Source organism: Paenibacillus sp. 1011MAR3C5 (assembly GCF_003591485.1).
Lineage (GTDB): Bacteria > Bacillota > Bacilli > Paenibacillales > Paenibacillaceae > Pristimantibacillus.
In genome coordinates, this window is record NZ_QZCF01000003.1 from 288,167 (window position 1) to 403,509 (window position 115,343).

A 115,343-nucleotide genomic window follows, 5' to 3' on the forward strand; every position below is an offset into this window, starting at 1 on the left:
ATGCGTATTTGCAGAAGATGAACGAAGACCTGTTCCGTATGCTGAACTTGGATTTCGGGAGCTTGGATATCCTGCTGCGCTACGAGACGATCGATGAGATTCATTCGTGGCTTCGTTATAGAGTGTACGAGCTATCGGAAATCCTTCAATCGAAGAAGCATAAGAAGAATTGGAAGCTGGTTCAGGATATTATCGACGATGTCAAACAACGGCTGCATGAAAACATTACGCTTAAAGACGTAGCCGAGAAATATTCGTTCTCTCCCAACTATTTGGGACAGATCTTTAAGGAAGAAATGAAAACCAACTTCAGTGATTATGTATCCATGTTAAGAATGGAGAAGGCCGGTGATCTCTTGGTCAATACGAACCTGAAAGTATATGAAATCGCGAATTTGATCGGTTATCGCTACTTGCCTTACTTCAGTCGCCAATTCAAAGACTATCATGGCAAAACGCCGTTAGAGTATAGAAGAAAACTATGAAGATGATGCGTAAATACCGTTATCTGCCGTTCGGCTATAAGCTCATGCTGTCCTATTGTGTATTCATCATTATTCCGGTTATTGTGATCAGTTTTTTTGCTAACTCCGTATATGTGAAGTCAATTCGCGAGCAGCTTGAGAGCACCGTACACGGTACAGTCAGTCAAATGATCGATAACGTATCCTATAAAGCCGGAGATGTTATCCGCGTTTCGGATTTTTTCTACTTCGACTATACGATCGCGAGACAGCTCAGGAATTTCGAAGAGGGCTGGGTCGGCTATGAGGCTACAATCAATTTTTTTGTACCCAAAATAGAGGCGTATAAGCAGGCGTCAAGCGTGAATACGTGGCTGTCGATTTATTTGCATAACAAATTGTTCCCGGAGATGTACAAAAATTACCGAGGCAATGATCCGCTTAAAAGTAATTCGGAAAACCCCTATGATATTTATCAAATCGACCGTATCCATACAAAAATATGGTACTTGAACCATCCGGAGGAAGTCTACGGCGAGACGATGGTATGGAAGGAAATCGAGGACGATGCGAAGTTCGGCCGTATCTCGCTGCTTCGCCGACTCGTAAATATGCAAAATGCAGGCAGGGTGCAAGAAGTAGGATTCATGCGTCAGAGCGTGTATTTGTCCGATTTGTTCCAAGCGGTTGATTATACGAAAATTGGCAGCGACGCGACGATTTATATTATAGATGATAATGAGAAAATCAAAACCATATCCGGTCCGTCCAGTTATCGGTCAGGCGATGTATGGAATGCGACGGACTTCAAGGAGTATATGGTAATTGAGAATGTCATCCCATCCTTGAATTGGAATGTTGCGGCCGTGATCCCGAATACGATCTTCGAGGAGAAGATCAAGGAAGTCCGGCTGATAACCTTCATTATTTGTTTGATCTTTACAGTCGTTTATTTCGTATCGGGAGCGCTCTTATCCAATTATTTCTCCAGAAAAGTAAACAAGATCGTGTCTGTTCTAGATTCCTTCCAGGAAGGCAACTTCCATAAGCGGACGAACTTCAAAGGTAATGACGAGTTCAGCCAAATATCCCGAGCCTTGAATGATATGGGGCAAAATATCGGCGAGCTCATTCATAAGGTATACGTGGCCGATCTGGATAAAAAAGAAGCGGAGCTGGATATGCTGCAGGCACAGATCAACCCGCATTTCTTGTACAATACCTTGTCTTCGATAAGCCGTCTGGCCAAATTTGGCGAGCTGGACAAGCTCCAGCGGATGGTCATCGATCTGGCGAAGTTCTATCGTTTGTCATTGAATGAAGGACGTATCTTGCTGTCGATCAAAGAGGAATTGGACCAAGCGAATGCCTACATTAATATTCAAAAAATCAAGTATGAAGAACGGATGGGCGTAACCTTTGATATCGATCCACAGATTCTTTCATACTCCACAATCAAGCTTATTATTCAGCCGTTTATCGAGAATGTGCTGGAGCATGCATGGTGCGGCGACCGCATTCATATGCGGATCGTAGGGGAGATGGAGGATAATCATATCGTGTTCAAAATCATTGACGACGGCGTCGGCATTAGCGCAGAGCTGTTGGAGCAAATGAATGATCCGGAAGAGAGCACGAGTGTTGGATACGGTATCCGCAATGTCAATCAACGAATCAAGCTGTATTATGGCCATGCCTTCGGCGTCAGCATCTACAGCAGACTCGGCATCGGCACGACGGTTTTGATTCGGATTCCGACAGAGAAGCCCGCCCATTCCAAAATCGAATAGCAAAGAAAAAACGTCAACCGCAGGAAGCTGCTATGCAGCATACCTTGCGTTGACGTTTTTGGTTTGAACAATCGTTACTTCACGGCACCGGCAGTAATGCCGCCCGTAATTTGCCGCTGGAAGAGCGAATACAGAATGATGATCGGGATCATGGAGATGACCAGCCCCGCGAAGAGAGGGCCCCATTCCGTACGGTATTGCATCTCGCCTTGCATAACGGCGATACCGACAGGGAGAGTGTAGATTTTCTTCAGCGGGTCGTTCATGATGACCGTACCCAAGATATATTCGTTCCAGATCGTCAGAATGTTCATGATTGCCACCGTGATCAATCCCGGCTTGGAGAGCGGAAGCATGATCCGGAAGAAGGTACCCGCCTCGGAGCTTCCGTCGATGGCAGCAGCCTCTTCCATTTCCTTCGGCAAAGATTTGTAGAAGGCGACAAGCACGAAGATGCCGAACGGAAGAGCACCTGCGCCGTAGACGAGTATGAGCCCGATCAGGTTGTTCGTTAGCCCGATGCCGTCCAGCAGGAAGAATAGCGGGATTAGACTCAGGATAAGCGGAATCATCATGGCTGAAACATAGATGAAGTAGAGGACTCCGCTGCCTTTGAACGGATAACGGGCAATGACGTAAGCTGTCATGGCGGACAGCAGGACGGCAAGCGCTGTAGCCGCGAAGGTGACGCCTACGGAATTCAGGAAGTACACGCCGAATTTGTATTCTGTCCATACGTAGGTGAAGTTCGACCACTGAAGCGGGAATTCCGGCAGCACCCATGGTTTATTGCCGTAGAACTGCTTGTTGTCCTTTAACGATGAGAGCAGCGTCCAGATGAGCGGGTAGACGACCGCAACCGTCCATACCAGAAGCAGCAGCCGGACGACCCATGTCACGAGCCATTCTTTTTTTGTCAATTTCATGTGCTAGGCCTCCTACATTTCGATCGTTTCCCGCTTGAGCAAGCGGTTCAGTATGAGGGACGTAATCAGCGTCAGCGTCAAAATGAGCACGCCGATTGCGGAGGCATAACCCATGTGGTATTGCTGGAAGCCGATCTGATACAGATAGGAGCCCATGACCTGTGTGGAGTTGTCGGGACCGCCCTCGGTCATCAAGAAGATGATAATAAACGAGCCATTAAGCGTGGTAATGACGATATGAATGATGGATACTTTCATCTGCTCCCAGATCAGCGGAATCGTAATATGCTTGAACTGATGCCATCTGGAGGCGCCGTCGATACCCGATGCCTCGTACAGCGACTCAGGAATGTTCATGATTGCGGCCATTAGCAGAATCATATAGAAGCCGATGCCGGCCCATACGGCAGGCGCGAGAATGGACCACATGGCCGTATTGGTTTGTCCCAGCCATACCGTCGTCACAGGCTCGCTCGTGAACAGGGACAGAAAAGCATTCAGAAATCCAATATCGGACGGGTTGTAGATGTATCTCCACAGGACGCCGATGACGACGACGGATATCAGGTTCGGGAAGAACAGGATGACCCGGAACAGGCCGGTTCGCTTAATGCTCATGCGCGTCAGCGCTACGGCCAGGAACGTTGCGATTGCCAGGATAAGAACGACTTTCCAGAAGACGAGGAAGTAGTCGTTGAAGATGGCTGTACCGATAATCTCGTCCTTAAACATTCTCTTGTAATTGTCCAGACCGATAAACGACATGTTGCCCGAATAACCCGACCATTTGAAAAGGCTGATGTAAAGGCCTCTCAGCATCGGATAAGCGGTAATGACACTGAACAGGATGAAGGTTGGCAATATAAATCCCAGAATGAACAGGGAACGTCTCAGTCGATGGGATGTTGGTTTGGCTGTCATGGCTTACACGCCCCTTGTGAAATCATGATGCGGGCAGGGAGGAGAGAACCTGCCGCTGCCCGCTGTGCATCTTGTTATGGTCTAGCCGCTGCAGCTGCCTTCTCCAGGCGCTCGCCCCACTCTGCAGGTGTGATGCGTTTGTCCAGCAAGGCGATGATGCTGTCTTGCAGAGCCGTCTCTACGTCGGCGTTTACGATCAGGGCTGGCGCTACAACCAGATTGTCACTGTTGAAGTAGTTCATAGCCGTCTTCACGACCGGACCAGCCGTAGAGTTCTCCAGATCCGCCTTTACGTTCATGATGGCGCCGGTCATCTCTGCCCAGTCTACTGCGAATTGCTTTGTGAAGATGAACTGAAGGAAGGCTTTCGCCGCTTCCGGGTTTTTGGCTTTTTCTGCGATAGCAACAGAAGCGGTGTAAGGAATTGCCACGTACTTCTCGCCTTTATCTTGCATAACGGATGGAATGAAATCGAACTCAAAGCCTTCCGGTACGTCTTTGCTCATTTCGTTCTCCAGCCATAGTCCATTCGGGATGAATGCTGCTTTATGCTGGAGGAATGACATTTGGGAATCGGTATGATTCAGTGCGATCGCGCCCGGATCGATTAAGCCGGCGTCGCGGATTTGGACGATTTTTTCCAGTGCCTTCATGACCGGCTCGCTCTTGAAGATGCCTTCCTCCAAGCTTGCCATTCTGGAGATGATAGAAGCGTCTCCGCCGTTAGCCGATACGATAGCGGAGTTTACTAGACCGCCGTTGATGTAGTAAGGATATACACCTGTATGGATGTACGGGGATACGCCGGACGCTTTGATCTTCTCGCTCACTGCCATGAAGCTCTCGAAGTCAGTTGGTGTTTCCCAGCCTTGCTGTGCGAACCAAGCTTTATCGTAGAACGTTCCCCATGAGCCGAATACGAGCGGCATTGTAAAGTTTTTACCGTTGTAGTCTGTTGGCTGCGCGATTGCGATGTCGAGAATTTTTTCGCCATCGCCGTTAGTCGCACCTTTCAGGAAGTCGGTCATGTCCATCAATTGAGCGTCTGTGACCATTTGCGCCTCGTTGGAGCCTGCGCCATCGATGTAGACGAAATCCGGCGGGTTGCCTTGAATCCAGCGCGGTCTCATTTGATCGTTAATTTGGGAGCCTGCTGTTTGCTTAATGTTCAGGTTTGGATTTTGCTTCTGGAATTCGCCAATGACATGCTTCCACCAGGTGTCGCCGTAGCCGCCGACGAAGTACTGGACTTCGAAGTCGCCAGTCAGACCTTCGCTTCCGCCGTCTCCATTGCCGCTATTGCCGCCGTTGCCGCTTCCTTGGTTCGTGCTGCTAGGTGCAGGTTTTTCGTTGTTTGCGCCGGAGCAGGCTGCCAGCATGCTGAACGTAAGCGCGAGAATCAAAGCGACCAGCAAAGACTTGTTTTTCCAAGTGTTCATAGATTCAATCTCCCCTTAAATATGTTTGTGGTAGAAAGCGCTTGCAGTGCGGTTAATCATGCTGCCCAAATACCCGTCATTTCACGATCCTCCTTTCTTCACGCCAAAAAAGGGCATTAGAAACGAAGCGCGTCTTGCCTGCTTCGATAACTAATGCCCTTTCGGTAACACATTATCGTGAAATGTATGAGGTTTTACGAGTCAAATACTAATAAATAATAACTGATCTGTCAATCATTTATTTTTTGTTAGGTTTGCTCACGTTGGTTCAGACGTTCAATATGCAAGGTCAAAAAGCCGATTTCATCGTCTGGAACGGGCTTTTTGAGCTGCTCCTCCAAGATGGCGCTCAGCGTGAGGGAGCGGCTGTACGACAGCGGATATTCGACCTTGATTTTGTGCAGCAGCGGGTTTTTGATATGCGATTCCTTGCGGACGCGGTCAATCAATCCCTTGAGGTGCGAGATAAATCGGAGGGAGGAGAAGGAGTCGCTGAAGTTAAGGCCGAGCTCCTTCGCTTCGTCCATAATTTTGGCGACAAGCCTAACGACGGCTAGTGTCTCCGTACCGCGTTCTCGGTTGCGCGCGCCGTGAAAATGCATGGCCAAAAACGCAATTTCATCCTCGGGAAGTCCTGCGTCCAGCTTTTCATTCAAGTAGCTGACCGCCTCGGAGGCCACATCGTATTCATCCTTATACATGAGTCTGATCTCATACGAGAACGGATTAGTGATCAGCACGCCTTGGCGGCAGCGCTCGATGGCAAAGTTAATATGATCGACAAGCGCAGCATGAATCCGCTCGGAGAACTCGCCCTCCAGCCGCTGCTGGGCCATGGCGATCACTTCCTCCGTTACGCCTACGATACGCGTATCGACGTTATTTAAGATTTGCTCGTAGTGTTCGATGGTTTCCATAGTATGCAATAAAAACTCCTGTGTAATTTCGGCTTCGCCAATGGCCATGCCGGGCTGCCGTTTGAAGCCGATTCCTTTGCCGAACGCAATGGAATTTTTGCCGGAGGATAGCTTAGTCATCACGACATTGTTCGAAAGCACATGAATGATCTTTCTTTCAATTGCGGCCATCTTCACTTACCCTCCATTCACTCTGCGTTATGGTTGATTTGCGCCTTCAGAATCTCTTCCTTGATCAGCTCGGAGTCCGTTCCGAAGACGACATGCACGCCATTTTTTCCAATACGGATGATGCCCGCAGCGCCTAACTCGCGCAGCTTCTGCTCCTGGACAAGACCGGAGTCGTGCAGCGTCAGGCGCAGCCGGGTGATACACGCGTCGATATCGATCATATTCTTGTACCCGCCGATGAGCTCCGTCACTTCCGTTGCTTTGTAGGCAATCAGCTTAATATTGGGCGTTCTGAGCGCAGTGACCGCAGGTGCGGATATGGAGGCAGCAGCTTCAGAGACAGCCTCTTGAAGAGGCTCTGGAGAAGGGGAGGACGATGGCGTACCCCCTTCCGCAAGCGCTTCCGTTTTGTCATCTGCTCGTCCTGGCGTTGCAAAGTTGAATGTGCGGATCATGATGTAGAATACAAAATAATAGACGATAAAGTAAGCGGCTCCGACAGGGAACACAAGCCAAGGATTAGTCGATTGGCTCCAGTTGATCGCAAGGTCGATGAACCCTGCAGAAAATCCGAAACCGACTTTAACCTCCAGCACCTGCATAATCATCATGGACAAGCCCGTCAGAAAGGCATGGACGATGAACAATGCGGGTGCAACCAGCATAAAGGCAAATTCGATCGGCTCCGTAATGCCTGTAAGGAACGAGGTGAAGGCGGCGCTTAGCATGATGGACATAATGACCTTGCGGTTCTCCGGCTTCGCGCATCTCGCCATTGCGATTGCGGCGCCTGGCAAGCCGAACATCATGATAGGGAAGAAGCCTGTCATATAGGTGCCCGCCGTAGGATCTCCTGCATAAAATCTCGTCAGATCGCCCTGTGCGATCTTCCCGCCAGCTTCCGCAAACTCGCCGATCTGGAACCATAGGATATGGTTCACGATATGGTGGAGGCCAGTAGGGATGAGCAGTCGGTTAATGGTGCCGTACAAGAACGTTCCGACGCCGCCGGTAGATTCCAGCCATAGTCCGAAGCCCTGAATGATGTCTTGAATCGGCATCCAGATGAAGCCGAGCAGGCCTCCCAGCACTGTCATGGTAAGTGCGGTAATGATCGGCACGAAGCGTCTGCCCGCGAAGAAGCCTAACGCCTGGGGCAATTGAATATCCTTGAACCGATTGTAGAGATAAGCGGTAATGACGCCTGTAATGAGCCCGCCAAGGACGCCCATCTGCATATTCGTTTCTGCCAGATCGGATTGCATCACCTCGAACGTGCGCATCACTTCCTGGAACACCATGTAGCCAACGGCTGCGGACAGTGCAGCAACACCTTTGCCCTGTGTCAAGCCAATTGCAATGCCAATAGCGAAGAGCAGGGGAAGATGGTCGAAGATAGAACCGCCAGCCGCTTCGCAAATCGCTGCAAGCTTGATCAAGAAAGGATGATCGAACTCGATTTTGCCAAATCGGTACAGAATTGCAGCCGCAGGCATGACGGCAATGGGAATCATAAATGAACGACCAATGCGCTGAATGTAACTCATTTGTTGTTAGCCACCCCATTTTATGGAAGAGAAAAAGGGCATAGCTCAAGAATGCTATCTCTTCTTGAACTAATGCCCTCGCGGTAACACGTTCGAATTTTATACGATTATTCACAAAAATTATACAATTTTGCTCTTGCCCTGTCAAAGTAAACTTTACGGTACAGACGTGGCATCAGGCCGATTGGCCTTCTCGCCGTAGCGAAGAAACAGCCATACGCCGAACAATATAAATACGCCTGCTCCAAGCTGATAAGCGGTTAGCGATTCCTTTAATAGTACCCATGCAAGCAATGAGGCGATAACGGGCTCACCGAGTACGGACATGGAAACGGCGGTCGCGTTCATATACTTCAGCAGCCAGTTGAACAAGTAGTGGCCGAAGAGCGTTGGGACGATGGCGAGTAGCAGGAATATTCCCCATTCACGGGCTTCGTAGCCGATGAAAGAATGCCCTTGTACGACGTTATAGACCGCCAGGAATGATGCGGCAAATGCGAACACCCAGAAATTATAAGGGAAAGCATCAATGCCTTCGCGCAGCTTCTTGCCAATCAGCATATGAAGGGCTACCGCGACGGTGCCGAAGAAGGACAATGCGTCTCCGTATAGCGCGGTTCCAGACAAGCGGAAATCACCTGCTCCAATGACGATTGAACCGGCGATGGCAATGCCCATTCCCCATAGCATCATGCTGTTCGCCTTCGTGCGGAACAGCCAGTAGGAGCCCAGCATAACCATGAGCGGCTCCAGCGTCAGGATGACGGTCGAACTGGCTACGGTCGTATAGCGAAGCGATGCCATCCAGAGCAAAAAATGAAGAGCCAGCATCGCTCCAGAAGCGGCGAGCCAGCCCCATTGCCGCTTGCTCAGCCGGAATAGCGATGAGCGGTACTTCCATACAAAAGGAAGCAGCAGCACATTGGTCAGATAAAGCCGGTACATGGCGATGACCGCTACATCAGCCTCCGACCACCGGACAAAAATAGAAGAAAAGGATATGGCGACAATACCGATCAAATATAAAAGCTCAATACCGGTAAAGCCTTTCAAGCTGCGTGTCATAGGTGATGCTCTCTCCAGTTCTTTGTTTATATATTTGTTTAAAAAAACAAGAAGTAATAAGCGCTGCACAATCATGCACAACGAAGATCATACTCCCGTAGACTACCGCTGTCAAAGACATTTTTGGGAAAACGACAGGGAATCCGCACTAATGTAGAAATTGTGCAGCTTGCACAAGTAAGCGGTTATAAAAAGTGGAAATGAAATAAAAAATGCTTGACGGTGAAATAAAACGCATGTTAACCTCAGATTAAAGGTTTAATCACTAGTTATATCAGGTGATTAAACGTTTAATTAAAATGTCCAAGGGAGATCAAATGAAGCAGGACATTAGCATCAATGATGTAGCGAAAGAAGCCAATGTGTCCATCGCTACCGTATCCAATGTTTTAAATGGCAAGGGCAGAGTTTCCGGCATAACGGAAAGAAGAGTCCGCAAGGTCATTGAGGAACTGGGTTATGCGCCGAATTTGCTCGCCCGCAATCTCAAGACGAACCAGTCCGGATTAATCGGACTGGTGGTTCCGACGGTCAAACCCGGAAGACTCAAGGACAATCCGTTCTATTGGGATTTGCTTGCGGGAGTTGAGGAAGCAGCCAGAGAACGCGATTTCCATATTATACTCGCCGGCATCGAGGAGTCGGAAGAGACCTTCTCCTTCGTACGCGAACGTCAGCTGGACGGGCTGATCGTTGTTGGGGCGGGAGAGGGCTCGACCGCAATCGAGCGGGTGCAGGCGCTGGATGTGCCGGTGGTATTCGTGGACAACTACATCCGCAACCCGAAGCTGTACCAGGTGTGCCTGGATGATCGTCTCGGCGGCCTGCTGGCGACGAAGCATCTGATCGACAAGGGACATACGCGCATTGCTGTCCTGATCGGCGACATCCAGATGGAGCGAATCCAGCATTATGGCGTGCTCCAAGAGAGGTGGATTGGCTACCGCATGGCGCTTGAGGAATCGGGCATTGCCTATGATCCTTCGCTCATGATTCAGTATCCTACTTCGGTTGAGGGGGGCTACAGAGCTGCGGAGTGGCTTAATCAGCACGATGATGTAACCGCTATCTTTTCATTCTCCGACATTAGCGCTATGGGCATCTTGAAGGGGCTGAAGGAGAGCGGCAGGAAAGTGCCGGGAGAAGTGAGCGTCATCGGCTTCGACGATCTGTTCATGTCGGGTTATACGCATCCGCCTCTCACGACCGTATCGCAAAATATCCAGGTGAAGGGCATGGCGGCAGTAAGCCTGCTGTATAACCAGATGGATAGAGTATCCGAGTTTTCCCGAAAGGTGGTGCTGCCGGTCGAGCTGATGATTAGAGAATCAACGGGGAAAGCAAGAGAAGGCAACTAAAGAGAGAATGCTAGTAAACCAGCTTATTGCAAGGCAAGCCTATCAACCTGAGCCAGATCAAAGGGAGGAATTTCAGTTGTTTAGAAAAAACCATTTGTCTATCGCTATCTGCCTCATCCTGATTACGATGCTTCTTGCCGCATGCGGACCGAACCGCAATGAGGGCGGCGCTAACACCGGCAACGCCGGAAGCAGCAATACGCCATCGGAGACGCCGGCGGCTAATAATGAAGGCGCTTCCTCAGAGACGCCGAAGCCAGCCGAGCTTGGCATCTGGGCGGATGACAACGCTGACAGCATCGCAGTGCTGGAATCCATTACGAAGAAGTACACCGAAAAAACAGGCATTCCGGTCAAAATTACGCCAATCGCGATGAACGACCAAATTCAGGCGATCTCGCTGGACGGACCAGCGGGTAAAGGTCCAGATTTGTTCTATCAGCCGGGAATCGGCAGCTTGTCCGTGCAGGGCTTAGTGCAGCCGATGACAATCAGCGACGAAGTGAAAGCGGAGTATACGGCAGAGTCTCTTGAAGCGCTTAGCTATGACGGCAATCTGTATGGCTTGCCTTTCGTTGTGGAGACATACGCGATGCTGTACAACAAGGATCTGGTAGCGGAAGCTCCGAAGACGATCGCTGAGCTGGAGAAGCTGGCTGAAGAGAGTACAGACAAAGGCAAAGACCAATACGGCTTCCTCTATGACGCAACGAATTTCTACTTTTCGTGGGCGTTCATGGGCGGCAGCGGCGGATATATTTTCAAGGAAAGCGGCAACAGCTTCGACATCAACGATATCGGCTTTAATCAAGAAGGCACTGTGAAGGGCGTTAAGCTGATCCAGTCCTGGTTCCAAAAAGGCTATATGCCAAAAGGAGTCAACGGTGATGTAGTAGGCGGCCTGTTCAACGAAGGCAAAGTAGCAGCCGTTATTAACGGACCATGGGCAGTAGCGGATCACAAGAAGCAATTGGGCGACAAGCTGGCTGTAGCGCCGCTGCCGCAGATGGAAGACGGCAGCTACCCGCAAGCGTTCATCGGCGTGAAGGGCTGGATGCTGTCTGCATTCTCCAAGAACGCAGAGTGGGCGACAGACCTCGCAGCGTTCATTACCAATGCGGATTCGACGATGGAATGGTTCCAGGCAACAGGTGAGACGCCTCCGAACGTGAAGGTGCTGAACGATCCTGCCATTACAGGAGACCCGCTGGTTGCCGGCTTCTCTCAGCAAATCCAATACGGCAAGCCGTTCCCGAACGTGCCTGAGCTGTCTCATGTATGGGATCCGATGGCGAACGCCCTGAAGTTCGCATCAGAAGGCCAGGATGTGCAAGAGGTGCTCGACGAGGCGGTTGCACAAATTCAGGATAAAATCAAAATGGCCGGAGCAGAAGCGAAATAATGGCTCCGCGCGTAGTGTCAAGTAAAAAGCAAAGCGCCGCTTCGTAAGCGGCGCCAGTCAGAACAAGCGGCAGGCGGAGGGGTGCTATCCCACCGCTTGCCATCAACAAAGAAGGTGGAGCTATGAAAATCGAAACCGATGTCCACAACAAATCAAATTCGCATAAGCCTGTTCTATCCGTTATTTTATCGATTATTCCGGGCCTTGGTCAATTGTATAACCGTAGATATATTAAAGGCTTCCTGTTCCTGCTGCTGTCCGCAGCCGTACTCTTCACGCTGTTCGATTATATGAATATTGGATTTTGGGGCATTTATACGCTGGGTACGATTCCGATGGTCGACGATTCGCGCACGCTGCTCGTTCAAGGCTTGCTGTCCTTGATACTCGCCGTATTCCTGCTTCTTTTCTACGCCTATAACTTCGTGGATGCGTACCGGGACGGGAAGAAGATCAGAGAGGGCTTCCGCATGCCGAGCGTGAAGGAAGGATTCCATCAGGCATGGGATCGTGGCTTTCCGTATTACATGGTTATGCCGGGTTTTTTCATCCTGGCCTTTGTTGTCGTATTCCCGTTGCTCTTTATGATCTGCCTAGCATTCACAAATTACAACCTATATAACTCGCCGCCCGCCAAGCTGCTGGATTGGGTAGGCTTCAGCAATTTCACGACGCTGCTTGCCGACCCCGTATGGCGCTCCAGCTTGATGTCGGTGCTGTCATGGACCGTCATCTGGACGTTCGTCGCTACAACGCTGCAAATTGCGGTGGCTATGGGTCTTGCCGTCATGGTGAACGATGCGCGCGTCAAGTTCAAGCGCGTGATCCGTACCGTGTTTATTTTACCGTGGGCGGTGCCGTCCTTTGTCACGATCCTGATCTTCGCTGCGATGTTCAATGACGATTTCGGCGCGATTAACCGTGAGCTGCTGGGACCGCTCGGGCTGCATGTGCCGTGGATGAGCGACCCGTTCTGGGCGAAAATCACCATTATTATGATTCAGGTCTGGCTGGGCTTTCCATTTGTCTTCGCGCTGTTCAGCGGCGTGCTGCAAAGCATCTCGAAGGACTGGTACGAGGCGGCGGACGTGGACGGTGGGAGCAGGTGGAATAAGTTCCGCTTTATCACGCTCCCGCATGTGCTGTATGCGACGGCTCCGCTGCTCATCATGCAGTATGCGGGCAATTTCAATAACTTCAACATTATCTATTTATTCAACGAAGGCGGACCTCCCGTTCGCGGCCAGACAGCAGGCGGCACGGACATTCTGATTTCCTGGGTCTACAAGCTGACCTTCGAGAACAACAACTACAAGATGGCTGCAGCCATCTCCATCATCATGGGACTGGTCGTAGCGATATTCGCGTTCTTCCAGTTCCGCCGCAGCCGTTCCTTCAGAGAGGAGAAGATGTATTGACATGAGACAGTCGCTGAAAAACCGCTTGGAGCTAACCGGCATATACTTAGTCGTGCTGCTCGTGTTCATCATCATTGCTTATCCGCTACTGTGGACGCTTAGCATCTCCTTTAACCCGGGCACGAGCATGTTCAGCTCCAGCCTGATTCCTGAGAGATGGTCGCTAACCCATTACGAGTGGCTCTTCACAAGCCCTAACAGCAACTATCTGCTCTGGTACAAAAACACGCTGTTCGTCGCCGTCATCACATCGATTGCTTCGGTGCTTGTCGTTTCATTTGTCGCGTTTGCATTCTCCCGATATGAATTTATCGGGCGAAAATACGGCATCTATTCCTTCCTGCTGCTGCAGATGTTCCCTGTCCTGATGGGGATGGTCGCGATCTATCTGCTTCTTAACGCAGTAGGCTTGCTGGATACGCTATGGGGCCTCGTTATCATCTATGTAGGCGGCGGCCTGCCGATGAATGCCTTTCTTGTAAAAGGCTACCTCGACACCATCCCGCGCGACCTCGACGAATCAGCCAAGATGGATGGAGCGGGCCACTTCCGCATCTTCTTCCAGATTCTCGTCCCGCTGGCCAAGCCAATTCTGGCTGTCGTCGCGCTGTTCAACTTTATGGCGCCGTTCATGGACTTCCTGCTCCCGCGCATCATCCTGCGCAGCCCGGAGAAGTTCACCCTGGCGCTGGGCTTGTTCAACTTTATTAACGACAAGTTCGCCAACAACTTCACCCGTTTCGCGGCGGGAGCGATCCTGATCGCCATTCCGATCGCCATCGTCTTCCTCTTCCTGCAGCGCTATCTCATCTCCGGCTTAGCCGACGGCGCAACCAAGGGATAGGTCCGGCGCGAGCGGAACGAGGGAATCGTTCTGTAGAAACGAAGTGTTCGCCTTTGCAGCCGGATTCTAACCCTGTCATGGGTAATAGAATCAGCAAGAATCCGGCTGCAACAGCGATCGGAAGAATGATCCCTCGCGCAGCGGCTATGGCGGCAATCGTACGCAGGACGAAATCTTTAGGTTTTGTCTTTAAAGGTTTGAAGAAGGTTCGCCAACGAGCGGAGCGAGGGAATCGTTCTGTTGAAACGAAGTGTTCGCCTTTGCAGCCGGATTCTAACCCTGTCAGGGGTAATAGAATCAGCAAGAATCCGGCTGCAACAGCGATCGGAAGAATGATCCCCCGCGCAGCGGCTATGGCGGCAATCGTACGCAGGACGAAATCTTTAGGTTTTGTCTTTAAAGGTTTGAAGAAGGTTCGCCAACGAGCGGAGCGAGGGAATCGTTCTGCAGAAACGAAGTGTTCGCCTTTGCAGCCGGATTCTAACCCTGTCAGGGGTAATAGAATCAGCAAGAATCCGGCTGCAACAGCGATCGGAAGAATGATCCCTCGCGCAGCGGCTGTGGCGGCAATCACACGCAATTCAAAGACTTTCCGGTTTGAGCACATGTACAGAAAAAGAGATCAAGGAAAAGGAGCAATTGATGTGGAAACCAGCCTGTCTATTCATCCAGACCGCTTCGGAGCGAAGGAGGAAGCAAAGTATCTGACGCCGGGCCGTGTGCTTCGTGCAGAGGCAACGAGCAACGGAGCCCTAATGGTATGTGAACGCGGGTTGCTTCATGTGCAGTTCTATGATGCTTTCATCGTGCGCATCACATTCGACCGACTGGGCAAGCCTGCGGGGAGCTTCAGCCACTCCGTCATCCTGAAGCCTGCATTCACCGAGATTCAGGTTGAGCAGAACGAGCAGGAGGTGCTGCTTCATTCGGAGCATATCACTGTAAGGATATCTCTTAACCCTGCTAGGGTAGACATCTTAGACCGGTCAACCGGCGCTGTCCGTCTTGCAGAGCCTGAGAATGGCATACAGTTCACAGCGCGAGGCGAAGTAGCCTGCCGCAAGCTGTCCTCGCCGGAGGAGCGCTATTACGGCTTCGGCGAAAAAGCCGGCTTCCTGAACAAGCGCGGCGAGCGCCTTGTCATGTGGAACACCGACGTATATGCCCCGCATAACCAGGAGACGGATTCGCTTTACGTATCGATTCCGTATTACCTGTCTGTGCGCGGAGCGGAAGCGCATGGCATTCTGTTCGACAATACGTACAAAACCGCGTTCGATATGCGGGAGCCGTCCGAGATGCGCTTCGAAGCGGAGGGCGGCGCCTTGAACTACTACTATATGGCCGGTCCGGATACCAAAAGCGTCATCCGCCAGCTGGGGAAGCTGACAGGGCATGCTCCGCTGCCGCCGAAGTGGTCGCTTGGCTACCATCAGTCCCGCTACAGCTACGAGACCGAGCAGGAAGTGCTGGATATTGCGAACACATTCCAGGAGAAAGGCATCCCGCTCGATACCATTTACCTCGATATTCATTACATGGATGGTTATCGCGTTTTCACCGTAGATCAGGAGCGTTTCCCGGATATTGGGAAGCTGGTTCACGAGCTAAAGGAGCGGGGCATTCGCATAGTGACCATCGTGGACCCGGGCGTGAAGGCGGATGCCGAATACGAGATTTACAAGGAAGGCATGTCGCTTGACCTGTTCTGCAAAGACATCGAGGGCCGAGTCTACCACGGTCCGGTATGGCCGGGCCGCAGCGCTTTCCCCGATTTTACGAGCGGGCGGGTGCGCAAGTGGTGGGGCGAGAAGCAGCAGTCCCTGACCGATGTAGGCGTAGCGGGTATCTGGAACGATATGAACGAGCCGTCCGTGTTCAATGAATCGAAGACGATGGATCTAGATGTGCTCCATGACAATGACGGCCATCCTGGCACGCACCGGGAGCTGCACAATGTATACGGACTCCAGATGGCGAGAGCCTCCTACGAAGGTCTGCGGAATTCGCTGGACGGCAAGCGGCCGTTCGTACTTACGAGGGCAGGCTATGCCGGCATTCAGCGCTATGCGGCAGTATGGACCGGCGACAATCGCAGCTTCTGGGAGCATCTCCAGATGCTCATACCGATGTGCTTGAATTTGGGGCTGTCCGGCGTTCCGTTCTGCGGCGCCGATGTAGGCGGCTTTGCCCATGATACGGGGGCCGACCTGTTAGTCAGATGGACGCAAGCGGCTGCATTCACGCCATACTTCCGCAATCATAGCGAAATCAAGTGCGGCAGGCAGGAGCCTTGGATGTTCGGAGAAGAGACGGAGAAGCTGGTCACTGAAGCGATTCGTCTGCGTTACCGCTGGCTGCCGCAGCTGTACCTGCTTATGGAAGAAGCCGCAAGGGACGGCATTCCGGTGATGCGCCCGATGTTCTTGGAATTCCCGGACGATCCTGAGGCTTATCGCATCGCAGACCAATTCCTGTTCGGCAGTAATGTGGTCGTGGCGCCAATGCTTCGTCCTGATACGACGCGTCGGGCCCTCTATCTTCCGGCTGGCGAATGGGTCGACTATTGGACTCAGGAATGGATCAGCGGAGGCCGCTATATTTTGGCGCATGCACCGATGGATCGCATCCCGCTCTATGTGAAGGCCGACTCCGCTTTGCTAGAGGAGAACGTGCGAATGAGCACTTCTGCGCCATCGGAGCAACTGACGGTGCATTTGTATATCTCTAACGCTGCTTCGTCCGTGGCTTACCGCATTTACGAGGATGATGGAGAGTCGCTCGACCGTGAGGGCTCCGGCTATTTTGAAGCGGAGGGTACTGCAATTCTAGATAAGGGTGGAAGGCTGACGGTGGAGGAGAATGTGCTGTCATCCGGCTGGACACCGGTTTGGAGCAAGCGGCAGCTCATGATTCATACCCGTGAAGAGATCACATCAGCAAGCTGGAACGGGCAAGAGAAGCAAGTCGTCAAGTCCATTCATGGCAACGCCATTCAATATCAAATATCTCTATTCTAAAAAAGTTAATCAAAGGAGGAGCTGCGTCAATGCGTCAATTATGGATGCGCCGTATGGCAGTCATTGCACTGGCGCTTCTTCTGCTGGCTGGAGCCACTCCCGTCTATCCGGGCGGGAAGGGGCTGGCTGCAGAGGGAGCGCAAGCGGAGTTCAAAGCGAAGACCGAACAAGAAAGCTATGTCCGGATCAAAAACATGTATACCGGTGATTATTTGCAAGCCCAGAACGGTAAGGTCAGTTGCGGAGCGCCGGTAGAAACCGACCGGGCGTCTCACTGGATCGTAGAGGAGCATGACGGCAAGCAGCGTCTCCAGAATCGCGAGACCGGACTCTATATGTCCATCCCAGCAGAAGCAAGCCATCTGAGTCCAGTGGAGCTAGCCGAGGCTAGCGATGATCCAACTATGTTATGGCATGTTATGAATGCGGTTACAGAAGGCTATGTAGTCATTCAAAGCGATTCGGAGTCCTCCCATTACGTTCATATCGAGGATCGTACCGGCTACGCGCAGGCAAGCGCAATTCCGCCCAACTGGGGAACCGTGCAGTGGCAGCTTGAGCCGGTTACTGAATACGTACAGTTCAAGAACAGCTACACCGGGGCATATCTGACAGTTGTCGGCGGCAAGGTCGGATACGGCGACGCCGATGAAGCCGATCCCGCCTCTCATTGGGTGATTGAAGAGGATGGCGGCATCCATCGTATTTATAACAAACAATCCGGAGCTTATATCTCTACCGCCAACTGGCAAGGGCATCTTAGTCCGCTAGAGCTGTTGGATAAGGCGGAGGCAAGCGATCCCGGCCTGATCGAATGGCAGATTATGAATGCGGTTACACCGGAGCTGGTCGTCATTCAGCATGCTGCGAACGAAGGGCATTATGTCCATGTTGAGGATAAAACAGGATATGCCCAGTCCAGCAGCATCCCGCCGAATTGGGGAACGGTACAGTGGTCGGTCCAGGCTGTAACGGTGAAGTATCCGTACAATCCGGAGCCTCCAGGGGAAGGACCTTCCTATATCCGTATCCAAAATGATTGGCTGGAGCTGTATCTGTTCGACGACGGAGGCAAGCTGGCATACGGCAATATGCAAGCCGGCGATACTCGCGGCCACTGGAGCATCGAGGAGGATGGCGGTTATCACCGGCTTCAAAACCGCGAGACCGGGCGCTACTTCAGCTTGAATGGCGTGGCCGGCGACCGGACGGCTGTTGCGGTCGAGGAGAAGCGGGACAATGGCGAAGGCCAGCTATGGGTTATCGATAACTTGGAGACGGCGGGCAATAAGCTGATCCGCAGTCCAGAGTCCGAGGGCAGCTATTTGCATACGGAGAAAAAGCTTGGTTTTGCCCAGTACGGTCCTATCCCTAAGGAGTGGGGAAGTCCGCAATGGCGTTTTGTACCGGTCAAGGATGAGGGGCCGTCCTACGTCCGGTTCACCAACGACTACACCGGCAAGACACTCTATGAGGAAGACGGCAAAGTAAAGTACGGCGATCCCGAGCTGGAGGATGCGTCTTCCCATTGGCTGCTGGCTGATGCAGGAGGCGGTCTGAAGCGGGTTCAGAACCGGCTGACCGGACATTACATTCATGTGGAGGGCATGACGGCGGAGAACGATCCCCACTTGCTCCCTTTGCTGAGCGGGACGGTTGAAGAGAGCTGGACAAGCGCCAAATGGACTGTATCCGAGCCTGCCGCAGGGCTATTCGTGCTGACGAACGCCTATCGGACGGATCAAGTCATCCACGTTCAGGATGCGACGGGTTATGCGCAGTCTAGCCCGATTCCTTCGGATTGGGGAAGCGCCAGATGGCATCTGGAGCCGGCTCCGGCGCTGCTGCCGATTGAGGTGCCGGAGGCGCCTGTTCGCTGGCAAAATGCGGGCAACGGCACTTATTTGTACGAAAATGAAAACGGCGTCGTCCTGTACGGGGATGTGGAAGAAAAGGATGGCAGATCACACTGGCTGCTGGTGCCGCCCCTCAATACCGGCGAAGGCTACAGCATAGTCAACCGCGCCACGGGACATAAGGTCAGTTCACGTTCGGGAACGGCATTTCTAGAGAGCCTGTCGTTAACAGAGGCATCTCTGACGGAGCAGTGGTTCCTGGAGTCTGCGCCAGACGGTGTCCATCTATTGATCCGCAGCGCTTCGAAGTCTCAGGAGTATGTTCATCTGAAGGATCGCGCGGGCTATGCCCAGCAATCGCTCCAGTCTATCGAATCGGCCGATCTCCAGTGGGAACTGCAGCTTGCTCCGGAGGAGAGCGTCATTGGCGAGCCGGATGCATCATCCGAGCCGGTTATGACTGCCCGTCTGGCCGATCGCCGCACTGTGCGCATTGGTCAAGGGAATAAGCTGCTGACAGCATCGGGAAGCGGAGTCAGCTTCGAGGTGGCCGCTGACAAGGCAGAAAATCAGGTATGGCAATTCTGGGATGAAAACGGCTATAAGCTGATTCAAAATACGAGCACTGGGCGTTTCTTGGTCTGGACTCCAGATGGAGCGGTAATGAAGGAAGCGGCTCCTGGCGGGCTGCTGCCTGAAGGCGCGTATTGGGCAGGAGTAGAGCGAAGCGGAGACATGATCTTCTTCCGTCCGGAGAACGAAGGCATGATGCTTGGAATTATAGGCAGCAGTATACGTCTCGAAGCGGGCGATATTACGAAGCCTGGAATCCACCAGCTATTCCAGCTTGCTCCAGTTCGCTCAGACGTAGTTCTTGAAGCGGAAGAGGCTTTTGTAACAGGCGATGTTCAGGCTTCGAAGGAAGCAAGAGGGTATTCGGGAGACGGGTTTATTGAAGGGTTTAAGGCCAAAGGAGATTCGGCCGTATTCGCTGTCTACGCGGATGAAGCAGGCACATACAGCGCGACCCTGCGTTATGCGAACGGCGCGAAGACAGCTGGGCAGCTGTCGGTTTCAGTCAATGGACTGCATGACCGCCGCATCTCCTTCGCATCCACCGGAGGCTGGGATGATTGGCAGGAGCAGCGCGTGCAGTTGCCGCTTCGCAAGGGTCTGAACACAGTCACACTGGAATACGCGCAGGGAGTGGTGCCGCTCTTCCTGGACCAGTTAACCGTTCAAGATGCCGTACCGCCAGCTTATCGCGGCGCATCACTGGATTACACGCTTTATGAAGCGGAGCATGCCACGACTAATGCGGCTGTGCTTGAGGCAAGCCGGACTTACAAGAGTCTAGCCTCCGAAGCATCGGGTCGGCAGGCTGTCATGCTTGAGGATGAAGGCGACTATATTCAGTTCACGCTGCGTGAGCCGGCGAACAGGCTGACCATCCGTTACGCTATCCCGGATTCCGAGGATGGAGATGGTCTGGAGACGCCGATCGGCTTGTATGTGAACGGACAGAAGCAGGAAGGGACGACTCTGTCATCCCGTTATGCATGGGTATACGGAAGTTATCCGTGGACCAACAATCCGGCAGACGGTGACGCGCACCGTTTCTATGACGAAGCAAGCTTTGCTGTCAAGGAAGTGCCGGCAGGCGCCGAGATTCGCATTGCAAAGGAATGGGATGCAGCTGTCTCCTATGTCGTAATCGATCTTCTGGAGACTGCGCTGGCTGATGCGCCTTATACGATGCCAGAAGGCTATCTGTCTGTGCTGCAATACGGCGCGATCGCAGATGATGGCAAGGATGACAGAGCAGCTTTCGTGCGGGCGATTGAAGCGGCCAAGAAGGCCGGCAAAAGCGTCTGGATTCCAGCAGGTCGTTATGAGCTGGAAGGCGGGCCGCTTGAAATCGCCGATGTGACCATTCGCGGAGCGGGCAAGTGGCATACGCTGCTGGCTGGCGGCGGATTTATGGGCGTTGGCGATCATATTCGGGTGTATGACCTTGCTATCGATGGAGAAGTGGATGTCCGCCGCGACGAGCTGGAGGAATCCGGCTTCGACGGAGCGTTCGGCAAGGGCTCGACCATTCAGCATGTGCGCATCGAGCGTACGAAGACCGGTATTTGGTCTACGGCAAAGGAAAGAAGCGATGGCATGGCCCTGCATACGGGAGGGCTGTATGTTGCGGGAGTTCAAATCCGCAATACGTATGCGGATGGCATTAACTTCAGCACCGGCACGCAGCACTCCATGGCAGAGCAGTTGTCGATCCGCAATACGGGTGATGACGGCATGGCGTTATGGGCAAGCGGTGAGCAATCGGCCGGAAATATATTCCGCTTCAATACCGTCGAGCTGCCTTGGCTGTCGAACAATATTGCGGTATATGGAGGCAAGGACGTGCAGGTGACGGATAATATCGTCTCCGACACGGTCGCCTTCGGTGCGGGCATCAGCATAAGCACCAGACATATGCCGGAGCTGTTCGAAGGAACGGCGGTAGTTGCCCGCAACACGATGATCCGTACCGGCAGCCGCGAGCATAACTGGCCAGCTGACTTCGGCGGCTTGTTCCTCTTCGCGGGAGATAAGCCGATGACGGGGGATATCCGCATTCATAACAATATTATGAGGGACAGCACTTATCAGGGCATATCCTTCCTGGGTGAGCAGTTCACAGAAGGAATGGTGTTGGACGGCAACGTTGTAGACGGTGCTGGAACTTGGGGCATTCATGCATCCGGCAATATAACAGGCTCGGCGCTGATGGGCAATACGCTGGTAAGAGACGCGCGTGTCGGACCTTATCTGGATGGTGCAGCCGGACTGACGCTAGAGGAGAAGGATCATGCTTATAACTTCATGAGCAACAGCTTCTACGCCACATTAGGAGATTCTGCTGCTGCGCCATTCCATATGGAAACGGGACAATCTGCCCTTGCTGCGGCTGTGCTCGCGGCAGGGGGGCTAGACCAAGCGAAAGCTGATTGGAGTATTCTCCATCCGTCTATCGCTACTGTCTCGGAAGAGGGCACTGTCACGGCGCTGCGGGGTGGTAAGACGATGCTGACCGCTGAGTTTGGCGGGAAGCGCAGATACTATAGCTTAATCGTATCGGACAAGGAGGCGCCGGTTTGGGGAGAGGATGCTGCTCTTGAGGGCCGCTCCGGTGCGGCGGGCAGCGTTTCACTCAGATGGCCTGCAGCAAGCGATAACTCCGGCATTGCATCCTATCGGATCGCATGGGATACAGGTTATCTTCTAGTTGTAGGCTCGAAGCAGGAGGCGAGCATTACGGGCTTGCTGGGCGGAAGCCGCATGACCTTCACCGTTGAAGCCAGGGATGAGGGCGGCAACTGGACGGAGGCTGCACTGTCCGTACAGGTGAGCGTACAGAGTACGCCTAATACCGGCCAGCCGGGTGCGAGTGGCGGCAATGACGATGGATTGTTGGAAGGCGACCACATCTCGACTAAACCTGACGGCACAAGGGCAAGAGAGGCGAAGGTGCGCACAGAGGCATTCGTTAGAGCTCTCACGGAGTCAGTGGGCCAAGGGAGCTCGGAAGCTGTCATTTCCATGGGAGCAGGAGCGGATGAAGCAGCGTTGATCATTCCAGCAGAAGCGGTCATTCGCGGCTATGCTGCAGCGCCGAATGGTGTGGTGAGCATTCGATTTGCAGACGCCGAATATGCACTTTCGTTGGAATTGCTTAAAGGTTTGCTGCAAGAAGGCGGTTCAGTCGCTATCCGCGTCCTGATGAGAGCGGCGAGCGACTCTGAGGCGCAGCAGCTGTCAGAGAAGACAGGTATTACTCTGAAAAGCCGTCTGTATAACTTCGAGCTATTCCTGCAGGGGGAAGATGGCTCGGCTGTTCCAGTTCGAGAATTTGGAAGCAGCTTCGTTAAAAGGACAATCCCGGTTGCCGAAGGCATCTCGCCTGATTCAGCGACAGGAGTTGTGTTCGACGAAGGTTTGGGTCGGTTCCGCCATGTTCCTACTGTCTTTCGCATGAAGGAGGATGGAACGCAGGAAGCCATCATTCGCAGTGTGACGAATAGTACGTATGCTGTCATCGACGAACCGAAAGCATTCGAGGATGTGAAGAAGCATTGGTCCAGGACGGAAGTGAATGCCATGGCCTCCCGCCTGATCGTCAATGGCATGGAAGACGGCTTGTTCTGTCCGGATGAGGCTGTGACAAGAGCGCAATTTCTGGCTATGCTGACTGCCGCGCTTGGCTTGCCGGGCAAGAAAGCCGAAGGCTTCAGCGATGTCGCAACCGGCAGCTGGTATGAACCGGCAGTAGGTGCAGCTTCGGCCTACGGACTGGTTACCGGCTATGGAGACGGGACATGGAGGCCGGACAACCGATTGACACGCGAGGAACTGGTCGTACTGCTAATGCGGGCATATCGCCTGACCGGCGCTCCTGCATCCGGGGAGACGGAGCTTGACGGCTATGCGGATCAGTCGCTAGTGTCGTCTTGGTCGGCAAAGGATATGTCGGCAGCCGCTGCACTTGGTCTAGTGGAAGGCAAGCCGGGCATGCGGCTTGATCCGAAGGGCACGGCGACTCGCGCCGAAGCAGCGGCATTAATCAGCCGGATGCTGGAGAAAAGAGGCTTCATTGGCAACGATCATTCTTCCAATTCATGAAAAGGATCGTGATGACCTATGTCAGGCACATTCAAAACTAAACTGTCATTATTAATGGCAATCTGTATGACGCTTTCCTTAATTACATTGGCTCCCTCCGTGAATGCCGCTTCCTATGAAGCGGAAGCCGCCGCCCTCTTCGGAGGGGCGGCTGTCAACACGGAGCATGCCGGCTATTCCGGCAGCGGCTTTGTTGGCGGCTTCACAGACGGCAATAAAGGCAGTGCCGCCGTCCAGTTCACCGTGATGGCAGCAGCGTCAGGTTCACACCAGATTGCCTTGCGTTATGCGAACGGCACGGGAAGCGCCAAGACGCTCAGTCTGTATGTGAATGGCACGAAGCTTAAGCAAATTTCGTTGCCTGCTACTTCGAGCTGGAGTTTATGGACAATTGCGACCGAAACGGTTCCGCTTCAAGCAGGAAGCAATACGATCCGCTATCAGTTTGACTCTAGCGACACCGGCAATGTGAATTTGGACAAAATCGACGTGAATGCCTCGGGACCGCCTGGCGGCAATACGTATGAAGCGGAGCTTGCGGCCTTAACCGGCGGAGCCGTCGTATCTGCTGAGCATGCCGGTTATTCCGGCAGCGGCTTTGTCGGCGGATTCACGGACGGCAATAAAGGCAGTGCTGCCGTACAGTTTACGGTTCAGGCTGGCGCAGCAGGCCCATACAGCGTTGCACTCCGCTATGCGAACGGCACGGGAAGTACGAAAACTTTAAGCCTGTACGTGAACGGCGTCAAGTCCAAGCAGTTATCGCTCGCAGCAAGCTCGGGTTGGAATGCCTGGGCAACGGCGACGGAGCAGATCACGCTGAATGCGGGCGCAAATACGATACGCTATCAGTTCGATACAAGCGATTCCGGCAATGTGAATTTGGATAAAATCGATGTCAGCGGGGGCGTGGTTCCGTCCCCGACACCAACACCAACGCCGACACCAACGCCGACACCAACGGCAACGTCGACACCAACGCCGACACCAACGCCGACACCAACGCCGACACCAACACCAACGCCAACCCCATCGCCGGGGACAGGCTACACGTATGAGGCGGAGGATCAATTCATATCCGGCAGTGTGACCAAAGCGGCGAATTATGTCCAGAGCTTTACCGGCGTCGGCGCCCGAGTGATTTTCACTGTGAATCAGGGTGCATCCGGCGAGACGGAGGTCACGCTTCGCTACGGAAACGGAACAGGCGGCAACCGAACGCTTAATATTTATGTGAATGGTCTGCTAGCCAAGACAACTACGCTTGCTTCAACAGGCGGCTCGACCGCTTGGGGAACCAAGACGGAGACGCTGAATTTGCGCCGTGGGCTGAACACAATATCCTATCAATATGATAATGGGAACAGCGGGGGCGTAGGGATTGATGCCTTGACTGTAGCAGAAGCAACGCCGCTTGCGAGCCGTGGAGCTACTGTCCCATATCAGGAGCTTGAGGCGGAAGACGGTGTGACCAATGCTCAGGTGCTGTCGCCAAGCAGGCAATATTTGACCGTGGAATCGGAGTCTTCCGGGCGCCGAGCAGTCAAGCTGACCCAGACTGGACATTATGTGCAGTGGACAGCGCCAAAGGCAGCTAATTCGATCGTAATCCGCTACAGCATGCCGGATGCGCCGGGAGGCGGAGGCACAAGCGGGACGCTCAGCTTGTATGTGAACGGAACGAAGTCTGGAACGCTTGCCTTATCGTCCCGTTATGCCTGGACCTACGGAGAGTATCCATACCACGATAACCCATCGGGCGGCGAAGGACATCGCTTCTATGACGAGAGCCGCTTCCTGACAGCAGCTATTCCTGCGGGCGCTACCGTTAGGCTTCAGAAGGATGCAGGTGATACGGCTGCTTATTATACGATCGACCTCATTAATCTGGAGGAGGCAGAAGTGGCTTACTCCATGCCGGCGAACTTTGTGAGCATTACAAGCTTCGGCGCGGTAGCGGGAGATAATGGCGATGACACGCAAGCGATTCGCGACGCGATTCAGAATGCCAAATCAACAGGCAAAGCCGGCGTCTGGATTCCAGCGGGTGTCTTCCGCATGAACGATCGGGTGAACGTCAGCGGCGTCCAAATACGCGGAGCGGGCATGTGGCATACCACGCTTCAGGGCACAGGCGGCAAGGGCGGCTTCTACGGAGTCGGAGGCGATGTCACCATCGCTGATCTCGCGATTTTCGGAGATTCTCTCAATCGCAATGATGGGGCTGACCATGCCGCATTCGAAGGCAACTTCGGCACGGGCTCGCTCATCCAGAACGTATGGGTCGAGCATATGAAAGTCGGCATCTGGCTTCAATCCGGTACAGACGGGCTGTATATGGCGGGCGGCCGAATCCGCAATACATGGGCAGACGGCGTGAACTTCCATGGCGGCGTTAAAAATACGACGGTCAGCCATTTCAGCGTACGGAATACGGGAGACGATGCTTTTGCGATGTGGTCGGACGGTATCCCGAACGAAAACAGCATGTTCCGATACAATACGGCGCAGGTGCCTGTCCTGGCGAATGCCTACGCGATCTACGGGGGCAAGGACAATAAGGTATGGGACAATATCGGCTCCGATACGGTAACAGCATCTGCCGGCATTGTCATCAGCACCAGATTTAACGCTATCCCGTTCAGCGGCACGACGGAAGTACGGCGCAATACACTGAATCGGACAGGAGGCTGGGAGCGCAATTGGAACTTAAGCTTCGGCGGACTATGGATCTATGCGGAGAATCAGAGCATTACGTCGCCGATTGTCATCGACCAGTTGCAGCTAAACAGCAGCACCTATGAGGGCATTAAGCTGAGCTATAATCAGACCATCACGAACCTATCGGTCAGCAATGTCAGCATCGACGGAGCGGGAACGTACGGGCTCGTCTTTGACAGGGTGAGCGGATCCGGGGCTTTCAGCAATGTAACCGTGACAGGAGCGGCATCGGGCGGGTTGTCGAATCCGAACAATCAATATACGATTATCCGCGGCAGCGGCAACTCGGGCTGGTAGACTTTGAGTCCTAAGCCTGTAAGGAAAGCTGAGCGGGCGTGAGCCCGCATCATGCAGCGAGATGAGGAATGGACCGGGTTTGGAGAGCCGGTTCATTCCTTTTTCAATATTTCCCAAGAATAGGTTTTCAGAGCGGCGTTCGATAAGCTATAATGTGATAAAACGTTTAGGCAAGTCATGAACGGAACGTACGGGAAAGGGAGCATCAGAGGAAATGAAACCGGATATCAATATTGTGGATGTAGCTCAGGCTGCAGGCGTATCCATTGCCACTGTATCTAATGTGATGAACGGCAAGGGCCGGGTATCCGTCGCCACCAGGCAAAAGATTGAGAAAATCATCGCGGAGCTGGGCTATTCGCCGAACTTGACGGCCCGCAACTTGAAGACGAAGCGAAGCGATCTGATTGGACTGGTCGTGCCGACGATGCAGCCTGGCCGCTTACAGGACAACCCGTTCTATTGGGATCTGCTGGCTGGGGTAGAAGAAGGCGCCCGCGATCGGAAGTTTCATATTATATTGGCCGGGATCGATGAGAGCACAGAGACGTTTTCCTTTGTGAAGGAGCGGCGTCTTGACGGGGTGATTGTCGTAGGTGCGAATGAAGGCTCGCAAGCAGTCGACCGTGTACTGGAGATGGGGCTGCCTGCAGTATTCATCGACAGCTATCTGGCTGACCCCAAGCTGCTGCAAGTGTATCTGGAAGACCGGAAGGGCAGCTGCCGGGCGACTCGCTACCTGATCGAGCAGGGCCATCGGCGCATTGCACTGCTGATCGGCGATATTCCGCTGGAGCGTATAGCGTATTACGGCGTTCTCTATGAGCGCTGGCTCGGCTATCGGGATGCACTGGATGAAGCGGGCATTGCCTATGATCCTAAGCTGATGATTAAGCTCCCGACCTCACTGGAGGGAGGCTATCAGGCTGCGGACCGTTTGACAGAAATGGGGGATGTAACGGCTATCTTCTCGTTCTCAGATGTCAGCGCGATGGGGCTGCTGAAGCGATTGCGAGAGCTTGGCAAGGGGGTGCCGAGAGATTATTCGGTCGTCGGCTTCGATAATCTCTTTATGTCGAACTATACATCGCCGTCGCTAACGACCGTCGCTCAAAACATTTTGGAGAAGGGCCAAGAGGCAGTCCGGATGCTGCTGGACCAAATCGACGGCAACCCAATCGTGAAGAGGCAGGTTGCACTGCCTGTCGAACTGATCGTCAGGGAAACGACAGGGGCTCCTCCGGTGTGAAGCAGCCGGAATATCAGACCACAAATGATGTTATGCAAAAAGATCGCAGATAACGCCGATGTGAGGCGCATTCTGCGATCTTTTACGTATATCCCAGTCTGATTATTCGGTTATAGCTTCTCGGAATCTGTAATTTCATTATTGGCATCTGATGGTATATCCTGCGCCGATGTATGGTCTTCGGACGCATTAGGCTCAGATGGTAGTGTGGCTTTGGCCTTTACCGGTTTCTTCTCGGGCAGCGGCTTGCTCGCTTGTTTATCCAGTTCTGCCTGGAAGTAGCTCTTCATCTCCGCTTCCTTGCGCGGGTCATCCAGCTTTACTTTGTCCTTCAGCACGTGCTGGGCGAACGACTCCCATGTCGGCTCCAGCTTCTGGGAACGGAGCAGCCGGATTGCATTTTTCACCAGCCTGCGTTCCTTGGCGTTTGTGTACAAATCCTTGTAATACTGCGTATAGCTGAAGTCCAACTGTCCATATATGCTGCGGAAGATATCGGCCGTCATGCGGGCATCGTCCAGCGCCCGGTGCGCTGAACCGTCTGAAGACAGGCCCAGCTCGGTCAAGGCGGCTTCCACACTGACATCGTTGGTTAGGCCTTTTACACGTATATAGCCTTTCAATAAATCATAATAGGGGATGGCGAGCCAGTAGGCATCGTCCATCTTATGCATGCGAGTATCAAGCACAATCCGCTTCAAGTCTTCTCCGCCCCATGTGACGAGCACCGGCTGCTCGCTTTTGCCGAGCCATGCCAGGAATTCGCGGATGACCTTCGGAAATCCAGCTGCGGAATTAATGGACTCTTGCGGAATGCCCGTCTTTTTCTGAATAAAGGAGTTCAGCTTCGGAAAGTAAACCGGCTTAATAAATGCGGTAAATTCGTCTATAGGTTGAAGAGCGGCGTTCAGACGCACAGCCCCGATCTCGATAACTTCCATGGGCAGATCGCTGGCGAATTTGCGCCCGTTAAATTCAATGTCCAACACGATGTAATCCAATTCGATAACCTCCGGTTAATGGCGTGCATTATACATTCTAGCAGATTTGCGCCGTGAATGCGTAGCAGCGGATCGCAATGTGACAGTATTGTAATTTCAATGGCTATTGAAATCGTATATACTAGGAACGGTAGAAAGCTTAAGAGACAGAGAGTGGAGGCAGCGAAAAAGCATATGGAACAGTTTATTTTGTGGCTGAAGTATTTGGTGCTGGGCGCGGTTCAAGGCTTCACGGAGCCGATTCCGGTCTCGTCGAGCGGACATGTCATCATTGCCCGTGAGTTGATGGGAATGGAGCAAGAAGGTCTTTCATTTGAAGTATTCCTGAACACGGCTTCGTTAATCGCGATTTTATTCATCTATAGGGCGATGATCGGGCGGTTGATCGTAAACGGATACCGTTTCATTCGTACCCGCAAGGCGGAGTACAAGTCGGACTTTATGTTTATCGTTTATGTGGTGCTTGGCACCATCCCGGCAGGCTTGATTGGCTTCTTGTTCCAAGAAGACATTGAGCGCATCTTCTCGCATGCAAAGATGGTAGCGATATCGCTGCTTGTGACGGGTGTTGCCTTATGGCTGATCCGTAACCTGAGAGGGAAGAAGCGCGATGGCGATCTGAGCACGAAGGACGCCTTGATCGTCGGTTTGGCTCAGGCTGTAGCACTCATTCCGGGCATCAGCAGATCAGGCTCGACCGTTATCGCATCCATTGCGGTAGGCATGAGACAGGAGACGGCACTCAGATTCTCCTTTATGCTGTATATTCCGATTAGTCTTGGCGGTGTCGTATTGGGGCTGAAGGACTTCTCCAGCGATCCGATCTCGTCGTCGATGATCGGCCCTTACGCAATTGCCTTCCTAGCTACGCTCGTACTTACGTATTTTGCAATGAAATGGCTGATGAACATCATGGAGAGAGGCAACTTGAAATATTTCGCCTATTATTGCTTCGTGGCAGGTATTTTGTTGCTTCTATTCCTCTAATGAATAGATCCTACAACATCATTAAGGCGTTCAATTTTTTCATCTATGGCGCTCTGTCGGTATACAGCACGTTTTTCGCCCTCTATTTGCAGAAGATCGGCTGGTCGACGCTGGAGATTGGCGCGCTGCTGGCAGGAGGCCCTATCGTGTCGATTGTCGCCAATCCGTTATGGGGCTACTTAAGCGACCGATTCCGCAATATTCGCCTCGTCATCCTTATTATGATGGCTGGCGCAACGGTCATTATGCAAATTGTATTTTTGGCACAGTCTGATACCGTTATTTATACGGCAATGCTGTTTTTCTTTTTCTTCCAAATGCCAATGTTCTCGCAAAGCAACAGCTTGATTCTGAATGCGATTGAGGGGACGAAGTACAAATTTGGCTCCTTCCGGCTATGGGGCTCGATGGGCTGGGCCGTTCTGGCGGCAGCATCCGGTCCCATCATCGGGCAGATCGGCATCGAGCGGCTATGGATTTTGTATACGGCAATGATGCTAATGTCGATTCTGTTCGCGTTCGGCTTGCCGAAGGGAGAATCCAAGGTTGCGGTCAAGTCGGAGAAAACGAATTATCGTTCGATTTTTGCGAACAAGGCGTTTCTGCTTTTCTTGCTGCTCGGCCTTGTCTTGTCGATTCCCAATTCAATGAATCAGACCTTCATCGCGCTGTACATCGCCGAGCTTGGCGGACAGGCGGATATGATTGGATGGGCGGCGTTTTTCTCATCGATCTTTGAAATTCCGGTGTTTTTGCTGCTGGACCGCTACTTGAAGCGCAATACCAAAACGATGATGTTTTGCATGATCTTCGTCAGCGTGTTGTTCACGCTAAGATGGGCGCTGATGGCAGGAGCGGATAGCGGGTTGCAAATCATATTCGTTCAATTGCTGCACTGCGTCACATTCGGCGGCTTCTACTATATTGGTACGCAGCTTACGGCGCTGCTTGTGCCGGCGCAATACCGCGCCTCGGGACAAGCGGTATACGCGCTAATCTACGGCGGCGTATCCGGCATGGCGGCAGGCATCATCGGCGGCTGGCTGTTCCAAAACATGGGGGCGCAATCGATGTACGTCTCTGGCGCAATTATGGCATTGATCGGCGTTGCTGGATTTGCCGCGCTTTATGGCATGGTGCGCCGATCGGGCGCTGCTGTGGACGGAGCGTCGGCAGGGTAATAGGTATGGAAAGAAGCTCGTCTCTCCCGGTATGGGAGCGGCGAGCTTCTTTGATTGGAATAGTATTGCCTTTCGGATACGTACATGATAATCGGACACCCGGAGCTTTGCATGGCGTAATTGGCGCAATGGGGCATGAACCTGGCCGGGTGGACTAGACTATCTATCGTCAACGAAGCATTTGAACATCCTTGGGAGAATGCCAGCCGGTGTCCCTCTTACTTTTTAGCGATGCGGACAGTGTAGGATATGGTGGTTCCCAAAATTGCGGCAAGAGCAACGGGCATGAGCCAGCCCATGCTTTCAGCGTGGTCTTGCGCGGTACGAACAAGATTCCAGAGAATGAAGCCGAACAGCAGCGATATCTCGAATTTCAACCAGCTGAGCATTTGGATGGAAAGTCGATATTTTTTCTCCGCATTTTCCGTTGTCAATGTAACGGGATAGTTAAAGTGATGGGGGATTTTGCGCAGCAGCGACAGCCCGACGAACAAGAGCAGTCCGATAATGGGCAGGATCAGAGAAGTGCCTTTGCCGCCCCAACCGTCCGCTTCGCCTGCAGCGTTGAAATGAATCGGCACCTCTGCCGGAAGATCTCCCCATATCATAAACAGATAGATAGTAGGCACTGCCAAAGCCAACAGAGATAATCCATCAAGCAGCCATTCAAGCTTGGTTTTGGGTATGGGGATGATTGGTCGATCGGTCATGAAATCACCTCATTCTGGTAATGTATGTATCCCTCTACGCGGTTGCCAGAATAAAGTTTCGGGGGTACAATTGGACTTATGTTTTTTGTGCTGCTATAGAGAAGAGAGAAGGGTTGCCATCATGAATACCGCTAAGTCTGCCGTAAACCAGGCGACAACTACACCAGTCGGTCGATCCAAGCGGTTATGGATCGCGTTGATATTAGGAGCGCTGTCCGGCATCGGACCGCTATCCATAGATATGTATTTGCCGGCGCTGCCTACGCTTGCTGGAGAACTGGGAGCTTCGGCCTCAGTCGCGCAGCTAAGTCTCACCGCATGCCTGCTCGGCATCGCGCTCGGGCAGTTGATCGTCGGCCCCATAAGCGATGTGACAGGGAGAAGAAAGCCGCTGCTTATTGGCATTGCCGTCTATGCGGTCGTATCGTTGCTTTGTGTGATCTCCCCCAATATTTGGACATTTATCGCTCTTCGGTTTGTGCAAGGCCTCGCCGGGGCGGCAGGTATCGTCATAGCCCGGGCCAGCGTGCGGGACTTGTATTCCGGCGTCGAGCTTACGAAGTTTTTTGCTTTATTGATGCTCATTAACGGGGCTGCCCCGATCCTCGCTCCGATGATTGGAGCAGAAATATTGAACTTCACTTCGTGGAGAGGCGTATTCGCGGTTCTTAGCGTATCCGGGCTGCTAATGATGGCGGCCATCTACTTCGGCTTGAAGGAGACGCTTCCGATGGAGCGCCGCCAGTCCGGAGGCCTCGGCAACACGCTTCGGATCTTCCGCAAGCTAACGGGCGATCGCGTCTTCATGGGGTATGCTATGACGCAGGGCTTTATGATGGCGGCGATGTTCGCATACATCTCCGGCTCATCCTTTGTACTGCAGGAGATCTACAATGTCACGCCAAGAACGTACAGCTACATCTTTGGCTTGAACGGGATCGGCATCATTATTGCCAGCCAAATCGCGGGCCGTTTGGCAGGCAAGGTGGAAGCGCGCAAGCTGCTGATAAGCGGTTTGGCGATGGCGGGATGCGGCTCTGTGCTGCTGTTGGCGACGGCTTTCTTGAAGCTGGATTTGCCGATGATCGTTGCAGGGTTCTTCCTGGTCGTATCCAGCTTGGGCATTACGTCCGCAACGACAACCTCACTGGCGCTGCAGGATCAAGGGCAAACCGCAGGCAGCGCTTCGGCTCTGCTCGGCATGCTATCCTTTATCTTCGGCGGCCTTGCTGCGCCGTTGGTTGGCTTGGGAGGCGAAGGCACGGCAGTTCCGCTCGCCATCGTTATCTCGTCGCTCGTACTTGCGGCCTTCGTCTGCTACGTGTTGCTGACGAAACGGAAGTAATGCGAGCGTGTGTACGATTGACAACCGAAGTCGCGCCATCGCCGGATGGAATACATGCCCCGGAATGTGAACGGAAGCACATCATTGGACTTATAATGAGCATTAATTAGAACAAGCCGCGCCGGATTGGCGCGGCTTGTTCTAATACTACAGGAGATTGGCGCTGGTCCGGGTACGGATTGCGATGGGTCCGCAAAATAACATTGTGAGAAACGCTTAAATGTCCGTCAGCGCTCCAAATGTCACATTAGTGTTGCGAGAAACGCTTAAATGTCCGGTAGAGCTCCAAATGACAAATTAGTGTTGTGAGAAACGCTTAAATGTCCAGAAGAGCTCCAAATGACAAATTAGTGTTGTGAGAAACGCTTAAATGTCCAGAAGAGCTCCAAATGACAAATTAGTGTTGTGAGAAACGGTTAAACGTCCGTCAGAGCTCCAAATGTCCCATTAGTGTTGCGACAAACAGCTAATCCACATACAACCATCATTAAGCTCTAGCGACAAACACTGTGAACTCGCGATTGCGGTAGACGCAATCGACCTCAGAGAAGCCGGCGTCGCGCATCCATTGCAGCTGGTCGGTGAGTGTGGCGTCAATGTCCAGCAATCTGCGTTTCTTGGAAGCTTCGATATCCTCCGGCTCCAGATCGGTGGCGGTTACCGCCTCAAGCCATAACCGCTTGAACTCCGCGGCGAAAGCGGGAGAGGAGCCTGCCGCTTGATCTGCATTAACAAATACGCCGCCGGGCTTCAGCAGGGAGCGGATTTTGCGGAACAGAACTTGTTTGTCCTCATGAGTCAGATGGTGGATGGAGAGCGACGATACGACAGCACAATAATTCCGTTCGAACTCATGGGTCAAATAGTCCGCGGCAATGTACTCCAGATTGGGATGGTCTCCAAAACGGGCTTTCGCCTTCTGAAGCATATCTTCGCTGAAGTCAACCAGCGTGATATGCGCTCCGGGGTATTTGTCCAGCATCATGGCGGACAATCTTCCTGTACCCGCGCCCAAATCGAGAATATATGGCGCATCATTAGCCAGTTCTGTCCAGGTTACCGCTGCGCCGTAGAAATCATCATAGCAGGGGATTAGCTTTCCGTGCTTGTCATCATAGCTTGGGGCTGCTTGATCAAATTGCATTTTTACGTTGTTCTCCATGTGAAACCCTCCTCGTCATCTGACAGTCGATTTTTTTTCAAAAAAGACTAGCTGTATGGATGTCGAATCGATTCGATACCTTCATCATAACGATCCAAGATCCATAGTTGAAATATATAAAACAAATAAACTATATAGTTTTAAACTATAAATACTGCAACCACCGGCCTTGCTATCGCATGGATTGATGTCATCCACGCAATAACAAGGCTCCCACATGCGGGCATGTGGGAGCCTATGACAAAGCAGTTTACAGGATTCGATTCAATTACGCCATTAACTTACTGGAACAACAGAAAAGCTAGGTTGCTTGTCCGGCGCGGCAAAATGGAGCAAGCGCGTTCCTTCCTCCCGAAGCGATTCCAAATCGTCGTCGTTAATCGGCTCGAACGGCTGGAGTCGAAGGGTCGCGGATTCTTTGTTCTCTTCTATCGTCCAGGTGCCGCGCACGAAGCCATCTGTCAAAAAAGTCGATCGGACAAGACCGTTAATCGTGATGATTCTTGACTTGTACGCTGCAGGCATAATTCGTGTACGGTCGCTGTAGGAAATGAGCATGTTGTCAAATTCGGACAGGTAGCGCGGAGGAGCAGGCGTATCCTCCGGCGGAAGCGGAGCGCCCCGAAGATCATACAGCTCATTGCCTGCTTCATCCTTGAAGCATTCAAGCTCCGGTGCCCACTCCTGGACATACGGCTTAAGCCGGGTCAACCCCGACCATGCCTGCATGTCCTTAACGGAGGCGGGACCGAATGCACCTAAATATCGGAACAGCATCAACTTGATATTCTCATCCGTATCGCTGCCAGCTGTGCCTGAGCGGGTTATTCCGTCATTCTCATGTCCTTGAACGTCGTTGGCTCCATCTATTCTTTGGTTGACAGGCCCGGTCTCAAGCCAATGCGCTAAAGGCACATGCCTGGCAGCGCCGCCTTGCCCCCAGATTCCTCGGGGCGGAATTTGAGCGAGGGGGACGAGATTGCGCGCGGTCGACGAGAGAACGGAAGGCTCATGCTGAGGCCAATCTTGTTGCAAATGCTTGCCCAGTTCTTCAAATGTAATAGGTTTCTCAGTGGCAATTTTGACGGTTGTTGCAACCAGTTGAGCCAGATCAACACCGCCCAGCTTTTTGCCGTTATAGCTCATGATGGCACGCTCCATCATCGGAGCAAGCGCTGTTCGGAATAATCCGGCATCCCGCGCGGATACCAGATGAATCGTTGACCGCATCAAGGCGATGCGGATTGCTTGCCGGTTGCTTAACAAATCTGCTAGAGACTCCGGCTGGAAGTTCTCCAGCCTGCTCCACAAAGCATAATAGGGCGGTATCGGCGCTTGAGCTTGAATGCCGGCCAATCTCTCGATCGCTTCAAGCGGCGAGATGCGGCTTCGCTGCAGCAGCAGTTGGCGTTCCAGCAGCGCGCGGTTCAGTCTTTTTAATGAAAGCACACGGTTAGTCGGACGTATATCGCCCATCATCTATCGCATCCTTACCTATTGTTTTTCCCCGGCATGACAAGTTGCGCAAGTCTTCGGATTGATGCGCTTCCCGAAAAGGTCTATAATGGGCCGTAGGTTAAGTCTATTATCGAACAAAGAAGCACATAAAAGGAAGAGGGATTGGATCATGAAAAAGCTTAGAGTGCTGCAGCAGCTAACGGAAGCGGGAGTTGTTGCGGTTTTGCGCGCCGATTCGGCGGATGAAGTAGCGGAGATGGCCCGCCGCGCCATCAAAGGCGGAATTAAAGCGATTGAAATTACGATGACAGTGCCGTTCGCGCTTAGAGCGATCGAGCAATTGTCCAAAGAATATTCCAGCGACGTATCGCCGGACGCTGACAACTACGCGATTATCGGCGTAGGCACGGTGCTAGATCCGGAGACGGCTCGCGCTGCGATTCTGGCAGGTGCGGAATACGTGGTCGCTCCTTCGCTGAATGCCGATACGATCAAGCTTTGCAACCGTTATGCGATTCCGGTTATGCCGGGCACGATGACGATTCAGGAAATTCAGACGGCGCTGGAGCTTGGCGTTGACGTCGTGAAGCTGTTCCCGGGCAACCTGTATTCGCCGAGCGTTATTCCGTCCATCAAAGGACCGCTGCCGCAAGCGAACATCATGCCGACAGGCGGCGTTTCGCTGGACAACCTGAAGGATTGGATCAAGGCTGGCGCGGTTGCGGTCGGTATCGGTTCCGATCTGACGAAGGAAGCCGTAAAGACGGGAGACTTCTCCATTATTGAGCAAAAAGCTGCCGCCTATATCGCGGCATACCGTGAAGCGAAGGGCGTCTAGTCCTTCCCGGCACGGATGAGTCTGGGAGCGCTTGCTTCCAGTAGCGATTAGGGTTATAACAGAAACAGGATGTACAAGCATGGACTAATATTACTTAGGTAAAGGAGTCGTTTGTTGAATGGATTACCGGATTGAAAAGGACACCATGGGCGAAATCAAAGTTCCTGCGGATAAGCTATGGGGCGCGCAAACGCAGCGCAGCTTGCAAAACTTCAAAATTAGCGGCGAGCGCATGCCGATCGAAGTCGTATACGCTATGGCGATCGTGAAGAAGGCATCCGCCTTTGCCAACCACAAGCTGGGCGTATTGGACGAAGAGAAGGCTGTTGTAATCGGCGAAGCGGTAGACGAAGTTTTGAGCGGCAAATGGGATGAAGAATTCCCGCTCGTCGTATGGCAGACAGGCAGCGGCACGCAGACGAACATGAACGTGAACGAAGTGGTGGCACGCCGCGCCAACCAATTGCTTGAAGCAAGAGGCAGCGCGACGCGCATCCACCCGAACGATGATGTGAACCGTTCCCAAAGCTCCAATGATACGTTTCCGGCGGCGATGCATATCGCAGGCGTCATCGCGGTAGAGGACCGGCTGCTTCCGGCGCTGGATCTGCTGAACGGCACGCTGTATGCGAAGGCGGAGAAGTTCAACGATCTGGTTAAAATCGGCCGTACCCATCTTCAAGACGCGACTCCTATTACGCTTGGCCAAGAAATTAGCGGCTGGTACTCCATGCTGGACAATACGCGCGCGATGCTGGTTCAAAGCGTAGATACGATGCGCGAGCTGGCTCTAGGCGGTACAGCGGTAGGCACGGGGCTTAACGCGCATCCGGACTATGCAGTTGCGGTAGCGGAGGAAGTAACGGCGCTGACAGGCAAAACGTTCATCACGGCGAGAAACAAGTTCCATTCCTTGACGAGCCATGACCAAATGGTCTACACGCATGGCGCAATCAAAGCGCTGGCAGCGAACCTGATGAAAATCGCCAATGACGTCAGATGGCTGGCAAGCGGTCCGCGCTGCGGCATCGGCGAGCTGACCATTCCGGAGAACGAGCCGGGCAGCTCCATCATGCCGGGCAAAGTAAATCCGACGCAAAGCGAAGCGATGACGATGGCGGTATGCCAAGTAATCGGCAATGATGCGGCAATCGGCATGGCTGCAAGCCAAGGCAACTTCGAGCTGAACGTCTTCAAGCCGGTTATTCTGTACAACTTCATTCAATCCGTAGCGCTGATGGCGGATTCGATGATCTCCTTCAATGATAACTGCGCGGTCGGCATTGAGCCGAACGAAGCGGTGATTAAGCGCAATCTGGATCAGTCGCTGATGCTAGTAACAGCGCTGAACCCGCATATCGGATATGAGAACGCGGCGGCAATCGCGAAGAATGCTCATAAGCAAGGACTGACGCTGAAGGAATCGGCGATCGCAAGCGGCCTTCTCACTTCGGAGCAATTCGATGAGTATGTCCGCCCTGAGAACATGATTGGCAAGCGTTAATCGAACGATAGAATAGATAAAAGCCATCCTCTGGGGCGTATGCGTCCCGGGGGATGGTTTTTTTGCCGGCTGGAGCTGTCTTAAAGCGCATGGGAGTCATATTCGGTGCGGAGTAAAGTTGATCTGTGCTATGATACAGTTAGCCGTTTCTTGCGGCTCTATCATGTGGATAAAGTAGGGTAGCGACATGCATTTATTATCAGTTGAACATATAACGAAAACATATGGCGAAAAGGTGCTGTTCAAGGATGTGACGTTCGGCGTAGAGGATGGCGACAAGGTAGGCATCATCGGCGTCAACGGAACGGGAAAGTCAACGTTTCTGAAAGTGATTGCAGGCTTCGAGCAAGCCGATTCCGGCTCGATCTCCGTCGGCAATCGGGTTGTCGTACGAATGCTGGCGCAGGACCCGGTGTTCCGGCCCGGCGAGACGGCGCTTGAGCATGTGCTGGGCGGCGATTCGCCCCAGCTCAAAGCCGTTCAGAGCTACGCCGCCGCCATGGAGGCTATCGCGCATAATCCGGAAAGCGAGGAGCTGCAGGCTGCGCTGATTACCGCCAATCAGCGCATGGATGAGCTGGAGGCTTGGCAGCTTGAGAATGAAGCGAAGACGGCGCTCTCGAAGCTCGGCATCCAGCAGTACGATGCTCAGGTCGAGACGCTGTCCGGCGGTCAGCGGAAGCGGGTTGCGATGGCGGCCGCATTGCTTCTGCCGTCTGACGTGCTTATCTTGGACGAGCCGACGAACCATATCGACAATGATTCTGTCGCCTGGCTGGAGGGGATGCTCCAGAAACGCAGAGGCGCTCTGCTCATGATTACGCATGACCGGTATTTCCTCGACCGTGTCAGCAATAGGGTCATCGAGCTTGACCGCGGCGAAGCGCATTTCTATCAAGCCAACTACAGCCGGTTCCTGGAGCTGAAGCTGGAGCGCGAGGAGCGCGAAGCCGCTACTGAAGCGAAGCGGAAAAATCTGCTGCGCAACGAGCTGGCCTGGATTCGCCGCGGCGCAAAAGCGCGGACGACGAAGCAGAAGGCGCGGATTGATCGGTTCGAGGCCTTGAACGCGGCTGGGCCGAAGTCTGCCGACGGCAAGCTTGACCTGTCCGTTGCTTCTTCACGGCTGGGCAAAAAGATCGTAGAGGTCGAAGGGATCTCGAAAAGCTATGGCGATCGCACGCTTATCCGTGACTTCAGCTACATAGCGGTACCCGAGGATCGGGTCGGCATCGTAGGCCGGAATGGGAGCGGCAAGTCGACGCTGCTCAGGCTTATTGCGGGCATGCTTGCGCCGGACTCCGGTACGGTAGAGCTTGGCCCGACGGTTAAGCTGGGCTGGTTCTCGCAGGAGCGCGAGGAGATGGATGAGACGCTGCGGGTCATTGAATATATCCGCGAGGAAGCGGAGCAGGTGAAGACGGCGGACGGAACAACCATCCCTGCCGGACAGATGCTGGAGCGGTTCCTGTTCTCGCCGACGATGCAGTGGACGCCGATCGCGAAGCTGTCGGGCGGAGAGAAGCGGAGGCTTCAGCTTCTGCGAGTCCTGATGAGCGCGCCGAACGTGCTGCTGCTCGACGAGCCGACGAATGATCTGGACATTGCGACGCTGACCGTGCTGGAAGATTATTTGGACGACTTCCCGGGCGTTGTATTCGTCGTCTCCCATGACCGTTATTTCTTGGACCGTACGGTGGAGAAGATCATTGCTTTTGAGGACGGCGTTATTACGCATCATACGGGCAATTACTCGGATTACCAGTCCAGCGCGGAGAAGCGGGAGCATGCGGAACCCGCAGTTGACAAGGCGGGGGCTGGCAAAGGTGCAGCGGCGGCCAGTCAGGCAGAAGCGCCAAAACAGCAGCCAAGGGAACGCGCGCTCAAGATGTCGTACAAGGAGCAGAAGGATTTCGAGTCGATCGACGGCTGGATCGAAGAAGCAGAAGGTGAACTTACCCGGATTGCCGAGGCGATGGAAGCTGCCAGCAGCGATTCTGCAAGGCTGCAGGAGCTGTCGGCGGAGCAGCAGCAGGCGGAAGAGAAGCTGGAGGCGCTGATGGATCGATGGACGGAGCTGAATGAGCTCGCAGAGAAGATCGAAGCGCAGAAGCGCGGCTAGTTGGCGTTCGGATCTATACGAAGCATTACATTTGTTCATCAAGAACGGGATGTACACAATTATGAAGCGACAAGGTGGTCATACGGATATGGCAAACAACACAAGCATTCGGAACATCTATTGCATCGGCCGGAATTATCGGCTGCATGCGCTCGAATTAGGCAACGAGGTGCCGCAGGAGCCGCTCGTCTTCACGAAGCCGTCCCACGCGGCAGCGGCTATGGATGGAAGCGAGATCGTATTGCCTGCTCATGTCGGCGAGGTGCACTTCGAGCTGGAGATCGTGCTGCGCGTAAGTGAATCCTACCGTCCGGGTGCGGCGGATAGCGAGTGCTTCGACGCCATGACGCTTGGGCTGGATATGACGCTGCGCGACGTGCAATCCAAGCTGAAGGCGAAGGGCCAGCCTTGGCTTGCGGCCAAAGGCTTCAAAAACTCCGCCCCGCTTGGGCGCTGGATTCCGTATCCGGGTGAAGCTGCGCTGGCAGAAAATACGTTCAAGCTGGTGCGCAACGGGGAGGACGCTCAAATCGGCTGCTCCAAGGACATGCTGTTCGGCATAACAGAGCTTGTGCACTATATCGAGGAGCATTACGGACTTGGCGCCGGAGACCTGATCTATACAGGGACGCCCGCAGGTGTAGCGGCGCTTCATGAAGGCGATGTGCTGGAAGCGATCTGGGCTGGAGAGAAGCTTGGCGATTGCCGTATCGCAATGCGCTAATATCAGACAACTATTATAAGAAAACAAAGAAGCCGGTCGATTCATCGACCGGTCTTTTTGCCGACCTGTAATTTGTCAGGCTCTGCGGATAGGATCAAATGGGGCCATACGGTGCTCAATTAATGACAGTCTGCATGACTTATGCAATAATTTACCTGTCTACAGAAAGGAGCTGAATTCTGATGCATATCGTATGGATTGAAGACGAGCTTGCCCTGCTGCAAGAATGCGCGGACTATCTCCGCAGGGAGTCGATTGAGGTCACCGGAGCTGCAGAGTTTGAGGAGGCGCGGGCCGTCATTGAGCGTTCGCGTCCGGACTTGCTGCTGGTGGACTGGACGCTGCCTGGCGAGATGAACGGGATTGATATATGCAAATACAATTTGAAGCACTGGCAGCTTCCGCTTATTATGGTGACCGCCAGAGGCGATGAATTCGATAAAGTGCTGGCGCTGGAGCTGGGAGCCGACGATTATTTGACCAAGCCTTTCGGACTGAGGGAGCTGAGCGCGCGGATTAAGGCCGTGATGCGTAGAGCAAGCCAGGCTGGGCGAAGCAATAATCCTGGTATACGGGAAGAGAAGACATTGCGCCGATCGGGACTGGTCATGGATATGGATCGTTTCCTGGTCCAGAGGGACGGCGAGAAGCTGGAGCTGACCCGAACCGAGTTTCTGCTGCTGTGGAAGCTTGCCTCTTATCCGGGACGGGTATTCACTAGAGCGCATCTGATGGATGAGGCGCTGGGCGACAGCTATCTCGGTTACGAGCGGACGCTGGACTCCCATATCCGCAACCTTCGCCGCAAGCTGGGCGATCATGAATCGGAGTCTCCGTTCGTACAGACCGTGTATGGAGTCGGCTACCGGTTTGCCGAGGGAAATTGAGATGGTAGTAGGCACGGACCGGAGCGGGGAGCGGCATCTGATGATGGGTAAGAAGGCTGAGCGGATTAAGATCGTATGGCTGGTCGCTGTCAGCCTGGTGGCGGGCCTCGCTATCTTCCTGACTACGCAAGCTGGCGTGAGGAGCTGGCATAATGATGAGCTGCAGCGGGCTGCTTTGTTCTGGAACGGCTATGCCAAGCTATACGTTGAGGAGACCGGAGGATGGAGCGGATTGCAGGAGCGGCTGCAGCGGGACGGCTACATGTATGCCGGACAGTCATCGATGTCGATCAGCTTCTATGAAGGCGCAAAGCCCGAGAGCCCTGTCGCTGAAGTGAAGAGCGAAGGAATGGTGCTTGCAGAGCGCAAGCTGCCCGTGTTGTCGGAGGGACAAGTTGCCGGCTATACGGTCGTTCGCATGGTGACATCTCTGCATACGTACGGGTATGCCCTGCTGGGGGCAGCTCTAACTGCGCTGCTTATCGGTTTTGCGGGTTTTTGGCATTGGAGACGTCTGGCACGAGCGCGTGATGAGGTAACATATGCAATGGCTCGTTCTTGCTTGAAGCAGCTGAATACGGCGGAAGACGGCCAAGCAACGGCCAGAATCGTTGAGGACATTGAAGCGCAAGGAACAACGCGGGCCAGGTCGGAAGCGGCTGTCAATGCGGTTCGCGAGGCGATCGGAGAATTAAAGCGGAGGAAAGAAAAGCTCGAGACGGTTCGGCGCACAATGGTAGCCGACATTGCCCATGAGCTAAGAACGCCAATTGCCATTATGCGGACTAAGCTGGATCATGCGATCGGGGCTGGCGAGGCGCTTCCCCTGGAGAAACTGCTGCCGCTGCATGACGAGACGCTTCGCTTGACGCGCCTTGTCCGCGACTTGCAAGAGCTTGCTTTGGCCGAGAGCGGCCATCTCCCCTTGTCGAAGACATGGTTTTCGCTGACGGAGCTTGCCAGCGATGTGCTGGAGACGCTCGCCGTTCAGGATGATCAGCATATCGTTGAGACGGAATGGACATGCAGCGGGGATATTCGCGTATATGCCGATATGAACCGGATTAGAGGCGTGCTGATCAATCTGATCGGCAATGCGTTCCATCATGCGAAAAGCAAGGTATCGGTCCATGTGGGGTTAAGCGCGCCAGGCGATGCGTATGTAAGCGTAAGCGATGACGGCCGTGGTATCGAAGAGGAAGAGCGCGAGCGCGTATTCGACCGATTCTACCGGGGAGAGACGCATCGCGATCGCCGCCGGACAACGGGGCTGGGCCTTGGGCTGGCAATTGTCAAGGAATTGATGACGGCCCACGGCGGGGCGGCCGAGGTGTCCAGTGTTTATGGTGAAGGCACGACTTTTACGATAACCGTACCTGTTTTCGCGGAATGACAAATCTGCACAAGTTCTGCATATTGACTTCATCAGGCATGCATATCTTTTTGCTAGAGTAGAGACATATTGAGGGTAAGAGGTGAGCATGCATGTTGATTCGGGTATCGGATGTATCCAAAACATATGGAAAGGGAGAAGCTGCAACGAGGGCGCTCAGAGACGTCTCGCTGACGATTGGAAGGGGAGAGACGGTCGCCATAACGGGTCCGTCGGGCTGCGGCAAAACGACGCTGCTTCATCTGCTGGCAGGACTGGAGGGGGCGGACAAAGGCGAGATATGGGCGGGCGATGCTCTCATTACACAGCTGGATGACCAGGAGATAGCGAAGATCAGGCTGTCTCGCATGGGCTTTGTCTTTCAGACCTATCATCTTGTGCCTGTCTTGACTGCGTGGGAGAATGCCGCATTGCCGCTTATTGCATCAGGCGTATCCACCAAAGAGGCTCGCACACGCGCGTTGGAAGCGCTGAAGGAGGTCGGCCTCGCTGACAAAGCACATCGGTATCCCTCCCAATTATCCGGCGGGCAAAATCAGCGGATCGCAATAGCCAGAGCGATCATAGGCAAGCCGAGCATCATATGGGCGGATGAGCCGACGGGCGCTCTGGACAGCGACACGGCCGATCAAATCATTGGGCTGCTGGAAATGCTGAATCGGCATTACGGCACGACGCTTGTCATCGTCACTCACGATCCGAAGGTAGCGGACCGCATGTCGAGAATCATACGGCTGCAGAACGGCAGGATCGTCCATGACGGAGGCGCTGCGCTATGATCGATTCCAGCATCGTATGGCGGATGGCGCTAGGCAACTTGCGCAAGCATTGGAAGGAGACGCTGCTGACGGTATTCGCGGGGTCGATCGGAGCGATTCTGATCGCGATCAGCTTCGTGAACTATACATCCGTTCAGCAAAGCGGGAAGAACTGGATCGAGACAAGACTTGGTCCCATTGACTGGCGCATTATTCCGAATAACCCGGATATCGGGGATTTTACGCCACCGGAATTAGAAGCGCTGCGCAAACATGTCGATCAGGATCGTTCGTTCTTCATGCTGCCCTATGTTGCGGCGGAAGCCGCTCTCGTAGCGCAGGAGACGGATCGTGACGGGGAGGGACGCGCGCTTAAGTCTGTTATGCTGATGGGGTTCCAGCATGAGGATGCCGCCCGGGCAGAACCGAAGCGGGCAGCACTGTGGAAGAGCGGTCTCGGCGATGATGAGCTCATCCTAAGCGAGCGGATGGCGAAGCTGCTAAGCGTCGACAAGGGAGATGCGGTGAAGCTGGTATCCGGCGAACAGAGCTTGCTGATGCGGGTACGGGATATTGTCGATGAGCACGGATTGACCGGCTACCGGGATTCGGGAAGGTTTATCGGGAATGCCATTGTTTCGGAGAACACGGTCCGTATGCTGAAAGGGGACTCGGAGGACGCCCGTTATTCCGCAATTCTAATGGGCAACCATGATCCATCCTGGCCCAAAGGCGGCATGTTCAATCTGAACGAAGTCAAGTTTCAAACCCAGCCGATTAAAGTGGATTTTCAGAATAAAATCGCCAAAATGAACACATCTATCATCATCGGGCTAATAAGCGCTGTAGCGATCGTATCCAGCATGCTCTTCATGAGGCAGTCGCTTGTTATGGTTGCGGATTCCAGACGCGAGATGTACGGCATGTTCAGAGCGATCGGCATGCCCAAGCGCAGCGTAGGCGCCATGTTTTTGCTGGAGGCCCTCATTATTGCATTGCTGTCCACTTCTGCAGGCGTCATACTTGGCATGGGCGCTGGCTATGGACTTGTGCGCTTATTCTATCAATCCTTCAGCGATCAATTGTCCCGCATGACGGGTGAAACGATCCCGATCGAGCCTCATCTTACAATTGGCGGAGCCGCAATCGTATTCGGGGGAATCTTCTTATTGCTGACCGTTGTTGCATTAATGGCCGAAGCCAAAGCGAGCCGCTTCAGTGTTGTTGAGGCGCTGCGCGGCGAGACGCCTGGAGAACGTTCGGGAGGCCGCGCGCTTCGCTTCGGGGCGAAAGTGCTGGTAGGTATCGGCATCTTTATGACCATATCGCATTTATTTATGGCTTTTGTAGACCCGCCGAGCATGGAAGAAGGAACAAATGTGTTATGGGTTGGACTGTTCTGGATTGCGTCCTGCTGCACTGTGCTGTTTTTGGCTATCCGGCTGCTTCGGCTGCTGGAAAAACCGATGATGAAGCTGCTGTCTCTGACGGGCATTCCGCGGATTTCCGTCATGCTGGCATTCAAATATCCAAGGGTGAACGGTGGGAGAACCTACACGATAGGCTTGCTATTTGCGCTCGTCATGATGATTGTATCGTTTACCGTCATGATTATGTCCATGATCATGAGCTTCAATGACGTAAATCGGGTAGACCAGACGCTGTACGGGTACGGCGGATATGCGGCATATCAGCATGAGGAAGAGCGGACGGCTTTGATGAATATGGCTTCCGAGGACAAGCAAATTTCAGAGAAATTAACCGGCATGACTTTTGTAGAGCCCTTTATGATCAGTTTCGTGAAAAATGGATTAGCGCAAGCTGTAGTCCCGGTAGCGGAAGACGTATTGCAAGGACCCGAGCTGCCTCTGCTCGAACGATCTGGCATGTTCAAGAGCGACCGTGAAGCGTGGGAGGCGGTAGCGGCTGATCCGTCGTTTATTATTTTGCCGGATTCGTATTTGGGCAACACGACGATTTTTCCCGATGCGGGACCTGTAAAGGCAGGAGATACATTCACGTTTCCGATTTATGAAGATAAGCTAAGAGGGCTGGATGAGGAATGGTTGCCCGTCTATGAGAAGACATTTACGATAGCAGGAATCTTCCACGATGTGGCTGGCAGCGTCCATGTGAACGACCTGTACGGAATCACGTTCATGAATCCGACAGTGGTGGAGGAACTGAGGCCGTTCGGATTCAAGTGGCCGAATCAAACGGAGAAAGGATATGTGCTGTTCCGCTTCGAGCATAAAAATATCCCGCTGGCTCAGGAGCTTGAAGAACGGTTTGCGTTAAACGGCCATATGGGCTTTACCGTCCCGTATGTTAACAATAGCGCGGAGCAATTGATGAACAAGCAGCTAAGCTTCGCATTCATCGGGTTTACCGTTTTTTCGGGATTGATCGGCTTGATGGGTCTTTCCATTATTCAGTACAGGGCGGTGAAGGAGCGGAGCAAAGGGATTGCCATGATGCGCTGTGTCGGTGTGGCAGGCAGGCAGATTTACTGGATGTTCTTGATCGAAGGATTTGTCATCGGGGCTGTCGGACTTCTGACGGGTTGGGGGATCGGGGCTACAGGAAGCCGACTGTTCATTGAATCGGCGCTGCAGGGCCAGCCTTCGTTCGAGCGGGCTGCAATCGACTATCCTAGTGAATTAATCTTGCTTATTTTGGCGGGGTTACTTGTCGTCTCCCTCTTGCTTAATATCGCTCCCGCAAGGGCGGCGCTTAAGCTGAAGGCAGCGGATGCGCTTAGGATGAAGGATGAATGAGGAAGAGTGATGGACAATAGAAGCATTCGGGAAAAAGGAAAGCGGACTGTCCCAAAAGTTCTCGCTTGCTAGGTGCATCTCAATTAACACACGAAAGGACTTCAAATCCACTGTGCAGTGGATTTGAAGTCCTTTTTTCGATGAGATTAGGCTCTGGGTGGACTCGAAAAATCACAAATTGACTTTTGGAACGGTCTCTTTTTTGGAAGATGCGTTGTATGTGGACATGTTCCTCTGTTTATCTGCCGTTGAATGCGCTCAGCATCCAGACATGTTTCTCCAGGGACGTATGAATCGCAAGCAGCATGTCGGCTGTCGTCTCGTCGCCAGCTTGCTGAGCCACTTCCATACCTTCCTTCAGCTCGCCGATAATAACGGTAAAGTCATGAATCAACTGATCGACCATCTCGACGGCTGTTTCATTGCCAGTCGCCTCCTTGATGCTGGACTCTTCCAGATAGTCGCTCATCTTGGCGATCGGCTGGCCTTTAACCGCAAGCAGCCTTTCTGCAATTTCATCGACGTGCAGCGCCGCTTCTTCGTAGAATTCCTGGAACTTGGCATGCAGCGTAAAAAACTGCGAGCCCTTCACGTACCAATGGTAGTTGTGGAGCTTAATATATAGAACGCTCCAATTGGCGATTTGACGGTTCAGATTAGATTGTACAGTATGCATAATGATCATCCTTTCGATTGTCGAAATAGTAAGTTTGCTTGGCTCGGTCAACACATTCCGTATTCCGTTCTCCCGCTAGTTTGTGCCAAATCGGGAAGGGGAATACGAGTGGGACGAATGAATTAATCAGTTGAATTGAACATGGAATGTGTAATTGGATATCAATTTAGATCAATTCCTTCTTTATAATTATTACAAAGTAATAGTTATTTGTCAAGGGTGGCTGACAGTGCTTTTTGTTATGATTATTCTCCGGTTGGAAAGGTCAGTTCTTGTCGTTTACCCAAATGGAGCGGCCTTGAAACGAAGACAGACAGCAACTGGTGTAAAGCTTCATAAATCATTGCGGTATAGGCTGCGGACGAAGTCTTTATGGGGCGTTCTGTTATCTTGTGCATATTAAAAAAACGAAGCTGCATCCCCGCTTATGAAAAGCAGGTTGCAGCTTCGTGATCTTAGATCTTAGTATGGGCTGTTTTTAGTACTCTTATCACAACCGTTAGAGATGAATAAGTCGGCGAGACCGACTTAATTGGTGCGCAAGCGCCCGACTAACGGATTAAGTCGGCGAGACCGACTTAATTGGTGCGCAAGCGCCCGACTAACGGATTAAGTCGGCGAGACCGACTTAATTGGTGCGCAAGCGCCCAACTAGCGGGATTAAGTCGGCGTGCCCGACTTAATTGGTGCGCAAGCGCCCGACTAGCGGAATTAAGTCGGCGAGACCGACTTAAGTCACACACCGCTTAGTTGGAAGCGGCCGTCACCGCTGCTTTCTCCTCGGCTTCTGCGAGCATGAAGATGGTGAGCACGAACATGGCATGCGACCATGTTAGCGGCACTACCCACGCCGTCTCGCCGGTTACCTTGTCGATCTGCTCAGGCAGCAAACCCGTCTCCGTGCGATGGGCAATCGCCCAGTCTAGAAGCTTGCGCGCAGCCGCAAGATCGCCTGTCGCTACGCGGTAATGAGCGAGCCACAGCGTCGTCAGAATCCACGGATTGCCGCCGATGTAGATATCGTCCTCGTAGCGCTTGATGCCGCCAACGCCAGGTACAGTCAGTGCCGCTTCAATCGTGTCGGCTGTGCGGCGCATCCGCTCATGCTCAGGAGCTACCGCGCCGAACGGCACCGCGATGCCTAGCAAGCTGATATCGATGACCGGATCATGCTTCAGGACATGCTTCACGTAGCCTTTGTCCAGTTGCTCAATATGGCCGCTCATGCCAGCGGAAGAGGCCGCTTCGTATTTGTTTTCGCTCACTTTCAAATTCAAACCGCGGTAGAAGCTGCTGCCTTCCTCGTTCCAGCATTCGTCCATGATTATAAATGCGATACGGGCCGCAGCGCTTCTCCAGTCCTTGGCAAGCGTAGCGTGTCCCAACAACTCGGCGAAGCTCGCGGCGGATGTTAGACCGCCATATACAGCCGCTGAGGAGTACGTATGGGAAGCCTCGCGCTCCTCCCATAGGTCGATGCTTGGCTTAGGCAAGCCGCTTTCAGGATCGATGAAGGACAGCAGGAACCCGGCGCCTCGTTCAACCGAAGGCCATACCTGGCTGGCGAACGCCAGATCCTGCTTCTCCAGGTAGTGCTGCCACATGCCCCAGAGGATGGAGGAGCCTTCGTCGATCTGCAAGCCCCAGGACGGAGCAAGGCCGCCATCGTGATAATGGCGCTGCTGCCAGGAGCCGTCAGGGGACTGAGCGGTCTGCGTCCATGCATAGAATCGGTCGGACAGCTCATTCAGGCCGGCTTTATCAAGCGCTGTCGTAATGAAGGCAGCGTCCCGTCCCCAGCAGAAGGAGTAGCCGCCGCAGCGGGAGAAGTTCTCGTCAAACTCGGGAGCAGCAATAATACTGCCGGTTTTCTCGTCGGACATCAGCTTGAACATCAGAACGGAGCGCTCATACAGCTCCTTCACATTTTCGCCTTCAATCGGGCAAGGCGCAGCAGCGTCTACGTATGCATTCCAGTATTCATGGGTAAGACGCGCAAGCTCTTCGCTTGTCTTCCCCTTGGCAGCTGCAAGCTCTTCAAGCGCCTGCTCCTCATTATGTCCCGCCGCAATATAGACAGGGATTGTGAGGCTTGCTCCTGGCTGCAAATTCAACACGTCCCATGCCATTGCGCCATCAGGACGCATATCGATCTTATTGCCGTTCAGTTCGCTGTCTTGTACCGCATCCCAGGACAGCCCGGCCTGGAATTTAGCGCATACGTTTGCACTTGAAAGCGCAAAAAAGTACCCGTTGCGGAAATGAATCAAGGCATCGGCGGACGGCTGGAACATCGTCGTATTGTACAGTCCGTTCTCGCTGATCTGGAAGCAGGAGTGAAGTAGAAAGCGGAAGCTTTGGGCAACGGAGCTTTCATTTTTGAACATGTATTGGCGCACAATAACGTTGCTCTCCGGTACGGCAAAGTGAAGGCTTTCCACCGAAATCGGCTGCTCTGTAGAACGAGCGCTTACACGAAGCACGTTGCTGCGCTTGACATATGCAACCTCATGCTGCCAGCCGTCCTGTTCGCCGTCGAACCATGTTAGCGCTTTACCTTCGACTTGAAGACCGGTACGCATGGCATCGACATGCTGAGGCGTATCGATATTCGGCCACCAAAGCCGGTACATGCGTCCAGTCCGGCCGAGCGATGCCAGGAAAGTGGAATTGCCGATAATGGCGTCTACTAAATGTGGCTTGTTGTTCATGTGTTTAGCTCCTTTTGTTTACGGCTTGAATGGAGGAATCGCGAACGATCAGACGGTGCGGGATGATCATGCGGGTCTGATGAATCTCTTCTTCCATGATTCGCCTGATCAGCAGTTGAGAAGCGGTATATCCCAATTGATAGGTGCCGATATCGATGGAACTGATCGGCGGCGTGGCAAGCTCGGATAATGCGATATTGTTAAAGCTTACGAGGCTAATGTCATCTGGAACAGAGTAGCCAAGCTCATTGAGACCTCTCAACACGCCGAAGCCGACCACATCGTCGATGACGACAAGTCCGCTCGGACGCTCGGGCAAGCCCATCATGAAGGACATGGCGCGATATCCGCTTTGCTGCAGAAATTCGCCTTCTACGATCCATTCGGAGCGCATTGCCAGACCCGCATCGCGCATGGCTCTCCGATAGCCGGACATCCGGTCATGCGATACCGTCAAATTCGGCGGTCCGCTGACAAAGCCGATCCTCTCATGTCCTTGGATGATCAAATGTTGGGTTGCATCGTAGGCTGCTTGTTCATTGTCATTGTCCACCGAAAGAATGTTCTGATGGCCTTCCGAACGCCCGATCAGAACGGTAGGGAAGTTATGATTGTTCAATATATCGATGAGAGGATCATTCGTTCTCGCCGATAACAAAATAACGCCATCGACTCTGCGGCCAAGAACGAGGCGGGAGATCGTTTCGTTCTCATCCTGCGGAGAAGTGGCGGCTGCAAGCAGCATGTCATATCCCGCTCTCGTGGATTGCGTCAGAATGCCGCGCAACAACTCGCCGAAGAAGAAGTCCTGGAACAGCTCCTCGGCAGGGCGCGGAAGCATGATGGCAAGCGTACGTGTCGTCTTGGACACGAGGCTTTTTGCCATGAGATTCGGATGGTAGCCCATCTCATCCATAATTTTTTTAACTTTCATAGATGTCGCTTTACTGATTCGGGGATGATTCGAGACCACCCTGGACACCGTGGAAGGCGATACTCCCGCGGCCTTCGCTATGTCTTTAATTGTAACCATCGTGCGAGCCCCCACTCGAGCAACTTATATTGACTGCGCTGATAATGAATATTACGTTCATCCTAATGCAACTTTTGCTCATATGTAAATATATATCTTGGCGTCAGCTTATACAAATGATGAAAAACTGAGCAATAGCGTGTAAATGAAAGAAAAACAAAGTATTCCTTGTAAAGATGAAACAAAATGAACTGTGCAAACGTTTTAACAAACGATAGGGCATGTTGTATATTGAATACACGAATAGAACGCTTTCAAAAAGCTGATTTTCGAAAAATAAGCGATTTCAATCCTGAGATGTATTGAAATCGCCATTTTTCGAGAAAATTGTACAAACGTTTGCGCATATTTGCTTATGAATGAAGCAAGGCATTCCGTAAAACGGAGCTTCTCATGCTGAATGTCATAGCGAATCGCATAAGATGCGGGAAAAAACCTCGTTTTATGAAAATGAACGTTTGAAGCCGTAACGAATATGAAAGCGAATTCATTCGAACATATCCACGTACTGGGGAAGGGGATCATTAGAATGAAAAAATGGTTTGTCATGACGCTAATCGTTTCTTTGTTTGTCGTAGCCGCATGCGGCGGTAACAACGGAGGCGGCGGCAACGCAAGTCCGACCGCAAACAACAGCAGCAACACGCCGACGGAGGATCCCGGCAATTCGGGAGGCGATGATACGAAGTTGACGCCTGAAGCCGGAGCGAGCCTGGTTATTTGGGACGCCAACAACCAAGCGGCATTCCTTCAGGAAATGGGCGCCGAGTTCGAAAAGGAATACGGTGTGCCGGTTAAATTCGAAGAAGTGGGCAATACGGACCAAGTGGCCAAGCTGATGACTGACGGACCTGCAGGACTCGCAGCCGACGTGCTTCTGTTCCCGCACGACCATATCGGCAGCGCCGCTTCCGCCGGACTTCTGCTGCCGAATACGGCATTCGAGGAAGAGGTTGTTAGCGAAAACGCTGAAAAAACGGTCAAAGCGATTACCTACGACGGTATTATGTACGGTTATCCCCGTTCAGTTGAAACGTATGCCATGTTCTACAATAAAGACTTGATCTCGGAAGCACCTGCGACGTTTGAGGAAATCTTTACCTTTGCGGAAACATTCAATGATCCGGCCAAGAACAAATTTGCGTTTGCTTGGGAATTGCAGCAATTCTTCTACAACTTTGCATTTCTGGCTTCGCAAGGCGGATACATGTTCGGAGACGACAATACCAATAGCGCGGACATCGGCTTAAATAACGATGGTGCGATTGCTGGCGCAAAGCTGATGGCGGAAATCAAAGAAAAGCTTCTTCCGTTGAATACCGGCGATATTGACTTTGATATCAAAAAAGGCCTGTTCCTCGACGGATCGCTCGCGATGGAACTCAATGGCCCTTGGGCGCTAGCCGATTACAAGAATGCTGGCATTAACTTCGGAGTAGCTCCGCTGCCGAAAATCGGCGACAATCAGATGACGTCGTTCTCCGGCGTGCAAGCCTATTACGTCAATGCCAACTCGAAGTATCCGCAAGCGGCGCAATTGCTGGCGCGCTTCCTATCGACAAAGGAAATGCAAATGAAAAACTTTGAAATGAACAGCTTGCTTCCATCGAATGAAGAAGCCGCTGGCGATCCAGCGGTTGCCAATGACGAAATCGTCAAAGCTTTCCTTCAACAATTTGAGAACTCGACTCCAATGCCTTCCATTCCGGAAATGGGCAGCGTATGGAATCCGATCACATCGGCAATTTCCGAAATATGGAACGAGGGCAAAGATCCGAAAACAGCGCTCGACAATGCCGTCGCTCAAATTAAGGACAGCATCGGAACGAACTAAGAGCAGCACATGTAAACATGGAATGCTTTACGGTTTCCCCGCTTTTTGCGGGGAAGCCGTTCATTCCGTTCATTAAAGAGAGGAGCCGGACAATGATGAAGCGGCATCGTAATACCGCGGCCATACTTTCGGTAGCGCTGCAAGGGCTTGGCCAACTGTACAACCGGCAGTGGCTGAAGGGTGTTTTTTTCCTTTGTGTTCAGGCATTAGGGCTTTATTATCTGGTTCCCCGTCTAGGGCACGCCATCTGGGGAATGGTAACGCTTGGGGAAAAGACGCAGAAATTTGTGAAGGTAGGAAAGACCACCGAACTGGTCAAGGGCGACCATTCCATTTTTTTGATGCTGGACGGCATTATCGTTATTCTGGTATTGGTCGTATTTTTACTGATTTATGCGTTGAATATTTACGATGCGTATCAAAACGGAAAAAAGCGGGACGAAGGCAAGGGGGTACGCGATTTTGCGGATTCGTGGAATCATGTAACGGTTAACCATTTTCCTTATTTTATGCTGGCTCTCCCAGTGCTCGGCGTATTGTTTTTTACGATCATGCCGATCTTATTCTCGATTATGCTGGCGTTTACGAATTACTCGGCGCCTAACCATATACCGCCGGCCAAGCTCGTCGACTGGGTCGGTTTCCAATCGTTTATTGATTTGCTGCAAATGAAATCGTGGAGCAAGACGTTTTACGGCCTGCTCGTCTGGACAATCATTTGGGCGGTGCTTGCCACCGTCACATGTTATTTTGGCGGCATTTTTGTCGCGCTGCTCATTCAATCGAGGGGCATCCGATTCAAAAAAATGTGGCAGACCATTTTCATCATTCCGTATGCGATCCCGCAGCTCATATCGCTGCTCGTCATGCGCAATCTGTTTAACGCCAAATTCGGTCCCATTAACCAATATTTTGCCTATTTCGGTCTTGAAGGGCTGCCGTGGCTGACGGATCCGTTTTGGGCCAAAGTTACCTTGATACTCGTCAACATGTGGATCGGCATTCCGGTCAGCATGCTGCTGGCGCTCGGCGTCCTGACGGCCATACCGCGCGATCTGTACGAAGCCGCCGAAGTGGACGGAGCGTCAAACTTTCAGAAGTTCAAAATTATTACGATGCCGTATTTGCTGTTTGCGACGGCTCCAATTCTTATTACGCAATTCGCAGGCAATATCAACAACTTTAACGTCATCTATCTGATGACTGGAGGCGGTCCCGCCAAAGGGGATTATCAATTTGCGGGTTCGACCGATTTGCTTGTTACCTGGCTGTTCAATCTGACGCTCGTCAATAACAAATACAACATGTCCGCAGCTATCGGCATTCTGATCTTCATTATGATCGCGACGATCTCGATCTGGAGCTATCGCCGGACCAAATCATTCAAAGAGGAGGATATGCTGTCATGAGTCAAAAAAACAGCTTCGTGCGGCTGTCGCTCAGCTATTTGATTTTGATCATCTTGTCGGTGTGCGCCCTTTATCCGGCGATATGGGTTGTGGTCTCCTCTTTCCGTCCAGGAGGGTCTTTGTACAGCAAAAACTTTTTCCCGGAAAAATGGACACTTGATCATTACGTAACGCTGTTCACCGGTACACAGTACACGTTCGACATCTGGTATTTGAATACGCTGAAAATCGCCTTTTTTACGATGATTTGCTCCGTATTTCTAATGACGCTCAGTATGTACGCGTTGTCCCGATTCCGGTTCCGCGGACGCAAGACGATGCTCAGCGTTATGCTCATTCTTGGCATGTTCCCGAGCTTTATGAGCATGATCGCGGTATACATCATTTTGCTGCAGCTTAATTTATTGGATACGCATATCGCGATGATTCTTGTTTATTCGGCGGGGGCTGCACTCGGAGGTTTTATCGTCAAAGGATACTTTGATACGATTCCCCGCAGCCTGGACGAAGCTGCGCGTATCGACGGGGCCAGCCATCTGCAGGTGTTTCTGAAAATTATGATGCCTCTGTCGAAGCCGATTTTGACGTTCGTGGCGCTGACGTCCTTTACGGGCGTATGGGGTGACTTTATTTTCGCCCGTCTCGTGCTTCGATCAAAGGACAACTATACGGTGGCCGTCGGCATGTATGAATTGATCGCCTCGCAGACGAACAGCTACTTTACGCTGTTTGCTGCTGGCAGCGTCATTATCGCCATTCCGATTACGATTCTGTTTCTCATTCTGCAGCGCTTCCTCGTGCAAGGTCTGACGGCCGGAGCGATGAAAGGATGACCGTCGTGAACAGAAGCAGTGCGGTTGCGGCTTTGCTGGCGACGGCACTGCTTATGCTGCTGACGCTTGGAGCTTGTACAGCCGATTCGAGCGGCAGCGATTCTTCGCCGGGTGACGGCGGCGCGGGCGGATATGTGGCGGCGCCGGCTTCCTACGATGCCGACGAGCAGCTGGGCACGGTCTATTACGAAATATTTGTCCGGTCGTTCTACGACACGGACGGGGACGGAATTGGAGATTTGAACGGCGTAACGGCAAAGCTTGATTATTTGCAGGAACTTGGCATCGGGGGCATCTGGCTCATGCCGATCAACGCGTCGCCAAGCTATCATGGCTATGACGTAACCGATTATTATGCGATCAATCCGGAATATGGCACGCTCGACGATCTGAAGCGATTGCTGGACGAGGCGCATAAACGGGATATAAAGGTCATTATGGACCTTGTCGTCAACCATACGAGCAGCGAGCATCCGTGGTTTAAGGACGCGGTTGCGGATGCAAGCAGCCCGTATCGCAGCTGGTATTCGTTCGCCGAGGCGGGCGACAAGCTGCAGATGGACGGAGCGGTAGACGGCAACCCTTGGCACAGCTACGGCAGCTTGCGCTATCTCGGCATCTTCTGGGGCGGCATGCCGGATCTGAACTTCGACGAGCCGAAGGTGCGCGAAGAAATGATCAAGATCGGACAGTATTGGCTGGAGCAAGGGCTTGACGGCTTCCGGCTGGATGCGGCCAAACATATCTACGGCGACTTTAAGTCGACAGTCAGCTCGCCAGAAGTGCAGGATGCCAACAAGAAGTGGTGGCAGGAGTTCCGGTCAGGCATGAATGAAGTCAATCCGGATACTTACTTGATCGGAGAAGTATGGGATTCGCTTGCGATTATTGCGCCATACTTCGATCAGGCGCTGGATTCCGCATTCCACTTCGAGCTGGCCGACAAGCTGATCGGGGCGGCGAGGAACGAAAGAGACCCTGATCTTGCCTTTTCGCTGGAGCGCGCATACAAAGTCTATGAGAAGTCTTCGGGCGGCACATTCGTCGATGCGCCGTTCCTGAGCAATCATGACCAGAATCGCGTCATGAGCGAGCTGCGCGGCAATGTAGACCATGTGAAGATGGCGGCAGCTCTGCTGCTCACGCTGCCGGGCACGCCATACCTCTACTACGGAGAAGAGATCGGCATGCAAGGCATGAAGCCCGATGAATATATCCGCGAGCCGATGCTGTGGCATCGCGATCCCGCAGGCGGAGAAGGACAGACATCCTGGATCGCCTCGAAGCATAATAAGGAAGCGGGAGAGGTTTCAGTTGAAGCGCAGCTTGGGCAGGATGGCTCGCTTCTGGAGCATTACCGGACGCTGATCGGCTGGCGTAACGAAGAGGCGGCTCTTCGCGACGGCACGATTGGGGAGTATAAGCTGGAGACGGCGGGCGGCGAGCTGAGTGTGTTCGTGCGTGTCACGAAGACGGAACGTGTGCTTGTCATTCACAATCTCTCGGGCGAAGCGCAGACGGCAGAGCTGGCTGCTTCCGATAGGTACGGCGAGTTTACGCAGCTTGCCCGCAGTACGGAAGCCGATGCCAAGCTTGATGGCACGACACTGACGCTTCCACCTTACAGCACGGCCGTATTGAAATAAGGATGAAGAAGGGCATTCCTGTTTAATCGGGAATGCTCTTTTGTTATAGCAGCATATAGATAGCTTCGGCCGGTGATCCTGAATCGGTTCTTATTATGGAGTCGGTGCGAGATAAGAATGGTGTTCAAGTGACCGCCGTAATCGTCGACGCCGACGAGCTCAGCATGGCATATTCATTGGTATGCTCGATCACCGTCAACTGGCTGGAAGGCCAGTTCTCGTTATTGGTGAACCAGGAGCCGTGCGGCACATAATAGATTTGTTCCGCAGCCGCCTGCCGCGATACAACTTGCGATAAGCATGGTAACGATACACCCCTTCATACGCATTGGATTGACTCCCTCTGTACCCATTTAAAAAACCCTAGTAAATTTTTTGAGATTTTGAAATAGGAAGGAGGGAGGAGTTTATCCGAAGCTAGCTGTATTCCCGCATGGAGCGCAGACCAATGAAGGCCGCAGCCCCTGCAATCAGCATGGCTATGCCACTGTACGTCATAATAACAGCCGGTCCGAATTGATCGGACAACGCGGAGAATACGGCAAGCCCGACAGGCGGAGCGATGCTCGTCAGTGTGCCGAGCAGGCCGAACACGCGGCCTTGCAGGGATGAGTCAATGGCGACTCTGATCAAAATGAACAGAATCGTCGTGCTGAACGAGAACAACACGCCGACCAAGCCGATCAAGGGCAGCGCCGGGACCGCGGAGCCGCTGAGCGATATGGCTACAAAGAGCGGCCCCATAAGTACAATGCTGATTAGAGCGAGCTTGCCGCGATGGCGCAGACGCTTGTCGAATTTCATGATGATGAGAGAGCCGATCACATAACCAAGAGGGATGCAGGCTTCAAGCAGCCCGAATATCAACGGCGATGCTTGCCATACTTGCACGGCCATCACTTGAATCAGCATAAACGTTGACAGAAAGAAAAACATGACCAGCGGCAGCAGCAGTACAGCCCCACGGACAAAACGATTGTTCCACACGACGTGAAAGCCTTCGATAAAGTCAGTGCGGAACGAAGTTTTCTCCTTCTGCTGCCGCTTCGGAGCTGCATAAGGAAAACGGCCCGCGAGCAAGAGCAGCATACCGGACAAGAGGAAGGTGGAGGCGTCGATGGCCACGGCAAAGACACCTCCGAACATAGCGACGGCTGTGCCGCCCGCCGCGAACCCGGCAATACGAATCAGGTTGTCGGAGACACTAATAGCGGCTACCGCCCCGGATACACCGGATTTTCCGACAATCTCGATCAGCGAGGCTTGGAAGGCCGGGCCGCGGAACGCCCCGGCTAAGGCAACAATAGCGGTCAGGAGCAGGATAAAAAAAAACGGGATCTCTGGAAGCGCCATACACAGCGCGATCCCTGCGACGATGATGAAGCGGAAGAAGTCAGCAGCAACCATCAGCCGGCGGCGATTGACGCGGTCGGCCACCGTGCCCGCGATGGAGCCGAAGAGCATGCTAATGACCAGATGGGTAATGAGCACGAGCGACATGAGCTTGGCGCTTCCGGTTGTTTGGAGCACCCATAGATTCAGCGCAATGCTATGAAAGGTATTGCCTAGCAGTGACAGGCTATAGCTGGCGAAGACCGTTCGGAATGTCCGGTTGCGCCATATGCTCGCTTCCACAGGCGCAGGTTGAACGGGCTGATGGTCTGGCACGCTTCTTGCTAATTCGGTCATGAGAGTTCCTCCTAATGGTACATTCTGATAAGAGAAATGATTATCCAAGCGCAACTTAATCGTTTAAGTTGTTAGAGAAATATGCAGAGCGGGTGCTGCTCTGCATGAGTTTGAAGGTAAAACGTGAAGCGAATAAAGGATATTTAGTAGGAAGAGTGTAAGCATGGGGCCCGTCAGGTAAGCGGCTGTATCAGGACGCATTTGTCCGTCGGGCCGGAATAGCTGTCATCCCGAAGGGACTGCATAAGCTCTAACGCTGCGAGATGCTTCCGATTCTCGAACAATATAGTAGAAGTATGGGAAAGCGAGTGGAGCAGTTCCGGCATTCCTGCCGTACAAAGAACGGTATAGCGGGAAGGGGCCATCCAACGGGAGGCGAGCAGACCAACATATTCATTCAGGATGAGTCCAACTCCTGTCTGCCCGGCGAGAAAGGGCTGCAACTGATCCTCCGTCTCCAACACTAGCACTTGGGATGGAGGCAAGGTGAACAGTTTCTCTAACTGAGCGGCTGCATCCATGGAACCGCGGTCAGCGACAAGGAAGCTGCAAGGCTTGCTGTTCTGTTCGGTCGCGGCTAGTGCTGCTCGTTCATAATCAAATTGAATGCGATAGAACAGCGGATCTTCGATTTGACTGTCAATGGCGACGAGCGGTACTCCGGTAGGAAAGTGCCGGGTGATTTGATGAAAGGTATTTTGCAGCGCTCCAAGCACAAAGACGGCATCCAGCTTACGTTCTGCGATAATGTCCATATTCGGCTTATTGGCGTCGAGACTGGATAAGATGACATGGTAGCCAAGTGAAGTCAACTCCCGTTCCATCGCATCAATGAACGAAGCAAAGGCGGCGCGCTCCCACCATTGCTCGTCATGACGGCGGTTGACGAGAATGCCCGCGAGACCGGATTGCCGCTTGATGAGTGAACGCGCAGCCAGATTCGGCACATAATTCAGCTCGCTGGCAGCATCCAGCACGCGCCGCCTGGTCTCATCGGGAATCGTTTGCCCTGATACGTTGTTTAACACGTAGCTGACCGTAGCGACTGATACCTGCGCCGCCTTGGCGATATCTTTCATCGTTGCTTTTTTGCCGCCGGCTTTGTTCATAACGATAGCTCCAATCATTAACTTAATCGTTTAAGTTGATTATGACATAAAGCCGTCTTGTCTGTCTACGACAAGACGGCTTTCATGACACTGCTTATTGTTGCTTCAATACAACAAAACCATAGCCTTCGAGCGGCAATTGAAGCTGTCCATCCTTATCCGTCAGAAGCTCGGAGCCTTTTGCGAATGCTGCCACATTGGAGTGAAGCACGGTCCACTTGGAGGAACCCAAGCTGGCAGGCAAGCTCGACGCTGTTGCAGAGGTTCTGCCAACTGCCGTTGCAGCTGGGACCGCCGTATCTTCAACAGTGCTGATCGCATCAGCGGAAGCCATATCTGCGGCTGCTTCAGCAGCAGAGGCAAAGCCCCGGAACGGAATGGCATGAGGCTGAGCGTCAGACTGCACGGATGTCGGTATTGGGAGAGCCAGTGTCGCTGCTTCTTCGCGCGCATTAAGCGCAACAAGGATACGCTCGCCGTCCGAGCGGCGCTCATAAGCGAGCAGCCCGTCTTCTTGTCCCGCATAAGCGAAAGCCAGATCGGTCGAGCGAAGCGCCTCGTGATTGTGGCGCAAGCTGATCGTATCCTGATAGAAGCGAAGCAGCTCCCGGTCCTGATCTTCTTCTTCCCATACCATGCACTTGCGGCAGTCCGGGTCGCCTCCGCCGTTCATGCCGACTTCGTCCCCGTAATAGACGCAAGGCGTGCCAGGGTACGTGAATTGGAACAGGGCGGCCAGCTTCAGCTTGTCGACATTGTCCTCGCAGATTGTTAGCAATCTCGGCGTATCGTGGCTGTCCAGCAGGTTGAACGCCGCTTCCGTCACTTGCTGCGGGTAAGCGGCAAGCTGTGTGCCGATCGCATGTGCGAAGGTCGAGGCGTCAATTGTGCCGTAAGCGAAGAAGTCCAGAACCGCATTCGTGAACGGATAATTCATGACAGCATCGAACTGGTCGCCTTGCAGCCACGCCATGGAGTCATGCCAGATCTCGCCGAGAATGTAGGCTTCCGGATTAACCGACTTGACGACCTGGCGGAACTCGCGCCAGAACTGGTGGTCGACTTCATTGGCAACGTCCAGGCGCCAGCCATCGATGCCGATCTCTTCGATCCAGTAACGGGCTACCTCGAAGAGGTAAGCTTTCACTTCCGGATTCTCTGTGTTGAGCTTCGGCATAAGCGGCTCGAATGCGAACGTATCGTAGCTTGGCACGCCGTCCACGACTTGCAGCGGCCACTCTCTGACGTGGAACCAGTCTGCGTACTTGGACTCTTGGCCGTTCTTCTGCGCGTCTACGAACGGAGCGAACGTCCGGCCGGAATGATTGAAGACCGCATCAAGGAGCACGCGAATGCCGCGCTTGTGGCAGGCGTGCACCAGTTCTTTCAATTTCTCATTGCTTCCGAATTGCGGATCTACCTTTAAATAGTCTTGTGTATCGTATTTATGGTTAGTTGTCGCTTCGAACAGCGGCGTAAAGTAGATTGCATTGATGCCAAGGCCGCCCAAATGGTCCAAATGATCGATAACCCCTTGCAGATCACCGCCGAAGAAGTTGCTAGGAGTCGGCTTGCCGCCCCACGGCTCGACGGTGTCCGGGTCAAGCGATGGATCGCCGTTCGCAAAGCGCTCCGGAAAGATTTGATAGAAGACCGCATCCTTCACCCAAGCCGGCGGCTCGAAGACATCGACCGGATTGATGAACGGAAAGTCGAAAAACGTGTTCGGATTGTCCGGAAGCTCGCTTACGAATTCTTTTTCCGTCATGATGATCGTATCTTCGCTGCTGTGGAAGCGGAAGGCGTAACGCAGACGGCGGAATGGCGGCTTAACGGATGTCTCCCAATAATCGAATCGCTCGTCGGAGCTGAGCAGACGCATTTCGACGGAGATGACCGTTTGATTCCAGGCGTACTTATCGCCGACGATCGCTTCGACGCGCGTGACATCATTGCGTTTGGAACGAACGCGAAGGTGGATGGTTTGTCCGTCGTAGGCGTATGCCCAGTTTTGCTTGGGACGATGATACAAGGCTTCTAATAACATGGTGATTTCCCCTTCCAAAAGTATGATGAAAAAACGAAAAAAGGCACAACCTCTGCTTGCTCAGCCGAGGTTGTACCTTTTCCTAAAAGTGTTCAGCGCCGCTCTCGCGAAGCGTATATCGAACAATAGGTATGCGGTAGCAGTGCCTTTATATTTTTAACTCTCAACGGGTATAATTATACATTAATTGTACATTTTACGCCAGTAGCTTGTGCGAAAAAAGTTAGGAATTTATCGTTTCATGCACCAGCGCTTCCAGATATCGCTCACAGTCAAGAGCTGCCATGCAGCCGCTGCCGGCTGCCGTAATAGCTTGACGGTAAATCTTGTCTTGTACATCGCCGCAAGCGAATACGCCAGGAATGTTCGTCTCCGTCGTGCCAGGCTTTACGATAATATAGCCTTGTTCGTCCGTCGCGATCTGTCCGCCGAGGAATCCGGTATTCGGCGTATGTCCGATCGCAACGAACACGCCGTCCGCCTCCAGCAGCTCCTCTTTTCCAGTCTCGTTGCTCAGGACGCGCAGTCCTTGCAGGCCATTTTCGCCGCCGACCACTTCTAGCGGAGTATTGTTCAGGCTCCATGATATTTTGTCGTTGTCGCGTGCACGGTCCTGCATAATCTTGGAGGCGCGCAGCTCCTCGCGGCGATGGACGAGACGCACATCCGTTGCGAAGCGGGTCAAGAAGCTTGCTTCCTCCATTGCGGAGTCGCCGCCGCCGATGACAATCAGCTTCTTACCACGGAAGAAAAAGCCGTCGCAGGTCGCGCAAGTGCTGACGCCGCGTCCCAAATTGTCTTGTTCACCCGGGATGCCCAAATATTTGGCCGAAGCGCCAGTGGATATAATAATGGAGTCGGCTTGCAGCTGGCCAAGCCCTTCCACCTCTATCGTATAAGGGCGCTTGCTGAAATCAACGCTTTTCACAGAGCCCGTCTTGAACGATGCGCCGAAGCGCTGCGCTTGCTTACGCATATTGGACATTAGCTCGCTGCCAAGAATGCCGTCCGGGAAGCCGGGGAAGTTCTCGACTTCGGTAGTGGTAGTCAGTTGTCCGCCAGGCTGCCAGCCTTCGATAACAAGCGGCTCCATATTCGCGCGGGCCAGGTAGATCGCGGCTGTCAATCCGGCAGGGCCGGTACCGATTATGATTGTTTTGTGCATAGGATAATCCTCCAATAGGAATGAAATAATGAGCCTTAACTTTATAGTATAATTTAAAGCTATTATAAACTGTAACGAATGTCAATACAGTTCATCCAACCTTCATGCGGAAGCTGGGGAAATGCGGAAATTGAAAGCGGTCATACTGCAAGATAGGCGTCTTCCAATGGCCTCGGGTCCCCGGAAATGATATGATAGTTGAAAGACGCAACTCCTAAGCGAAGAGAGAGGGGCATTCGTAGCAATGGCGAACAAAATTAGAAAGGCGGTCATTCCTGCAGGCGGTCTCGGCACAAGGTTTCTTCCCGCGACGAAGGCGCAGCCGAAGGAGATGCTGCCTCTCATCGACAAGCCGGCCATTCAATATATTGTAGAGGAAGCTGTCGAGTCCGGCATTGAAAGCATCGTCATCATCAGCGGCAGACATAAGCGGGCGATTGAAGATCACTTTGACAAGTCGGTGGAGCTGGAAGCGGAGCTTGAAGCAAGGCATAACGAAGAGATGCTGTCTGCTGTAAGGGCCATCTCCCAATTAGCGGATATCTATTATGTTCGGCAGAAAGAACCGCTTGGCCTTGGTCATGCCGTGTTGTGCGCAAGGCGATTCATTGGAGACGAGCCGTTCGCCGTGCTGCTGGGAGATGATATTCTGACATCCCAGAAGCCTTGTCTGCAAGAAATGATGGATGCGTATGAGCAATCACAGACTTCGGTCGTAGCGGTCATGGAAGTGCCATGGGATCAGACGCATAAATATGGCATCGTCGATATTGAGCGGGGAACCAGTCCCTTAGCGTCCGTCAAGGATATTGTAGAGAAGCCGGGGCCTGGCCTCGCTCCTTCCAATTATGCGGTCGTCGGCCGTTATGTGCTCCATCCCGCGATCTTCGGGCTGCTAGAGCAGGCGAAGCCGGGCAAGGCGGGGGAGATTCAGCTGACTGACAGCTTGCAGGAGCTGAACCGTACAATCGGGCTCGACGCCTTCCGATTCGGCGGGCGCCGTCATGACGTAGGGGATAAGCTGGGATTCGTGCAGGCGACGATCGATTTCGCACTGGAGCGGGAAGATCTGGCTGCGGACGTGCGAAAATATATGCTGGAGCGTCTTGGCCTTATGGGCCAGGGCTGACTAAAGGGGCGTCGACCTCGGTCTCCTGATCGGGGGCGGCGTTTATTTTTGTCTTCCACTATTTTAAAATGGAGATTATTTACTATTTGTTATAGAATAGAGTCTGATTCATAGAGAGAAGAGTAGATTGGGCTGGGAGTTGAACGCAGGTGTATTGCCATCATTGCGTAAGAAGCTATGCGGAGGATGCCAGGTATTGCAGTCAATGCGGAAGAAGGCTGCATTCCCATAGAATAATAGAGACAGCCAACTGGGAAGAAGCGCTCTCCGAGGGAGCGGCGTCGCTTGAGCTGGCGGGAGAAGTGGTCATCACCGGACGATCCATGCCGAATGCGGTGCAGGGCAAGCGGGGCTTGGGCTGGCCGATTCCGCTTGCGCTTGCGGGGCTTGCCTTTGTCGTTACTATGGCTGTCATCCTATATTATCAATATGAAAAGGGCGTGAACGAGACCGTGCTTCGGCTTCAATCGGAAGCCAGGACGGCAGCCCTGAGCGGCGAATACATCGTAGCGCTTGAGAAGCTGGAGGATGCCCTGGAGGCTCGTCCTGCATTCAAGGCGCTTGCCGCTGATGTGGAAATTATTCAGCATGTGCTGGAGCTTGAGCGGATGACGGAGCAGATCGAGACGAGGCTATCCGTCGGCATGATCGATGAAGCGGAGTCGGGGCTGAACCGGTTGAAGACCGAGTTTGGCGGCCATAAGGAGCCGATCTACGACAAGCTCAGGGAGAAGCTGGACGAGCTTAATATGAAGCTGACGCTTCAGAAGCTTACGAAGGAGTATGAGGCTTTGACGACGGTCAAAGAGCTGGGCGAGATGCTCAACGTCGTGAATGGATTAATAGGGGAAGAAGCCGCCGAGCTTCGTCAGCAGATTATTGTCTCCATACAAGATATTACCGCTCGAGAGGTGGATCAGCTGCTTGCCCGCAAAAACTTCACAGGGGCGACAGCCGCCGTGAATCGCTCTCTGGCATGGGCTAGAGAGGACAAGGAGCTTCTTGCACTGCTTAACAAGATCAAGGAAGAGCAGTCAAGATATGAGCGCCTGGAGCAGCAGCGGATCGAGCAAGCGATGCAGCGGGCAGCGGAAGAGGATCTGATCAACCGCACGTCTGCAGTCGAAGTCGTAAGTGTGGAGAAAACGTTGGATGAATTTGGCGATCTCACGATTGAAGGAACGCTTAAGAACATAGCTACAAGGGCGATCTATTCCGTTGTTGTTGAGGTTATCGTCCAGTCCAAGGACGGAGCTGTGCTGAGCCGGGGAAAAGCAACGGTAACGCCGGAATATATCGAAGCAGGCGAACAGATGACGTTCACGACGACGGTCTATGGGATCTATTCCGATGAGACGACCGTTGTGGTGGACAAAGCGGAGTGGTACCTGGATTAAGGGGGGATAGCAGAATGAATAAACGCATATGGATCGGCATTCTGGGCTCCCTCCTGGTCATAGGCGCGGGCACGGCCGCCGGATACACCGTCCGGACAGAGATGCCGAAGAAGCTGGAGGGCGCTCCCTTGCTCGCCGTGGGCGAAGTGAAGAAGCTGTTGAAGGATGTTATTTTCGAGACGCAGAAGCTCGTCGTTATGATCGAGACCGATACCGGTTCGCAAGGGTCGGGGTTTCTCTATAATCATGAAGGCGATCTGCTTACGAATGCCCATGTCGTATCGGGCGTGCGGCATGTCAGGGTGAAAACCTCGGATGCGCGCGAGCTTGAGGGAGAGGTAATCGGCATTAGCACGGATACGGACATTGCCGTCGTGCGCGTGCCGGAGCTGGCGGGCATGGAGCCGCTCTCGCTAGTTAAGTATGAGCGGGGAGAAGTAGGCGATGACGTGCTGGCCGTGGGCAGTCCGCTTGGCTTCCAGAATACGGTGACGACCGGCATCATTAGCGGGGTAGGCCGCAGCTTCCATATTGAGCCTTATACGTACAATGATCTGTATCAGATCTCCGCGTCGATCGCGCCGGGCAACAGCGGCGGTCCGCTTGTCGATATGAAGACAGGCGCCGTGCTTGGCATTAATTCGGCCGGACTGGAGGAGGGTACGATCGGCTTCAGTATACCGATCTCGGGTGTGCTGGCGATAGCGGAAGGCTGGTCGCGGGAGCCGATGGAGATGCTGCCAAACCTGTCGCTTGCGGAGGAGAGAGAGGATCCTCAGCAGGAGGCGACGCTGGAGCAGCTTGCGGATTATTTGGTCCGGCATTTCTACGACAGCTTGAACAGCCGGGATTATGTGTACGCCTATTCCTTGCTGGGCGGCAATTGGAAGGAAGGCACAAGCTATATCAAGTTCCGAGAGGGCTACCTGACGACGCGCAACGTCGTTATCGATAATCTGCATGTATCGAGCAGCGGAGAAGAGGCGACGGTTACAGCGGTGCTGTCTGTCGATGAGCGCAAAAATAGCGAAAACGTGCTTAGCAAATATCAGGTTACGTATAAGGTCGGATACGAGAATGATCAACTGAAGCTGCTGACCGGCAAAGGAAAAGCGATTCGCAAATAAAAGAACGCCGAGAGCGCTAGAGGCTCTCGGCGTTTTTTCATGGATTACGTTTATCTGTATACAATATCTACCGTAATCGTATCGGAAGGCTGGACTGGAAGATGAAGCGTGGTAGACGGAATGACGCGTCCATTCAGTCGCAGCTGATAACCGATATTGCCAGAAATCGGGTATCCGCTTATCGTGGTGATGGTGCCGTCGGCAGCAAATGTAAGCACGCCCGATTCAGCCAAAGCGCCGCCAATTGTAAGGCCTGGGCGGAAGACAATGGTATAGCTGCCTGAGATGGCGGGATAAATATTCCCACCGTTCACGACAACCGATATGAAGCCCTGTTGTACGGGGCCAGGCGAACCGGGAACAGGAGCGGGGACTGGAATAGGCAGCGGCAGCGCGAACGGTGCTCTCCATGGTCCCGGACCCGGCCAAGGCCCGTGATGGTGCGGATGATGGCCTGTGCCATGCTGTCCAGAACCATGCTGTCCGGGAGGATGCGCAGGCGGCCGGGTGTCAGGCTGCTCTAGCGGCCTGGGACCGTGGCTGTGGTGACCGCCCGATCCGGGTCCGTGAGGCCCGTGTCCATGATGTCCGCCAGAACCAGGACCGTGGTGTCCGCCCGGTCCCCCGTGTCCCCAAGGCCCATGGCCGTGAGGTCCGCCCGGTCCCCCGTGTCCCCAAGGTCCATGGCCGTGATGTCCGCCCGGTCCAGGTCCCCAGGGCCCCGGACCGGGCCCCCAAGGTCCGTGTCCCCAAGGCCCCGGTCCAGGCCCCCAAGGTCCGTGTCCCCAAGGTCCAGGCCCAGGCCCCCAAGGCCCGGGTCCCCAGGGTCCCGGGCCGACAGGTCCGGGGAAGTATGGTCCCGGCAGAATGCCGGGGATAGGGAGAAGCGCGCGTTCCCCGCCGCAGCCGCAGCTGTTCTTCACGGTGTAAGGCCTTACTTGTTGCGGCGCAGCGTCATAAGTATTCGTCATGCGATCCTTCCATCTCCTTCATCAATCATTAGGCGATTTTCTTCCTGCATCTTATGCGGCATCTGCCTATCCGGTGTGCTTCACCTTTCGCCAAAAGCCAATAATGTAGAAAAATTCAACACAAGAAGTTGATTTTTTGTATTTCGAAGAGCGGGTCTAAAAGGGTAGAGTAATAGTTGTAAGCGATATCAACTCGAGGGGGATTTTAAAAATGAAAAAAAGACGCGCGATTAGCTTGGTGCTCGCAGCGGCACTAACCTTGACGCTTGCCGCATGTGGTAGCGACAGTGAACCAGGCTCCACTAATAAACCGGCTGACGGAAAGCCGGAAGGCAAAAAAATAACGCTGACTCTCCAAACCTTGCAAACAGACAAGTCGACTCCTCAATATCAAGTGGAAGAAGAAATCGTCAATAACTACATGAAAGAAAACCCGAACGTCAAAATCGAATGGGACCGCCTGGACACCGAGCAGCAGAAGGTTAAGCTGAAAACACAAGCGGCATCCGGCGAAGTAGCCGACATTACAATGGTTAACCCTGGCGCTCAGCTGCAGCCGTTCGCGAACGGCAAGGTGCTTGCTCCGCTGAACGATATGCTCGACGACGAGCTGAAGGGCACATTCCTGGAAGGCGTACTGGAATACTACTCCTTCGACGACAATGTATACGCGCTTCCTTACAACATGAACCTTGCAGGCATTTTCTATAATAAAGAGTTGTTCGAGAAGGCTGGCGTAGAAGCGCCAACCACATTCGAGGACATCATCGCTTCGATTCCGAAGTTCAAAGAAGCAGGCATTCCAGCCATGATGCTGGGCGGCAAAGACAAATGGCCGTTGTCCTTCATGTTCACGAACGTATTGCAGCGTGTGAACGGCGGACCGAAATTCCTGGATGAAGTTGTTGCAGGCAACAAGCAATTCACAGATCCGGTATTCGTAGAAGCTTTGCAAAAAACAAAAGAGCTGATCGACGCAGGCGCATACCAAGAAGGCGCAGCTACGTACGACAATAATACGGCTTCCCAGCAGTTCCGCGACGGTAAGGCAGCGATGTACTTCATGGGTACATGGGAGATTTCCGCTATCGACGCATCCGAGACAGTAAGCGGCAAAGTAGGCTTCCTGCCATTCCCGGCTGTAGGCGGCAAAGGCGATCCGAAAGACTACGTTATCGCTCCGGGTACGGCTTACGCGCTGGGCGCGAACAGCGATCATCTGGATGAGAGCAAGAAATTCCTGAAATACCTGCTGGTGAACTACCCGAAAGTGGCATTTGATAAAAAAGCTGCTGTAGGCTTGGCTCAAAAGGTTGAGGGCGACTTCAAAGCCGCTGGCTACTCTGATCTTGCCGTTGAAGCTATGCAACGTTTCAATGAAGTTCAAGGCGGCGACATGAACTTTGATAACGTGATCGAGCCGGCTACAACGCAAACTCACCTGACAGGTCTGCAAAGCTTGCTGATCAAAGATGTGAACGTTGAGGAATTGGCAGCCGAGCATCAAAAAACATGGGAACTGAACAAAAAATAAAGAGGCGTGACGCAAAGGGAGCCGTGAGGTTCCCTTTGTGGCTCCAAGCGTATGGGAGGGTAAGCTAGTGAACGGAGTATTGAGAGTAGGCAAATGGACTTTAGCGGTGTTCGTCCTTCCCTGTCTGTTGTTTTATCTGGCGTTCGTGTTCGCGCCGATTCTAGTATCGGTTTACTATTCATTAGTGGAATGGGCAGGAATGGGCGATCAGGTATTCGTCGGTCTGAACAACTACAAAGTGTTGTTTACACAGGACCCCATCTTCTGGCCTTCCGTCTTGCGGACCCTGTACATTTCGGTCGCTTCCTTGCTGCAGGTGCCGATTGCAATCGTCGTCGCCATTCTGGTCAGCCGTTATGTCAGACGTCCGAACTTCCTGATTTCCAGCTATTTTCTTCCGGTCATACTGTCCGTTGTCGTCATCGGCCAACTGTGGAAGTCGATCTATAACCCTGCATCGCTCGGGGGCATGCTGAATCAGATGCTCGCTAAGTTCGGACTGGAGTCGTGGACCAAAACATGGCTTGCGGATACCGATTGGGCAATCTTCGCGCTTTGTTTCGTTATCTTCTGGCAATATATCGGGTATCATGTATTGATCCAGTTTACCGGCGTGCAAAATATTTCGAGCGACATCTATGAGGCTGCCAGCATCGATGGGGCGGAAGGCTTCAAGGCCGACCGGTACATTACGCTCCCGCTGTTGTCGCCAGTTATCAAGATCTCGGTTGTACTCGCCGTCATCGGCTCGCTGAAAGCCTTTGACCTGATCGTCGTTATGACGGGCGGGGGACCGGCTAATACGACAGAGGTAATCTCGACGCATATGTACTACATGACGTTCAATTCCTTCAAATACGGATACGGAAGCGCAATTTCCACATTCCTGGTCGTCTTCTGTCTCGTGATGACGGTATTGTTGAATCTGGCGTTCAAGCGCGCGGAAGAAGCCGCCTCTTAGAGAAAGGAGAATGACGAAGATGGATTTCCGGATTGCACGGCGCGCGGGCGCATGGATTTTTATGAGCATATTGGTCGTCACCCAACTATATCCGCTGGTATGGCTGCTATTGTATTCATTCAAGACGAGCAGTGAGATTGTATCGGGGCAGTTTTTTGCCCTGCCAAAGAGGTTTATGTGGGAGAACTATGTAGATGCATTTACTTCGGGCAATTATTTGAAGTATATTGGCAATAGTATATGGGTGACAGGCATTACGCTCATACTTACTATTGTGCTTAGCGGGATGGTATCTTATGCTATCACCAGGTTCAAATGGCGTTACGGCAACATCGTGATGCTGGTGTTCATGGTCGGTATCATGATTCCGATCCAATCGACTTTGCTGCCTTTGATGGTTATTTTCAAAAACATGAACATTCTCAATACGCATGCATCCATCATCATTCCGTATGTAGCCTTTTCTATACCGCTCGCGGTCTTTATCCTGTCGGGCTTCCTGAGAGGAATTCCGCATGAAATCGAAGAATCCGCCATGATTGACGGTGCTTCCATCTATCGGATCTTTTTCAGCATCGTGCTTCCGATTACAGTGCCGCCAATCATGACCGTTACTATATTGACCTTTATCTCGATCTGGAATGAATACATTATCGCTGCTACCTTCCTGTCGGCGGATTCGCTCAAGACATTGCCGTTCGGCGTGAACAGCTTTGTCGGGCAGTACACAGCGAATTATGGCTCCATTGGGGCATACCTGGTGCTTGGAGCGCTGCCTGTCATCACGTTCTACTTCATCCTTTCGGACAAAATTACGAAAGGCATGGTGGCAGGGGCCGTCAAAGGATAAGCGGCTTGCATGTAAGGAGGCAACGCTTTGTTTGGCATTCGGCTGAATACGTTTCGCGCGCGGCTTTTGTTGTGGATATTATTATCCACGCTCGCTTTGCTGATTGTTCTGACCGGCATCTTCTATCAGTACACAGCACAACAGATCGACATGCGAGTCGGGGAAGCCGCGCAGCGCAACGTGTCGCAGGCGATGGATAATTTCTCGTTGCTTGCCAGAGGATATGACAGTTTGACCAAATCGATTATGAGCAACGCGGAGATTCAGCGTCTGCTGTCCCGCGAAGAACCGACCGTTATGGATGAGTTCAACAAGCAGCTGCTTATGATGGGTGCGCTTGGCACGATCTACTACAGCTACAACGATGTGAAGAGCATTCATATTATATCCCCGGTCGGCAACGTATACAGCTACGAGTCGACTACGCATAAGATAAATCACGGTTTTATGAAGAGCGATTGGATGAGAGAGCTGCGTGAATCGGACGGCTCGCTCGTATGGGGCGGCATGCTGGGCGAGAACTCGCTTACAATCCGCGAGGAGCAGGAGGAGCCGGTCTTCACCTTTGGCCGGGTGATGACGAATCTCTATACGACGAGGCCGCTCGGCATTCTCGTCATTGAGGCTGACCCCCGGACCTTTATCTCCTCCATGAACAACCTGATGATTAAGCCCGAGAGCCGGTCCTACGTCTATTCGTCGTCGGGCTCTCTGCTTGTCACCTCTCATCCGAAGGATGAACCGGCGTCTCCAGAGTTCATGGAGCTGGATCGCTATCCGTTCATGGAAGATGCGGCCGATGCCAGCAATAAGGACCATCTCATTGTGACGGCGATGGACCCCAAGCTGGGCTGGAAGCTGCTGTCGGTTACGCCGAAGCCGGTAGCCAGAGTGGAGCAGGCCGCTGCGAACCGGTATTTTGTCATCGTATCGGTTGCGATTGTCATTGCCGCTATTGTCATTGCGTTCTTGCTGTCCCGCTCGGTATCCAAGCCGATCAAGTCGATCGTGCAGGAGATGAGGAGGGTAGAACGGGGAGACCTGAGTCCACAGCTGCACACTAGGGCTTCGTATGATGAGATCAATTATATGAATGAACATTTCAACCGGATGGTCAGCGAAATCAACGGTTTGGTGGAACGCAACAAAATCGCGACGGCGAGTGAGAAGAACGCCCAGATTCATGCGCTGCAATCGCAAGTTAATCCGCATTTTCTCTACAATACGCTAGAGATGATCTATTGGCTGCTCGACGAGCAGGAGAATGAGAAGCTGGCCAATCTGGTTAATTCGCTTTCGCGCATGTTCCGCTACAGCAGCGACTGGCGCAGCTCGACGGCGATGCTGAAGGAAGAACTGGATCAGATCCACTATTATATGACCATTATCGGGGCTCGTTCCGACGGACGAATCCATATCGAGCATAAGGTAGACGAGGAATTGATGGATGCCTTGCTGCCCAAGATGACGCTGCAGCCGCTGATCGAGAACGCGGTTATTCATGGTCTGTCGATCAAGTCTGGCGAAGGGACGATTACCATTACGGCAAAGGGAGAAGGCCAGACGGTATTCATCCAGATTCACGATGACGGCGTCGGCATCCCTCCCAAGAAGCTGCAGGAGCTGCAGCTATCATTGAAACGAGCGGAACGGCTGGAGTGGAGCCAACTGAAGGAGGAAGAGCGTCAGAGTCTGACGGTCGAGCCTGCCATCTATGGCGAATCGCAGGGCTCCGGTGCGGGATTCCTTAACGTGCATAGAAGGCTCGTGCTGGAGTACGGCGCTGGATACGGCCTTCGTATCGACAGCGAAGAGAACACGGGCACAACGGTAACCGTTATGGTGCCTTCCATCATGCCTAGAGCATAACGGGACTTAAGTTCGTCAAGGGGGGAGAGATATGCACATACTCATCGTTGACGATGAAAGGACGATCCGGGAAGGATTGAAACGAACGATAAGCAGCGTGTTCGATGACGTAACGGTCAGCACGGCTGCATCGGCGGATGATGCGCTCGCATTGCTTCATGGCGGGCGCATTCATGTCGTCTTCCTGGATATTATGATGCCAGGCATGAATGGTCTGGAGCTGCTTGCAGAGGCGCGCCATACGCATAAAGGAATCAAGTGGATTGTCGTATCGGCCTATTCCGAATTCGCTTACGCGCAGGAAGCGCTGCGCCTGGGTGCGAAGGATTATATTTTGAAGCCGTTTGGCAAGGATCAAGTGGTCCAATCGGTTACATCGCTAATGGAGGAGTGGAGGCTGGAGACGGCTCGTCCGACAGGAAGCGGCTTGCTGGAGCAGAATTTGAACTATCTTCGCGAGGCAGTATTCCGCAGATGGGTACAGGGATTGGATATCGGCAACTTTGACCTTCGCTCTATACGTGAAGAGCATGAGCGCTTTCATCTGCTGGCGATTAAGCTGGACAGCGATCCGGAGCTTACGCTGGGCAATTTCATCGTAGAGAATGTGATGACCGAGCTGATTGAGCGACATGGGAAAGGCTTTATCGTCAATCTGGATGGCGACTTCCTCGTAGGGGTGCTTACCCTTCAGGAAGGGATAGAGAGTGCAGTATTCAAGCAAGAGGCGGTCAAACAATTGGATCGGTGTCTGCAAGTCCCATATCAATTTTATATAAGCGAGCTGCTAAGCGATTTCTATGCCATACCGGAAGAGATTCGCAAACTCCATACGACGGATACGGAAGCCGATGCCAGCGAAGATCATGCCTCAGCAGGCAAAAGCGATGTGATCGACATCGCTATTCAATATATGAAAAGCAAATTCCAAGAGAACTTGTCATTGGAGATTGTCTCTTCGGTTGTGTATTTGAACCCAGTATACTTCAGCAAGCTGTTCAAGCAAAAAACAGGAACCGGGTACAAGGAGTTTGTGACGAAGCTGCGGATGGAGCGGGCTGAAGAGCTGCTGGCCGATCCTGATTTGTCGATTACCCGGATTGCGGAGCTAGTGGGCTATCCTGATGTGCGGCACTTCACGCAGGTGTTCCGCAAGCATTACGATTGTACGCCCAGCCACTTCCGCGCGGAGAAAGCGAACTTCTAATATGTTGTCGCAGCATAAAAAAAGCCTCCTGTCCGCTTAAACGGTCAGGAGGCTTCTCTAGTGCTTGATTATTATTTAACGGCAGCTTCGTAACGCTTGCCGACTTCGTCCCAGTTCACTACGTTCCAGAAAGCTGCAATGTAGTCAGGGCGTTTGTTTTGGTAGTTCAGGTAGTAAGCATGCTCCCATACATCCAGGCCAAGGATTGGCGTTTCGCCTTCCATGATCGGGCTGTCTTGGTTTGGCAGGCTGTATACTTTGAGCTTGCCGTTCGCTACAGCCAGGAATGCCCAGCCGCTGCCGAAACGAGTTGTAGCCGCTTTTGCAAAGTCAGCTTTGAACGCTTCGAAGCCGCCCAGCTCGCTGTCGATTGCCGCTGCCAGAGCGCCAGTTGGAGCGCCGCCAGCGTTAGGGCCGATTGTTTCCCAGAACAGGCTATGGTTCGCATGGCCGCCGCCGTTGTTGCGTACAGCTGTACGGATGGATTCAGGCACGCTAGCCAGATCGCCGATCAGCTCTTCGATCGATTTGTTTTGCAGCTCAGGAGCGGATTCCAGAGCAGCGTTCAGGTTCGTCACGTACGTGTTGTGGTGACGTCCGTGGTGAATTTCCATAGTAGTCGCATCGATGTGCGGCTCAAGCGCATTGTGCGCATAAGGCAAAGCAGGTAGTTGATGTGCCATGATTATAACCTCCTGAATATGTAGTTGATCAACTTCATTATCCCTTATCGGAGCGAATAAATCAACATTTATGTTGAAAAAGTCGCTGAGCCGTTGCAGGGGTCGTGCAGGCTCAGTTGAAGCCCGCAAAGTAGCGTCTCCCAATCCTTGGACAATTATGCGCAAGATGAAACAAGCTAGCGTGAATCTGGAACGATTGAGACCCAATAGGAAGGAATGTATGGAATTGTCTAACCGACGGAAAGTTAGATATGGAATAAAATATTATGAATTAATAGGACTAACCATTCATGTAAGCGCTTATTATTAAGCGTTTTCATGAGAAAACAGGCGATTTTTATAATTTTTTAAAGAAATTTAAATAAAAAAGAAGGAATACGCATGATTTCGTCGTATTATATACGGGTACGAGACTATGACATGGTAGAAGGTGTTAATTGAATGAATGTTCGTTCCTTCCAGTTGTCCGACTACAAACCGCTTACGGAACTGCTAGAAGAAGTTCTGACAACGGAATGTTATGAGCAAACGATGGAAGCATTTGCTCGTCAATTATCATGGGATAGCGATCTCGTTCTTGTCGCTGTCAAAGAATCAGAAATCGTCGGCATGATTATCGGCACGATCGATAACAACAAAGGCTATTATTACCGAATTGCGGTATCGCCCGGGCATCAGCGCAGCGGCGTAGGCAAAGGATTGGTAACGGCTTTGCGCCAGCGCTTTGTGCAACGCAATGTATCCAAGATTCTGATTACGGCGGACGAGCATAACGAACCGGTTCTGCCGCTCTACGAATCCATGGGATTTGCGACTTCGGATTTCTTCCGGTCGTTCCAAAAGCTTAGTATCGTAACAGGTTAGATAGAGATTGTTATTCATTCGTGTTTGACATGGGCATATCTGTAAGGCCATTGCAATTGGCTTGCGGATATGCTTTTCTTATTACTATAAGAGGTTGTTCAAAAAGTCCACTTTTGATCACGAATTATAAGGAATTTGAGGAGCACGAAAGGTATGGACATATTCGAACCTTGCATTATAAAAAGTTTCAAGCATGACGGACATATGCACCGGCTTTGGCAGCAGAACTGGATTGTGCCAAGCCATTTGCTTATACAGGAACATCAAGAGGAAGCGGTTATCGTCCTCATTAACCGGCAGACGCCGATTCAGGAATCCGATGGCAAGCAATGGGTAAGCCGAGTGCCGGCGGTCTCCTTTTTTATTCCGGGGCAATGGTTTAATGTCGTTGCTCTCCTCGAGGCGGGAGGCGTACGCTACTATTGCAACATTGCTTCTCCGCCGTATCTGCAAGGGGGCATCCTGACCTATATCGATTACGATCTGGACGTCATTCGGACAGCTGACGGGAATCGGTATATTGTCGATCAGGACGAATTCGAGCAGCACAAGCAGCAATATCATTATCCGAAGTCCGTTCTTTTAAAGGTGCGGGAGGGTATGAATGAATTGCTGGGCCGTGTAGAGCGCGGCTCTTCTCCATTTTCGGATAAGACGGCTATCGCTTATTACGAGCAGTGGCTATCGAGCTGCGAAGAGGTGAAAGAATGAGTCCGAAGGCTATGCTGCTGGATTGGTTGAAAATGGCTGTTACTGCGATCGCTATCGTTCTGTTCCTTCATTACTTTGTTTTCCATCTGTCTACGGTCGAAGGGCATTCCATGGAACCGACGCTGCAGGAGAAGGAATGGCTCTACGTCAACAAATTCGTCTATTTGTTCGGAAGTCCCGATATCGGCGATGTCGTTGTCCTGAAGGACCCTTATGAAGCGGAAGACGGGAAGCGCCTGCTCGTGAAGCGGATCGTAGGCATGCCGGGTGACCGTATCGAGATTACCGGCGGACAGTTGTACCGGAACGGAGAGCTCGTGGATGAGGGCTATACCGATTCCATCATCGAGGGAGAAAGCTATGGACCGGTTGTGATTGGGGAAGGGCTGTATTTTGTAATGGGAGACAATCGGCATGAGCGGGCGAGCCTGGACAGCCGAAGCTTCGGTCCCGTTCAGCGCGACTGGATAACAGGCAGGGCCGATTTTATCGTATGGCCGATTAAAGAAATAAAGACGCTGTAGCAGGAGGTGCGGAAATTGAAAGAAGTGATGATCTATACAGACGGCGCTTGCTCGGGCAATCCCGGTCCCGGCGGGTGGGGAGCGATTCTGTTCTACGGCGCGCACAAGAAAGAGCTATCGGGCGGAGAGAGGGCGACGACGAATAACCGGATGGAGATTCAGGCGGTTATTGAAGGACTCAAGCTGCTCAAGGAGCCTTGCCGTGTGCATGTATACAGCGATTCCGCTTACGTCGTGAATTGCTTCCAGAAGGGCTGGATTCACGGTTGGCTGCGCAACGGCTGGAAGAACAGCAAAAAGGAGCCCGTGGAGAACCAGGATCTGTGGAAGCAGCTATGGGAGCTGATGAAGCTGCATACGGTGGAGTATGTAAAGGTGAAAGGCCATAGCGACAATGAATATAATAATCGGTGCGATGAGCTCGCGCGTGAAGCTATAAAGCGGTTGTAGGCCATGGAATACAACTGGATTAAGCTGAAGCAGGAGATGAAGGATGCGGCGAAGGAGCTCGGTATCGATGCAATCGGCGTAGCTTCTGCCGATGTATTCACCACACTGAAGGAGCGGCTCATCCGGCACCGCGAGCTGGGGAGAGAGTCGGGCTTCGAGGAGCCTGATCTGGACAAGCGCACAGATCCGTCTCTCTTGTTCGACAAGCCGGCCAGCATGATTGCGATCGCCATCGCCTACCCCTCGAAGCTGACCGATCCGCCGAAGTCCGAGCCGGGAGCGAGAAGAGGCATTATGGCGAGGTCGGCATGGGGCGAGGATTACCATAAAGTGCTTCGCAACCGGCTGGAGCGGCTTGAGGCATGGCTGAGGGATCGTGTGCCGGAGATCCGGGCGGAGAGTATGGTTGACACGGGCGCATTGTCCGACCGTGCTGTAGCGGAGCGGGCCGGGCTTGGCTGGAGCGCCAAAAATTGCGCGATCATATCACCCGAATTTGGTTCCTGGATTTATCTCGGCGAGATGATTACGAACTTGCCGCTGCCTCCCGATTCACCTGTAACCGAGGGCTGCGGAACTTGCACCAAATGTATCGACGCCTGCCCAACCGGGGCGCTGGTAGGTCCAGGGGAGCTGGATGCGCAGAAGTGTATTTCCTTCCTGACTCAGACCAAAGGCATGGTGTCTGACGAATATATGCGCAAGATCGGCAACCGGCTGTACGGCTGCGACACCTGTCAGGTTGTATGTCCCGAGAACCGGGGCAAAAACTGGACGCATCAGCCTGAGCTGCAGCCCGATAACGAGCTGGCAAAGCCGTTATTGGTTCCGATGCTGACGATCGGCAATCGCGAGTTCAAGGATAGGTACGGATTCACCTCCTCAGCCTGGAGAGGGAAGAAGCCGATACAGCGGAATGCGGTCATCGCGCTCGGCAACTTCAAGGAGAAGTCGGCGGTTCCCGATCTGATCGGCGTGCTGAAGCATGACCCGAGGCCTGTGCTGCGCGGGACGGCTGCATGGTCGCTGGGCAGAAACGGCGGGGAAGAGGCCGCCGAGGCGCTGCATGAGGCGATGCGTGAAGAGAGTGATGCCGAGGCACGCGACGCGATTGCTTCTGCCATTTCGATGCTGGCTTCGGAGCAGCAATAACGTACCGTTGATCGAGCCATTCACCCTGATTTGCGTGTCTGGGGCATGGCTCGATTCTTTCTGTACAATCTCATGTTCGATTCGTTGCGGAACAAGCACGAACATGCTATGATACAGGGATGTTAGGTTCAAAAGGTTGATTAATCGACAATGACTGAAAGGGTTAGGTGACATAGATGGAATGGTATAATATCGTAATTCCTATCGTAACGCTGATCGTCGGGGCTGTAGGCGGCTTCTTTGTGGGCGTATTCTACTTGCGGAAGCAGCTCGAGAAGATGCAGAATGATCCTGAGATGATTCAGCGCATGGCGAAGCAAATGGGCTATAATCTGAACAAACAACAAATGTCGCGCGCCCAAAATATGATGAAAAACCAAAAGCTTCCTCGCAAATAATAAGGTATTGCGAGGAACCGGAAGGAGCGAAAGGCGAATGGCGGGAAGAAAAGATTACGTCAATTCGAAGGTATCGGACAACCGGGAGCAAATCGAGTTTCATGTGAAAGAAATCCTCAAGCTGATCGGGGAAGATGTAGAGCGTGAGGGCTTGCTGGAGACGCCTGCCCGGGTCACACGCATGTACGAGGAGATCTTCGCAGGTTATGAGGTTGATCCTCGCGAGGTGCTCGGCGTTTCGTTCGACGAACAGCATGAAGAGCTGGTTATCGTGCGGGATATTGTCTATTACAGCCAGTGCGAGCATCACATGGCTCCCTTCTTCGGGAAAGCCCATATCGGCTATTTGCCAAGCGGCAAGATTGCCGGTCTAAGCAAGCTGGCAAGGCTAGTAGAAGCCATTACGCGCAAGCTGCAGGTGCAGGAGCGCATTACGTCGCAGATCGCCGATATTTTGGATGAGGAGCTTGCACCTAATGGCGTCATGGTCGTTGTGGAAGGCGAGCATCTCTGCATGTGCGCACGCGGCGTCAAGAAGCCAGGCAGCAAGACGGTTACATCTGCCGTTCGCGGTGAATTCCGCACAAGCTCGGCGCTTCGTTCCGAGTTTCTGGCTCTGCTTAAGCAATAATGGCAATTTCGCGATAACGAATAAACGAGCATGCACTCTATCCCAGCAGCGGGATGGAGGGCATGCTCGTTTTTATCCGTATCGATCAACCTTCGCGCTTGGCTTGGACCTGGCCGTCCACCTGGCTAAGGAAGAGCGCCGTGCGCTGTACATATTCCCGAGGATGAGCGCGGAACAGCAGCTCATGCTGACCGTCCTGGACGATCCAGGAGCGAGACAAGGCATTGCTCTGGTTGGCGGCAATCGCTTCGGCTGTGTCGAACGGGGCCTTGACGTCTTTTGTCCCATGAATAATATAAATCGGCATATCGTAAGGTGTAGCGATCACTTCTTCCGCAGGGATCGAGCCAAAGCTGCTTCCCGTCCAGAGCGGAATCATCGATTCAATCAAGGGAAGGGAAGGGAATCTCGGCAGCGGGACGAACTGATTAAGATTGTCGAACAAAGCTTCTGAGCTGGGAATAAAGAGACTGTCGAGAATCATCGCATCGATCTCATCTGTCAGCAGGGCGGTCTGCAGCGCCGTTCCGGCGCCCATGGAGAAGCCCCATACGACAATGTCCTCGGCTCCGCGGGACTTGGCATATTCGACTGCAGCCAGCAGCTGCTGGGATTCCTCGCGCCCGCCGGTAGCGGGAGCCTTGTATTGCGTGGAAGCATAGCCGTAGTCAAAAAGAAGCACATTATATTTCAAATCGTGCAGGAGCTTCGTCAAATCGTACATCGGGACCCAATCTTCCTCGCGATTGGCGCCGTAGCCATGGCTGAATACGACTGTCCGGGCGGAAGAAGCGCCATCCCCGCCATCCGAGGCGGCAGGAACATACCAGCCGCTAACGCTCGTCTCTCCGCTGTGGCTCGGGAATACAACATCTTCATAAGCTGTTCCGATCGCGGCTTGCGGATTGGAAGTCAGCGGTGCAACATAAGGATAAGCGAGCATCCAGGCCACATAACCGTGGAAGATGATTATGGCAATGAGGATAGTCGCAAACAGGGCGGCAATAGAGGCGAATAGTAGATGCTTGCGTCTTCCGCTGGTCCTTGCTCGTGGAAAGGCTGCGGCCGGCTCGCTCTGAATGACGGGAGCGGGCAGTGCGGGAGCGAAGCTCTCCAGAGGGCGTGTTGTCGTAATCGTGGTGTCCATACCTGGCATCCCCCTTTGTCGGAATCTATGATGAAAGCGTTATCGTAACTTCTACTGTTAATGGTAGTAAAGTCCTAGCAGCCTGTCAATTCGTGTCGTGCGATTGTTAGGGGCTTGTAATCAATCTGTAATGTTGTGGAATGCTTTACGATTGTCGGGTGAATGAGGTATACTAATTGAGAATCAATTTCAGTCATTTTGAAAGAGGGTTTCAGTCGGTGAAACTCGAATCTTTAAGGTATAGATCCATAGTAGATGAATAAGAAGCTCAATCAGAAAACCGAGGAGGTGCAGAGAGATGGAAGAGGGGAAATCTACAGTACGGGCAGTGGACCGTGCGCTTGATATATTGCTGTGCTTTACATCCAAGACGGACTGGGCGATGACAGAAATTGCGGAGCATGTAGGCCTTCACAAGAGCACGGTGCATCGGATGCTCGCTACGCTTGAGGAGAAGGGATTTATCGAGCGCGATCGGGAGACGGATCGCTATCACTTGGGCCTCAAGGTGTGGGAGCTGTCCGCCAACCTGTCGCGCTCGGACGATCTGGCTACCATCTGGCTGCCCGAGATGGTCAGACTTCGCGATCAATTGGGCGAGACGGTCAGCATTTATGTGAGGGACGGTACGGAGCGGATCAGGCGGCAGGCCGTTCAAAGCAATCAGGCTGTCCGGAGGGTCGCTCCTGTGGGCGTCAGATTGCCGCTGTACGCCGGTGCGTCCAGCAAGGTGCTTATTGCTTACTCCGATCCTGCGACACAAGAGAGCATTCTGCAGGACCCGGCATGGCCTTCCTCCATTGATATCGGGCAATATAAGCAGCAGCTTCAGGAGGTTCTGGCTCAAGGGTATGCGACCAGCTTCGAGGAGCGGGAGGAGGGAGCAGCAGCGCTGTCCTCGCCAATCTTCGATCGGTCGGGAGCGATGGTGGCTGCCTTGTCCGTATCCGGGCCCGCCAGCCGGCTGAAGCTTGCTACAATGCGCGACTATTCGCCAGTCATGATGGAAGCGGCGAAGCGAATGGGGACGATGACCCGATAATGCCAAGTTCTCCACTACATGGCCATGTTCTACCAAAAAAACTCCGTTCCGTCGCTTAAAGCGATAGAACGGAGTTTTTGTATAGCGGGGATAGCGGCTTGATGGAGCCGCTATCTGCCGTTATTATTGCATGTTGGCGATCATTTGACGAAGCACCGTTTGCAGGATGCCGCCGTTGCGGTAGTAGTCTACGTCAACGAGGGAATCCAGACGAACGATAGCCAGGAATTCGAAGGTCGAGCCGTCTTCGCGAGTAGCCTTAACGGTTACCGTCTGACCAGGCTGAACATCGTTGGAAAGTCCGGAGATATCGAACGTTTCCGTTCCTGTAATGCCAAGCGTTTTCCAGCTTTGGCCTTCTTGGAACTGAAGCGGAAGCACGCCCATGCCTACCAGGTTGGAGCGGTGAATACGCTCGAAGCTTTCAGCGATGACAGCTTTTACGCCAAGGAGGTACGTACCTTTGGCAGCCCAGTCGCGCGAGCTTCCTGTACCGTATTCTTTGCCGGCAATAACCACAAGGTTTTTGCCTTCAGCCTGATACTTCATGGAAGCGTCATAGATGGACATGACTTCGCCAGTTGGCAGGTAAGTCGTTACGCCGCCTTCCGTGCCCGGAGCCACTTGGTTACGGATACGGATGTTCGCGAATGTACCGCGCATCATCACTTCATGGTTACCGCGGCGGGAGCCGTACGAGTTGAAGTCTTTGCGATCTACGCCGTTGTCGATCAGGTATTTGCCGCCCGGGCTGTTAACCGTAATGTTGCCGGCAGGGGAGATATGGTCCGTTGTTACGGAATCGCCCATCAGCGCCAGTACATTAGCCGCAGGAATGTTGGCAATGTCATCCAGCTCGGAGCCTAGGCTCTCGAAGAATGGAGGGTTTTGGATATAAGTGGACTTTGCGTCCCACTCGTAGCTTTCGCCTTCCGGTACGTCGATTGCGTTCCAACGCTCGTTTTGCGTAAATACGTTCTCGTACTTCGCGTTGAACATCTCTGGATTCAAGGATTTGGCTACAGCTTCCTTGATCTCAGCGTTTGTTGGCCAAATGTCCTTCAGGTATACAGGCTGACCGTCTTGGTCGTGTCCGATTGGATCGTTAGCCAAGTCGATATTGACTGTTCCTGCCAGCGCATAAGCGACAACAAGCGGAGGAGAAGCCAGGTAGTTCGCTTTCACTTGAGCGTGAACGCGGCCTTCAAAGTTACGGTTACCGGACAATACAGCCGCTACCGTCATATCATTGTCTGCAATCGCTTTGCTTACTTCGTCAGGAAGCGGGCCGGAGTTGCCGATACAAGTCGCACAGCCGTAGCCTGCAAGGTGGAAGCCAAGCGCTTCGAGCGATTCAAGCAGGTTTGCTTTTTTCAGATATTCCGTAACGACCAGGGAACCTGGCGTCAGGGAGCTCTTCACGTAAGCTGGCTTAGTCAAGCCGCGCTCAACGGCTTTTTTCGCCACGAGACCTGCGCCCAGCATAACGCTTGGGTTGGAGGTGTTCGTACAGCTCGTGATCGCTGCGATCACGACCGCGCCAGTGCCCATTTTGGACTGAACGCCGTTATTGTGCTGTACAGGAACCACTTGCTCGATCTTCTCATCGGACAGGCCATAGCCGCCTTTGTCGATCGGCGTGCGGATGATGCTGTTGAATGCTTCCTTCATTGCAGTCAGCTCTACGCGGTCCTGCGGGCGCTTCGGTCCTGCCAGGGAAGGCACGATCGTCGACAGGTCAAGCTCGATCACGTCGGAGAATACAGGGTCCGGCGTAGCATCGGTGCGGAACATGTCTTGCGCTTTGTAGTAAGCTTCAACGAGCTGGATTTGATCTTCTTGGCGGCCAGTTTGGCGCATGAAGTCCAGTGTCTCGCTGTCAACCGGGAAGAAACCGACTGTTGCGCCGTACTCTGGAGCCATGTTGGCAACCGTAGCGCGGTCAGCCAGGCTGATGTTGGACAAGCCAGGGCCGAAGAACTCGACAAACTTGCCTACAACGCCTTTTTTACGAAGCGTTTCTGTAACGGTCAGAGCCAGGTCAGTCGCTGTGGAGCCTTCTGCCAGGCTGCCTGTCAGCTTGAAGCCGATAACCTCAGGCATAACGAAGTATAGCGGCTGGCCAAGCATGCCGGCTTCCGCCTCAATGCCGCCTACGCCCCAGCCAACAACGCCAAGACCGTTGATCATGGTTGTATGGGAGTCCGTACCTACCAGGGAGTCCGGATATACGACTGTCTCGCCGTCAATCGTCTTCGTAGCTGCCACGGATGCCAGATACTCCAGGTTAACCTGGTGAACGATACCTGTTCCAGGAGGAACAGCGCGGAAGTTATCGAATGCCGTTTGTGCCCAGCGAAGGAAACGGTAACGCTCTTCGTTGCGCTCGAATTCCACTTTTGTGTTGTATTCCAGAGCTTCTGGAGTACCGAATGCGTCAACCATGATCGAGTGGTCGATTACGAGATCGACTGGTACGAGGGGGTTGATTTTCTTCGGATCTCCACCGGCTTTCTTCACCGTGTCGCGCATAGCGGCAAGGTCAACGACAACCGGAACGCCCGTAAAGTCTTGAAGCACGATACGTGCAGGAATGAACGGAATTTCTTTGTCTTCGCGGCCGTTAGCCCAGTTGGCAAGCTGTTTCACATGCTCAGGTGTAATGGCGCGACCGTCGAATTGACGTACCGCTGCTTCCAGCAATACTTTGATCGAGAAAGGAAGCTTGGAAATATCGCCAAGGCCTTGCTCTTCCAATCCGCCTAGACGGTAGTAGGCGTACGATTTGCCGCCCGACTCCAGCGTTGTGCGGACAGAATATTCATTTTGTTTAGACATCGCTATTCTCCTTTTCATGTAGTAAATTTTGTAGTTTCATTAGACGAAACACAATTTCAAAAACCTATGTGTCTAGTATAACGTTAAAAGTGGGGGTACGTAAAGTCCAATGTTAGCCTTTTCCCGGTCATGTCCTGCCTGGATTGCAGCGTCCTGCTTACAGAAATGTTACATGAATGGCGGGATACCCTCATATAATGAAGCAGTTAATCTTTGCCGCACAGGCGTTCGAGCAGGAAGCGCCTACGCCAGGCAGAATCGGGAGGGAACGCGTTTGTCCAAATCAGGTAACCGCCCATCCGCAGGCGGACGGAAGAAGCGTGCGGAGCGTAAGCCCAAAAGCCGCGCCGTTGCGCCGACTGCTGCGCTTGAACGGAAACGCGCGGAGCCCGCTGCGCCTGCCCGAATCAAGCAAAGCGACGGGCGGGTTCTTCAGGAGACAAGACCCAAGCCGACTTCTCTCATCCAATCCTCCGCGCCGACGCGTGTGCTTGTTGCGGAAGATCGTGAGGAGTGGAAGTCCTCCGTTCACCGATACGTGAGCTTGTACAACCAGGCCGAGACGGAGCAGCATCCACGCGTACTTACCGATTATATGGCTGATCTTGTCCATGGCGAAAGGCTCTCAGGCCGCCTTGCGCGGATGCGGGAGCGGGATTTGCTGCGCGGAGCTCTCCCGGCAGGGAGCGAGACGAAGGCGGAGCTGGTGCGCGTGAACGAATCCGCAAGCGAAGTATCCGTGCTGCTGCGGCTTCATATCAGGCGCAGGGTGGAGCAGGGCGGCAGCTATTATATGGAAGAGCGCTATGAATATGAACGGCTATGGCTCTCGGCGGCTGGCCGCCGCTGGGATGTGCTGCAGGTGGAGCCGATCATTGCGGAGCGCAGGCCCCGCTATGGCGTATCGTCGCTGGAATGGCATGAGGAGTCGGAAGCGCCTTCTCACGACGAGATATACGTCATGCCGTCTTTACCCTACTTAAATTATGACCTAATGCCTCCATTCAAAAACCGGATTACCGGTATTCGCTACAGGAGAGATTTGGCTGCGGCGTATGCCGACCGGTGGTGGAATGAAGGGAATCCATCCTACGAGCTGTTCGACGTGAATTGCACGAATTATGTCTCCCAGTGTATCTTTGCAGGCAATGCCCCTATGAACTATACTGGTAAAAGGGGAAGCGGATGGTGGTACAAGGGACGGAGCAAAGGCCAGGAATGGTGGAGCTACAGCTGGGCTGTCTCGAATGCGCTGACCCAATATCTGTCGACAGCGCGCAAGTCAGGCCTTCGGGCCGAGCAAGTGCAATCGGCCGATCAATTACAGCTTGGCGATGTCATTACATACGACTGGACCGGTGATGGAAGGTACCAGCACAGTACGATTGTGACGGCCTTCGATGCTGCCGGCCAACCACTAGTAAACGCCAATACGGTCGCCAGCAGGCATCGTTATTGGGATTATCGGGACTCTTACGCTTGGACCAAAGGAACCCGTTATCGTTTCTTTCATATACCCGATCTACTTTGAGCATGCAAGCTTGTAATGGAAATTATATCATACCGGAGGATAGACTATGGGGAGCAAAGTAAGAGTCGGACTCGTGTACGGAGGGAAATCCGGAGAGCACGAGGTTTCGCTGCAGACGGCATTTGCTGTCATGCGCGAATTTGATTATAACCAATACGAAATCAAACCTTTCTATATTACGAAGCAAGGCGAATGGAAAAGCGGATCGACGATGCTGGCAGCGCCAGCTTCGGTGGAATCGCTGCGCTTCGGCGATGAGCAGGGCGTAACGTCGAGCCATTCGCTTGCGCCGCTCTTCAGCGCGCTCGATCAAGCTGCAGGCACTGCGCTTGCGTCGTCAGGCGAAGCGAAAATAAGCGGACACCCTTCGCAATCGGAGCAAGCCGAGGATACGGTAGACGTGATGTTCCCGCTGCTGCATGGCACGTTCGGGGAAGACGGAACCATTCAAGGCTTATTCGAGATGGCCAATGTTCCTTATGTCGGAGCAGGCGTCTTGGCCTCCGCAGTCGGGATGGACAAGATTATGATGAAGAAGGTTTTTGCGCAGGATGGCTTGCCGCAATGCATCTACCGTCATTTCAACCGGACGCAATGGGAGAAGGATGCTTCCTTCTTTATTATGGAATGCGAAATTTCTCTTGGTTATCCGTGCTTCATCAAGCCTGCTAATCTGGGGTCGAGCGTAGGCGTGTCCAAGGCGAAGAACCGCGAGGAATTGATCGCGGCCGTCAATTACGCATTCCGCTTTGACCGCAAGGTCATTGTGGAGGAATTCATTGATGCCCGCGAGATTGAAGTCAGCGTATTGGGCAATGATGAGGCGAAAGCATCGGTACCGGGCGAGATTGCCCCATCCAATGAATTTTACGATTATAAGGCAAAATATATCGACGGCAAGTCCACGATGATTATTCCGGCGGAGCTGTCGCCCGAATTGACGGAATCCATCCGCGAGATGGCTGTCCGCGCCTTTCAGGCGATAGACGGGTCGGGGTTGTCCCGCGTCGACTTTTTCTTGCGGAAGGAAGACAACCAGCTATTGATTAATGAAGTGAATACGCTGCCTGGCTTTACGCCGTTCAGCATGTATCCGCTGTTGTGGCGGGAGACAGGCGTTCCATATAAGGAGCTTCTGAGCACGCTGATCCATTTGGCGCTTGAGCGGCATAGGGACAAGCAGAGAATTGATTTTACGGGAGAGTCGCTGAAAGGCTAAGACATACGACAGTATCGAATGAAGCCGCGCAACGCTCCTGACAAGAGCCTGTTGCGCGGCTATGCCATTATTGAGTGAAGAGAGGATGAAGTTGCGATGGGATTTCAGACGGAATTCAATTCGGTATGCAAATTCATTCGAGAGGCATCTTTTCCTTTAAGAGCAAGGATTTTGGCGGGATTTTTGAGACTTCTACCCACAGTTTACCCACTCATGATTGATTCAAACTGATCAGGGGCGGCTTTTCGTTTATTTTCAGTCACGTGCAAATACACTCGTCTTGTTATTTCATCGTTTTTATGCCCCAATCTCTCTTGAATTACTGCGAGATCAATCCCGGCTGATGCGGATAAAGACACATGAGTATGGCGTAAACTATGTGGGGTTAATGACGATGGCAACTCAGCTATTTCAAGCAATTTACTGAATCTGTTTCCTAAATAAACTGCACTGGCAGGATATCCAGGGGAAGCATAACTCCAGAACAAAAATCCAACGTCATGATCAATTTCAATATCATTTTTTATTTTTTCTTGCCATTCGATTTGCGCTTTAATGGCCTTAATGACTGTATCGCCAATTGAAATTACTCTGACTGATGACAGGTTTTTTGGCGGGCCAAGTGAATAGTCACTAATCCTCGTTAATACAGTGAGAGTTTTAGTAATTGATATCGTCTTCTTAGCTTCGTTGAAGTCAGATATTTTCAATGCGAGCAACTCACCTATCCGCATTCCTGTATAAGCAAGAATTAAGAAGAAATAATATTCCTGCGGTTGCCCGCGAAATCGTACAATGTTTAGAAAATGCTTCAACTGTTCTTTTTCAAGAAACTTCGGAAGTTCATAATTACCGGATTCGATTTGTTCTAATGAAATCTTGAATGCTGGAATATTTGCTTCATCACCAGGGTTCGATAACATAGCGTTTTTACGAACCGCATAAGAAAAGAAAATTGAAATTGATTCATGGTAACGGTGCAAAGTCCCTTTCTCCAAACCGCGTTTTTTTAAGTTATTTAAGTAACGCTGATATTCATCTGAGTCGATATCTTTTGCTTTAGTGTTTCCGCCAAAGAAATTAATGAGAGAGTTAGTAGCTGTCATTCTGTTTCTTACTGTATTTAAGCGTGGTTCCCTCTCTAATTGATAATCCTCGATCCAAATGTCCCTTAATTTTTCGAGTGTAATGTTCTTGGCATCTACCTTTTTTCCTTGTAATTGTTTAGCTCTTATTGTAATCCCATAATCATAAGCCTCTTCAGGTGTGTTAAAAGACTCGGTTTCTTTTTGTTTCCTCCTCTTTTTCCCGTTTTCTGTTACATAAACACTATATCTAAAAGTAAATCGACCGTCTCTTTCACGCACTCCTGGAGGGAGTTTTTTTTGTTTCTTAGGCCGTCCCAAACCGATCAATCCCCTTTCAATGTAATATTTTACCTCTCCAACATTCGACATTATATGACAGACAAATCTAAGGTTTTAACCTATGATGGTGTTAAGCCATGGCTTGACACTCTGCTTGAGGGAGGGTATGAAATCACCCTTTCCTGCTGCGCGCCGGAACTAATATATGCAGATCAGTAACTCGACACTTTAAGACAAAGGAGGAATTGATTGCAAATTCTAATGACATACGTTCTTTACCTGAGATCAAGCCAGACACGTATTGAGGGCTACATTCCATCCTTCTAGCAAATTCGGCTTGTGTCATTTTCGCATCTTCTAGTCGTTCTCGCAGCAGGCATTCCCCGAGCAGGAACGCCATTTGGATCTCCTTTCATTGTCGGATTATGTCGTAATTTTTAGGAACAAACGTTCTTGTTTTGTGCTATACTTTGAAGAAATACATACACGAGAGGAGCACATTAAGTGGAGAATAGATTAAAAGCGATTATTTTTTTAGCAGGATGCAACAAACAAGAATTAGAAGCAATTCGTTTCGACCTTCAGTTAGAAGGTGCATCTGTTGAAATATTAAATGTTATTAATCAGCTTTTAATGTCCGCTCCATAATCGAGAGTAGCAGTTTTAAATCTTCATCCGATATCTTCATAATCAACTCTAAAGCTTTTTTGCGATCTGAATCCATGCCTGGGATTGCATCAAATATCCCATTGATGTCTTTCACAGGCTCATTTACTAACAACTGATCCCATTCAACACCGAATATTTGGGCTAGTTGCTCAACTTTTTTCATTCTTGGAGCAGTTTTACCTTGTTCCCAATATCCAATAGTTACACCCGATACCCCTACTCTTCTCCCTAATTCTTCTTTGCTCAACCCCATTCTCTCACGATTAATTTTTATGTTCTCCGCAATATATACAGTTGACATTTGATTGAGCACCCTTCTTCCTAAAAATTCTATTTTTGATGTTACCATATCCTATCTAAAAAATCCACTACAAATCTAATTTTTTATTAGATTGTTTATAATTTTAGTGGTTGACATCTAATTTTAACTTAGGATATACTGCGAGCAGGAGGTGAAACGATGGGAGAAACACAAGTAATACAGTCATTTAGTCTGCATGCACGCACCTTAGAGGAATGGAGGGCGTTGAACGGCATGTCAAAATCAGCCGTTGCGCGTTACCTAGGTGTACATCCAAGCACCTATGCCAGATTGGAAGACCACCCAGAAAGCATGTCAATAGATACGGCGATGAAACTAAAGCTTTTGTTCAAGTGTGAAGTGAAACAGATTATTTTTTTTAAAAAGAATCCTAATTTAAACTTAGACTTATCGGCCACGTCCTAAGTTTACAGATTGAAGAGGTGATTAGATTGGACGCGCTACAAGCGAATCTCACGGTTATGCAGGCTGCTGATTATCTTAATATTGGCCGTACTCGATTATTCGCACTAATCAAATCAGGTGATATCCGAAGTTATAAGAATGGAAAATGTAGACGTATCAAACGTGAATGGCTCTTAGAATACGAAGCAAAGTTAATCAAGGAGCAATCATATTGAACGGGAATATGTACCAGAAAAAATAAGAAGCTTGGAGAACTAAGCAACGCGCCGCTAATTACGAAAGGAGAGACTTGCCCGATGACCTACCAACTTAATCACCTGGAGCCCGGTGACCACTACATTAACCGCTACAAGCGAGCAACGTTGCCATGTGACAACTTGCTGGACAAGCCTGACGAGCTGGCAGCCTTATCTGGGCCAGTCAAGATGTACAACGTCCGAGACTCTAAGGGGGAGGTGAAAGGGGATTGAGGACAGTCGTGTTCTGGGGATTAAATGCGCTGTTGGAAATTACAAAAAAGTACAGAGAATACGTTCTCGTTAAATACGAAAACCATATCCGCTGTACTCGCTGTAAGAAGGTAATCCATGCTGATGATAATTATTGTGCTCATTGCAGAAAAGCTAACCCCAAATCGATTTTTTAACCGTTTCGCTCACAACATCGTACAAAAGATTTCTCATCCCATCCTTTATAAAATCCGAAGCGGTGGCCATGTATTTTTTATACTTCGCAACAGCAACTGGAGAAGATGGTGTCTCAACAATCAAATCAGGCATTGCTAGTTTTATTAACTCTTTATGCTGAGGTGATAGCTTTTCGTCTAGTGATATAAGCTCTACAGCATTACTTAATAGTTTTTCTGTCCATGGGTAAGCTTCACTGCATGTTGGGCAATACGCTGGTACGTAATCATAACTAGTTAAATCAAGGATACCGTCAGAACGATATTTACCTCGGATTGGGGTATTACATTGCTGACAAGAGGAGATATTTGGAACTCCGCAACTGCGGCAGAACTTGTCACTATGTTGCTGCCTAGCTGAAGTGATGAAATGACCATTTCTGCAAATTGTAGATACTTCGTAATAACCCATATTTACCATCCTTTCTGCTTAATAGGATCTCGACAATTCTATTCTAGCAGAGGATTAGGAAATATTCGACAGAAAGTGAGGAGGAAAAATGGATCTAATTAAGGTCAATCAGTCGACTAATGGAATGATGGTAGATGGCCGGGAACTTCATGAGTTTTTGGGCGTCGGCCGGGATTTCGTCAACTGGATGAAGTATCGCATTGAGCAATACGCATTCAACGAAGGAGAGGACTACAAATTAACGCTCGCCAAAATTGGCGAACGTCAAAATGTCACTCGACATAACTATGAGTTGTCACTCGATATGGCAAAGGAAATTTGTATGGTGGAGAACAACGAGCGCGGCCGGCAAGCTCGGAAGTATTTCATCGAATGTGAACGCCGGGCAAAGGGGTTGAACGTCGAAGCGCTAAGCCCGCAACTTCAACTTCTTATCCAGATGGAGCAACGTACGTTGCAACTGGAGACGCGGCAGCAGGAGACGGAGCAGGCCATTACAACGATCAAGGAAACGTTCTTACAGCGTGATGAAGACTGGCGGAACAAAATCAACAGCATGATCAAAGGCGCGGCATTCCGCAAGGGCGGGATATACCAAGACTTGCGACGGCAGAGTTACGCCATGTTGGAGGAACGCGGTCGATGTGATCTGGACAAGCGTCTGCGGAACCTGGTCGAGCGGTTGGAAGCTCAAGGCGCGTCGAAGACTCAACTTAAAAACACATCCCGTATGGATGTAATCGAAACAGAGCCGCGGCTGAAAGAAATCTATACAATCATCGTCAAAGAATTGGCTATTGGAACGATGGCCTGATGGGAGGTGATGCAGTTGATCGGATTTATTGCAGGCGCGTTAGTAGGGGCGGTACTTGGATTTTTCACATGCGCGGTGTTGAGCATTAACAAAATCAATGGAGGGGATTGGCGAAATGACCATCATTGAAGAGTTGGACTTGCGATGGGAAAAGGTCCTGTTACAACGGGATAGATGGCGTATTTCTATGGGGCGATGGGAGTGTCATCCAGACGTCGAGCCCGCTGAACTGGACAGGCTTGAATCTGAAATAGCAGTAATTGAAAAGGCCCTTGCGGGTGGAGCCGCATAGAGCCAATAACCAAAACAATTCACGGTCATTGTAGACCAAAAGGAGAGCTATTGCAATATGTTCATCAAAAAAATTGAAATAAAAGACTGGATCGGCGTTAAGGAAAAGTCCTTTTCGCCTGGTAAAATCACGCGAATTTCGGGTGACTCCGGCGCCGGTAAGACTAGTATCATCGAGGCAATTGAAAAGATTTTCACCAACCGCAACCGCCGTACTGAGGTTGTGAGCCACGGTGCGGAAGAGTCGGAATTGCTTGCTGAGCTTGATGACGGGCTACAAGTTACGCGCAAGGTTCGGACTGAAAAAGCGGACTATTTGAAGGTGAAGCATGACAGCAAAGCGGTAGCCAGCACCGAATCTTATCTTCGCAAAATGATCAACGGCGATATCTTCCGCCCCATTGAATTCATTCAGCAAGACGCTAAAAAGCAAACCGAAATCATACTAAACATGCTGCAAATTGGCTGGACAGTAGAGGATATTAAATCGTGGTTTGGTGAAATACCCGAAGCGGATTATCAACTGCACATCCTGCAAATTCTCAAGCAAATCGAGTCCGGGTACTATGCGGAGCGCGAAAGTATAAACCGGGAAATTAACTTGCTTAAAGCCAACATCGAGGGCATTAAACGGGCATTGCCGCCGAACTACGATGGTGAAAAGTGGGCATCCATTAACCTGCAGGGGCTTTACAAACGACTGTCGGATGCGGAGGAATCCAATAAGCGACTGGCAGAGGCGCAGGCATTAATTGATGGGCTATCGATGCGGGTCGATGACATCAAGCAACGGTCTGCGACAGTGGCAGAACAAAAGCGACTTGATTATTCACGCCAGCGCGACAACCTGGGCGCCGCCATTCAAAGGTTAGAGGATAATGTCCAGCGTGAGCAGCTAACCATTGATGATGCGGATCGGCGCATTGCTGAGTCTAGCGCTAGACTTGACGCGGAACTTGAGCAGGCCATTGAGCGGCTACGTCTCCAGTACCAAGCGAAAAAGAACACCGAGCGTGAAAACATCAAGGCAGAAGCGGAGCAAAGCCGTGTATTCACGGCTGAATACAAAGAACAAATTGCAGGCAAGCAGGTTGAACTATCCAACCTGGGCGAGCTTGAAAAGCGTGATTTAGAGAAGATTTCAGACCATGAGTCAAACCTTATCGCTGCTGAACAATCCAAGTCCGGCAATGCTGAGCAAGTCGTTGCGAATACGGTTTATGATGATCCCGAACCGCTTAAAGCCGATGCAGACGAAGCTGCAGGCATGAAAGAATACTTGCGGCAATGGGAGCAGATGAACGATATCATCCGTGAGAAACTGGCACCGAAGGAAGAACGCAGCGCGGAGCTGACAGCGAAAATCCAGACCGCTAGGGACTTGCCGAAGGAATTGCTTAAGACAGCGGCGCTGCCGGTAGAAGGGCTATCTGTTGATGATCAGGGCCGAATCCGCATTAATGGGACTCTAATAGACGGGCTGTCTGAGGGCGAAGCGTGGGAGTTCGCATTCAAGCTTGCTAAGGCGCAAGCTGGCGATCTGAAAGTCATCTGCATCGACGGTTGGCAGAACCTTGGCAGCAGACAGCAGGAGATTATCGCGGCAGCTCAGACGGACGAGTATCAATATTTTGTTCTCGAAACAGTTGAAGGCGCGCCATTGCAAATTGAATCGGTGGAGGTGTAAACGATGGCGACCGAACAAATTATATCCTCACTGGAGGCGCTGTTGGAGGCAAAGCATGACGCTTTGCCATCCGGCTTCAACCCGACGCGGTTCGTTCAAAACTGCATCGCATACCTTCCCGAAATTCGAAACTGGGATCGATTCAACGCTGAAGACCTGGCGATTCAATTTTTCAAAGGTGCGGTACTTGGCTTGGATTTCTTGGCAAAGGAGTGCCATATCATTGCCGAAGGCAGCGGCGTCCGCTTTCAGACGGATTACAAGGGTGAAATGAAGCTTGCCATGAAGCACAGCGTGCGCCCGCTGCTGACGATCTACGCCAAAAACGTCCGGGAGGGCGATTGTATCGAAGAGGCGGTCATTGAGGGGCGACCGGTCATCAACTTTAATCCGCTCCCGTTTAATAACAGCTCAATTAGCGGAAGCTTCGCAGTAGCGCAGTATACGGACGGGGGCATGGTTTACGAGACCATGAGCGCGGAAGAAATTGAAGCGGTACGGACCAACTACGGCAAGAACCCCGGCAGCGACACATGGGACAAGTCTAAGGGCGAAATGTACAAGCGGACTGTCCTGCGGCGCCTATGCAAAACGATTGAGATTGACTTTGACGCGGAGCAACGGCTTGCATTTGAAGCCGGTAGCGAGTTCGATTTCAGCAAGCAGCCGCGACCACAACAACGCAGCCCATTTGAGGAAAAGGAGGTTGGGCCGGATGAAGTTGAGCAAGGATAACTATTTTAGCCTCGAATCGAATCGCTATTACATGTCTGTCAGCCAGTTTAAGGGATTCCTCGAAGCATACGGCGGCTGTGAAGCTCGGAGCATGGCAGAATTGTCCGGCGAATATGAGCGGCCCGGCAAGGCTGCATTTGACGAGGGACATTATATCCACGCTTGGAACGAGGGTGCACTTGCCGACTACAAGGCAGAGCACCCCGAAATATACAGCAGCCAAGGGCCAACCAAAGGCCAACTTAAAGCCAATTACAAGCACCTGAACAAGATGATCGAAGCGCTAGAAACGGATGACCTCGTTATGAAGGTGCTCGCTGGTGACAAAGAGGTATTCATGACCGGAGAATTGTTCGGTCTACCATGGAAAATCATGATTGATAGTCATCAACCCGTCATTGAGGATACCGGAGCGTTTGCGGACTTAAAGGCGTTGAAGTCACTCGAAGACAAGTTTTGGAACCGCGAGCAGCGAGTATACGAAAACGCCATCGACCATTACGGATATAACGTACAAGTTGCTGTTTACGCCGAAGTAGAAAAGCAAAATATGAACCGGAAAGACTGGGCAATCCCGCACATGGTCATCGTGACGAAACAGGACCCACCGGACAAGGAAATCATCTATTTTGACTACGATGCGATAGAGTCAGGATTGCAGATCGTGCGGAATAATATTGATCGTGTTAAAGCGGTCAAATCGGGACAAGTGCCGCCGGAACGATGTGGGCGCTGCGATTACTGCAGACAGACCAAAAAGGCTGTAATCAGGCATTATTGCGAGCTGGCTATCTACTAATGGCAAATATCATACGAGACTTGTCTCGAGAATTTAACCCTGCAGGTAAGCCAGCAAAACCCAAGCGCGTCAAGCCCACACAACGCCAAATGGGAGCTATTAGCGCCAAGGTGGACAGCGAACTAAAAGAACGATCTAAGGGAATCTGCGAGGTAAGGGTGCGTTGTAATGGCGCTCAGGCCGCCGAGAGAGCGCACACGATAGGACGTAAGCTCATAAGCCATAGGACGACCGTAAACGATCTATTCCACGCCTGTAAAGCCTGCCATATATGGCTGGATGAAACGCCGGAGGGAATCCGCTTCAAGCGTCAGGTAAGGGAGATCGGCACAACAGCGTATGTCATGGAGCTATGGCGATGATCGACAACGGCAAGCCATTAACACAGTCAGGAGTCAGTGAGCGCATATGGGAGCTTGCTGTCGAGGATTTGGACGCATTTGAGAGGGAGGTGGAGCGCTATTACAGGCTCGCCTACCCTGGATTTACACCAGTCAAATATGACTTTGAGCGGCGCATAATTTGGCTGCGAGACGACCGTTAGAAAGGAGCTAATATGGCAGAAAGAAGGATGTTTGCTAAGAGCATCATCGACAGTGACCTATTTTTGGACATGCCTTCATCAACGCAGAACTTATATTTCCACTTATCGATGCGAGCTGATGACGATGGATTTGTTAACTCGCCGTTGAAAATTTTGAGGATGGTTTCTTGCTCCAAGAATGACATGGACATGCTGATTTTCAAGAACTTTATTATCCCTTTTGACACTGGGATTTGCGTAATAAAGCACTGGCGAATCCATAATTACATCCGAAATGACCGCTATACCCCGACCATTTACACAGAGGAAAAAAGCCAGTTATCACTTGATGAAAATAAGGGGTATACCACTGGTATACCAACCGTCATACCAGTGGGAGACGTAGGTAAGGTTAGGTTAGGTAAGGTTAGTCTAGTAGAGGATAGAAAAGATATAGGGCTGTCTGACGACAAGCCCAAACGCTCAAAATTCATCCCTCCAACACTGGAAGAGGTAACAGCCTATTGCGAAGAAAGGCAAAACAGTGTTGACCCACAAAAATGGATTGACCATTACACCTCTAATGGCTGGATGGTGGGGAGAACCAAGATGAAAGACTGGAAAGCAGCTGTCCGAACATGGGAGCGGAGCGAGTTTTCGAAAGGGGGAAGTAACCGTGCAGTCAATGGGGGAAATTCTCAAAACCCTAATGCCGGGGTTGACTTCGGCTTCTGAGGTTGGGAGATACATTTGCGAAGGCTGTGGAAATGAAACAGTCATCATCGATCAGCCGGTTATCGGCGGGCCGGACAAAGGCAAGCAGCTCCAGTATAAGCGTGGATGTGTCTGTTGGGATAATGAGCAGGCGCGAGAGGCAAAACGAGAGCAGCGAGCCTATCAGGTGCAGCAGATGGTCGGAAAATATAGCACGGTTAACCCAGACTTGGAGGCAGCGACGTTTGAAAGCTTTATGGCCAGCACCCCGAACTTACACCGTGCTCTCACTGCTGCTAGGGAGTACGCCGATTCGTTTGATCTATCGCAGCCTATGAATCTACTATTTGCTGGGATGTACGGTTTGGGCAAGTCTCACCTGTCCTACTCGATCTGTAAGGAGTTGCGGTTTAAAGGATATATAGCGGTGTTTGTCTCGGTTCCGAAGCTACTGACGGTCATCAAAAGCACATACCAACGCAATAGCGATTTTACAGAGGCTGAATTATTGGATGTGTTGTCTAAGGTTGACTTGTTAGCGCTGGACGACATTGGAGCTGAGAGGGCAAAGCGTGAGGACGACGGCGAGAGTTGGGCGACGGAAAAGCTGTTTGAAATCATCGACGGTCGAAGCGGCCGGCACACAATCTATACGACTAACCTTACATCCGACGAATTGCCCCGAAAAGTCGGGCAACGGAATTTCTCGCGAATGATGATGAATACCAAACCCGTCAAATTTGAGGGAGTCGACTATCGGATAAATAATAAACGATTTTAACGGAGGTGCAGCATGGACTTGAATGACATGACTGAGGATCAACTAGCGGATCTCATAATGGACGAGCAGCAATCCCATGACACTCGTTACGCTGCAGCGGTGGAATTGGAGGATCGGCGATATGGCGGGGAATAGATATTACTACGAAACGACACAAGAAGTCCTCGAAAGCTACGAATGGTTATTTAAAGAGCATTTGACTGCTATGGACAGGATGGCCCGATCCATGCGGAATGAATTACAAGCTTTGAGGATGACGGACAAGGATATTAAACCTATCTTGCAACAATTTTTTGCGGAAGTATGGGAGCAAGTGGCACGGACGGAAGAACAAAAAATACAACGCGAACGGAAGGTGAAATCAGGATGCGGTTTATCGGCATTGACCCAAGCACAAAAACAGGCGTAGCAATCTTGGATAGGGACGGGAACCTGATTGATAGCATGGAGATTACGGCGAAAGGAAAGGACCCAGGGCGCATGCTGGAGATAATCGAGGACACTCTCTCGGAAGTCCAGCCAAATGATATCGTGGCAATCGAAGGGTTTGCCTATGGTGCCAAAGGCAGCGCTGTGAGCATCCAATATGGACTTGGGTGGGGCATACGAACTGGATTATACAGCGCAGGCGTGCGCTATATGGATGTATCACCCGGAACACTCAAAAAGTATGCATCCGGCAAGGGGAACACGAAGAAAGACGAGCTCGCGGTACACATTTACAAGCGGTGGAACTTTGAACACCCATCTGACAACGTCAGAGATGCCTATGTGCTGGCTCAGATCGCTCGAGGCATTGTATGTCCAGACGAACGCGCGGCATTCCAGAATGAGGCGCTGGAGAAGTTGAAGAGCGGAATAGACTGGTCCGTGCCAGTTGTAAGGAGGGCGTAGCGATGGCATTTCCGATGAAAGTATGGCGTTTAACACCCGATCAAGTTGCAGCGTACAAACTCGGTCAGGATCTTGGCGATCCCCACGAAATTAAAATGGTGAAAACCGCCATCGAACGATCGAGAGAAGACGCTGAGAAATTGAGAGCTCGGCAGCAGAGGTCAATCAAACGACGGATGGAAGGCAAGGTACAGTTAACAAAACCTTTATATGACATAGAGGTGGCGGCTGGCCTTGATGATGCTGAAATAGCCGAGAAATATGGGCTACAACGAAGTACGATGTACCATTACAAATCGCTCTGGCGTAAGGCGGCAAGAGTGAGATAACCAGATAGTCAGTCTGGTTGGCGGGACTCTGCGCGCTATGAATAGAACATACATTCTTGTTTCGGAATAAGAGATTAGAAGAGTCAGCATAACTACTAGGGCAAAGGCCAGAAAGGGAGATAGGAGGTTTAACGATTGAAAAATAAATATGAGATTCGTGGAGATGTGACAGCTATTTTCATAGATAGTCCAAAGTACGGAAGACATGAAACGCTTATTAGTACAACCAAATTGGAAAGAGCAAAAGAGTTTCCTGGTAGTTGGTATGTGAACTGGAACAATGATACTAAAGCGTTTTATGTTAACGGTCAAATAACTATTGGAAAAAGTAAACAAAAAACGATTTCGCTTCACAGATGGATAACAAACTCGCCAAAAGAGATGTATGTCGATCACATAAATCATGACGTTTTAGATAACGTCGATTCAAACCTAAGAATAGTCACAAATGGCGAAAATCAACAAAACCGATTAGGAGCTCAAAGAAATAGTTCTTCTGGTATAAGGGGTGTGCATTGGCATAATGCCTCTAAAAAGTGGCAAGTGCAAATAAAAATAAACAAAAAGAAGAAAACAATTGGGTATTACAGTGATCTGAAAGAAGCAGAAAAAGCAGCCATTGACGCAAGAAAAATATACATGCCTTTTTCAAATGCTGCGTTTTAATTTGGGGGCCGTATAGGGTCTGGGTCTAAATCAGAGGGGAGAGATACAAAGATAGATATGTTAAATCAGATCATCAATGGAGACTGTCTGCAGGTCATGCCGGAAATCGCTTCTGAATCAATCGACATGATATTTTGTGATCTCCCATACGGCACAACACGCAGCGAATGGGATGTAATCATTCCTTTCGACCACCTGTGGCAGCAATATGAGAGGCTAATCAAACCAAATGGCGCTATAGTCCTTTTTGCCAAAGCTCCTTTCGATAAAATGCTTTGGGCTAGCAATCCAAAACTCTATCGTTATGACTGGGTATGGGAGAAAAACAAAGCAACCGGCCATCTTAATGCGAATCATATGCCATTGCAGGCGCACGAATATTTACTTGTCTTCTACAAGCGACCGCCTATATATAACCCGCAAATCACAACAGGGCATAAGCCTATGAACGCTGCTACAAACAATCATAAGTCGACTGCTTACGGGGATGGTGTTCCCTGGTCCAATGACGCTGGTTCAACCGTCAGGCAGCCCCGTAGCGTTCTTTACTTCCCAGCAGTCAATAACGATGACCCGGACAGAATACACGTCAACCAAAAGCCGGTTCCGCTCTGCGAGTACATGGTCAAAACTTACACTAACGAAGGGGACACGGTGCTTGACAACTGCTCAGGTTCAGCGTCGATTCCTCTAGCTTCGGCAAATACGAATCGTAACTTTATTGCAATCGAAAAGGACCGGGAGATACATGAGAAGTCGGTCAATCGAATTGAGAATAGGCAATTGATACTCAATATTTGAGGGGAGAGAAGAAGGATGAATAACGAAAGTAACCTCATACAGCAACATATCAAGACGATGAAAGAGGCGTTGTCATCGGCTACACCGGGTCCATGGGTAGATACTGAAGACGCCGTTAGAGTGGGCTTTGATAAGGAGTGTAGTTGGATTTGCCAAATGTATGATCATGACTCTGAATCAGGCGAAGAAATTGAGTACGAGAATATGAAAGCTAATGTACACCTAATCTCAAACTCTCCCACATGGCTCCAGCAGTCTATCGAAATGTTGGAGCAGCAGCAGAGGGAGATAGCCGACAAGGATAGGGAGATTGAGCGGTTGTGTCGGATTGAGTTTCCTCGGCAGCCCCAAAAACAAGGCGGATGGACGATTAACCCAGATTATTTAGAGCTTGTGCGAACCGAAATTGAAAATTGTTATCCGGCTGATGAAGTTCCAGATTATGAACCATCGTGGGAACAGACAGAAATGGTGTTGCTGGCAATTGAAAGGATCAGGGCGCTATCCCACAAGGAGGTATCTACGGATGTCCAAGAATAAAGCCCACGCATCAAACGGTAAACAATGGGTTTATACGCAAAAGGGATGCGAGCATTATGACAGGACCTATAAAGGCGACTACATTCGTAGGACACCTGGACAGCCGGTGCCGGAATATCACCGTAAGTCATGTCCGGCACTATGGACTGAGCAAGGCTGGGTAGAGGAAGGGGATGTCCAAGATGATAAATAAGCAACACATCTACAACACAAAATGCATCGTCTGTGACGCTCAGGTTTACGATTACGAGCCGCAAATGTGCTGCGATGGCCGAGAATGTGGGTGCATGGGTAAACCCCTTGAACCGCCATTATGTTCGACTGAGTGCGAAGAGAAAGTGTTCGGCAAGTATGTTGGGGTAAAGGAGGAAACAGAACAATGATTAAACTGACGAGGATTGATGGTCCTATTGTCTATGCATCACCAGAGCAAATAAAATTTGTTTCTCTTAATCCAGATGACGAGGCTGTAACGATTGTTTCGTTCGGTAAAGAGAATTATGCAAATATACAGGAATCCCCCGAAGAAGTAGCCCGAAATGTATTGGAGTATAAGTTGGCTATGGAACGATATAAGGCTTCGAGTGTAGCTGCTTATATCTACCATTCACAGGACGGGAAGAATCCGTATAAACAGCCTCTTGATGAAAGAATTATACTTGGCAAGCTGGCTGGACTGGAGGAATCCCAATGAGACCATACCAAGGAAAGCGGATTGATAACGGTGAGTGGGTTGAGGGCTGGTACATTCGATACGAACATATGGGAATTGTTAGGCACATCATCGCAACAAGCTATGCACAGATTTATGCGAACTCCCATGATGTCGATCCCGATACAGTAAGGCAAGATTCGGGAGTGCCAGATAAGTACGGGAAACCCGTTTTTGATGGGGATATTCTAAAAGTTCCTGACCTATATGAAACTCCTGAAAATACGGAGACAAGGTATCACAATGAACTGGTGACATTCGAAGATGGAGCTTTTTGTGCAGACGGTACTCCAATGTATGACGATGCTCAGTACATCTCAGATGAATGTGAAGTCATCGGCAATCGTTGGGACCATCCTCACTTACTGGAGGTATCGGACAAATGAATAAGCACGAATTGAAGACATGGCCGCAATACTTTCAAGCCGTGTGGGACGGAACCAAAACGTTTGAAGTGAGGCGCAACGACCGTAACTTCCAAGTTGGAGACATGCTTGTTCTGTTGGAGTGGGACCCAGAAAAGGATGAGTGGACGGGATCAGGAGTTTGCAAACGCGTGACTTATATCCTTGATACGCCGGAGTTTGTAAAGGAAGGTTACGTTGTAATGGGAATTGCTCCATGGCCTAGTAAGGAGGTATCGGACAAATGACAACTCCAAAAGGATTTAATCATATCAGCCAAGATGTATATTTTAATCCATCAACAAACGAGATTGTTATAGTTGGCGAGTTGGACGATGAAGACGAAACTCACAACTGCGATCATATGGGTTGCTCCTCAGTAAATCACGTTGTTTTCCGGGGTAAGCTCGCAACATGGCGTTATTCACCGCCAACCAAGAAGAGAGAACCATATTTCTATAAAGGGGTATCGGTATGACAGCATACAAACCTACCTATACGGCCCCCGCTGACGCTGGGATAATTCAGTCGATTTGATGGCGGCAGAGCCGCAGTAGATCCATATAGCGAAGGAGTGAGAACGATGGAAGTTCGACTTTATGATTCCAAATTATCAATGAATAACAAGTGCGAAGAGATGGAATTGGTGAAAGTTTTGGCAGCAATCGAGATGTATAGGGATTTGGATTTCGGCGGTTTTATCATCGTAGATGGAAAAAGTTATCGCCATTGTATGTATAACAGGGAAAAAGAAATTTTAGGAGTAGAACCTGTAGAACTCAATGAAGAAGGGGAAGAAATTGATTACAGTAGTGATTTTACTTGCCCTTATTGTGGAGCAGTGAACCACGATGCTTGGGAGCTTTCCGATGAAGGAGAAACCCAATGCGGCTCTTGTAGTTCTGAAATTGAATATGAAAGAGTCATTACCATTGAGTACAATATCAAACCTAAGAAATGCGCTCCAGTGACTGAGTGTTAATGAACAGTTAGACGAAATAACGAATCAGGCCGTCAGGGCATCGGAACGACCGAATATGCTTAGCGCCAGCGGCGGCCGAAGGAGGGTATTAGATGACTAGGGATAAGGTATTGGCGGTGTTAGGGCTATGACATACAAATGCGAGCTTCGCCTAAACGACGAGAACCAAGAACTGCATATCGATACGATTGAGGTTGATACTATTCCTCGAGCTGGCGAATACATCGTCGTGGTCAAAAGAAATGAGACAAAGCGATATAAAGTTGCTGAGGTTTGGCATTTCATCAAAGGCGTTCAAAAAATAGTGCTGTATGTAAATCATACAGGTCGGTGAGGGAGGAAGAACATGGACAACCAAACATGCGGAGTATGTAACCATAGCGTTCCACTGGATCATGCTCAATTGACTCGTGCTGAGTCTGACGGATCATCCACGCCCTATCACATGGGATGCGAGGGGCAATCGAAACATATCAAACCTTGTGCAGACTGCGGGAATCATCGATTAGTTTGCAGCGAATGCGCGGAATGGGGTGACGGGGATGGACAGGGATAACCAAAGGGATAAACTAGCGGACGGATGCCCCGAATGTGGAGGCATGGGAGAAGTGCGATCGTTCGGATCCGTTAAGAGTTGCGATCATGCATATGCGCGGGATAAACGATTAGAGGAGATACGCAACCATGTCGAACGGACAAGCGCGGTTATTGTTAAAAAAGAAGTAGCAGTTAATTTGCTAGAGGAAATAGACCTCCTCCAGGGAGAGAGGGATAAAGCCATAGAGGGGTTGCGGGAAGTAGCGGACGAGTCCAGTCACGAAGATGCTTGTGTCACCAAGATTAACGGAATCGTTCAAGATACCCTTAAGGAGTTAGGGGTGAACGGGAAATGAAGACGTGGGCGCTCGAACATCCATACTTAACGACAATCATAATCATTTTTGCTCTAATCACTTTAGAATCCATAACGAGAATGATTACAGGGATCTTGCCACAACGAAAGGGGCGAAAACCTAATGACCAATCAACTTAAACTGCGCCGAGGGACGTTCCAGCACGTCGAAAGCGAGCTTTACGCCTATCACGATACCCGCAAAGAGATTGTACGGTTAAAGAATGAAATACTTTACGGCAGAACGAATGAAGACGAGAATGTCGGAGGAGGCCGGGGCAGCGGCGTGAGCGACCCAACGGCGAGGACGGCGGTGCTGCTGACAAGTCATAAGAAGCTGGAACAGCTTCAGAACATCACTGATGCGATAGAGGCAGTATACGAGGCGTTGCCGAAGGATAAGCAAAGGTTAGTGACGCTGAGATATTGGACAAGGCCGCAAACGTTGACATGGGAAGGGATTGCGAAGGAGATCCCAGCGCACAGAGCGACGGCAATAAGATGGCGGGATGAGATCATTAGTGCGATCGCCTATAAGGTGGGTTGGCGTTGATGCGACTCCAATGCGACTTTTGGCCTGTCAAATCATGATATATTGATAGTGTCGGAGAAAACAAAGAGAAGCCGCCAGCGCTTGGTAGCTTCTCTGTTTTTGTTAAGCAGCAAAAGTAAGTACTTTGACATTACTCAACCTGTTGGCAGCAATAATTCTCTCAAGGTGGGTTCTTTTCGGAAATATCGACTGTTTTTCTGTTGGAATAAATACGTATGTTTCGCCTTGTTTGTTAAAAGCTCTCAATTGATTGATAGTATGAGAGTTTGTGCAACTATCAAGTGTTTCAACCTCAATGATTATTGGACTGCCGTCTCTTTCTATGTAAACAATATCCGGCTTGTGTCCATTAATTAATGGTGGAACGCCATCCTGCCATTTAATGTGGTCTGCGACAACAATAAACCCGCCGGCCTTAAGTCCCGTTGCAATTCTTGAGATCATCATATCATGATCAAGTTGTTTTACTCCGTTTCTACGGTAAGGAAACATAGTTTAACCCCCTAGATTTTATAATTAATTACAGGTAAATGATACCACATTAAAACCTCAATATATAGTGTTTTGATTATAAATTATCACTATATATTGATTAAAATTATGAGAACGCCTGAATTGGATGGAGTCGCTGTATGGCGACTTTTTCTGTTTGTTGGGCCGGGGTCTCTTCGGAGATAGGGTAGGCGTCTGCCCGGAGTCGAAAGGTGGAATCGACTATGTTAACTGAATGGAGAGAGGAGACATGAGACTTTATGAATTAACGATTTCTATTACGAACCATGCATTAGAGCAGTATTGCATCCGAGTCGAAGAAATGCAGCGAGAAGAACTGGAGAAATTGGTCGACTCGCAGATTCAGCAGAGAGACTATCGACGAGAGGAACAATTCATTCATATCGGCGGCGTTTGGTGGGTAGCTGAGTACACCGATACAGGAGTAAGGCTGATAACCTGTTATGGTCGTACGAACTTTGACATACCTGCAGCACTGGGTTGGGCGGCAAGACATAAGGATAGGTTGGTGTTAGATGATGCCTAGTAAACCGAAAAGACCATGCGGTAAGCCGGGGTGCAAGGAGCTCGCGACAGAGAAGTATTGCGAGGCGCACGTCAAGAGTGAGGCATTGGCTTATGAACGAGCACGCGGATCAGCTTATCAACGCGGGTATGATAGCAAGTGGCAGCGGTACAGTCGGCGCTTCCTGAGAGCTAATCCGTTATGTGCTTGTGCTGATTGCGCGAAGCTGCTGGTCCCGAAGCCGTCCGAGGTCACGGACCATATCATCCCGCACAAGGGAGACAAGCGGCTGTTCTGGGATCCAAAGAATCATCAACCGATGGCGAAGAGATGCCACGACAGGAAGACAGCTAAAGAGGACGGAGGGTTCGGGAGATGAGTTGTGATAAACCTTCTATGTGCGGCAATGAAGAGAAAGAGTGTACACCTTGGTGGCATTGGCCGATAGCAATTGCATTTGTTGTGGGGTGGATATATGCCTATGCTCGAGGAATCGTGTTTCTGATGGGAGGATAGACAGGGGGGAGGGGGTAGTCGAATCCCTCGGAGTTGCCGAACCAAAGACCGCGCCTCCCATTTGCGCAAACTTTTTTCGGGAAATGAAATTTTCGGAGGTGAGCCCTGATGGCAGGCAGACGAGCCAAACCAATCGGATTGCATCTCGCGCAGGGCAATCCGAGCCATTTGACCAAACAAGAAATCGAGGCGCGACAACAAAATGAATTGAAGCTCGGTGTCCAGGACCTGGCAAAACTGAAAAAGCCACCATTCGTGGCGAAGGACAAGACGGCCGCGAAGCTTTGGAACGAGTTGATCAAAGAGTACAAAGTAGCTGCCGAGCAGAACGTTGAATTACTTACCAGTTCCGACGTCGGAGCGTTGGGACTTTACTGCAAAACGTATAGCGAATACAATCGTCTGCTCGAAGCGTACCAGCGGGTGGACAACATCGCACAGGATACGGACAATCTTTACGATTACATCATGGAGCAAGACGATTACGTCATGAAGTCGATGTCTAACATTGCTCAACTCGCATCGATAGACGGCATCCTTAAAATCGAGACAGCGATCAACAAGAAGATGGACATGCTGCTAAAACTGCAGGACCGGTTATTTCTCAATCCGCTCGCCAAGATCAAGAACGTGCCAAAGCCTGCGAAGAAGGAAGCAAAGCAGTCGGCGATGGGAGCGTTCATGAACAAACGGGCTGGTGGCCATGGCACATGATAAGCAGCGCGCGCTTGAGCCGATCGAGTTTATTCAAATGCTCCATGCCGTCGACGACTTTTACGGTCAGCCATTCGTGCTTCTCCAATGGCAATACGAGATACTTTGGGATGTATACGGAACAGTAAATGCCGACAACTACAGGCAATACCGTTACGCGTACCTTGAGGTTCCGAAAAAGAACGGTAAGACAAGTCTAATTGCGGCAGTCGCCCTCTACCACTTGACCTGCGACGGACCTGGCGGACAGATTTACTGCTGCGCCGCCGACCGCGAACAGGCAAAGTTGGTTTATATGGCCGCCTGCGCGATGATCGAGCAAGAGCCGGAACTTGAGGCGATCCTAAAAGTCACGGATAGCCGCAAGGAAATCAAGAACAAACTCACCGGTACGGTCATGAAGGTTCTGTCGGCCGAAGCGTTTACGAAGCACGGAATCAACCCGACGGTGGTCATCTTCGACGAACTCCACGCACAGCCGAAGCGCGATCTCTGGGACGTTATGACATTCGGCGCCGGAGCTGCACGGAAGGAGCCACTCTGGTGGGTTATCACGACGGCCGGCGACGATCCGGACCGGAATTCGATCGGATGGGAGATTCATGAGAAAGCTTCAAAGATCCTTTCCGGTGAGCAGATTGACCCCTATTGGTACGTTAAGATTTTCGGAGCCCCGGAAGACGCGGATATCTACGACGAGAAAGTTTGGTTCGAAGCTAATCCGTCACTGGGTCACACGATTAGCATAGAATCCGTCAGGCAAGAGGCGCTGGCTGCTCGCAATAGCGAAGCATCTGAGCGCCTTTTTCGTTGGCTGCGACTCAACCAATGGGTCGCACTAAAGCGGATCGGATGGCAGCCACTTACTCTGTGGGATCAAACTGTAGGTAAATGGACTGCGGCGGATCTCATCGGCAAGAAGTGTTATCCCGGTCTCGACTTATCCAGCACGACGGACATTACCGGTGCCGTCTACCTTTTCCCGCCGCAAGAGGGGCTGACTGACTGGCGCTTTATACATGACGCCTGGATTCCAGAAGACAGCATGCGCGAGCGGGTAGCCCGGGACCACGTACCTTATGATCGTTGGGTTAACGAAAGGTTCATCCATGCGACGCCGGGGAATGTCGTCGATTATGACTTTGTTGAAGCTCGGCTGCTTGCGGCAAGCCGTCAGTACAAAGTTGCAGCACTCGGAACTGACCCATGGAACAGCAGGATGTTGACACAGCGACTGATGCGCGAGGGCGTGAATGCCATTGAGATTGCGCAGAACATGGCACAGATGTCGCCTGCGATGAAGACGATCGAGAGGCTGATGAAGTCGGGCCATATGACGCATGAAGTTAATCCGGTCGCCCGCTGGTGTTGGGGGAATACGATCGTCGCAGTAGATGGCAATGAGAATATAAAACCCATGAAGAACCGTTCGATTGAGCGTATTGACTTGACAGTAGCGTTGATAAACGCGATGGCTACGGCAATGATTTATGAAAACGTCGATGTTTCCATTTATGAAACTCGCGGCCTGCGTCGCTTGTAGGGAGGTGAGAGAAAAATTGAAGCTATCAACCAGGATAAAGACGGCGTTCAAGGCCCTTGCTGGCGAGTACAATATGGACGATTTTGATAAAGAGGTACGCGTCCGCTACCGAGGCGGTAGCTCACATGCCGGTGTTGAAGTAGATGAGTCGTCGGCAATGCGGTTTATTTCCGTTTATTCATGCGTCCGCGTATTAGCCGAAGCGATCGCATCATTGCCAATAACAGTTCATCAAGAACGAGCTAACGGGCGTGGATCTGATAAGGTAAGAGATCATCCGTTATTCGATTTGTTATATACTGCGCCGAATACCGATATGACAACGGTCTCTTGGCGTGAACAGCAGATCGCAAGTATGGCGCTTGCAGGGAACTGCTATTCTGTCATTTCACGTAACGGCCGTGGCGATGTCATTGACTTGTACCCTGTACCTTGGACGGATTGCACGCCGGAGCGTGATTTATCAGATTACCGGATTTATTACAACATAAATGATCGCGGTAAGTTCGAGAGGTTCCCGGCTACTGAGGTGTTCCATGTTCCAGGTATGGGATTTGACGGCATACAGGGATACAGTCCCGTTAGAATGGCTGCCGAAGCGATTGGAACTGGCATAGCGGCCGAACAATTTAATGCTCGTTTCTTTGGTCAGGGAATGAATGTCGGGAGTGTGCTTGAGACTGACAAGGCTATGAGCGACAAAGCATTTGATCGGCTCCGTGATGATTTTGAGGAGCGTGGAAGCGGACTAGCAAATAGTTGGCGCCCGTTGGTGCTGGAGGAAGGTCTGAAATTCAACCGGATACCAATGCCTCTCAAAGATGCACAGTTTATCGAGGGCAGACAATTCACCCGCAGCGAGATAGCCGGGCTTTTCCGCGTTCCTCCACATATGATCGCTGACTTGTCGAGGAGCACGTTTTCCAACATCGAGCATCAGTCCATCGATTTTGTAACGTACTCACTCATGCCGTATATCGTGGCATGGGAAAAGGCGATATCATGGCGGCTACTTACACCATCAGAGAGGCGTAGCGGATTGTATATCAAATTCAACGTTGCTGGTTTACTTCGGGGTGATTATAAGAGCCGTCAGGAAGGACTTGCAATTCAACGCCAAAACGGCGTAATCAGTACAAACGATTGGCTTGAGATTGAGGATATGAACCCGCGAGACGATGTGGGTGCGGAATCGCTGCTCGTTAACGGAAATATGATTTCGGTTGAAGTCGCAGCAGGGGCTAAACCAAATGGAGGAGGTGGTACAGGTGCCGCAGATTGAGATTAAAGGCGTTATCGTCTCAAACGATGATGCTTGGATTTATGATTGGTTCGAGATGGAACACTCCAGCCCGAAAAGTGTTTCTGATGCCATGGCAACAGCTAACGGCGAGCCGCTTGAGGTACTAATCAATTCGCCGGGTGGCGACGTTTTCGCAGGTTCAGAGATTTATACATCTTTGAAGTCGTACAGCGGGGATGTCACTGTGAAAATAGTGGGTTTAGCGGCGAGCGCTGCGTCAGTAATCGCAATGGCAGGCAATAAGGTGCTAATTTCCCCCACAGCTCAAATCATGATTCATAATGTGAGCTCGTATTCGGGCGGTGATTATCGTGATCACTCACATACTTCTGACACACTCAAAGGATGGAATAAGTCCATTGCGAACGCATATGCGTTAAAAAGCGGGATTCCAGAGCCGGAACTGCTCAGCATGATGAATAAAGAAACCTGGCTCACTGCACAAGAGGCGAAAGAGAAAGGATTCGTCGATGAAATCCTTTTCGATGAAGGACGCCGTCTTGCAGCATCTATTAGCGGACTGCTCCCGCCGGAAGTTATAGCAAAACTCCGAAATGAGCTTAAAAATAAATCGGCACCACAAAGGCAGACAGCTTCACGGTCTGTCTCTTTTTATGCCAAAAAACTCGCACTTAAAAAGGAGATGGTCTAATTGACAATCGCAGAAATGATGCAGGCCAGAGCGGCCAAACACACAGGCATGAAAGCTTTGCTCGATAAAGCAGAAACCGAAAAAAGAGAATTAACACCGGAGGAAGAGGCGCAATTCAATGCGCTGGATTCCGAGTATGAACAGCTCACAGCGCAGATCCAAGCGGCAGAGGAAGCAGAAGGTCGGAAAAGCAAAATTGCTTCTCGTGAAAACGAACTCGGGAAACCAACGGGGCAGCCATATCGGCCATCTGCTTCTGCGCTTGGCGGCATGCCGGTGCAACAAAAGAAGATGGACGATGGCGGTTTTACAAACCTTGGTGAAATGATTAATGCCGTTCGATTCGGAGACACGCGTGGCCGACTGTCAGAATTGCCCGTCAACCAAAATCAAGGCGGCGGGTACAAAGTGCCCGATGCATTCGTTGCGAGCATGCGCCCGCAGTTCCGAAATGAATGGCAGATGGGAACCGGTGAAGACGGTGGGTTTGCGGTTCCGGTTCAACAGGATACCTCCCGACTTCTGCAGTTGAATTATTCCAACAATATCGTTCGTTCGCGTGCACAAGTATTGCCTGCTGGTGATCCGCCAGACGCTGCTATTACAATTCCTGCTTTCAGTCAGGGCGCCGACGGTTCTCTCGGCGGGATTACGGTAACGTGGATCGCAGAGGGTGCCGACAAACCAGAAACGGACGCGAAGTTGTTTGAGGTAACACTGACTCCGCAAGAAGTGGCAGCCACGACGGTAGCCACAGATAAATTACTGCGTAACTGGTCGGCTGGTTCGGCATTTATCACCAGCCTGCTACGCCAAGCAATGAATACTGCTGAGGAGATCGCTTTCCTCACTGGTAATGGAGTTGGAAAACCGACTGGAGTATTGACGGCAGCCAATACGGGCGCAATCTCTGTAAACCGGGCAACTTCAGGAACTGTCACGTATCTTGATGTTTTGACGATGTTGGCACGCCTGCTGATGTCTGCGAATGCGCAGCCGATTTTCATCGCAAACCAATACATGCTCCCGCAAATCGCGTCCATCAGAGACGACGACGGGAAAATCATTTTCGGTTCTGGCGATGCAAGTAAAGGTATTCCTGCAACCCTATTGGGAATCCCGATTCACTTCACAGACAAAGTTCCTGCTTCGGGATCGAGAGGCGATCTGTCATTGATTGACTTTAACCAATACCTGATCAAGGATGGTTCTGGTCCGTTCGTGGCAGCTTCTGAGCACGTTTTATTCCGTTCGAACAAAACGGTCATCAAATGTTTCTGGAATGTCGATGGCAAACCATGGTCGCCTGCTCCGCTTACACTTGAAAACGGTGTGATAGTGTCGCCTTACGTTATTCTCGACGTTCCCGCTGGACCGTAACGATTACTTGGGCGGCCTAACGGCCGCTCTCCCTGGAAGGGGGAAATAAATTGCAATACAAAGTAACATCCGAATTCATTGATCGCCGGACAGGCTTTCGCATGAAGCCGGGCGATATTGTACAGGCAAATGACGTGGAACTCGAAGTCCTACGGAAGATACGCGTTATTGGGGAGGCGGTGAATCATGCTGAAACTGAAACAAATCATACCACCGGACGCCGAACCAGTAACAAACGAACAAGTCTACACACAACTTAGGTACGATGATGACATGATTACGCCGGAGTTAACAAATCAAATATCTGATCTGATTACGGCTGCGCGGGAATGGTGCGAAGGTTATCAAAACCGCGCTTACTTGACACAAACGATAGAAGTCGCCCTTGACAAGTGGCCTTGTAATAATACTATCCAGTTACCACGTCCACCGCTGCAATCCTTTGTTTCGCTCATTTATTCGGATAATGGTAATTTAATTACGGTTAATCCCGACAAGTACACCATTGATGATTACTCTTTTGTGCCCCGGCTTATATCAAAGTCATGGCCTTCAAGTAAATTGCCAGTTGCTAACGGGATTATAGTTAGGTATGTTGCGGGATGGGCAAGCATTGCTGAGGTGCCACAACGAATAAAGCAAGCCATCATCATATTAACGGTCCATTGGTTTGAGAATGGTATGTGTGACCCGCCTCCAGCGGTATATAACTTGCTTAATTTAGATAGGGTGATACCGATATGAGTTGTTATGATTGCGGTAAGAAAAATGACACTCTTGTCAATCGTTTGAATAAACGAGTCACCATACAGCGCCCTGTAGAATCTCGTGCAGATAGTGGATCGACAATCATCGTATATGAAGATGTTGCTACGGTATGGGCAGCTATTGAGCCATTGCGGGGCAGAGAGTTCTTTGCAGCTTTTGCTGAGCATGCCGAAGTGACGACACGTATTCGAATCCGCTATCGCGAAGGGATTGATCGCACTATGGTTGTCAAATATGGAACTACGCTGTTTGAAGTCCTGCACATCATCCGTCCTAACTTTAACAACGTAGAGTTGCAATTGATGTCCAAGGAGCGTCAGTAGTGGCGCGAAATACGCAAATTATCGGTCAGAAAGAACTGGAGCGCGATTTCAAGAAACTTGGCAAGGCTCCCCAAACAATTGCCACACAATCGGCTCGAGCTGGCGCGAACGTAGCGTTTAAGGCCGCGAAACGAAACGCTCCTGTTGAATCGGGTAATTTGAAAAGTGGCTTGATTATGAAGCGAGAGCGTCGCGTAAAAGCTGGTAAAGCGGTTTATGACATCATGATGGACCCAGCCAAAACACACCTTTACGTCAGTGTATCGAAGGATGGGAAACGATCATATTACCCGGCAAGTCAAGAGTACGGCTTTATGACGGATGACGGTCGTTATATTCCAGGATACCGCTATTTGCGTAGATCTATCGACGAGAATGTTCGAGAAATTGAGCAGAAAACGCTCGAAAAGGCAGGGAAACTTGTAGACAAACTGTTAAAGGCGAGAGGGTGATTGAGTGTTTAGATCAGAATTGGTTCATGAACTTGAGTCTATAGCAGGGTTGGAACGCCGTATCTATCCACTCAACGCGCCTGAGGCGGTACGAAAAACAAGGGTTCCTTATTTAATCTACCTCGGTGGTACTGGTCTCAAGGCTAAAACGCTTAATGAAGGCTACCACGGTACGCAAATGGTGAGGGTTGAATTAAACGTTGTCGCTGCTGACTACGACACAATGACGTTATTAACGGAGCAAGTGGTCGAATTGCTGGAAGGCATGGAGCAGCGAGAAATTGGGGTAGCAAAACTCTTTATTCAGAGCGTTAACTATGAGACGCCTGTTGAAATATATGAACAAGCACCGGATTTGTATCGATGTCAAATGGATACGATTTTTTATTTTTAAGGGAGGTTGACCGCATTGACAAAAGCAGCTCACAGAGCGATTGGTACGAAGTTGCAAATGGGTTTGAATTTTATCTCAGACCTAAGCTCAATTTCGTCTCCAAGTGTAACGAGAGAAGAAATTGATGTTACGACATTGGACAGTGAAGATGAGTACCGTGAATTTATTGGTGGTTTTAAAGATGCCGGAGAGGTTAGTGTTTCCGGTTTTTTTGTGCCAACCAATGTTGGACAAGCGGCCATGTATGCTGCCCTAGAGACTGGAGATGTACAGCAGTTTCAGATTATTTACCCCGCTCGCCTAGGGGCGTCTTGGAGTTTTGAGGGAATTATTACGAATTACAATGTGACTGCCGAGTTAGAGGGCGCGTTGGAGTTCGAAGCGACAATACGTGTCAGCGGTAAACCTTCTCTCAATATGACCCCAAGTACTGGCCTTACCGCCTTGTCTTTGAGCGGTGCAGGCGGTGCATTGGCCCCTGCGTTTGCAGCTGACAAAAACTTTTACACGTTTGCAGGGGTAACAGCCGCCACCATAACAGCAACGGCAACAGCTGCAAGTCATGCGCTTAAACTGTTTGTGGATGGTGTATTTGTACAAGCACTGACCAGCGGGACAGCATCGAATGCCATTGCGTTGGCAACAGGGCAAAGTAAACGGCTAACCATCGTTGCTCAGCAAGAGGGCAAGACACAAGTCGCCTACGAAATCATCGCAGTTCGGACTTAATACAGGCCCGGGGGAAACCTCGGGCTATTTAAACTATTCGGGCAATTTAATTAATCGGAGGAATTAAGATATGAGCAAAAACGACGTTGTCATGATTGAGTTGGACCGTCCAAGGGAGTTGCGCTACGGTCACAAAGCGATAAAACGCCTTTTGGCGATGACTGGTAAGGATATTGAGAACTTATCCACGGAAGATCTCGATTTAGAGGACTTGGAGAAGTATCTGTACTGCGGTCTCTTGTCCGATGCGAGAGATAATAATGAGACGTTAACGCTCGAGCAGATGGAAGACTTGCTCGATCAGGCGCCATCGTTTGCCGAACTGATTGAAAAAATGAATCATGCCTTGGAATCAGCTTTTGGAGAGATGGTTGAGGGAAACGAACCAGTGGGGAAGCAGCCCAAGACGAAGGCTTCACCTGGGAAAAGTCGCTAAAACTAGCCTACTCATTAGGCATATCGACTGCTGAGTATAACGAAATGACGCCTCGTGAATTAATGCTGCAGGCGGCAGTGTATAGCGAAAAAGCGGAACATGAGCATCAAGAGAAAACAGCGATTGCATATCTGACAGCCGCATTATATCGTGCCGAAAAAATGCCAAGGCTTGAGAGCCTACTGAAAAAGAATGAAGCGCCTAAGACAAAACAAAACCAGACACCAGAAGAAATGCTTGCTGTAGCCATGAGGTTAAACGCAGGTAACAAGGGTCAATTGATCGGAAAGGAGGGATAACATGGCGGTAGTACGCAACCTATTAATACGAGCTGGCGCGGATTTTTCATCTATGCGAAAGCAGATGGCGTCCGCACAAAAAACGGTTCAGGATTTTGGTAAGAAAGTGAACCGTACCATGGCAGCAGTTGGTACTGCCTTAGCCGGTTTAGGTGTCGGTATGGGCTTGAAATCAGCCATCAAAGATGCGATGGAATTTGAGGCAGCAATTGGGCAGATTAATCGCTTAATGGGCGAAAGTGCTGGAGTATTCACCAATTGGGCGTTGACCCAAGGCAAAGCTTTTGGTATGGCCCAATCGGAGGCAATCAAGTACGGTGCAGTATATGCCAACCTATTAAGTGGATTTAGTAGAGGGACCGAAGAGACGATGAATCGGACGCAAGACTTGCTTAAGGCTTCTGCGGTCGTCGCGAGCTCGACAGGGAGAACGATGGAAGACGTCATGGAGCGGATTAGATCCGGTCTATTAGGAAACACCGAAGCTATTGAGGATCTGGGTATTAACGTTAACGTTGCGCTTATCGAA

General features: G+C 51.5%; 112 protein-coding genes (2 of these 112 running past the window's edge). 85 read left to right on the forward strand and 27 right to left on the reverse strand.

Features of this window, described 5'->3' with window-relative positions; all coding sequences use genetic code 11:
• Both D3P07_RS11030 and D3P07_RS11035 read left to right on the forward strand, forming a co-directional pair.
• Positions 1-485: the 3' portion of a response regulator gene (locus D3P07_RS11030; RefSeq protein WP_119800280.1), read on the forward strand. Its footprint begins 1,084 nt before the window's first position; the window shows 485 of its 1,569 coding nt (coding positions 1,085-1,569); its start codon lies beyond the left edge, outside the window; its stop codon occupies positions 483-485.
• Positions 482-2,254: a sensor histidine kinase gene (locus D3P07_RS11035; RefSeq protein ID WP_310732550.1), complete on the forward strand. Its 1,773-nt coding sequence runs from the start codon at positions 482-484 to the stop codon at positions 2,252-2,254. The genes D3P07_RS11030 and D3P07_RS11035 overlap by 4 nt, the downstream gene beginning before the upstream one ends.
• 74 nt (positions 2,255-2,328) lie before the next feature.
• Here D3P07_RS11035 and D3P07_RS11040 read toward each other — a convergent pair whose 3' ends face one another.
• The 6 genes from D3P07_RS11040 to D3P07_RS11065 all read right to left on the reverse strand — a co-directional run bounded on the left by D3P07_RS11040 (position 2,329) and on the right by D3P07_RS11065 (position 9,240).
• A complete protein-coding gene (locus D3P07_RS11040; protein WP_119800281.1) occupies positions 2,329-3,180 on the reverse strand; it encodes a carbohydrate ABC transporter permease in 852 nt (283 codons plus the stop codon).
• Positions 3,181-3,192: 12 nt separating this feature from the next.
• The gene (locus D3P07_RS11045) at positions 3,193-4,101 is read right to left on the reverse strand and encodes a carbohydrate ABC transporter permease (protein ID WP_119800282.1); all 909 of its coding nucleotides are present in this window, start codon (positions 4,099-4,101) and stop codon (positions 3,193-3,195) included.
• 74 nt (positions 4,102-4,175) lie between these two features.
• Positions 4,176-5,540, reverse strand: coding sequence for an extracellular solute-binding protein (locus tag D3P07_RS11050; protein WP_119800283.1), 1,365 nt, complete (start codon positions 5,538-5,540; stop codon positions 4,176-4,178).
• 248 nt (positions 5,541-5,788) lie between these two features.
• Positions 5,789-6,628, reverse strand: coding sequence for a PRD domain-containing protein (locus tag D3P07_RS11055; RefSeq protein WP_119800284.1), 840 nt, complete (start codon positions 6,626-6,628; stop codon positions 5,789-5,791).
• Positions 6,629-6,645: 17 nt separating this feature from the next.
• Positions 6,646-8,175, reverse strand: coding sequence for a PTS transporter subunit EIIC (locus D3P07_RS11060; RefSeq protein WP_119800285.1), 1,530 nt, complete (start codon positions 8,173-8,175; stop codon positions 6,646-6,648).
• Positions 8,176-8,331: 156 nt separating this feature from the next.
• Positions 8,332-9,240 (reverse strand): DMT family transporter, encoded by a 909-nt coding sequence (locus D3P07_RS11065; RefSeq protein WP_119800286.1) that lies wholly within the window; start codon positions 9,238-9,240, stop codon positions 8,332-8,334.
• A 317-nt stretch (positions 9,241-9,557) separates the two neighbouring features.
• On the opposite strand from D3P07_RS11065, the gene D3P07_RS11070 reads away from it, so the two are divergent.
• The 4 genes from D3P07_RS11070 to D3P07_RS11085 all read left to right on the forward strand — a co-directional run bounded on the left by D3P07_RS11070 (position 9,558) and on the right by D3P07_RS11085 (position 14,262).
• A complete protein-coding gene (locus D3P07_RS11070; RefSeq protein ID WP_182914269.1) occupies positions 9,558-10,598 on the forward strand; it encodes a LacI family DNA-binding transcriptional regulator in 1,041 nt (346 codons plus the stop codon).
• Positions 10,599-10,674: 76 nt separating this feature from the next.
• Positions 10,675-12,000 (forward strand): extracellular solute-binding protein, encoded by a 1,326-nt coding sequence (locus D3P07_RS11075; protein ID WP_259391442.1) that lies wholly within the window; start codon positions 10,675-10,677, stop codon positions 11,998-12,000.
• Between the two features lie 122 nt (positions 12,001-12,122).
• Complete coding sequence (locus tag D3P07_RS11080) at positions 12,123-13,418, forward strand: sugar ABC transporter permease (RefSeq protein ID WP_119800289.1); 1,296 nt, start codon at positions 12,123-12,125, stop codon at positions 13,416-13,418.
• Between the two features lies 1 nt (position 13,419).
• Positions 13,420-14,262, forward strand: coding sequence for a sugar ABC transporter permease (locus D3P07_RS11085; RefSeq protein ID WP_119800290.1), 843 nt, complete (start codon positions 13,420-13,422; stop codon positions 14,260-14,262).
• Here D3P07_RS11085 and D3P07_RS26990 read toward each other — a convergent pair.
• On the reverse strand, positions 14,225-14,842 hold the full coding sequence (locus D3P07_RS26990) for a hypothetical protein (RefSeq protein ID WP_182914270.1): 618 nt from the start codon (positions 14,840-14,842) through the stop codon (positions 14,225-14,227). The genes D3P07_RS11085 and D3P07_RS26990 overlap by 38 nt on opposite strands.
• A 64-nt stretch (positions 14,843-14,906) precedes the next feature.
• Here D3P07_RS26990 and D3P07_RS11090 point away from each other — a divergent pair, with 64 nt between their 5' ends.
• The 4 genes from D3P07_RS11090 (at position 14,907) to D3P07_RS11105 (ending at position 28,076) form a co-directional block, all read left to right on the forward strand.
• Positions 14,907-17,282, forward strand: a complete 2,376-nt coding sequence (locus D3P07_RS11090) for a glycoside hydrolase family 31 protein (protein WP_182914271.1) — start codon at positions 14,907-14,909, stop codon at positions 17,280-17,282.
• 29 nt (positions 17,283-17,311) lie between these two features.
• Positions 17,312-23,809 (forward strand): S-layer homology domain-containing protein, encoded by a 6,498-nt coding sequence (locus D3P07_RS11095; RefSeq protein ID WP_119800292.1) that lies wholly within the window; start codon positions 17,312-17,314, stop codon positions 23,807-23,809.
• 18 nt (positions 23,810-23,827) lie between these two features.
• Positions 23,828-26,827 carry a CBM35 domain-containing protein gene (locus D3P07_RS11100; protein ID WP_119800293.1) on the forward strand — a complete coding sequence of 1,000 codons (3,000 nt, stop codon included), beginning with the start codon at positions 23,828-23,830 and terminating at the stop codon, positions 26,825-26,827.
• A gap of 214 nt (positions 26,828-27,041) precedes the next feature.
• Positions 27,042-28,076: a LacI family DNA-binding transcriptional regulator gene (locus D3P07_RS11105; protein ID WP_119800294.1), complete on the forward strand. Its 1,035-nt coding sequence runs from the start codon at positions 27,042-27,044 to the stop codon at positions 28,074-28,076.
• 110 nt (positions 28,077-28,186) lie between these two features.
• Here the strand turns inward: D3P07_RS11105 and D3P07_RS11110 are convergent, their stop codons facing one another.
• Entirely contained in the window at positions 28,187-29,077 is an 891-nt protein-coding gene (locus D3P07_RS11110) for a 3'-5' exonuclease (protein WP_119800295.1), read from the reverse strand.
• A 174-nt stretch (positions 29,078-29,251) separates the two neighbouring features.
• On the opposite strand from D3P07_RS11110, the gene D3P07_RS11115 reads away from it, so the two are divergent.
• Both D3P07_RS11115 and D3P07_RS11120 read left to right on the forward strand, forming a co-directional pair.
• Positions 29,252-30,064, forward strand: a complete 813-nt coding sequence (locus tag D3P07_RS11115; RefSeq protein WP_119800793.1) for an undecaprenyl-diphosphate phosphatase — start codon at positions 29,252-29,254, stop codon at positions 30,062-30,064.
• Positions 30,064-31,245, forward strand: coding sequence for an MFS transporter (locus D3P07_RS11120; RefSeq protein WP_119800296.1), 1,182 nt, complete (start codon positions 30,064-30,066; stop codon positions 31,243-31,245). The genes D3P07_RS11115 and D3P07_RS11120 overlap by 1 nt, the downstream gene beginning before the upstream one ends.
• A gap of 218 nt (positions 31,246-31,463) precedes the next feature.
• Here the strand turns inward: D3P07_RS11120 and D3P07_RS11125 are convergent, their stop codons facing one another.
• Entirely contained in the window at positions 31,464-31,955 is a 492-nt protein-coding gene (locus D3P07_RS11125) for a DUF1648 domain-containing protein (RefSeq protein WP_119800297.1), read from the reverse strand.
• Between the two features lie 121 nt (positions 31,956-32,076).
• Here D3P07_RS11125 and D3P07_RS11130 point away from each other — a divergent pair, with 121 nt between their 5' ends.
• Positions 32,077-33,300: a multidrug effflux MFS transporter gene (locus D3P07_RS11130; protein WP_119800298.1), complete on the forward strand. Its 1,224-nt coding sequence runs from the start codon at positions 32,077-32,079 to the stop codon at positions 33,298-33,300.
• A gap of 487 nt (positions 33,301-33,787) precedes the next feature.
• On the opposite strand, the gene D3P07_RS11135 is transcribed toward D3P07_RS11130, so the two are convergent.
• On the reverse strand, positions 33,788-34,462 hold the full coding sequence (locus tag D3P07_RS11135) for a class I SAM-dependent methyltransferase (protein WP_119800299.1): 675 nt from the start codon (positions 34,460-34,462) through the stop codon (positions 33,788-33,790).
• A 276-nt stretch (positions 34,463-34,738) separates the two neighbouring features.
• On the reverse strand, positions 34,739-35,941 hold the full coding sequence (locus D3P07_RS11140) for a winged helix DNA-binding domain-containing protein (RefSeq protein ID WP_259391443.1): 1,203 nt from the start codon (positions 35,939-35,941) through the stop codon (positions 34,739-34,741).
• 148 nt (positions 35,942-36,089) lie between these two features.
• On the opposite strand from D3P07_RS11140, the gene D3P07_RS11145 reads away from it, so the two are divergent.
• The 8 genes from D3P07_RS11145 to D3P07_RS11180 all read left to right on the forward strand — a co-directional run bounded on the left by D3P07_RS11145 (position 36,090) and on the right by D3P07_RS11180 (position 46,923).
• Positions 36,090-36,758 (forward strand): bifunctional 2-keto-4-hydroxyglutarate aldolase/2-keto-3-deoxy-6-phosphogluconate aldolase, encoded by a 669-nt coding sequence (locus D3P07_RS11145; RefSeq protein ID WP_119800301.1) that lies wholly within the window; start codon positions 36,090-36,092, stop codon positions 36,756-36,758.
• A gap of 118 nt (positions 36,759-36,876) precedes the next feature.
• Positions 36,877-38,262: a class II fumarate hydratase gene (gene fumC, locus D3P07_RS11150; protein WP_119800302.1), complete on the forward strand. Its 1,386-nt coding sequence runs from the start codon at positions 36,877-36,879 to the stop codon at positions 38,260-38,262.
• A 187-nt stretch (positions 38,263-38,449) separates the two neighbouring features.
• A complete protein-coding gene (locus D3P07_RS11155; RefSeq protein WP_119800303.1) occupies positions 38,450-40,384 on the forward strand; it encodes an ABC-F family ATP-binding cassette domain-containing protein in 1,935 nt (644 codons plus the stop codon).
• An 88-nt stretch (positions 40,385-40,472) separates the two neighbouring features.
• Positions 40,473-41,108 carry a fumarylacetoacetate hydrolase family protein gene (locus tag D3P07_RS11160; protein ID WP_119800794.1) on the forward strand — a complete coding sequence of 212 codons (636 nt, stop codon included), beginning with the start codon at positions 40,473-40,475 and terminating at the stop codon, positions 41,106-41,108.
• 182 nt (positions 41,109-41,290) lie between these two features.
• The gene (locus tag D3P07_RS11165; protein WP_259391444.1) at positions 41,291-41,995 is read left to right on the forward strand and encodes a response regulator transcription factor; all 705 of its coding nucleotides are present in this window, start codon (positions 41,291-41,293) and stop codon (positions 41,993-41,995) included.
• Entirely contained in the window at positions 41,979-43,388 is a 1,410-nt protein-coding gene (locus tag D3P07_RS11170; protein ID WP_182914272.1) for a sensor histidine kinase, read from the forward strand. Before D3P07_RS11165 ends, D3P07_RS11170 begins: the two co-directional genes overlap by 17 nt.
• A 92-nt stretch (positions 43,389-43,480) precedes the next feature.
• Complete coding sequence (locus D3P07_RS11175) at positions 43,481-44,167, forward strand: ABC transporter ATP-binding protein (protein ID WP_259391445.1); 687 nt, start codon at positions 43,481-43,483, stop codon at positions 44,165-44,167.
• Complete coding sequence (locus D3P07_RS11180; RefSeq protein WP_119800306.1) at positions 44,164-46,923, forward strand: ABC transporter permease; 2,760 nt, start codon at positions 44,164-44,166, stop codon at positions 46,921-46,923. Before D3P07_RS11175 ends, D3P07_RS11180 begins: the two co-directional genes overlap by 4 nt.
• Positions 46,924-47,161: 238 nt before the next feature.
• Here the strand turns inward: D3P07_RS11180 and D3P07_RS11185 are convergent, their stop codons facing one another.
• The 3 genes from D3P07_RS11185 to D3P07_RS11195 form a co-directional block, all read right to left on the reverse strand.
• Entirely contained in the window at positions 47,162-47,599 is a 438-nt protein-coding gene (locus tag D3P07_RS11185; protein ID WP_259391446.1) for a Dps family protein, read from the reverse strand.
• Positions 47,600-48,345: 746 nt separating this feature from the next.
• Positions 48,346-50,310 (reverse strand): glycoside hydrolase family 15 protein, encoded by a 1,965-nt coding sequence (locus tag D3P07_RS11190; RefSeq protein ID WP_119800307.1) that lies wholly within the window; start codon positions 50,308-50,310, stop codon positions 48,346-48,348.
• 4 nt (positions 50,311-50,314) lie between these two features.
• A complete protein-coding gene (locus D3P07_RS11195; RefSeq protein ID WP_119800308.1) occupies positions 50,315-51,343 on the reverse strand; it encodes a LacI family DNA-binding transcriptional regulator in 1,029 nt (342 codons plus the stop codon).
• A gap of 529 nt (positions 51,344-51,872) precedes the next feature.
• On the opposite strand from D3P07_RS11195, the gene D3P07_RS11200 reads away from it, so the two are divergent.
• From D3P07_RS11200 to D3P07_RS26995, 5 genes are all read left to right on the forward strand, one after another.
• Complete coding sequence (locus tag D3P07_RS11200) at positions 51,873-53,177, forward strand: sugar ABC transporter substrate-binding protein (RefSeq protein WP_119800309.1); 1,305 nt, start codon at positions 51,873-51,875, stop codon at positions 53,175-53,177.
• A 95-nt stretch (positions 53,178-53,272) separates the two neighbouring features.
• Entirely contained in the window at positions 53,273-54,586 is a 1,314-nt protein-coding gene (locus tag D3P07_RS11205) for a carbohydrate ABC transporter permease (RefSeq protein WP_119800797.1), read from the forward strand.
• Entirely contained in the window at positions 54,583-55,419 is an 837-nt protein-coding gene (locus D3P07_RS11210) for a sugar ABC transporter permease (RefSeq protein WP_119800310.1), read from the forward strand. Before D3P07_RS11205 ends, D3P07_RS11210 begins: the two co-directional genes overlap by 4 nt.
• Before the next feature lie 5 nt (positions 55,420-55,424).
• Entirely contained in the window at positions 55,425-57,065 is a 1,641-nt protein-coding gene (locus tag D3P07_RS11215; protein ID WP_310732552.1) for an alpha-amylase family glycosyl hydrolase, read from the forward strand.
• A gap of 104 nt (positions 57,066-57,169) precedes the next feature.
• Entirely contained in the window at positions 57,170-57,319 is a 150-nt protein-coding gene (locus D3P07_RS26995) for a hypothetical protein (protein WP_182914273.1), read from the forward strand.
• A 163-nt stretch (positions 57,320-57,482) separates the two neighbouring features.
• On the opposite strand, the gene D3P07_RS11220 is transcribed toward D3P07_RS26995, so the two are convergent.
• The 4 genes from D3P07_RS11220 to trxB form a co-directional block, all read right to left on the reverse strand.
• Positions 57,483-58,754, reverse strand: a complete 1,272-nt coding sequence (locus tag D3P07_RS11220; protein WP_119800312.1) for an MFS transporter — start codon at positions 58,752-58,754, stop codon at positions 57,483-57,485.
• A gap of 173 nt (positions 58,755-58,927) precedes the next feature.
• On the reverse strand, positions 58,928-59,863 hold the full coding sequence (locus tag D3P07_RS11225) for a LacI family DNA-binding transcriptional regulator (protein WP_182914274.1): 936 nt from the start codon (positions 59,861-59,863) through the stop codon (positions 58,928-58,930).
• A 94-nt stretch (positions 59,864-59,957) separates the two neighbouring features.
• On the reverse strand, positions 59,958-61,910 hold the full coding sequence (locus D3P07_RS11230) for a glycoside hydrolase family 13 protein (RefSeq protein WP_119800314.1): 1,953 nt from the start codon (positions 61,908-61,910) through the stop codon (positions 59,958-59,960).
• A gap of 223 nt (positions 61,911-62,133) precedes the next feature.
• On the reverse strand, positions 62,134-63,075 hold the full coding sequence (gene trxB, locus D3P07_RS11235) for a thioredoxin-disulfide reductase (RefSeq protein WP_119800315.1): 942 nt from the start codon (positions 63,073-63,075) through the stop codon (positions 62,134-62,136).
• A 244-nt stretch (positions 63,076-63,319) separates the two neighbouring features.
• Here trxB and galU point away from each other — a divergent pair, with 244 nt between their 5' ends.
• From galU to D3P07_RS11250, 3 genes are all read left to right on the forward strand, one after another.
• Positions 63,320-64,204 (forward strand): UTP--glucose-1-phosphate uridylyltransferase GalU, encoded by an 885-nt coding sequence (galU, locus tag D3P07_RS11240; RefSeq protein WP_119800316.1) that lies wholly within the window; start codon positions 63,320-63,322, stop codon positions 64,202-64,204.
• 149 nt (positions 64,205-64,353) lie between these two features.
• On the forward strand, positions 64,354-65,601 hold the full coding sequence (locus D3P07_RS11245) for an FxLYD domain-containing protein (protein ID WP_119800317.1): 1,248 nt from the start codon (positions 64,354-64,356) through the stop codon (positions 65,599-65,601).
• A gap of 14 nt (positions 65,602-65,615) precedes the next feature.
• Positions 65,616-66,728: a S1C family serine protease gene (locus D3P07_RS11250; protein ID WP_119800318.1), complete on the forward strand. Its 1,113-nt coding sequence runs from the start codon at positions 65,616-65,618 to the stop codon at positions 66,726-66,728.
• Between the two features lie 50 nt (positions 66,729-66,778).
• Here the strand turns inward: D3P07_RS11250 and D3P07_RS26735 are convergent, their stop codons facing one another.
• Positions 66,779-67,699 carry a hypothetical protein gene (locus tag D3P07_RS26735; RefSeq protein WP_147384507.1) on the reverse strand — a complete coding sequence of 307 codons (921 nt, stop codon included), beginning with the start codon at positions 67,697-67,699 and terminating at the stop codon, positions 66,779-66,781.
• Positions 67,700-67,910: 211 nt separating this feature from the next.
• Here D3P07_RS26735 and D3P07_RS11265 point away from each other — a divergent pair, with 211 nt between their 5' ends.
• The 5 genes from D3P07_RS11265 (at position 67,911) to D3P07_RS11285 (ending at position 74,120) form a co-directional block, all read left to right on the forward strand.
• The gene (locus tag D3P07_RS11265; RefSeq protein WP_119800321.1) at positions 67,911-69,233 is read left to right on the forward strand and encodes an extracellular solute-binding protein; all 1,323 of its coding nucleotides are present in this window, start codon (positions 67,911-67,913) and stop codon (positions 69,231-69,233) included.
• A 67-nt stretch (positions 69,234-69,300) separates the two neighbouring features.
• A complete protein-coding gene (locus D3P07_RS11270; protein WP_119800322.1) occupies positions 69,301-70,194 on the forward strand; it encodes a carbohydrate ABC transporter permease in 894 nt (297 codons plus the stop codon).
• A gap of 19 nt (positions 70,195-70,213) precedes the next feature.
• Positions 70,214-71,044, forward strand: coding sequence for a carbohydrate ABC transporter permease (locus D3P07_RS11275; RefSeq protein ID WP_119800323.1), 831 nt, complete (start codon positions 70,214-70,216; stop codon positions 71,042-71,044).
• A gap of 27 nt (positions 71,045-71,071) precedes the next feature.
• Positions 71,072-72,913, forward strand: a complete 1,842-nt coding sequence (locus tag D3P07_RS11280; RefSeq protein WP_119800324.1) for a cache domain-containing sensor histidine kinase — start codon at positions 71,072-71,074, stop codon at positions 72,911-72,913.
• 31 nt (positions 72,914-72,944) lie between these two features.
• Positions 72,945-74,120 (forward strand): response regulator, encoded by a 1,176-nt coding sequence (locus tag D3P07_RS11285; protein ID WP_119800325.1) that lies wholly within the window; start codon positions 72,945-72,947, stop codon positions 74,118-74,120.
• A 71-nt stretch (positions 74,121-74,191) separates the two neighbouring features.
• Here D3P07_RS11285 and D3P07_RS11290 read toward each other — a convergent pair whose 3' ends face one another.
• Positions 74,192-74,803: a superoxide dismutase gene (locus tag D3P07_RS11290; RefSeq protein ID WP_119800326.1), complete on the reverse strand. Its 612-nt coding sequence runs from the start codon at positions 74,801-74,803 to the stop codon at positions 74,192-74,194.
• Positions 74,804-75,244: 441 nt separating this feature from the next.
• On the opposite strand from D3P07_RS11290, the gene D3P07_RS11295 reads away from it, so the two are divergent.
• The 7 genes from D3P07_RS11295 to folE all read left to right on the forward strand — a co-directional run bounded on the left by D3P07_RS11295 (position 75,245) and on the right by folE (position 79,533).
• Positions 75,245-75,667, forward strand: coding sequence for a GNAT family N-acetyltransferase (locus tag D3P07_RS11295; protein ID WP_119800327.1), 423 nt, complete (start codon positions 75,245-75,247; stop codon positions 75,665-75,667).
• A gap of 153 nt (positions 75,668-75,820) precedes the next feature.
• Entirely contained in the window at positions 75,821-76,378 is a 558-nt protein-coding gene (locus D3P07_RS11300) for a DUF402 domain-containing protein (protein WP_119800328.1), read from the forward strand.
• Positions 76,375-76,902 (forward strand): signal peptidase I, encoded by a 528-nt coding sequence (lepB, locus tag D3P07_RS11305; protein WP_119800329.1) that lies wholly within the window; start codon positions 76,375-76,377, stop codon positions 76,900-76,902. Before D3P07_RS11300 ends, lepB begins: the two co-directional genes overlap by 4 nt.
• Before the next feature lie 15 nt (positions 76,903-76,917).
• Positions 76,918-77,352: a ribonuclease HI gene (gene rnhA, locus D3P07_RS11310; RefSeq protein ID WP_119800330.1), complete on the forward strand. Its 435-nt coding sequence runs from the start codon at positions 76,918-76,920 to the stop codon at positions 77,350-77,352.
• 3 nt (positions 77,353-77,355) lie between these two features.
• Complete coding sequence (gene queG / locus D3P07_RS11315; protein ID WP_119800331.1) at positions 77,356-78,504, forward strand: tRNA epoxyqueuosine(34) reductase QueG; 1,149 nt, start codon at positions 77,356-77,358, stop codon at positions 78,502-78,504.
• Positions 78,505-78,680: 176 nt separating this feature from the next.
• A complete protein-coding gene (locus tag D3P07_RS11320; RefSeq protein ID WP_119800332.1) occupies positions 78,681-78,902 on the forward strand; it encodes a YneF family protein in 222 nt (73 codons plus the stop codon).
• 37 nt (positions 78,903-78,939) lie between these two features.
• Positions 78,940-79,533, forward strand: coding sequence for a GTP cyclohydrolase I FolE (gene folE / locus D3P07_RS11325; protein WP_119800333.1), 594 nt, complete (start codon positions 78,940-78,942; stop codon positions 79,531-79,533).
• Positions 79,534-79,618: 85 nt separating this feature from the next.
• On the opposite strand, the gene D3P07_RS11330 is transcribed toward folE, so the two are convergent.
• On the reverse strand, positions 79,619-80,680 hold the full coding sequence (locus D3P07_RS11330) for an alpha/beta hydrolase (protein ID WP_119800334.1): 1,062 nt from the start codon (positions 80,678-80,680) through the stop codon (positions 79,619-79,621).
• 298 nt (positions 80,681-80,978) lie between these two features.
• Here D3P07_RS11330 and D3P07_RS11335 point away from each other — a divergent pair, with 298 nt between their 5' ends.
• Positions 80,979-81,722: an IclR family transcriptional regulator gene (locus tag D3P07_RS11335; protein WP_119800335.1), complete on the forward strand. Its 744-nt coding sequence runs from the start codon at positions 80,979-80,981 to the stop codon at positions 81,720-81,722.
• A 123-nt stretch (positions 81,723-81,845) separates the two neighbouring features.
• On the opposite strand, the gene acnA is transcribed toward D3P07_RS11335, so the two are convergent.
• The gene (gene acnA / locus D3P07_RS11340) at positions 81,846-84,560 is read right to left on the reverse strand and encodes an aconitate hydratase AcnA (RefSeq protein WP_119800336.1); all 2,715 of its coding nucleotides are present in this window, start codon (positions 84,558-84,560) and stop codon (positions 81,846-81,848) included.
• Between the two features lie 274 nt (positions 84,561-84,834).
• On the opposite strand from acnA, the gene D3P07_RS11345 reads away from it, so the two are divergent.
• Positions 84,835-86,091 (forward strand): amidase domain-containing protein, encoded by a 1,257-nt coding sequence (locus tag D3P07_RS11345; protein WP_483870195.1) that lies wholly within the window; start codon positions 84,835-84,837, stop codon positions 86,089-86,091.
• Between the two features lie 46 nt (positions 86,092-86,137).
• Positions 86,138-87,310, forward strand: coding sequence for a D-alanine--D-alanine ligase (locus D3P07_RS11350; protein WP_119800338.1), 1,173 nt, complete (start codon positions 86,138-86,140; stop codon positions 87,308-87,310).
• 203 nt (positions 87,311-87,513) lie between these two features.
• On the opposite strand, the gene D3P07_RS11355 is transcribed toward D3P07_RS11350, so the two are convergent.
• Complete coding sequence (locus tag D3P07_RS11355; RefSeq protein WP_259391448.1) at positions 87,514-88,716, reverse strand: tyrosine-type recombinase/integrase; 1,203 nt, start codon at positions 88,714-88,716, stop codon at positions 87,514-87,516.
• Positions 88,717-88,849: 133 nt separating this feature from the next.
• Entirely contained in the window at positions 88,850-89,077 is a 228-nt protein-coding gene (locus D3P07_RS27880; protein ID WP_119800340.1) for a helix-turn-helix transcriptional regulator, read from the reverse strand.
• 104 nt (positions 89,078-89,181) lie between these two features.
• Between D3P07_RS27880 and D3P07_RS27000 the strand changes: the two genes are divergently transcribed.
• Positions 89,182-89,325: a hypothetical protein gene (locus D3P07_RS27000; RefSeq protein ID WP_182914275.1), complete on the forward strand. Its 144-nt coding sequence runs from the start codon at positions 89,182-89,184 to the stop codon at positions 89,323-89,325.
• Here the strand turns inward: D3P07_RS27000 and D3P07_RS11365 are convergent.
• Entirely contained in the window at positions 89,297-89,647 is a 351-nt protein-coding gene (locus tag D3P07_RS11365) for a helix-turn-helix transcriptional regulator (RefSeq protein WP_182914276.1), read from the reverse strand. The genes D3P07_RS27000 and D3P07_RS11365 overlap by 29 nt on opposite strands.
• Before the next feature lie 159 nt (positions 89,648-89,806).
• Here D3P07_RS11365 and D3P07_RS11370 point away from each other — a divergent pair, with 159 nt between their 5' ends.
• The 3 genes from D3P07_RS11370 to D3P07_RS27005 all read left to right on the forward strand — a co-directional run bounded on the left by D3P07_RS11370 (position 89,807) and on the right by D3P07_RS27005 (position 90,543).
• Positions 89,807-90,073 carry a helix-turn-helix transcriptional regulator gene (locus tag D3P07_RS11370; protein WP_119800342.1) on the forward strand — a complete coding sequence of 89 codons (267 nt, stop codon included), beginning with the start codon at positions 89,807-89,809 and terminating at the stop codon, positions 90,071-90,073.
• 56 nt (positions 90,074-90,129) lie between these two features.
• Entirely contained in the window at positions 90,130-90,288 is a 159-nt protein-coding gene (locus D3P07_RS11375; RefSeq protein WP_119800798.1) for an excisionase family DNA-binding protein, read from the forward strand.
• A gap of 81 nt (positions 90,289-90,369) precedes the next feature.
• Positions 90,370-90,543 (forward strand): hypothetical protein, encoded by a 174-nt coding sequence (locus D3P07_RS27005; RefSeq protein ID WP_182914277.1) that lies wholly within the window; start codon positions 90,370-90,372, stop codon positions 90,541-90,543.
• A 153-nt stretch (positions 90,544-90,696) separates the two neighbouring features.
• On the opposite strand, the gene D3P07_RS11380 is transcribed toward D3P07_RS27005, so the two are convergent.
• Positions 90,697-91,170 (reverse strand): DUF2321 domain-containing protein, encoded by a 474-nt coding sequence (locus D3P07_RS11380; protein WP_182914278.1) that lies wholly within the window; start codon positions 91,168-91,170, stop codon positions 90,697-90,699.
• 88 nt (positions 91,171-91,258) lie between these two features.
• Between D3P07_RS11380 and D3P07_RS11385 the strand changes: the two genes are divergently transcribed.
• The 22 genes from D3P07_RS11385 to D3P07_RS11500 all read left to right on the forward strand — a co-directional run bounded on the left by D3P07_RS11385 (position 91,259) and on the right by D3P07_RS11500 (position 104,287).
• Positions 91,259-91,984, forward strand: coding sequence for an antA/AntB antirepressor family protein (locus D3P07_RS11385; RefSeq protein WP_119800344.1), 726 nt, complete (start codon positions 91,259-91,261; stop codon positions 91,982-91,984).
• A 349-nt stretch (positions 91,985-92,333) separates the two neighbouring features.
• Positions 92,334-93,962 carry an AAA family ATPase gene (locus D3P07_RS11390; protein ID WP_119800345.1) on the forward strand — a complete coding sequence of 543 codons (1,629 nt, stop codon included), beginning with the start codon at positions 92,334-92,336 and terminating at the stop codon, positions 93,960-93,962.
• Positions 93,963-93,965: 3 nt separating this feature from the next.
• Positions 93,966-94,697, forward strand: a complete 732-nt coding sequence (locus tag D3P07_RS11395; protein WP_119800346.1) for a RecT family recombinase — start codon at positions 93,966-93,968, stop codon at positions 94,695-94,697.
• Positions 94,678-95,496, forward strand: coding sequence for a PD-(D/E)XK nuclease-like domain-containing protein (locus D3P07_RS11400; protein WP_119800347.1), 819 nt, complete (start codon positions 94,678-94,680; stop codon positions 95,494-95,496). Before D3P07_RS11395 ends, D3P07_RS11400 begins: the two co-directional genes overlap by 20 nt.
• Before the next feature lie 358 nt (positions 95,497-95,854).
• Entirely contained in the window at positions 95,855-96,040 is a 186-nt protein-coding gene (locus tag D3P07_RS11410) for a hypothetical protein (protein WP_259391449.1), read from the forward strand.
• 12 nt (positions 96,041-96,052) lie between these two features.
• Positions 96,053-96,754: a hypothetical protein gene (locus D3P07_RS11415; RefSeq protein WP_119800350.1), complete on the forward strand. Its 702-nt coding sequence runs from the start codon at positions 96,053-96,055 to the stop codon at positions 96,752-96,754.
• Positions 96,705-97,514 (forward strand): ATP-binding protein, encoded by an 810-nt coding sequence (locus D3P07_RS11420; protein ID WP_119800351.1) that lies wholly within the window; start codon positions 96,705-96,707, stop codon positions 97,512-97,514. The genes D3P07_RS11415 and D3P07_RS11420 overlap by 50 nt, the downstream gene beginning before the upstream one ends.
• Before the next feature lie 12 nt (positions 97,515-97,526).
• Positions 97,527-97,649, forward strand: coding sequence for a hypothetical protein (locus D3P07_RS27540; protein WP_259391450.1), 123 nt, complete (start codon positions 97,527-97,529; stop codon positions 97,647-97,649).
• A complete protein-coding gene (locus tag D3P07_RS11425) occupies positions 97,636-97,923 on the forward strand; it encodes a hypothetical protein (RefSeq protein WP_119800352.1) in 288 nt (95 codons plus the stop codon). Before D3P07_RS27540 ends, D3P07_RS11425 begins: the two co-directional genes overlap by 14 nt.
• Positions 97,881-98,408 carry a RuvC family protein gene (locus D3P07_RS11430; protein ID WP_119800353.1) on the forward strand — a complete coding sequence of 176 codons (528 nt, stop codon included), beginning with the start codon at positions 97,881-97,883 and terminating at the stop codon, positions 98,406-98,408. Before D3P07_RS11425 ends, D3P07_RS11430 begins: the two co-directional genes overlap by 43 nt.
• A gap of 2 nt (positions 98,409-98,410) precedes the next feature.
• On the forward strand, positions 98,411-98,737 hold the full coding sequence (locus D3P07_RS11435; RefSeq protein WP_119800354.1) for a hypothetical protein: 327 nt from the start codon (positions 98,411-98,413) through the stop codon (positions 98,735-98,737).
• Between the two features lie 135 nt (positions 98,738-98,872).
• Complete coding sequence (locus D3P07_RS11440) at positions 98,873-99,403, forward strand: HNH endonuclease (RefSeq protein ID WP_119800355.1); 531 nt, start codon at positions 98,873-98,875, stop codon at positions 99,401-99,403.
• A 57-nt stretch (positions 99,404-99,460) separates the two neighbouring features.
• Positions 99,461-100,204, forward strand: a complete 744-nt coding sequence (locus tag D3P07_RS11445) for a DNA-methyltransferase (protein WP_119800356.1) — start codon at positions 99,461-99,463, stop codon at positions 100,202-100,204.
• Between the two features lie 15 nt (positions 100,205-100,219).
• Positions 100,220-100,744, forward strand: coding sequence for a hypothetical protein (locus D3P07_RS11450; RefSeq protein WP_119800357.1), 525 nt, complete (start codon positions 100,220-100,222; stop codon positions 100,742-100,744).
• A complete protein-coding gene (locus D3P07_RS11455) occupies positions 100,731-100,937 on the forward strand; it encodes a hypothetical protein (RefSeq protein ID WP_119800358.1) in 207 nt (68 codons plus the stop codon). The genes D3P07_RS11450 and D3P07_RS11455 overlap by 14 nt, the downstream gene beginning before the upstream one ends.
• 186 nt (positions 100,938-101,123) lie before the next feature.
• On the forward strand, positions 101,124-101,438 hold the full coding sequence (locus tag D3P07_RS11465) for a flagellar FlbD family protein (RefSeq protein WP_119800360.1): 315 nt from the start codon (positions 101,124-101,126) through the stop codon (positions 101,436-101,438).
• Positions 101,435-101,842, forward strand: coding sequence for a YopX family protein (locus D3P07_RS11470; protein WP_119800361.1), 408 nt, complete (start codon positions 101,435-101,437; stop codon positions 101,840-101,842). The genes D3P07_RS11465 and D3P07_RS11470 overlap by 4 nt, the downstream gene beginning before the upstream one ends.
• Positions 101,839-102,108, forward strand: coding sequence for an ASCH/PUA domain-containing protein (locus D3P07_RS11475; protein ID WP_119800362.1), 270 nt, complete (start codon positions 101,839-101,841; stop codon positions 102,106-102,108). Before D3P07_RS11470 ends, D3P07_RS11475 begins: the two co-directional genes overlap by 4 nt.
• Positions 102,105-102,338 carry a hypothetical protein gene (locus D3P07_RS11480; RefSeq protein ID WP_119800363.1) on the forward strand — a complete coding sequence of 78 codons (234 nt, stop codon included), beginning with the start codon at positions 102,105-102,107 and terminating at the stop codon, positions 102,336-102,338. Before D3P07_RS11475 ends, D3P07_RS11480 begins: the two co-directional genes overlap by 4 nt.
• A gap of 105 nt (positions 102,339-102,443) precedes the next feature.
• A complete protein-coding gene (locus D3P07_RS11485; protein WP_119800364.1) occupies positions 102,444-102,842 on the forward strand; it encodes a hypothetical protein in 399 nt (132 codons plus the stop codon).
• A 542-nt stretch (positions 102,843-103,384) separates the two neighbouring features.
• Entirely contained in the window at positions 103,385-103,735 is a 351-nt protein-coding gene (locus D3P07_RS11495; protein ID WP_119800366.1) for a hypothetical protein, read from the forward strand.
• A gap of 123 nt (positions 103,736-103,858) precedes the next feature.
• On the forward strand, positions 103,859-104,287 hold the full coding sequence (locus D3P07_RS11500; RefSeq protein ID WP_119800367.1) for a transcriptional regulator: 429 nt from the start codon (positions 103,859-103,861) through the stop codon (positions 104,285-104,287).
• Between the two features lie 102 nt (positions 104,288-104,389).
• Here D3P07_RS11500 and D3P07_RS11505 read toward each other — a convergent pair whose 3' ends face one another.
• On the reverse strand, positions 104,390-104,779 hold the full coding sequence (locus D3P07_RS11505) for a hypothetical protein (RefSeq protein WP_119800368.1): 390 nt from the start codon (positions 104,777-104,779) through the stop codon (positions 104,390-104,392).
• Positions 104,780-105,029: 250 nt separating this feature from the next.
• Here D3P07_RS11505 and D3P07_RS11510 point away from each other — a divergent pair, with 250 nt between their 5' ends.
• The 15 genes from D3P07_RS11510 to D3P07_RS27010 all read left to right on the forward strand — a co-directional run.
• Positions 105,030-105,326: a hypothetical protein gene (locus D3P07_RS11510; RefSeq protein ID WP_119800369.1), complete on the forward strand. Its 297-nt coding sequence runs from the start codon at positions 105,030-105,032 to the stop codon at positions 105,324-105,326.
• Positions 105,316-105,684 (forward strand): HNH endonuclease, encoded by a 369-nt coding sequence (locus D3P07_RS11515; RefSeq protein ID WP_259391451.1) that lies wholly within the window; start codon positions 105,316-105,318, stop codon positions 105,682-105,684. Before D3P07_RS11510 ends, D3P07_RS11515 begins: the two co-directional genes overlap by 11 nt.
• 245 nt (positions 105,685-105,929) lie before the next feature.
• Positions 105,930-106,535 carry a terminase gene (locus D3P07_RS11520; protein ID WP_119800370.1) on the forward strand — a complete coding sequence of 202 codons (606 nt, stop codon included), beginning with the start codon at positions 105,930-105,932 and terminating at the stop codon, positions 106,533-106,535.
• The gene (locus D3P07_RS11525) at positions 106,525-108,078 is read left to right on the forward strand and encodes a terminase large subunit (RefSeq protein WP_119800371.1); all 1,554 of its coding nucleotides are present in this window, start codon (positions 106,525-106,527) and stop codon (positions 108,076-108,078) included. Before D3P07_RS11520 ends, D3P07_RS11525 begins: the two co-directional genes overlap by 11 nt.
• A gap of 16 nt (positions 108,079-108,094) precedes the next feature.
• Positions 108,095-109,360 (forward strand): phage portal protein, encoded by a 1,266-nt coding sequence (locus tag D3P07_RS11530; protein WP_259391452.1) that lies wholly within the window; start codon positions 108,095-108,097, stop codon positions 109,358-109,360.
• The gene (locus tag D3P07_RS11535) at positions 109,329-110,033 is read left to right on the forward strand and encodes a head maturation protease, ClpP-related (RefSeq protein WP_259391453.1); all 705 of its coding nucleotides are present in this window, start codon (positions 109,329-109,331) and stop codon (positions 110,031-110,033) included. Before D3P07_RS11530 ends, D3P07_RS11535 begins: the two co-directional genes overlap by 32 nt.
• A complete protein-coding gene (locus tag D3P07_RS11540; protein WP_259391454.1) occupies positions 110,034-111,413 on the forward strand; it encodes a phage major capsid protein in 1,380 nt (459 codons plus the stop codon). It begins immediately after the preceding gene.
• Positions 111,414-111,599: 186 nt separating this feature from the next.
• Positions 111,600-112,157 (forward strand): head-tail connector protein, encoded by a 558-nt coding sequence (locus D3P07_RS11545; protein ID WP_119800374.1) that lies wholly within the window; start codon positions 111,600-111,602, stop codon positions 112,155-112,157.
• Positions 112,154-112,504, forward strand: coding sequence for a phage head closure protein (locus D3P07_RS11550; protein WP_119800375.1), 351 nt, complete (start codon positions 112,154-112,156; stop codon positions 112,502-112,504). Before D3P07_RS11545 ends, D3P07_RS11550 begins: the two co-directional genes overlap by 4 nt.
• Positions 112,504-112,956: an HK97 gp10 family phage protein gene (locus D3P07_RS11555; protein WP_119800376.1), complete on the forward strand. Its 453-nt coding sequence runs from the start codon at positions 112,504-112,506 to the stop codon at positions 112,954-112,956. The genes D3P07_RS11550 and D3P07_RS11555 overlap by 1 nt, the downstream gene beginning before the upstream one ends.
• A 4-nt stretch (positions 112,957-112,960) precedes the next feature.
• Positions 112,961-113,350, forward strand: a complete 390-nt coding sequence (locus D3P07_RS11560; RefSeq protein WP_119800377.1) for a DUF3168 domain-containing protein — start codon at positions 112,961-112,963, stop codon at positions 113,348-113,350.
• Positions 113,351-113,365: 15 nt separating this feature from the next.
• Positions 113,366-114,079 carry a phage tail tube protein gene (locus tag D3P07_RS11565; protein WP_119800378.1) on the forward strand — a complete coding sequence of 238 codons (714 nt, stop codon included), beginning with the start codon at positions 113,366-113,368 and terminating at the stop codon, positions 114,077-114,079.
• A gap of 70 nt (positions 114,080-114,149) precedes the next feature.
• A complete protein-coding gene (locus D3P07_RS11570; protein ID WP_119800379.1) occupies positions 114,150-114,515 on the forward strand; it encodes a hypothetical protein in 366 nt (121 codons plus the stop codon).
• Positions 114,516-114,559: 44 nt separating this feature from the next.
• Complete coding sequence (locus D3P07_RS11575; RefSeq protein ID WP_119800380.1) at positions 114,560-114,814, forward strand: hypothetical protein; 255 nt, start codon at positions 114,560-114,562, stop codon at positions 114,812-114,814.
• 1 nt (position 114,815) lies between these two features.
• Positions 114,816-115,343, forward strand: partial view of a phage tail tape measure protein gene (locus tag D3P07_RS27010; RefSeq protein ID WP_182914279.1) — the 5' portion only. The gene runs 2,079 nt beyond the window's last position; only the first 528 of its 2,607 coding nucleotides appear in the window; it begins with the start codon at positions 114,816-114,818; the stop codon falls past the right edge of the window.

Bases quoted from the DNA above. Each gene is read 5' to 3' on its own strand.
- D3P07_RS11035 (WP_310732550.1), top strand. From the start codon at position 482: ATGAAGATGATGCGTAAATACCGTTATCTGCCGTTCGGCTATAAGCTC.
- D3P07_RS11040 (WP_119800281.1), bottom strand. From the start codon at position 3,180: ATGAAATTGACAAAAAAAGAATGGCTCGTGACATGGGTCGTCCGGCTG.
- D3P07_RS11045 (WP_119800282.1), bottom strand. From the start codon at position 4,101: ATGACAGCCAAACCAACATCCCATCGACTGAGACGTTCCCTGTTCATT.
- D3P07_RS11050 (WP_119800283.1), bottom strand. From the start codon at position 5,540: ATGAACACTTGGAAAAACAAGTCTTTGCTGGTCGCTTTGATTCTCGCG.
- D3P07_RS11055 (WP_119800284.1), bottom strand. From the start codon at position 6,628: ATGGCCGCAATTGAAAGAAAGATCATTCATGTGCTTTCGAACAATGTC.
- D3P07_RS11060 (WP_119800285.1), bottom strand. From the start codon at position 8,175: ATGAGTTACATTCAGCGCATTGGTCGTTCATTTATGATTCCCATTGCC.
- D3P07_RS11065 (WP_119800286.1), bottom strand. From the start codon at position 9,240: ATGACACGCAGCTTGAAAGGCTTTACCGGTATTGAGCTTTTATATTTG.
- D3P07_RS11070 (WP_182914269.1), top strand. From the start codon at position 9,558: ATGAAGCAGGACATTAGCATCAATGATGTAGCGAAAGAAGCCAATGTG.
- D3P07_RS11080 (WP_119800289.1), top strand. From the start codon at position 12,123: ATGAAAATCGAAACCGATGTCCACAACAAATCAAATTCGCATAAGCCT.
- D3P07_RS11085 (WP_119800290.1), top strand. From the start codon at position 13,420: ATGAGACAGTCGCTGAAAAACCGCTTGGAGCTAACCGGCATATACTTA.
- D3P07_RS11095 (WP_119800292.1), top strand. From the start codon at position 17,312: ATGCGTCAATTATGGATGCGCCGTATGGCAGTCATTGCACTGGCGCTT.
- D3P07_RS11100 (WP_119800293.1), top strand. From the start codon at position 23,828: ATGTCAGGCACATTCAAAACTAAACTGTCATTATTAATGGCAATCTGT.
- D3P07_RS11105 (WP_119800294.1), top strand. From the start codon at position 27,042: ATGAAACCGGATATCAATATTGTGGATGTAGCTCAGGCTGCAGGCGTA.
- D3P07_RS11115 (WP_119800793.1), top strand. From the start codon at position 29,252: ATGGAACAGTTTATTTTGTGGCTGAAGTATTTGGTGCTGGGCGCGGTT.
- D3P07_RS11120 (WP_119800296.1), top strand. From the start codon at position 30,064: ATGAATAGATCCTACAACATCATTAAGGCGTTCAATTTTTTCATCTAT.
- D3P07_RS11125 (WP_119800297.1), bottom strand. From the start codon at position 31,955: ATGACCGATCGACCAATCATCCCCATACCCAAAACCAAGCTTGAATGG.
- D3P07_RS11130 (WP_119800298.1), top strand. From the start codon at position 32,077: ATGAATACCGCTAAGTCTGCCGTAAACCAGGCGACAACTACACCAGTC.
- D3P07_RS11135 (WP_119800299.1), bottom strand. From the start codon at position 34,462: ATGGAGAACAACGTAAAAATGCAATTTGATCAAGCAGCCCCAAGCTAT.
- D3P07_RS11140 (WP_259391443.1), bottom strand. From the start codon at position 35,941: ATGATGGGCGATATACGTCCGACTAACCGTGTGCTTTCATTAAAAAGA.
- D3P07_RS11145 (WP_119800301.1), top strand. From the start codon at position 36,090: ATGAAAAAGCTTAGAGTGCTGCAGCAGCTAACGGAAGCGGGAGTTGTT.
- fumC (WP_119800302.1), top strand. From the start codon at position 36,877: ATGGATTACCGGATTGAAAAGGACACCATGGGCGAAATCAAAGTTCCT.
- D3P07_RS11155 (WP_119800303.1), top strand. From the start codon at position 38,450: ATGCATTTATTATCAGTTGAACATATAACGAAAACATATGGCGAAAAG.
- D3P07_RS11160 (WP_119800794.1), top strand. From the start codon at position 40,473: ATGGCAAACAACACAAGCATTCGGAACATCTATTGCATCGGCCGGAAT.
- D3P07_RS11165 (WP_259391444.1), top strand. From the start codon at position 41,291: ATGCATATCGTATGGATTGAAGACGAGCTTGCCCTGCTGCAAGAATGC.
- D3P07_RS11175 (WP_259391445.1), top strand. From the start codon at position 43,481: ATGTTGATTCGGGTATCGGATGTATCCAAAACATATGGAAAGGGAGAA.
- D3P07_RS11180 (WP_119800306.1), top strand. From the start codon at position 44,164: ATGATCGATTCCAGCATCGTATGGCGGATGGCGCTAGGCAACTTGCGC.
- D3P07_RS11185 (WP_259391446.1), bottom strand. From the start codon at position 47,599: ATGCATACTGTACAATCTAATCTGAACCGTCAAATCGCCAATTGGAGC.
- D3P07_RS11190 (WP_119800307.1), bottom strand. From the start codon at position 50,310: ATGAACAACAAGCCACATTTAGTAGACGCCATTATCGGCAATTCCACT.
- D3P07_RS11195 (WP_119800308.1), bottom strand. From the start codon at position 51,343: ATGGTTACAATTAAAGACATAGCGAAGGCCGCGGGAGTATCGCCTTCC.
- D3P07_RS11200 (WP_119800309.1), top strand. From the start codon at position 51,873: ATGAAAAAATGGTTTGTCATGACGCTAATCGTTTCTTTGTTTGTCGTA.
- D3P07_RS11205 (WP_119800797.1), top strand. From the start codon at position 53,273: ATGAAGCGGCATCGTAATACCGCGGCCATACTTTCGGTAGCGCTGCAA.
- D3P07_RS11210 (WP_119800310.1), top strand. From the start codon at position 54,583: ATGAGTCAAAAAAACAGCTTCGTGCGGCTGTCGCTCAGCTATTTGATT.
- D3P07_RS11220 (WP_119800312.1), bottom strand. From the start codon at position 58,754: ATGACCGAATTAGCAAGAAGCGTGCCAGACCATCAGCCCGTTCAACCT.
- D3P07_RS11225 (WP_182914274.1), bottom strand. From the start codon at position 59,863: ATGAACAAAGCCGGCGGCAAAAAAGCAACGATGAAAGATATCGCCAAG.
- D3P07_RS11230 (WP_119800314.1), bottom strand. From the start codon at position 61,910: ATGTTATTAGAAGCCTTGTATCATCGTCCCAAGCAAAACTGGGCATAC.
- trxB (WP_119800315.1), bottom strand. From the start codon at position 63,075: ATGCACAAAACAATCATAATCGGTACCGGCCCTGCCGGATTGACAGCC.
- galU (WP_119800316.1), top strand. From the start codon at position 63,320: ATGGCGAACAAAATTAGAAAGGCGGTCATTCCTGCAGGCGGTCTCGGC.
- D3P07_RS11250 (WP_119800318.1), top strand. From the start codon at position 65,616: ATGAATAAACGCATATGGATCGGCATTCTGGGCTCCCTCCTGGTCATA.
- D3P07_RS26735 (WP_147384507.1), bottom strand. From the start codon at position 67,699: ATGACGAATACTTATGACGCTGCGCCGCAACAAGTAAGGCCTTACACC.
- D3P07_RS11265 (WP_119800321.1), top strand. From the start codon at position 67,911: ATGAAAAAAAGACGCGCGATTAGCTTGGTGCTCGCAGCGGCACTAACC.
- D3P07_RS11275 (WP_119800323.1), top strand. From the start codon at position 70,214: ATGGATTTCCGGATTGCACGGCGCGCGGGCGCATGGATTTTTATGAGC.
- D3P07_RS11285 (WP_119800325.1), top strand. From the start codon at position 72,945: ATGCACATACTCATCGTTGACGATGAAAGGACGATCCGGGAAGGATTG.
- D3P07_RS11290 (WP_119800326.1), bottom strand. From the start codon at position 74,803: ATGGCACATCAACTACCTGCTTTGCCTTATGCGCACAATGCGCTTGAG.
- D3P07_RS11295 (WP_119800327.1), top strand. From the start codon at position 75,245: ATGAATGTTCGTTCCTTCCAGTTGTCCGACTACAAACCGCTTACGGAA.
- D3P07_RS11300 (WP_119800328.1), top strand. From the start codon at position 75,821: ATGGACATATTCGAACCTTGCATTATAAAAAGTTTCAAGCATGACGGA.
- lepB (WP_119800329.1), top strand. From the start codon at position 76,375: ATGAGTCCGAAGGCTATGCTGCTGGATTGGTTGAAAATGGCTGTTACT.
- queG (WP_119800331.1), top strand. From the start codon at position 77,356: ATGGAATACAACTGGATTAAGCTGAAGCAGGAGATGAAGGATGCGGCG.
- D3P07_RS11320 (WP_119800332.1), top strand. From the start codon at position 78,681: ATGGAATGGTATAATATCGTAATTCCTATCGTAACGCTGATCGTCGGG.
- folE (WP_119800333.1), top strand. From the start codon at position 78,940: ATGGCGGGAAGAAAAGATTACGTCAATTCGAAGGTATCGGACAACCGG.
- D3P07_RS11330 (WP_119800334.1), bottom strand. From the start codon at position 80,680: ATGGACACCACGATTACGACAACACGCCCTCTGGAGAGCTTCGCTCCC.
- D3P07_RS11335 (WP_119800335.1), top strand. From the start codon at position 80,979: ATGGAAGAGGGGAAATCTACAGTACGGGCAGTGGACCGTGCGCTTGAT.
- acnA (WP_119800336.1), bottom strand. From the start codon at position 84,560: ATGTCTAAACAAAATGAATATTCTGTCCGCACAACGCTGGAGTCGGGC.
- D3P07_RS11350 (WP_119800338.1), top strand. From the start codon at position 86,138: ATGGGGAGCAAAGTAAGAGTCGGACTCGTGTACGGAGGGAAATCCGGA.
- D3P07_RS27880 (WP_119800340.1), bottom strand. From the start codon at position 89,077: ATGGCGTTCCTGCTCGGGGAATGCCTGCTGCGAGAACGACTAGAAGAT.
- D3P07_RS11365 (WP_182914276.1), bottom strand. From the start codon at position 89,647: ATGTCAACTGTATATATTGCGGAGAACATAAAAATTAATCGTGAGAGA.
- D3P07_RS11370 (WP_119800342.1), top strand. From the start codon at position 89,807: ATGGGAGAAACACAAGTAATACAGTCATTTAGTCTGCATGCACGCACC.
- D3P07_RS11375 (WP_119800798.1), top strand. From the start codon at position 90,130: ATGCAGGCTGCTGATTATCTTAATATTGGCCGTACTCGATTATTCGCA.
- D3P07_RS27005 (WP_182914277.1), top strand. From the start codon at position 90,370: ATGACCTACCAACTTAATCACCTGGAGCCCGGTGACCACTACATTAAC.
- D3P07_RS11380 (WP_182914278.1), bottom strand. From the start codon at position 91,170: ATGGGTTATTACGAAGTATCTACAATTTGCAGAAATGGTCATTTCATC.
- D3P07_RS11385 (WP_119800344.1), top strand. From the start codon at position 91,259: ATGGATCTAATTAAGGTCAATCAGTCGACTAATGGAATGATGGTAGAT.
- D3P07_RS11390 (WP_119800345.1), top strand. From the start codon at position 92,334: ATGTTCATCAAAAAAATTGAAATAAAAGACTGGATCGGCGTTAAGGAA.
- D3P07_RS11395 (WP_119800346.1), top strand. From the start codon at position 93,966: ATGGCGACCGAACAAATTATATCCTCACTGGAGGCGCTGTTGGAGGCA.
- D3P07_RS11400 (WP_119800347.1), top strand. From the start codon at position 94,678: ATGAAGTTGAGCAAGGATAACTATTTTAGCCTCGAATCGAATCGCTAT.
- D3P07_RS11410 (WP_259391449.1), top strand. From the start codon at position 95,855: ATGATCGACAACGGCAAGCCATTAACACAGTCAGGAGTCAGTGAGCGC.
- D3P07_RS11415 (WP_119800350.1), top strand. From the start codon at position 96,053: ATGGCAGAAAGAAGGATGTTTGCTAAGAGCATCATCGACAGTGACCTA.
- D3P07_RS11420 (WP_119800351.1), top strand. From the start codon at position 96,705: ATGGGGGAAATTCTCAAAACCCTAATGCCGGGGTTGACTTCGGCTTCT.
- D3P07_RS27540 (WP_259391450.1), top strand. From the start codon at position 97,527: ATGGACTTGAATGACATGACTGAGGATCAACTAGCGGATCTCATAATG.
- D3P07_RS11425 (WP_119800352.1), top strand. From the start codon at position 97,636: ATGGCGGGGAATAGATATTACTACGAAACGACACAAGAAGTCCTCGAA.
- D3P07_RS11430 (WP_119800353.1), top strand. From the start codon at position 97,881: ATGCGGTTTATCGGCATTGACCCAAGCACAAAAACAGGCGTAGCAATC.
- D3P07_RS11435 (WP_119800354.1), top strand. From the start codon at position 98,411: ATGGCATTTCCGATGAAAGTATGGCGTTTAACACCCGATCAAGTTGCA.
- D3P07_RS11445 (WP_119800356.1), top strand. From the start codon at position 99,461: ATGTTAAATCAGATCATCAATGGAGACTGTCTGCAGGTCATGCCGGAA.
- D3P07_RS11450 (WP_119800357.1), top strand. From the start codon at position 100,220: ATGAATAACGAAAGTAACCTCATACAGCAACATATCAAGACGATGAAA.
- D3P07_RS11455 (WP_119800358.1), top strand. From the start codon at position 100,731: ATGTCCAAGAATAAAGCCCACGCATCAAACGGTAAACAATGGGTTTAT.
- D3P07_RS11465 (WP_119800360.1), top strand. From the start codon at position 101,124: ATGATTAAACTGACGAGGATTGATGGTCCTATTGTCTATGCATCACCA.
- D3P07_RS11470 (WP_119800361.1), top strand. From the start codon at position 101,435: ATGAGACCATACCAAGGAAAGCGGATTGATAACGGTGAGTGGGTTGAG.
- D3P07_RS11475 (WP_119800362.1), top strand. From the start codon at position 101,839: ATGAATAAGCACGAATTGAAGACATGGCCGCAATACTTTCAAGCCGTG.
- D3P07_RS11480 (WP_119800363.1), top strand. From the start codon at position 102,105: ATGACAACTCCAAAAGGATTTAATCATATCAGCCAAGATGTATATTTT.
- D3P07_RS11485 (WP_119800364.1), top strand. From the start codon at position 102,444: ATGGAAGTTCGACTTTATGATTCCAAATTATCAATGAATAACAAGTGC.
- D3P07_RS11495 (WP_119800366.1), top strand. From the start codon at position 103,385: ATGGACAGGGATAACCAAAGGGATAAACTAGCGGACGGATGCCCCGAA.
- D3P07_RS11500 (WP_119800367.1), top strand. From the start codon at position 103,859: ATGACCAATCAACTTAAACTGCGCCGAGGGACGTTCCAGCACGTCGAA.
- D3P07_RS11505 (WP_119800368.1), bottom strand. From the start codon at position 104,779: ATGTTTCCTTACCGTAGAAACGGAGTAAAACAACTTGATCATGATATG.
- D3P07_RS11510 (WP_119800369.1), top strand. From the start codon at position 105,030: ATGAGACTTTATGAATTAACGATTTCTATTACGAACCATGCATTAGAG.
- D3P07_RS11515 (WP_259391451.1), top strand. From the start codon at position 105,316: ATGATGCCTAGTAAACCGAAAAGACCATGCGGTAAGCCGGGGTGCAAG.
- D3P07_RS11520 (WP_119800370.1), top strand. From the start codon at position 105,930: ATGGCAGGCAGACGAGCCAAACCAATCGGATTGCATCTCGCGCAGGGC.
- D3P07_RS11525 (WP_119800371.1), top strand. From the start codon at position 106,525: ATGGCACATGATAAGCAGCGCGCGCTTGAGCCGATCGAGTTTATTCAA.
- D3P07_RS11535 (WP_259391453.1), top strand. From the start codon at position 109,329: ATGGAGGAGGTGGTACAGGTGCCGCAGATTGAGATTAAAGGCGTTATC.
- D3P07_RS11545 (WP_119800374.1), top strand. From the start codon at position 111,600: ATGCTGAAACTGAAACAAATCATACCACCGGACGCCGAACCAGTAACA.
- D3P07_RS11550 (WP_119800375.1), top strand. From the start codon at position 112,154: ATGAGTTGTTATGATTGCGGTAAGAAAAATGACACTCTTGTCAATCGT.
- D3P07_RS11570 (WP_119800379.1), top strand. From the start codon at position 114,150: ATGAGCAAAAACGACGTTGTCATGATTGAGTTGGACCGTCCAAGGGAG.
- D3P07_RS11575 (WP_119800380.1), top strand. From the start codon at position 114,560: ATGACGCCTCGTGAATTAATGCTGCAGGCGGCAGTGTATAGCGAAAAA.